Source organism: Kitasatospora sp. NPDC028961 (assembly GCF_055564815.1).
This window is the reverse complement of record NZ_JBVHVO010000007.1, coordinates 146810-259347: the sequence shown is the minus strand read 5'-3', so window position 1 is coordinate 259347 and position 112538 is coordinate 146810. Positions and strand designations below refer to the sequence as shown.

The 112538-nt window shown below is 75.0% G+C and carries 103 protein-coding genes (1 of these 103 cut by a window edge); 61 read left to right on the top strand and 42 right to left on the bottom strand.

Going from position 1 to position 112538, the window contains the following annotated elements; genetic code table 11:
- Both ACZ4UX_RS16655 and ACZ4UX_RS16650 read left to right on the top strand, forming a co-directional pair.
- Positions 1-1303, top strand: partial view of an alpha/beta hydrolase gene (locus ACZ4UX_RS16655; protein WP_465707176.1) — the 3' portion only. Its footprint begins 335 nt before the window's first position; the window shows 1303 of its 1638 coding nt (coding positions 336-1638); its start codon lies beyond the left edge, outside the window; its stop codon occupies positions 1301-1303.
- Between the two features lie 311 nt (positions 1304-1614).
- Entirely contained in the window at positions 1615-2100 is a 486-nt protein-coding gene (locus ACZ4UX_RS16650) for a 2-oxo-4-hydroxy-4-carboxy-5-ureidoimidazoline decarboxylase (protein WP_329488020.1), read from the top strand.
- Between the two features lie 13 nt (positions 2101-2113).
- Here the strand turns inward: ACZ4UX_RS16650 and ACZ4UX_RS16645 are convergent, their stop codons facing one another.
- Positions 2114-2881 carry a hypothetical protein gene (locus ACZ4UX_RS16645; protein WP_465707175.1) on the bottom strand — a complete coding sequence of 256 codons (768 nt, stop codon included), beginning with the start codon at positions 2879-2881 and terminating at the stop codon, positions 2114-2116.
- A gap of 265 nt (positions 2882-3146) precedes the next feature.
- On the opposite strand from ACZ4UX_RS16645, the gene sdhC reads away from it, so the two are divergent.
- The 4 genes from sdhC to ACZ4UX_RS16625 are packed head-to-tail and all read left to right on the top strand — an operon-like array spanning position 3147 to position 6575.
- A complete protein-coding gene (gene sdhC, locus ACZ4UX_RS16640; RefSeq protein WP_329488022.1) occupies positions 3147-3527 on the top strand; it encodes a succinate dehydrogenase, cytochrome b556 subunit in 381 nt (126 codons plus the stop codon).
- Positions 3528-3535: 8 nt separating this feature from the next.
- Positions 3536-4027 carry a succinate dehydrogenase hydrophobic membrane anchor subunit gene (locus tag ACZ4UX_RS16635; RefSeq protein WP_329488023.1) on the top strand — a complete coding sequence of 164 codons (492 nt, stop codon included), beginning with the start codon at positions 3536-3538 and terminating at the stop codon, positions 4025-4027.
- 32 nt (positions 4028-4059) lie between these two features.
- On the top strand, positions 4060-5802 hold the full coding sequence (sdhA, locus tag ACZ4UX_RS16630; protein ID WP_465707174.1) for a succinate dehydrogenase flavoprotein subunit: 1743 nt from the start codon (positions 4060-4062) through the stop codon (positions 5800-5802).
- Positions 5802-6575 (top strand): succinate dehydrogenase iron-sulfur subunit, encoded by a 774-nt coding sequence (locus tag ACZ4UX_RS16625; protein WP_352291254.1) that lies wholly within the window; start codon positions 5802-5804, stop codon positions 6573-6575. The genes sdhA and ACZ4UX_RS16625 overlap by 1 nt, the downstream gene beginning before the upstream one ends.
- A gap of 64 nt (positions 6576-6639) precedes the next feature.
- Here ACZ4UX_RS16625 and ACZ4UX_RS16620 read toward each other — a convergent pair whose 3' ends face one another.
- Entirely contained in the window at positions 6640-6897 is a 258-nt protein-coding gene (locus ACZ4UX_RS16620; RefSeq protein WP_465707173.1) for an SCO4848 family membrane protein, read from the bottom strand.
- Between the two features lie 142 nt (positions 6898-7039).
- Between ACZ4UX_RS16620 and ACZ4UX_RS16615 the strand changes: the two genes are divergently transcribed.
- Positions 7040-8254 (top strand): D-alanyl-D-alanine carboxypeptidase family protein, encoded by a 1215-nt coding sequence (locus ACZ4UX_RS16615; RefSeq protein WP_465707172.1) that lies wholly within the window; start codon positions 7040-7042, stop codon positions 8252-8254.
- A gap of 89 nt (positions 8255-8343) precedes the next feature.
- Here ACZ4UX_RS16615 and ACZ4UX_RS16610 read toward each other — a convergent pair whose 3' ends face one another.
- Together ACZ4UX_RS16610 and ACZ4UX_RS16605 are read right to left on the bottom strand one after the other, a co-directional pair.
- Positions 8344-9336, bottom strand: coding sequence for a YihY/virulence factor BrkB family protein (locus tag ACZ4UX_RS16610; RefSeq protein ID WP_465707171.1), 993 nt, complete (start codon positions 9334-9336; stop codon positions 8344-8346).
- A gap of 86 nt (positions 9337-9422) precedes the next feature.
- Positions 9423-10421: a glycosyltransferase family 2 protein gene (locus ACZ4UX_RS16605; protein ID WP_329488028.1), complete on the bottom strand. Its 999-nt coding sequence runs from the start codon at positions 10419-10421 to the stop codon at positions 9423-9425.
- A gap of 197 nt (positions 10422-10618) precedes the next feature.
- Between ACZ4UX_RS16605 and ACZ4UX_RS16600 the strand changes: the two genes are divergently transcribed.
- Entirely contained in the window at positions 10619-14191 is a 3573-nt protein-coding gene (locus ACZ4UX_RS16600; protein WP_465707170.1) for a bifunctional glycosyltransferase/CDP-glycerol:glycerophosphate glycerophosphotransferase, read from the top strand.
- Between the two features lie 1013 nt (positions 14192-15204).
- Here the strand turns inward: ACZ4UX_RS16600 and ACZ4UX_RS16595 are convergent.
- On the bottom strand, positions 15205-16134 hold the full coding sequence (locus ACZ4UX_RS16595; protein ID WP_465707169.1) for a hypothetical protein: 930 nt from the start codon (positions 16132-16134) through the stop codon (positions 15205-15207).
- Between the two features lie 564 nt (positions 16135-16698).
- Between ACZ4UX_RS16595 and ACZ4UX_RS16590 the strand changes: the two genes are divergently transcribed.
- Both ACZ4UX_RS16590 and ACZ4UX_RS16585 read left to right on the top strand, forming a co-directional pair.
- Positions 16699-17868 carry an exonuclease SbcCD subunit D gene (locus ACZ4UX_RS16590; RefSeq protein WP_465707168.1) on the top strand — a complete coding sequence of 390 codons (1170 nt, stop codon included), beginning with the start codon at positions 16699-16701 and terminating at the stop codon, positions 17866-17868.
- Complete coding sequence (locus ACZ4UX_RS16585) at positions 17865-20915, top strand: AAA family ATPase (RefSeq protein WP_465707167.1); 3051 nt, start codon at positions 17865-17867, stop codon at positions 20913-20915. The genes ACZ4UX_RS16590 and ACZ4UX_RS16585 overlap by 4 nt, the downstream gene beginning before the upstream one ends.
- Before the next feature lie 67 nt (positions 20916-20982).
- Here ACZ4UX_RS16585 and ACZ4UX_RS16580 read toward each other — a convergent pair whose 3' ends face one another.
- A complete protein-coding gene (locus ACZ4UX_RS16580) occupies positions 20983-21204 on the bottom strand; it encodes a hypothetical protein (RefSeq protein WP_465707166.1) in 222 nt (73 codons plus the stop codon).
- A 252-nt stretch (positions 21205-21456) separates the two neighbouring features.
- Here ACZ4UX_RS16580 and ACZ4UX_RS16575 point away from each other — a divergent pair, with 252 nt between their 5' ends.
- Positions 21457-22143 carry a DUF1990 family protein gene (locus tag ACZ4UX_RS16575; RefSeq protein WP_465707165.1) on the top strand — a complete coding sequence of 229 codons (687 nt, stop codon included), beginning with the start codon at positions 21457-21459 and terminating at the stop codon, positions 22141-22143.
- A 92-nt stretch (positions 22144-22235) separates the two neighbouring features.
- Here ACZ4UX_RS16575 and ACZ4UX_RS16570 read toward each other — a convergent pair whose 3' ends face one another.
- Both ACZ4UX_RS16570 and ACZ4UX_RS16565 read right to left on the bottom strand, forming a co-directional pair.
- Complete coding sequence (locus ACZ4UX_RS16570) at positions 22236-22673, bottom strand: YjbQ family protein (RefSeq protein WP_329490552.1); 438 nt, start codon at positions 22671-22673, stop codon at positions 22236-22238.
- A 252-nt stretch (positions 22674-22925) separates the two neighbouring features.
- A complete protein-coding gene (locus tag ACZ4UX_RS16565) occupies positions 22926-23192 on the bottom strand; it encodes a hypothetical protein (RefSeq protein WP_329490551.1) in 267 nt (88 codons plus the stop codon).
- Between the two features lie 797 nt (positions 23193-23989).
- On the opposite strand from ACZ4UX_RS16565, the gene ACZ4UX_RS16560 reads away from it, so the two are divergent.
- A complete protein-coding gene (locus ACZ4UX_RS16560) occupies positions 23990-26188 on the top strand; it encodes a bifunctional glycosyltransferase/CDP-glycerol:glycerophosphate glycerophosphotransferase (protein ID WP_465707164.1) in 2199 nt (732 codons plus the stop codon).
- Between the two features lie 162 nt (positions 26189-26350).
- Here ACZ4UX_RS16560 and ACZ4UX_RS16555 read toward each other — a convergent pair whose 3' ends face one another.
- Positions 26351-26563 (bottom strand): EF-hand domain-containing protein, encoded by a 213-nt coding sequence (locus ACZ4UX_RS16555; RefSeq protein WP_329490549.1) that lies wholly within the window; start codon positions 26561-26563, stop codon positions 26351-26353.
- A gap of 237 nt (positions 26564-26800) precedes the next feature.
- On the opposite strand from ACZ4UX_RS16555, the gene ACZ4UX_RS16550 reads away from it, so the two are divergent.
- A complete protein-coding gene (locus tag ACZ4UX_RS16550) occupies positions 26801-27469 on the top strand; it encodes a lysophospholipid acyltransferase family protein (protein WP_359804277.1) in 669 nt (222 codons plus the stop codon).
- 41 nt (positions 27470-27510) lie between these two features.
- Here the strand turns inward: ACZ4UX_RS16550 and ACZ4UX_RS16545 are convergent, their stop codons facing one another.
- Both ACZ4UX_RS16545 and ACZ4UX_RS16540 read right to left on the bottom strand, forming a co-directional pair.
- Positions 27511-29328, bottom strand: coding sequence for an ABC transporter ATP-binding protein (locus ACZ4UX_RS16545; protein WP_465707163.1), 1818 nt, complete (start codon positions 29326-29328; stop codon positions 27511-27513).
- Between the two features lie 219 nt (positions 29329-29547).
- Entirely contained in the window at positions 29548-30321 is a 774-nt protein-coding gene (locus ACZ4UX_RS16540; protein WP_465707162.1) for an SDR family NAD(P)-dependent oxidoreductase, read from the bottom strand.
- Positions 30322-30511: 190 nt separating this feature from the next.
- Between ACZ4UX_RS16540 and ACZ4UX_RS16535 the strand changes: the two genes are divergently transcribed.
- From ACZ4UX_RS16535 to ACZ4UX_RS16520, 4 genes are all read left to right on the top strand, one after another.
- Positions 30512-30700, top strand: a complete 189-nt coding sequence (locus ACZ4UX_RS16535) for a hypothetical protein (protein WP_329490545.1) — start codon at positions 30512-30514, stop codon at positions 30698-30700.
- 94 nt (positions 30701-30794) lie between these two features.
- A complete protein-coding gene (locus ACZ4UX_RS16530; RefSeq protein WP_465707161.1) occupies positions 30795-31607 on the top strand; it encodes a hypothetical protein in 813 nt (270 codons plus the stop codon).
- Positions 31604-32542, top strand: a complete 939-nt coding sequence (locus ACZ4UX_RS16525; protein WP_465707160.1) for a DUF6895 family protein — start codon at positions 31604-31606, stop codon at positions 32540-32542. Before ACZ4UX_RS16530 ends, ACZ4UX_RS16525 begins: the two co-directional genes overlap by 4 nt.
- Positions 32543-32547: 5 nt before the next feature.
- Positions 32548-33651: a serine hydrolase domain-containing protein gene (locus ACZ4UX_RS16520; RefSeq protein WP_465707159.1), complete on the top strand. Its 1104-nt coding sequence runs from the start codon at positions 32548-32550 to the stop codon at positions 33649-33651.
- Between the two features lie 53 nt (positions 33652-33704).
- On the opposite strand, the gene ACZ4UX_RS16515 is transcribed toward ACZ4UX_RS16520, so the two are convergent.
- Genes ACZ4UX_RS16515 through ACZ4UX_RS16505 form a run of 3 tightly spaced genes read right to left on the bottom strand, consistent with a single transcriptional unit; the run spans position 33705 to position 37173 of the window.
- Complete coding sequence (locus ACZ4UX_RS16515; protein WP_329490541.1) at positions 33705-34598, bottom strand: SDR family oxidoreductase; 894 nt, start codon at positions 34596-34598, stop codon at positions 33705-33707.
- Positions 34595-35542: an alpha/beta fold hydrolase gene (locus ACZ4UX_RS16510; RefSeq protein WP_380389164.1), complete on the bottom strand. Its 948-nt coding sequence runs from the start codon at positions 35540-35542 to the stop codon at positions 34595-34597. The genes ACZ4UX_RS16515 and ACZ4UX_RS16510 overlap by 4 nt, the downstream gene beginning before the upstream one ends.
- Positions 35539-37173 (bottom strand): flavin-containing monooxygenase, encoded by a 1635-nt coding sequence (locus ACZ4UX_RS16505; protein ID WP_465707158.1) that lies wholly within the window; start codon positions 37171-37173, stop codon positions 35539-35541. The genes ACZ4UX_RS16510 and ACZ4UX_RS16505 overlap by 4 nt, the downstream gene beginning before the upstream one ends.
- A gap of 189 nt (positions 37174-37362) precedes the next feature.
- Between ACZ4UX_RS16505 and ACZ4UX_RS16500 the strand changes: the two genes are divergently transcribed.
- The 7 genes from ACZ4UX_RS16500 (at position 37363) to ACZ4UX_RS16470 (ending at position 43813) form a co-directional block, all read left to right on the top strand.
- Positions 37363-38238, top strand: coding sequence for a MerR family transcriptional regulator (locus ACZ4UX_RS16500; RefSeq protein WP_465707157.1), 876 nt, complete (start codon positions 37363-37365; stop codon positions 38236-38238).
- A gap of 61 nt (positions 38239-38299) precedes the next feature.
- The gene (locus ACZ4UX_RS16495; protein WP_465707156.1) at positions 38300-39262 is read left to right on the top strand and encodes an ABC transporter substrate-binding protein; all 963 of its coding nucleotides are present in this window, start codon (positions 38300-38302) and stop codon (positions 39260-39262) included.
- A 292-nt stretch (positions 39263-39554) separates the two neighbouring features.
- Complete coding sequence (locus ACZ4UX_RS16490) at positions 39555-40925, top strand: MFS transporter (protein WP_465707155.1); 1371 nt, start codon at positions 39555-39557, stop codon at positions 40923-40925.
- A 113-nt stretch (positions 40926-41038) separates the two neighbouring features.
- Positions 41039-41377, top strand: coding sequence for a type VII secretion target (locus tag ACZ4UX_RS16485; RefSeq protein ID WP_329490535.1), 339 nt, complete (start codon positions 41039-41041; stop codon positions 41375-41377).
- The gene (locus tag ACZ4UX_RS16480; protein ID WP_465707154.1) at positions 41374-42933 is read left to right on the top strand and encodes a hypothetical protein; all 1560 of its coding nucleotides are present in this window, start codon (positions 41374-41376) and stop codon (positions 42931-42933) included. Before ACZ4UX_RS16485 ends, ACZ4UX_RS16480 begins: the two co-directional genes overlap by 4 nt.
- The gene (locus ACZ4UX_RS16475) at positions 42930-43319 is read left to right on the top strand and encodes a hypothetical protein (RefSeq protein ID WP_465707153.1); all 390 of its coding nucleotides are present in this window, start codon (positions 42930-42932) and stop codon (positions 43317-43319) included. Before ACZ4UX_RS16480 ends, ACZ4UX_RS16475 begins: the two co-directional genes overlap by 4 nt.
- Positions 43316-43813: a hypothetical protein gene (locus tag ACZ4UX_RS16470; protein ID WP_329490532.1), complete on the top strand. Its 498-nt coding sequence runs from the start codon at positions 43316-43318 to the stop codon at positions 43811-43813. Before ACZ4UX_RS16475 ends, ACZ4UX_RS16470 begins: the two co-directional genes overlap by 4 nt.
- Positions 43814-43948: 135 nt before the next feature.
- Here the strand turns inward: ACZ4UX_RS16470 and ACZ4UX_RS16465 are convergent, their stop codons facing one another.
- Together ACZ4UX_RS16465 and ACZ4UX_RS16460 are read right to left on the bottom strand one after the other, a co-directional pair.
- On the bottom strand, positions 43949-44350 hold the full coding sequence (locus ACZ4UX_RS16465) for a VOC family protein (RefSeq protein ID WP_329490531.1): 402 nt from the start codon (positions 44348-44350) through the stop codon (positions 43949-43951).
- A 59-nt stretch (positions 44351-44409) separates the two neighbouring features.
- On the bottom strand, positions 44410-45195 hold the full coding sequence (locus ACZ4UX_RS16460) for a (2Fe-2S)-binding protein (RefSeq protein WP_465707152.1): 786 nt from the start codon (positions 45193-45195) through the stop codon (positions 44410-44412).
- 231 nt (positions 45196-45426) lie between these two features.
- On the opposite strand from ACZ4UX_RS16460, the gene ACZ4UX_RS16455 reads away from it, so the two are divergent.
- From ACZ4UX_RS16455 to ACZ4UX_RS16410, 10 genes are all read left to right on the top strand, one after another.
- The gene (locus ACZ4UX_RS16455) at positions 45427-46389 is read left to right on the top strand and encodes a FecCD family ABC transporter permease (protein ID WP_465707224.1); all 963 of its coding nucleotides are present in this window, start codon (positions 45427-45429) and stop codon (positions 46387-46389) included.
- Positions 46386-47438 carry a FecCD family ABC transporter permease gene (locus ACZ4UX_RS16450; RefSeq protein WP_359804265.1) on the top strand — a complete coding sequence of 351 codons (1053 nt, stop codon included), beginning with the start codon at positions 46386-46388 and terminating at the stop codon, positions 47436-47438. Before ACZ4UX_RS16455 ends, ACZ4UX_RS16450 begins: the two co-directional genes overlap by 4 nt.
- Positions 47435-48280 carry an ABC transporter ATP-binding protein gene (locus ACZ4UX_RS16445; RefSeq protein ID WP_465707151.1) on the top strand — a complete coding sequence of 282 codons (846 nt, stop codon included), beginning with the start codon at positions 47435-47437 and terminating at the stop codon, positions 48278-48280. Before ACZ4UX_RS16450 ends, ACZ4UX_RS16445 begins: the two co-directional genes overlap by 4 nt.
- Before the next feature lie 114 nt (positions 48281-48394).
- Complete coding sequence (locus ACZ4UX_RS16440; RefSeq protein WP_465707150.1) at positions 48395-49399, top strand: ABC transporter substrate-binding protein; 1005 nt, start codon at positions 48395-48397, stop codon at positions 49397-49399.
- Positions 49400-49533: 134 nt separating this feature from the next.
- On the top strand, positions 49534-50748 hold the full coding sequence (locus ACZ4UX_RS16435; RefSeq protein ID WP_465707149.1) for an ATP-grasp domain-containing protein: 1215 nt from the start codon (positions 49534-49536) through the stop codon (positions 50746-50748).
- Entirely contained in the window at positions 50745-52550 is a 1806-nt protein-coding gene (locus ACZ4UX_RS16430) for an IucA/IucC family protein (protein WP_465707148.1), read from the top strand. Before ACZ4UX_RS16435 ends, ACZ4UX_RS16430 begins: the two co-directional genes overlap by 4 nt.
- Positions 52547-53815 carry an MFS transporter gene (locus ACZ4UX_RS16425; RefSeq protein ID WP_465707147.1) on the top strand — a complete coding sequence of 423 codons (1269 nt, stop codon included), beginning with the start codon at positions 52547-52549 and terminating at the stop codon, positions 53813-53815. Before ACZ4UX_RS16430 ends, ACZ4UX_RS16425 begins: the two co-directional genes overlap by 4 nt.
- Positions 53812-55542, top strand: coding sequence for an IucA/IucC family protein (locus tag ACZ4UX_RS16420; RefSeq protein ID WP_465707146.1), 1731 nt, complete (start codon positions 53812-53814; stop codon positions 55540-55542). The genes ACZ4UX_RS16425 and ACZ4UX_RS16420 overlap by 4 nt, the downstream gene beginning before the upstream one ends.
- A gap of 88 nt (positions 55543-55630) precedes the next feature.
- The gene (locus ACZ4UX_RS16415) at positions 55631-56851 is read left to right on the top strand and encodes a type III PLP-dependent enzyme (RefSeq protein ID WP_465707145.1); all 1221 of its coding nucleotides are present in this window, start codon (positions 55631-55633) and stop codon (positions 56849-56851) included.
- 141 nt (positions 56852-56992) lie between these two features.
- Entirely contained in the window at positions 56993-57793 is an 801-nt protein-coding gene (locus ACZ4UX_RS16410) for an inositol monophosphatase family protein (protein ID WP_465707223.1), read from the top strand.
- Positions 57794-57863: 70 nt separating this feature from the next.
- Here ACZ4UX_RS16410 and ACZ4UX_RS16405 read toward each other — a convergent pair whose 3' ends face one another.
- From ACZ4UX_RS16405 to ACZ4UX_RS16390, 4 genes are all read right to left on the bottom strand, one after another.
- Positions 57864-59051, bottom strand: coding sequence for a cytochrome P450 (locus tag ACZ4UX_RS16405; protein WP_465707144.1), 1188 nt, complete (start codon positions 59049-59051; stop codon positions 57864-57866).
- 272 nt (positions 59052-59323) lie between these two features.
- Positions 59324-60082: a tRNA-dependent cyclodipeptide synthase gene (locus ACZ4UX_RS16400; RefSeq protein WP_465707143.1), complete on the bottom strand. Its 759-nt coding sequence runs from the start codon at positions 60080-60082 to the stop codon at positions 59324-59326.
- A gap of 453 nt (positions 60083-60535) precedes the next feature.
- Complete coding sequence (locus ACZ4UX_RS16395; RefSeq protein WP_465707142.1) at positions 60536-62089, bottom strand: pyridoxal phosphate-dependent decarboxylase family protein; 1554 nt, start codon at positions 62087-62089, stop codon at positions 60536-60538.
- Entirely contained in the window at positions 62086-63483 is a 1398-nt protein-coding gene (locus tag ACZ4UX_RS16390; protein ID WP_465707141.1) for a diaminobutyrate--2-oxoglutarate transaminase, read from the bottom strand. The genes ACZ4UX_RS16395 and ACZ4UX_RS16390 overlap by 4 nt, the downstream gene beginning before the upstream one ends.
- 145 nt (positions 63484-63628) lie before the next feature.
- On the opposite strand from ACZ4UX_RS16390, the gene ACZ4UX_RS16385 reads away from it, so the two are divergent.
- Genes ACZ4UX_RS16385 through ACZ4UX_RS16375 form a run of 3 tightly spaced genes read left to right on the top strand, consistent with a single transcriptional unit; the run spans position 63629 to position 65017 of the window.
- Complete coding sequence (locus ACZ4UX_RS16385) at positions 63629-64288, top strand: class I SAM-dependent methyltransferase (protein ID WP_465707140.1); 660 nt, start codon at positions 63629-63631, stop codon at positions 64286-64288.
- A gap of 28 nt (positions 64289-64316) precedes the next feature.
- Positions 64317-64625 carry a hypothetical protein gene (locus tag ACZ4UX_RS16380; protein ID WP_465707139.1) on the top strand — a complete coding sequence of 103 codons (309 nt, stop codon included), beginning with the start codon at positions 64317-64319 and terminating at the stop codon, positions 64623-64625.
- On the top strand, positions 64586-65017 hold the full coding sequence (locus tag ACZ4UX_RS16375) for a hypothetical protein (protein WP_465707138.1): 432 nt from the start codon (positions 64586-64588) through the stop codon (positions 65015-65017). The genes ACZ4UX_RS16380 and ACZ4UX_RS16375 overlap by 40 nt, the downstream gene beginning before the upstream one ends.
- Here ACZ4UX_RS16375 and ACZ4UX_RS16370 read toward each other — a convergent pair.
- A complete protein-coding gene (locus ACZ4UX_RS16370) occupies positions 64998-65747 on the bottom strand; it encodes a response regulator (protein ID WP_465707137.1) in 750 nt (249 codons plus the stop codon). The two genes, ACZ4UX_RS16375 and ACZ4UX_RS16370, sit on opposite strands and share 20 nt — an antisense overlap.
- On the bottom strand, positions 65744-67375 hold the full coding sequence (locus ACZ4UX_RS16365; protein ID WP_465707136.1) for an ATP-binding protein: 1632 nt from the start codon (positions 67373-67375) through the stop codon (positions 65744-65746). The genes ACZ4UX_RS16370 and ACZ4UX_RS16365 overlap by 4 nt, the downstream gene beginning before the upstream one ends.
- Positions 67376-67556: 181 nt before the next feature.
- Here ACZ4UX_RS16365 and ACZ4UX_RS16360 point away from each other — a divergent pair, with 181 nt between their 5' ends.
- Positions 67557-68954, top strand: a complete 1398-nt coding sequence (locus tag ACZ4UX_RS16360) for a cation:dicarboxylate symporter family transporter (protein WP_465707135.1) — start codon at positions 67557-67559, stop codon at positions 68952-68954.
- A gap of 130 nt (positions 68955-69084) precedes the next feature.
- Here the strand turns inward: ACZ4UX_RS16360 and ACZ4UX_RS16355 are convergent, their stop codons facing one another.
- Together ACZ4UX_RS16355 and ACZ4UX_RS16350 are read right to left on the bottom strand one after the other, a co-directional pair.
- Positions 69085-70041, bottom strand: a complete 957-nt coding sequence (locus ACZ4UX_RS16355) for a hypothetical protein (RefSeq protein WP_465707134.1) — start codon at positions 70039-70041, stop codon at positions 69085-69087.
- Positions 70042-70086: 45 nt separating this feature from the next.
- Positions 70087-70854: an RNA polymerase sigma factor gene (locus ACZ4UX_RS16350; protein WP_465707133.1), complete on the bottom strand. Its 768-nt coding sequence runs from the start codon at positions 70852-70854 to the stop codon at positions 70087-70089.
- A 203-nt stretch (positions 70855-71057) separates the two neighbouring features.
- Between ACZ4UX_RS16350 and ACZ4UX_RS16345 the strand changes: the two genes are divergently transcribed.
- A complete protein-coding gene (locus ACZ4UX_RS16345; RefSeq protein WP_465707132.1) occupies positions 71058-71429 on the top strand; it encodes a hypothetical protein in 372 nt (123 codons plus the stop codon).
- Positions 71430-71532: 103 nt separating this feature from the next.
- Here ACZ4UX_RS16345 and ACZ4UX_RS16340 read toward each other — a convergent pair whose 3' ends face one another.
- Together ACZ4UX_RS16340 and ACZ4UX_RS16335 are read right to left on the bottom strand one after the other, a co-directional pair.
- Positions 71533-72336 carry an MHYT domain-containing protein gene (locus ACZ4UX_RS16340; protein ID WP_465707131.1) on the bottom strand — a complete coding sequence of 268 codons (804 nt, stop codon included), beginning with the start codon at positions 72334-72336 and terminating at the stop codon, positions 71533-71535.
- A 283-nt stretch (positions 72337-72619) separates the two neighbouring features.
- Positions 72620-73687 carry an RNA ligase (ATP) gene (locus ACZ4UX_RS16335; protein ID WP_329490510.1) on the bottom strand — a complete coding sequence of 356 codons (1068 nt, stop codon included), beginning with the start codon at positions 73685-73687 and terminating at the stop codon, positions 72620-72622.
- Between the two features lie 433 nt (positions 73688-74120).
- Here ACZ4UX_RS16335 and modA point away from each other — a divergent pair, with 433 nt between their 5' ends.
- The 3 genes from modA to ACZ4UX_RS16320 all read left to right on the top strand — a co-directional run bounded on the left by modA (position 74121) and on the right by ACZ4UX_RS16320 (position 77027).
- The gene (gene modA / locus ACZ4UX_RS16330; RefSeq protein ID WP_465707130.1) at positions 74121-74975 is read left to right on the top strand and encodes a molybdate ABC transporter substrate-binding protein; all 855 of its coding nucleotides are present in this window, start codon (positions 74121-74123) and stop codon (positions 74973-74975) included.
- A complete protein-coding gene (locus ACZ4UX_RS16325) occupies positions 74972-75841 on the top strand; it encodes an ABC transporter permease (RefSeq protein ID WP_465707129.1) in 870 nt (289 codons plus the stop codon). The genes modA and ACZ4UX_RS16325 overlap by 4 nt, the downstream gene beginning before the upstream one ends.
- 118 nt (positions 75842-75959) lie before the next feature.
- Complete coding sequence (locus ACZ4UX_RS16320) at positions 75960-77027, top strand: ABC transporter ATP-binding protein (RefSeq protein WP_465707128.1); 1068 nt, start codon at positions 75960-75962, stop codon at positions 77025-77027.
- A gap of 37 nt (positions 77028-77064) precedes the next feature.
- Here the strand turns inward: ACZ4UX_RS16320 and ACZ4UX_RS16315 are convergent, their stop codons facing one another.
- Both ACZ4UX_RS16315 and ACZ4UX_RS16310 read right to left on the bottom strand, forming a co-directional pair.
- On the bottom strand, positions 77065-77745 hold the full coding sequence (locus ACZ4UX_RS16315; RefSeq protein WP_465707127.1) for a response regulator transcription factor: 681 nt from the start codon (positions 77743-77745) through the stop codon (positions 77065-77067).
- A complete protein-coding gene (locus tag ACZ4UX_RS16310; protein ID WP_465707126.1) occupies positions 77742-78989 on the bottom strand; it encodes a sensor histidine kinase in 1248 nt (415 codons plus the stop codon). Before ACZ4UX_RS16310 ends, ACZ4UX_RS16315 begins: the two co-directional genes overlap by 4 nt.
- A 131-nt stretch (positions 78990-79120) precedes the next feature.
- Between ACZ4UX_RS16310 and ACZ4UX_RS16305 the strand changes: the two genes are divergently transcribed.
- The 3 genes from ACZ4UX_RS16305 to ACZ4UX_RS16295 are packed head-to-tail and all read left to right on the top strand — an operon-like array spanning position 79121 to position 81633.
- A complete protein-coding gene (locus tag ACZ4UX_RS16305; RefSeq protein ID WP_465707125.1) occupies positions 79121-80029 on the top strand; it encodes an ATP-binding cassette domain-containing protein in 909 nt (302 codons plus the stop codon).
- Positions 80026-80841 (top strand): ABC transporter permease, encoded by an 816-nt coding sequence (locus ACZ4UX_RS16300; protein ID WP_465707124.1) that lies wholly within the window; start codon positions 80026-80028, stop codon positions 80839-80841. Before ACZ4UX_RS16305 ends, ACZ4UX_RS16300 begins: the two co-directional genes overlap by 4 nt.
- Positions 80842-80886: 45 nt before the next feature.
- Entirely contained in the window at positions 80887-81633 is a 747-nt protein-coding gene (locus ACZ4UX_RS16295) for a hypothetical protein (protein WP_465707123.1), read from the top strand.
- Between the two features lie 36 nt (positions 81634-81669).
- On the opposite strand, the gene ACZ4UX_RS16290 is transcribed toward ACZ4UX_RS16295, so the two are convergent.
- The 3 genes from ACZ4UX_RS16290 to ACZ4UX_RS16280 form a co-directional block, all read right to left on the bottom strand.
- A complete protein-coding gene (locus ACZ4UX_RS16290) occupies positions 81670-82386 on the bottom strand; it encodes an aminoacyl-tRNA hydrolase (protein WP_465707122.1) in 717 nt (238 codons plus the stop codon).
- A gap of 97 nt (positions 82387-82483) precedes the next feature.
- A complete protein-coding gene (locus tag ACZ4UX_RS16285) occupies positions 82484-83104 on the bottom strand; it encodes a hypothetical protein (protein WP_465707121.1) in 621 nt (206 codons plus the stop codon).
- An 80-nt stretch (positions 83105-83184) separates the two neighbouring features.
- Positions 83185-84120, bottom strand: a complete 936-nt coding sequence (locus tag ACZ4UX_RS16280; RefSeq protein ID WP_329490499.1) for a hypothetical protein — start codon at positions 84118-84120, stop codon at positions 83185-83187.
- Between the two features lie 122 nt (positions 84121-84242).
- On the opposite strand from ACZ4UX_RS16280, the gene ACZ4UX_RS16275 reads away from it, so the two are divergent.
- The gene (locus tag ACZ4UX_RS16275) at positions 84243-84614 is read left to right on the top strand and encodes a YbjQ family protein (protein ID WP_465707120.1); all 372 of its coding nucleotides are present in this window, start codon (positions 84243-84245) and stop codon (positions 84612-84614) included.
- Positions 84615-84814: 200 nt separating this feature from the next.
- Entirely contained in the window at positions 84815-85906 is a 1092-nt protein-coding gene (locus ACZ4UX_RS16270) for an NAD(P)-binding domain-containing protein (protein WP_465707222.1), read from the top strand.
- Here the strand turns inward: ACZ4UX_RS16270 and paaE are convergent.
- The 6 genes from paaE to ACZ4UX_RS16240 form a co-directional block, all read right to left on the bottom strand.
- On the bottom strand, positions 85894-87021 hold the full coding sequence (paaE, locus tag ACZ4UX_RS16265; protein WP_465707119.1) for a 1,2-phenylacetyl-CoA epoxidase subunit PaaE: 1128 nt from the start codon (positions 87019-87021) through the stop codon (positions 85894-85896). The genes ACZ4UX_RS16270 and paaE overlap by 13 nt on opposite strands.
- Positions 87022-87528 carry a 1,2-phenylacetyl-CoA epoxidase subunit PaaD gene (paaD, locus tag ACZ4UX_RS16260; RefSeq protein WP_465707118.1) on the bottom strand — a complete coding sequence of 169 codons (507 nt, stop codon included), beginning with the start codon at positions 87526-87528 and terminating at the stop codon, positions 87022-87024. It lies immediately after the preceding gene.
- Positions 87522-88403 (bottom strand): 1,2-phenylacetyl-CoA epoxidase subunit PaaC, encoded by an 882-nt coding sequence (gene paaC / locus ACZ4UX_RS16255; RefSeq protein ID WP_352291080.1) that lies wholly within the window; start codon positions 88401-88403, stop codon positions 87522-87524. Before paaC ends, paaD begins: the two co-directional genes overlap by 7 nt.
- Positions 88404-88420: 17 nt before the next feature.
- Entirely contained in the window at positions 88421-88714 is a 294-nt protein-coding gene (gene paaB, locus ACZ4UX_RS16250) for a 1,2-phenylacetyl-CoA epoxidase subunit PaaB (RefSeq protein WP_329490494.1), read from the bottom strand.
- A complete protein-coding gene (gene paaA / locus ACZ4UX_RS16245; RefSeq protein ID WP_465707117.1) occupies positions 88711-89766 on the bottom strand; it encodes a 1,2-phenylacetyl-CoA epoxidase subunit PaaA in 1056 nt (351 codons plus the stop codon). The genes paaB and paaA overlap by 4 nt, the downstream gene beginning before the upstream one ends.
- A 792-nt stretch (positions 89767-90558) precedes the next feature.
- On the bottom strand, positions 90559-91788 hold the full coding sequence (locus ACZ4UX_RS16240; RefSeq protein ID WP_465707116.1) for a M20/M25/M40 family metallo-hydrolase: 1230 nt from the start codon (positions 91786-91788) through the stop codon (positions 90559-90561).
- A 1204-nt stretch (positions 91789-92992) separates the two neighbouring features.
- Between ACZ4UX_RS16240 and ACZ4UX_RS16235 the strand changes: the two genes are divergently transcribed.
- The 4 genes from ACZ4UX_RS16235 (at position 92993) to ACZ4UX_RS16220 (ending at position 96265) form a co-directional block, all read left to right on the top strand.
- The gene (locus ACZ4UX_RS16235) at positions 92993-93295 is read left to right on the top strand and encodes a GNAT family N-acetyltransferase (protein ID WP_396487906.1); all 303 of its coding nucleotides are present in this window, start codon (positions 92993-92995) and stop codon (positions 93293-93295) included.
- 166 nt (positions 93296-93461) lie between these two features.
- Positions 93462-94475: an aldo/keto reductase gene (locus ACZ4UX_RS16230; protein WP_465707115.1), complete on the top strand. Its 1014-nt coding sequence runs from the start codon at positions 93462-93464 to the stop codon at positions 94473-94475.
- 123 nt (positions 94476-94598) lie between these two features.
- The gene (locus tag ACZ4UX_RS16225) at positions 94599-95186 is read left to right on the top strand and encodes a TetR/AcrR family transcriptional regulator (protein WP_465707114.1); all 588 of its coding nucleotides are present in this window, start codon (positions 94599-94601) and stop codon (positions 95184-95186) included.
- Between the two features lie 146 nt (positions 95187-95332).
- Positions 95333-96265 (top strand): ADP-ribosylglycohydrolase family protein, encoded by a 933-nt coding sequence (locus tag ACZ4UX_RS16220; RefSeq protein ID WP_465707113.1) that lies wholly within the window; start codon positions 95333-95335, stop codon positions 96263-96265.
- Between the two features lie 87 nt (positions 96266-96352).
- Here ACZ4UX_RS16220 and ACZ4UX_RS16215 read toward each other — a convergent pair whose 3' ends face one another.
- Positions 96353-96619: a GlsB/YeaQ/YmgE family stress response membrane protein gene (locus ACZ4UX_RS16215; RefSeq protein WP_329490487.1), complete on the bottom strand. Its 267-nt coding sequence runs from the start codon at positions 96617-96619 to the stop codon at positions 96353-96355.
- Between the two features lie 136 nt (positions 96620-96755).
- Here ACZ4UX_RS16215 and ACZ4UX_RS16210 point away from each other — a divergent pair, with 136 nt between their 5' ends.
- Positions 96756-97994 carry a glycosyltransferase gene (locus tag ACZ4UX_RS16210; protein WP_465707112.1) on the top strand — a complete coding sequence of 413 codons (1239 nt, stop codon included), beginning with the start codon at positions 96756-96758 and terminating at the stop codon, positions 97992-97994.
- Between the two features lie 92 nt (positions 97995-98086).
- Here ACZ4UX_RS16210 and ACZ4UX_RS16205 read toward each other — a convergent pair whose 3' ends face one another.
- The 4 genes from ACZ4UX_RS16205 to ACZ4UX_RS16190 form a co-directional block, all read right to left on the bottom strand.
- On the bottom strand, positions 98087-99616 hold the full coding sequence (locus ACZ4UX_RS16205) for an NCS1 family nucleobase:cation symporter-1 (protein ID WP_465707111.1): 1530 nt from the start codon (positions 99614-99616) through the stop codon (positions 98087-98089).
- A complete protein-coding gene (locus ACZ4UX_RS16200) occupies positions 99606-100643 on the bottom strand; it encodes a TIGR03842 family LLM class F420-dependent oxidoreductase (RefSeq protein ID WP_329490484.1) in 1038 nt (345 codons plus the stop codon). The genes ACZ4UX_RS16205 and ACZ4UX_RS16200 overlap by 11 nt, the downstream gene beginning before the upstream one ends.
- Before the next feature lie 75 nt (positions 100644-100718).
- Positions 100719-102131 (bottom strand): dihydropyrimidinase, encoded by a 1413-nt coding sequence (hydA, locus tag ACZ4UX_RS16195; protein ID WP_465707110.1) that lies wholly within the window; start codon positions 102129-102131, stop codon positions 100719-100721.
- A 14-nt stretch (positions 102132-102145) separates the two neighbouring features.
- Positions 102146-102988: a nitrilase-related carbon-nitrogen hydrolase gene (locus tag ACZ4UX_RS16190; protein ID WP_329490481.1), complete on the bottom strand. Its 843-nt coding sequence runs from the start codon at positions 102986-102988 to the stop codon at positions 102146-102148.
- Positions 102989-103399: 411 nt separating this feature from the next.
- Here ACZ4UX_RS16190 and ACZ4UX_RS16185 point away from each other — a divergent pair, with 411 nt between their 5' ends.
- The 9 genes from ACZ4UX_RS16185 to ACZ4UX_RS16145 all read left to right on the top strand — a co-directional run bounded on the left by ACZ4UX_RS16185 (position 103400) and on the right by ACZ4UX_RS16145 (position 112392).
- Positions 103400-106486: a hypothetical protein gene (locus tag ACZ4UX_RS16185; RefSeq protein ID WP_465707109.1), complete on the top strand. Its 3087-nt coding sequence runs from the start codon at positions 103400-103402 to the stop codon at positions 106484-106486.
- A gap of 47 nt (positions 106487-106533) precedes the next feature.
- On the top strand, positions 106534-106611 hold the full coding sequence (locus ACZ4UX_RS16180) for a putative leader peptide (RefSeq protein ID WP_101948289.1): 78 nt from the start codon (positions 106534-106536) through the stop codon (positions 106609-106611).
- Positions 106612-106786: 175 nt separating this feature from the next.
- A complete protein-coding gene (locus ACZ4UX_RS16175) occupies positions 106787-107353 on the top strand; it encodes a cysteine dioxygenase (protein ID WP_329490479.1) in 567 nt (188 codons plus the stop codon).
- Positions 107347-107733 carry a rhodanese-like domain-containing protein gene (locus ACZ4UX_RS16170; RefSeq protein WP_465707108.1) on the top strand — a complete coding sequence of 129 codons (387 nt, stop codon included), beginning with the start codon at positions 107347-107349 and terminating at the stop codon, positions 107731-107733. Before ACZ4UX_RS16175 ends, ACZ4UX_RS16170 begins: the two co-directional genes overlap by 7 nt.
- A gap of 374 nt (positions 107734-108107) precedes the next feature.
- The gene (locus ACZ4UX_RS16165; RefSeq protein WP_465707107.1) at positions 108108-109238 is read left to right on the top strand and encodes an ABC transporter ATP-binding protein; all 1131 of its coding nucleotides are present in this window, start codon (positions 108108-108110) and stop codon (positions 109236-109238) included.
- Positions 109228-109896: an ABC transporter permease gene (locus tag ACZ4UX_RS16160; RefSeq protein WP_359804223.1), complete on the top strand. Its 669-nt coding sequence runs from the start codon at positions 109228-109230 to the stop codon at positions 109894-109896. The genes ACZ4UX_RS16165 and ACZ4UX_RS16160 overlap by 11 nt, the downstream gene beginning before the upstream one ends.
- Complete coding sequence (locus ACZ4UX_RS16155; RefSeq protein ID WP_465707106.1) at positions 109893-110588, top strand: ABC transporter permease; 696 nt, start codon at positions 109893-109895, stop codon at positions 110586-110588. Before ACZ4UX_RS16160 ends, ACZ4UX_RS16155 begins: the two co-directional genes overlap by 4 nt.
- 68 nt (positions 110589-110656) lie before the next feature.
- Positions 110657-111598: an ABC transporter substrate-binding protein gene (locus tag ACZ4UX_RS16150; protein WP_329490473.1), complete on the top strand. Its 942-nt coding sequence runs from the start codon at positions 110657-110659 to the stop codon at positions 111596-111598.
- A 188-nt stretch (positions 111599-111786) separates the two neighbouring features.
- A complete protein-coding gene (locus ACZ4UX_RS16145; protein ID WP_465707105.1) occupies positions 111787-112392 on the top strand; it encodes a hypothetical protein in 606 nt (201 codons plus the stop codon).
- Positions 112393-112538: the final 146 nt, after the last annotated feature.

Sequence of the window (112538 nt, the reverse complement as noted above, 5' to 3'; positions counted from 1 at the left end):
CCTCGCGCTGATCAAGCTGCCCGCCGCCCGGCCGGACCAGCGGCTCGGCTCGCTCATGGTCAACCCGGGCGGCCCGGGCGCCTCCGGCGTCGAGATGGTCAAGTACGGCGCCACGGAGTACGACGGGACCCTGCACGACCGCTTCGACGTGGTCGGCTTCGACCCGCGCGGCACCGGCGAGAGCTCCCCGGTGGTCTGCTACGACGACAAGCAGCACGACGAGGTCAACCAGCGTGACACCCCGCTGGAGCCGGCCGCCCGCACCGCCGACCGGGTCAGGAACGCCACCGACCACGCCGCCGCCTGCCAGGCGAAGTCCGGCCGGCTGCTGCCCTTCGTCGGCACCCGCGACACCGCCCGCGACCTGGACGTGCTGCGCGCCGCCGTCGGCGACCGGAAGCTCAACTACCTCGGCATCTCCTACGGCACCTACCTCGGCGCGCTCTACGCCGAGGAGTTCCCGCAGAACACCGGCCGGCTGATCCTGGACGGCGCCGTCGACCCCGCCCAGGACCGGCTGGACCACGGCGTCGACCAGCAGATCGGCTTCGAGAAGTCCTTCGAGCGCTTCGCCGCCGACTGCGTGAAGAACCACGCGGCCGAGTGCCCGCTCGGCAAGGACCCGGCCAAGGCCGCCCAGAAGGCCGCCGACTTCCTGGACGGCCTGTACGGCCACCCGATGACCGCGTCCGACGGCCGGAAGGTCGGCCGCGACCTCGCCTGGACGGGCGTCATCAGCGCGCTCTACGGCGACGAGAAGACGTCCTGGACGTACCTGCGCAACGCGCTGGGCTGGGCCATGGTCGGCCACAAGGTGGACCCGCTGCTCGCCTCCGCCGACGGCTACGACGGCCGCGACGAGAAGGGCCACTTCAGCCCGATGGAGGAGGCGAACCGCGCGATCAGCTGCGCCGACGCCGCCCCGCCGGCGCCCACCGCGGAGCGCGCCCAGCAGGCGGTGGCCAGGCTCCTGGCCGAGGCCCCGCTGGTCTCCAAGGGCGTCACGGTGGAGGACTACAGCGAGGCCGGCTGCGCCCGCTGGCCGTTCCGGACGACGGAGCGGCCGCACGCCGTCCGCGCGGAGGGCAGCGCGCCGATCCTGGTGGTCGGCACCACCGGCGACCCGGCCACCCCGTACGCCTCCGCCGAGGCGCTCGCCAAGGGCTTCGCCGACGCCACCCTGCTGACCCGGGTCGGCGAGGGGCACGGCGCCTTCGGCAAGGGCAACGGCTGCGTCGACGCCGCGCTGACCGCGTACCTCGTCGAGGGGACGATGCCGGCGCCGGGGACGCGCTGCTCCTGAGGGAGCCGGCGGCCGAAAGGCCTGGACGACTAGCAGATGTGAACGGGGAGGGCGCTGACACCGAGGTGTCAACGTCACAACTTGATAGCTCGATCGGATGAATTCCGCGTGCGCTCTCCCCAACTGATGACTGCTCAACTACCGTTGAGCCGCTGCCCGGCGGGTCTCGAACACCGCCCCGCGGCCTCATACTTCACCTGCTTCACCACCCCCTTTCACCGGCACCTTCCCGCCCTCACGAGGAGGACCCGCTGGCCAGCGACATCCCGTCACCGCGGCTCGATCCCAGCTCCGAGCCGACCCTCCTCGGGTTGCACCGCTTCAACGAGGCCGACGCCGGCGCGGCCGAGGAGGCCCTCCTGGCCTGCTGCGGCAGCCACCGCTGGGCCCTGCGGCTCACCGCCCACCGGCCCTACCCCGACATAGAGTCCCTGCTGGCCGCGGCCAGCGAGGCCTCCTACGACCTGCGACCGGCCGACCTGGCCGAGGCGCTGGCGGACGAGAGCTGGATGCCGCAGCCGCTCCTGGGCATGCGCGCACCCGGCAGCCAGGCGGCGCACACCGCCCTTCGCGCCGCCCACGCCGCGTACGAGGCCCGGTTCGGGCACGTCTTCGTGGTCTGCCTGGAAGGCGTGGCCCCCGAGGAGATGCTCGACACCGTGCTCAGCTCGATCCGCACCCGGCTGGCGCACGACCCGGACGAGGAACGACTGATCGCCTCGGACGAGCTCCGCCGGATCGCCCTGACCCGGCTGGAGCACCTGGTCGCCACCCACTCCGAGGCCGGAGCCCGCTGAGCCGGGCCCGCCCTCACCCGTGCGCCTGCGCGGCGCGGAGCTTCGCCACCTGCTGCCGGACGATCCGCTCGTCCGGTACGGGGGCGGGCTCCGCGCCGACGCCGACGGTGGTGAGCACCGCCAGCACCGGTCCGACCCGGGCCACCACGGCACGCTGGGCGAGCACCACGCTGCCCGACTCACTCGTCAGGGTGAACCCGGTCACCGCGTCGGCTCCCCCGGGCGTGGGCGTGTCGTCCCGGATCAACCGGTGCCTGGTCCGCACCGGCTTGCGGCTCTTCTCCGCCGGCGGCGGCGGCGCGCTGGAGGCGAACGAGGCGCACGGGCCGAACAGCTTCTCCAACTCCGACTGCAGCTGCGCCGCCCGCCCGGCCCGGTAGCCGAGCAGTCCTCCGTACACGCCCCCCTGGGGATCGGCCGCCCGGGCCACGCTCAGATCGGTCTCCGCGTACGGATCCCCCGGGCCCGGCGAGGCGGTGGCGCCGCCCGCCGCCACCGCCGGGGTCACCGCGTCCAGCAGCGGCTGGCAGGCGGGCAGGTCGGAGACCTCCCGGCCGCCGCCCGAGCCGGTCTCGCCGTGACCGGGCGTCATCACCGTCACCGTGTACCCGGCCCCCAGGTCGCCGTCGGCCACCGCGGCCGCCCGCAGCTCGGCGGCGGACAGCTCGCGGGCCGGCGCGGCCCGGTCGGCGGAGCCGCCGACCGTGGTGCAGCCCGCGGCGAGCAGCAGGGCGCAGACCGCGACGGCGGGGGACGGGTGGCGGGGCGGGCTGAGCGGCACGGGGGCCTCGGCAGAGTGTCGGCGACGGAAGCGGCGGCCACCGTAACGCAGTCGAACGGTCACGCTGCGTGGCCGTTGGGCCTCCTGAGCCGCCCGGGTTCCCGCCGCACTAGGCCAGTCGTGCCTGATTGATCACACCTCGGGCCCCCGGAGGCGGTTCGCAATAACGCGTCGATAGGATGCTGGCGGCCGGTGGACCGTACCCGGCCGGGCTGACCGACACCGAAGCCGGCCGAGCCCCCAATCGCTTCCGGAGGGTTTTTCCGTGCCGGCTGGAACGCTGTACCGCGGCCGGGAAGGCATGTGGAGCTGGGTGGCTCATCGAGTCACCGGCGTCCTCATCTTCTTCTTCCTGTTCGCTCATGTCCTGGACACCGCACTGGTGCGAGTGTCGCCCGAGGCGTACGACTCTGTGATTCAGACGTACAAGACGCCCCTGGTGAACCTGATGGAGTACGGCCTGGTGGCCGCCATCCTGTTCCACGCCCTCAACGGCCTGCGGGTCGTCGCCGTCGACTTCTGGTCGAAGGGTCCGAAGTTCCAGAAGCAGATGCTCTGGACCGTGGTCGGGGTGTGGGTCGTCCTGATGGCGGGCGCCTTCTACCCGATCCTTCAGCACACGCTGACCACCTGGTTCGGGAAGTGATCTGAGACATGTCCACGGAAATCTCCGACGCCCTGGTGGTCCCCTCCGCCCACGCGCACACCGGCAAGGGCCTCGGCACCGGCAACCCCGCCGACGCCTTCGTGGTCGAGCCGGCCCGCCAGCGGACCAAGAAGACCCCGCGCCGCACCCGGACCAACTTCGAGATGCTGGCGTGGCTCTTCATGCGCCTGTCCGGCATCGTCCTGGTGGTCCTGATCCTCGGCCACCTGCTGATCATGCTGGTGCTCGACGGTGGCGTCTCCAAGATCGGCTTCGCCTTCGTGGCCGGCCGCTGGGCCTCGCCGTTCTGGCAGGGCTGGGACCTCCTGATGCTCTGGCTCGCCATGCTGCACGGCGCCAACGGCATGCGGACGGTCATCAACGACTACGCCGAGAAGGACTCCACCCGGCTCTGGCTGAAGGGCCTCATGGGCGCCGCAACGGTCTTCACCGTGCTGCTCGGCACCCTGGTCATCTTCACCTTCGACCCGAACATCTAATCGGCAGAGGCCAGAGGCGAGTTAGAACCCCCATGCAGATTCACCAGTACGACACCGTCATCGTCGGCGCCGGCGGCGCCGGCATGCGCGCGGCCATCGAGTCGACCCAGCGCAGCCGCACCGCGGTGCTCACCAAGCTCTACCCCACCCGGTCCCACACCGGCGCGGCCCAGGGCGGCATGTGCGCCGCCCTCGCCAACGTCGAGGAGGACAACTGGGAGTGGCACACCTTCGACACGGTCAAGGGCGGTGACTACCTGGTCGACCAGGACGCCGCCGAGATCATGTGCAAGGAGGCCATCGACGCCGTCCTCGACCTGGAGAAGATGGGCCTGCCCTTCTCCCGCACCGAGCAGGGCCGGATCGACCAGCGCCGCTTCGGCGGTCACTCCCGCAACCACGGCGAGGCCCCGGTCCGCCGGTCCTGCTACGCGGCGGACCGCACCGGCCACATGATCCTCCAGACGCTGTTCCAGAACTGCGTCAAGCACGGTGTCGAGTTCTTCAACGAGTTCTACGTCCTCGACCTGCTGATCAACGAGGGCAAGACGGCCGGCGTCGTCGCCTACGAGCTGGCCACCGGCGAGATCCACGTCTTCCAGGCCAAGTCGGTCGTGTTCGCCTCCGGCGGCACCGGCAAGTTCTTCAAGGTCTCCTCCAACGCCCACACCCTCACCGGTGACGGCCAGGCCCTGGTGTACCGCCGCGGCCTGCCGCTGGAGGACATGGAGTTCTTCCAGTTCCACCCGACGGGCATCTGGCGCATGGGCATCCTCCTCACCGAGGGCGCCCGCGGCGAGGGCGGCATCCTGCGCAACAAGGACGGCGAGCGCTTCATGGAGCGCTACGCCCCCGTCATGAAGGACCTCGCGTCCCGTGACGTCTGCTCCCGCGCGATCTACACCGAGATCCGCGAAGGCCGCGGCTGCGGTCCGGACGGCGACCACGTCTACCTGGACCTCACCCACCTGCCGCCGGAGCAGCTGGACGCCAAGCTCCCGGACATCACCGAGTTCGCGCGCACCTACCTCGGCATCGAGCCCTACACGGACCCGATCCCGATCCAGCCCACCGCGCACTACGCGATGGGCGGCATCCCGACCAACGTCGCCGGTGAGGTGCTGCGCAACAACACCGACGTCGTCCCGGGCCTGTACGCGGCCGGCGAGGTCGCCTGCGTCTCGGTGCACGGCGCCAACCGCCTGGGCACCAACTCGCTGCTGGACATCAACGTGTTCGGCAAGCGCGCGGGCATCGCCGCCGCCGACTACGCGCAGACGGTGGACTACACCGAGCTGCCCGAGAACCCGGCCGAGAAGGTGCAGGCGCTGGTCGAGGGCCTGCGCGAGTCCACCGGCACCGAGTCCGTGGCGCAGATCCGCAAGGAGCTGCAGGAGACCATGGACACCAACGCCATGGTCTACCGCACCGGAGCGACGCTGAAGCAGGCGGTCGAGGACATCGCCGCGCTGCGCGAGCGCTACAAGAACGTCTCCATCCAGGACAAGGGCTTCCGTTACAACACGGACCTCCTGGAGGCCGTCGAGCTGGGCAACCTGCTCGACCTGGCCGAGGTGCTGGCCGTCTCCGCGCTCGCCCGCGAGGAGTCGCGCGGCGGTCACTACCGCGAGGACTTCCCGACCCGTGACGACGTGAAGTTCATGCAGCACACCATGGCGTACCAGGAGGTCGCCGAGGACGGCACCACCTCCATCCGCCTCGACTACAAGCCGGTCGTCACGACCCGGTACCAGCCGATGGAGCGTAAGTACTGATGAGCACTCCTACTGCGGAGAAGCACTCGGCCGCTCTGGACGCGGCCGAGGCGGGCGGCGTCCAGCTGATCACCGTCACCTTCCGGATCCGCCGGTTCAACCCGGAGGAGCACCCGGACCCGGTGTGGGTCGACTACCAGCTGACCCTGGACCCGAAGGAGCGCGTCCTGGACGCGCTCAACAAGATCAAGTGGGAGCAGGACGGCACCCTCACCTACCGCCGCTCCTGCGCGCACGGCATCTGCGGCTCCGACGCGATGCGGATCAACGGGCGCAACCGGCTGGCGTGCAAGACCCTGATCAAGGACGTCAACCCGGAGAAGCCGATCACGATCGAGGCCATCAAGGGCCTCACGGTCCTCAAGGACCTGGTCGTGGACATGGACCCGTTCTTCCAGGCGTACAAGGACGTCATGCCGTTCCTCATCACCAAGGGGAACGACCCGACCCGCGAGCGCCTGCAGTCCGCCGAGGACCGCGAGCGGTTCGACGACACCACCAAGTGCATCCTGTGCGCCGCGTGCACGTCGTCCTGCCCGGTCTTCTGGAACGACGGCCAGTACTTCGGCCCGGCCGCGATCGTCAACGCGCACCGCTTCATCTTCGACTCGCGCGACGAGGGTGCGGAGCAGCGGCTGGAGATCCTGAACGACCGTGAGGGCGTCTGGCGCTGCCGGACCACCTTCAACTGCTCGGAGGCCTGCCCCCGCGGCATCGAGGTCACCAAGGCGATCCAGGAAGTGAAGCGGGCCCTGGTCACCCGCCGCTTCTAGTTCCTGCCCGAGCTCGCCGAGGCCCCGTCCGATCACCCGATCGGACGGGGCCTCGGCGTTGCGGCTACTCGGCGGCGGGCTCGCGGCGGGTGGCGCGGAGGCCGCGGAGACCGATGGCGCCGACGGCGACGCCGAGGGCGAAGGAGGTCACGGCGAGCAGGAGGTGGATCCAGAAGAACGCGGTCGGCTGGGAGTGGTCGCCGTCGGTGAAGGCCTGGCCGCCGGAGTCCTTCCAGAGGTTCTTGACGAAGGTGATCCAGATGATCATGGACCAGACGCCGAAGGCGGTCAGGAACCAGGAGGTGCGGCGGCTGAGCTTCATGGAGCGTCCTCGGCGGCTGAGGTGAAGATGGTGTGCGGTTCCAGTATGCGCAGGCGGCCGTTCGGCGTACGGTGGCCCCCTCCTGTGGAGGACGGGCCCGAAGGGGCGGACGGCGGCGGCCCCGACTGGGTACGGTCTGCTGGTGCCCACACGCCGTAAGCTCGCACACCTGCTCGTCGCGTACGCCGCGGCGCTCCCCGTCCTCCTCGCCGCCCCGGTGGCCGTCGCGGCCCCGCACGAGCCGCCGCCCCCGCCTGGCGCGATCGGGGGCGAGAGACTGGGGCTCTCCGGTGCCCAGGTGGCACCCCTGCCCGGCGCCCCGGCCCTGCCGGGGGACCTCACCGGGCGGTCCTGGATAGTCGCCGACGCGACGTCAGGAGAGGTGCTGGCGGCCAGCAACCCCCATCTGCGGCTCGCCCCGGCCAGCACCCTGAAGATCCTCTTCGCGGACACCGTGCTGCCGAAGTTCGACCGCAACCTGGTGCACCGGGTCGAGGACGCGGAGATCCAGGGGATCGGCGCCGGCAGCAGCCTGGTCGGCATCAAGGAGAACCTGGACTACCGGGTCGAGGACCTCTGGCGCGGGGTCTTCCTCAGCTCGGGCAACGACGCGGTGCACGTCCTGGCGCACATGAACGGCGGGGTCCAGCAGACCGTCGCCGAGATGCAGGCCCGCGCGGACGCGCTGCAGGCCCGGGACACCCGGGTGATCTCCCCGGACGGCTACGACATGGACGGCCAGCTCTCCTCGGCCTACGACCTGACCCTGTTCGCCCGGGCCGGGCTGCGCAATCCCGACTTCCGGATGTACTGCGCCACCCGGGACGCGCAGTTCCCCGGCGCGGTGGACAAGAACACCGGGCAGCGGGGCAGCTTCGGGATCGCCAACACCGACCGGCTGCTCGGCAAGTACCCGGGCCTGATCGGCGTGAAGAACGGTTTCACCACCGAGGCCGGCTCGACCTTCGTCGGCGCCGCCGAACGGAACGGCCGCACCCTGCTGGTGACGGTGATGCACCCCTCGACGTACCAGAAGGTCTACGACGAGACGGCGGCGCTGCTGGACTGGGGGTTCGCGGCGGCCGACAAGGTCACCCCGGTCGGCAGGCTGGTGGACGAGGTGCCGGCCGGCGGGGAGCCGACCGGACAGGCGGGTGGCACCGCCGGTGCGCCCGCGCCGCCGCCGCACCCCTCGCCGAGCGCCTCCCCGACCGCGCCGGCGGCCGCCGCGGCCGGTGGTGACGGGGGCTCGGGCCCCGGCCCGGTCGGCTGGGTGGGGATCGCGCTGGCCCTCGCGGCGGGCGGCGCCGGTGCGCTGTTCCTGCTGCGGCGGCGCCGCGGCCCCGCCGCCGACTGACGGCGGTGCCGTCGGGGGCCCGGTCTCACTCCTGGGGCCGGGCCTTCGGCGTGCCGTCCCCGCCGTCCCCGTCACCCTCACCGTCCCCGTCACCCCCGGCCGTCCTTGCCGTCCTTGCCGTGCTTGCCTTCCTTGCCCGCGGTGGCGGCGTCGTCCCGCTCGGCCGCCTCCGCCTCGTTCGCGGCCTTCAGCATGGCCCCGGCGCGCTCGCGGGCCCGGTCGCGGGCGGCGGCCGGGTCGGCCAGCGCCGTCCAGGCGACGCAGTACATCAGCAGCCGGGAGACGAAGTTGATCCAGAGCAGCAGCGCCACCGGCACCCCGAAGGCCCCGTAGAGGCTCTTGCCCGCGACCGAGCCCAGGTAGGAGGCGAGCAGGATCTTCAGCAGCTCGAAGCCGACCCCGCCGATCAGCGCGCCCTGCACCACGTCCCACCGGTGCTGGCCGCCGATCCGGGGGAAGGGCGCCAGCAGGTAGGCGAAGAGCACCATGTCGGAGGCGACGGCGATCAGCAGGCCGACGCCGGTCAGCAGGTAGCCGCCGGGCCCGTCCGTCCCCAGGCCGATCCAGCCGGCGATCCGGCCGGCCAGCGTCGTTCCGGCGGCCGAGGCCGCCAGCGAGAACAGCGAGACCAGGCCCAGGCCGCCCAGCACCAGGCAGTCCCAGGCCTTGCGCAGGATCGGGTTGCCCTCCTCCTCCGGGAGCTGCCAGACGTCCCGGATCGAGGTGCGCATGGTGTCGACCCAGCCGAGGCCGGAGATCAGCAGCAGCACGCCGCTGACCAGTCCGACGGCGCCCGCGTTGGCCACCAGCGAGTTGAGGTTGAGCGCGTCCGAGATCCCCGGCAGCTGGTCGGAGATGTGCTTCTGGATCTCGTCGACCCGGGAGTCGGTCAGGGTCGCGACCGCGATCGCCAGCGCCACGGTGAGCAGCGGGAAGAGCGCCAGGAAGCCGAAGAAGGTGACCGCGCCCGCCAGCCGGTTGCCGCGCGCGGCGGTGAAGTGCTCGTACACGCGGTACGGGTGGCTGCGCAGGACCCGCGCCACGAGCGGGCCGATGACCGGGAGCCGGGTGAGGAAGTCCACCTGTCCGGTTATACCGGCCGTTCGCCCGAACGGCCGTCAGGCTCGGCGAGCGGCAAGGGGTTCGACGGGCACCGCGGCCACCGGGGTCAGCGCTTCAGCAGACGGCGGGCCCCGGCCAGCACCCGGACCGTGCGGTAGGCGCCGTACCGGCCGTGGCTCAGCAGCTCGGTGCGCACCCCCGCCACCCCGGCGGGCGGCGTGTAGCCGGCCGGGCGCAGCCGGGCGCAGTGCTCGGCTGCCCGGCGGAAGTACTCGCGGCGGTCGCGGGGCGGGACCCGGCCGGGCTTGGAGACCACGGTGTTCAGGTGGTGCAGCATCCGGCCGTAGACCACCGGGCGCCAGCGGTCGAGGTCCGGGCGGCCGTCCAGGAAGGCGAAGACCAGGTCGTACTGGGCGAAGACGTCGAAGTGCTTGCGCGAGGCGGTGGCGAGGATGTTGCCGCCCTCCTGGCGCTGGCGGTAGTGCACGCCGACCTGGTCGAGCAGGGTGATGCTCCCGGCGGCGAGCAGCGCCGGGTAGGTCCAGGGGGTGTCCTCGTAGTACCCGGCGGGGAAGGTGAGGCCCTGCTCGGCGACGAAGCCGCGGCGGTAGGCCTTGTTCCAGACCACCTGGAGGAGGTCCAGCAGGTCGGGGCGGCGGTCGAGGTCGAAGACGTCCGGGGAGTCGGCGCCGAAGACGTGCGCCGAGGCGGCCTTGGTGATCCGGCCGTCGGCGTAGGTGCGGGCGTAGTCGTAGACCAGGACGTCCGGGTCGCCGCCGGCCGCCAGCCGGTCGTCGACGGCCTTGAGCAGGCCGGGGGTGAGCGTGTCGTCGCTGTCCAGGAAGATCACGTAGTCGCCGGTGGCGACCGCCAGGCCGGCGTTGCGGGCCCGGCCGAGGCCGACGTTCTCCGCCAGGTGCAGCACCCGCACGCGCGGGTCGCGGGCGGCGGCCTCGTCGAGGATCGCGCCGCAGCCGTCCGGGGAGCGGTCGTCCACCGCGATCAGTTCGAAGTCCGGACCGCCCTGGCCGAGCACCGAGTCGAGGCACTCGGGAAGGTACTCCTCGACCTTGTGGACGGGGACGATGACGCTGAAGCGGGGCATGGCCACAGAGTAGTGGCCCCCCGGACGGCCGGACCCACCGCGCCCGGGCACCCGGTCCGCCCGCGGGCGGACCGAAGGCCCCGGAGGGTCCCCGGGACCGGACGGTAGGATCGGTGGGCACGTACGCACCGGTTCAAAGTGCGGCCAGACCCCGACCGGGCTGCCACGCTCCTTCCCAAGAAAGGCCTGCGTAGCCGATGGCTCCCCGCCTCTCCATCGTCGTTCCGATCTACAACGTCGAGCGCTACCTCGTGGAATGCCTCGACTCGATCGCCGCCCAGACCTTCACGGACTTCGAGTGCGTCATGGTCGACGACGGTTCGAAGGACGGCAGCGCGGCACTCGCCGAGGCGTACGCCGCCAAGGACTCCCGGTTCCGGCTGGTCCGCCAGGTGAACAAGGGCCTCGGCGCGGCCCGCAACACCGGCATCCGCCACATCGACCCGGACGGCGAGTTCCTCTGCTTCGTCGACTCCGACGACTCGATGCCGCCGAGCGCCTACGAGCTGATGATCAACACGCTCGACGAGACCGGCTCGGACTTCGCCACCGGCAACGTGCTGCGGTTCCGCGCGGTGGGCTACTACCAGTCCGGCGGGCACTCGCGGCCGTTCAAGGAGACCAGGCTCAAGACCCACATCACCGAGATCCCCGCGCTGGTCACCGACCGCACGGCGTGGAACAAGGTGTACCGCCGCTCCTTCTTCGACGCGGCCGGCATCCTCTACCCCGAGGGCATCCTGTACGAGGACGCCCCGGTCAGCGTGCCGCACCACTACCTCGCCACGAGCGTGGACGTGCTCTCCGAGCCGATCTACCACTGGCGCGAGCGCGAGGTCGGCGAGATGTCGATCACACAGATGCGGACCAACCCCAAGGGCCTGGTCGACCGTGTCACCTCGGTGGAGCTGGTCCGCACGTGGCTGAAGAAGCAGACCGACCCGCGCTTCGCCGAGTACCTGCGCTCCTACGACGAGAACACCCTCGTCGAGGAGATCCCGATGTTCTTCTGGTCCGTCGTGGACGGCGACAAGGAGTACCGGGACGCCTACCAGAAGAACGTCGGCCGGCTGCTCCGGTCGATCGGCCCCGAGCAGGTCCGCAAGCTGCGCGCGCCGCTGCGGCTGAAGTACCACCTGACCCTGGCGGGCCGGATCGACGAGTTCGTCGAGCAGATCAAGTACGAGGGCGAGAGCAACGGCGGCGTCGCCGCGCGCGGCCTGCTGCGCCCGTACGCCGACTACCCGTTCCTGCGCGGCGGCCGCAAGAGCGTGCCGGCCGGCGTCCTCAAGCTGGACAACTCGCTGGTGATGCGCAGCCGGCTGTACGAGTCGGCCTGGGAGGGCGGCAAGCTGCAGCTGACCGGGCACGCGTACCCGGAGCAGCTGGGCGCCGAGAACCGGCACGACATGGTCCGGGTGCTGGTGCTCCGCGAGACCAAGGGCCGGCGCGTGCTGGCCGTGCCCACCAGGACGCAGTACAGCCCGGAGGCGACCGCCAGCTGCCACCACGACCTGTACAACTGCGACTGGGCCGGCTTCACCGCCGCCATCGACCCCAAGCGGCTCAAGCACCGGGGCCAGTGGAAGGACGGCAACTGGCGCGTCCTGGTGGCCGGCGCCGGCAAGGGCGGCGTCTACAAGGGCCGGATCTCGGCGGGCTGGAGCGACACCGCCCAGTACCTCCCCGCGCACTGGGTCGAGCCGGACGTGCGGATCGTGCCGTGGGTCCGCGACGGCAGCGTCTACCTGCGGGTGGAGACGGTCCGGACCAGGGTGACCGGGCTCGCCGTGCGGGACGGCCGGCTGGAGATCTCCGGCGCCGCCCGCTCCGGCCCGAACCTCGCCGGGGCCCGCTTCAAGCTGACCCACGTCGAGTCGGACCGCGAGGTGGTCTACCCGCTGGAGCTCACCGCCCCGGTCGGCACCCTCCAGCCGTTCACCGTCACCGCCCCGGTCGAGGAGCTGACCGCCGTCCGCGAGGCCTGGGCCGAGCTGGACCCGGTCGCCCCGGAGCGGGCCCGGGACCGCTGGGACACCGCCATACTGCTCGCCGACGGCAGCACCGTGCCGGTGGCCTGGGACGACCGCAACGCACCCGAGCAGCTGCACCTGCCGCTGAACCCGGACGCCCCGGTCGACGAGCGCCGCGCGCTCTACTCGAAGCCCTCCCCCGGCGGCTACCTCCAGCTCTCCGACCAGCTGCTGCAGCCGGTGGTGACCGAGGTCGCCTCGCGCGGCGCGGACGGCTACCTGCTCAGCGGCACCTTCCCGCTGCCCGGCACGCACCGCTGGGAGCTCGTCGTGCGGCACAACTGGCGCGAGGAGGAGCACGTCTACCCCGTGGAGATCGCGGACGGCGGGTTCCGGGCCGCGCTGCCTGCGGTGCCGACGGCCTCCTTCGCCGGCCGGGTGCCGCTCGCGCAGGGCACCTGGGACGTCTTCTTCCGCCCGCTCGACGAGCCGGTCGAGACCCTGGCGACCCGCTACGCGCTGATCGCCCCGGAGTGCTTCGCCACCCTGCCGCTGGAGGTGGAGTCGCGCGGCAAGCGGATCGTGCTGGAGCGCCGCCACTACGACGGCCTCTCGCTGGAGTCGCACTCCGCGCTGCTGCCCGAGGAGCGCAGCGGCTTCCGGCAGCGCCAGCTGCGCACCACCGACTACCCGTCGGCCCGCCGGCTCCCGCTGCGCGACACCGTGCTCTACAACGTCGCGCTGGGCGGCCTCTACGCGGACTCGCCGCGGGCGATCCACGAGGAGCTGGTCCGCCGCGGCCTGCCGCTGGAGCACCTCTGGGGCAGCGACGACCTGCAGGCCGAACTGCCGCAGACGGCGGGCGCGATCCGGCTCTGGAGCCCCGAGTGGTTCGAGACGCTGGCCACCGCCAAGTACATCGTCACCAGCGCGCACCTGCCGGACTTCTTCGTCCGGCGCCCCGGCCAGGTGGTCGTGCAGACCTGGCACGGCACCCCGCTGAAGCAGATCGGGTACGACTTCGAGAAGGTCTGGTTCACCGACGCCAACTACCTGAAGGGCGTCGTCAAGGAGGTCCCGAACTGGAGCATGCTGGTGGCCGGCAACAGCTGGTCGGCTCCGGTGCTGCGCCGCGCGTTCGATTTCAAGGGCGAGATCCTGGAGAGCGGCGCGCCGCGCAACGACCTGCTGTTCGCCCCCGACCGGGAGAAGACCGCCGAGCAGGTCCGCGAGCGGCTCGGGCTGCCCGAGGGCAAGAAGGTCGTGCTCTACGCGCCGACCTTCCGTGAGGACCGCCGCCGCCCGAACGGCGGCTACCAGATCGACCTGCGGATCGACCTGGAGGCGGCCAAGGCGGCGCTCGGCGACGACCAGGTGCTGCTGGTCCGCCGGCACAGCGTGATGTGCGGTCAGATCCCCGGCGCCGGCAACGGCTACATCTGGGACGTCGGCAGCTACCCCGACATGGCCGAGCTGCTGCTGATCGCGGACGTCCTGGTCACCGACTACTCGGCGACGGTGTTCGACTTCGCCACCACCGGCAAGCCGGTCCTGTTCTTCACGCACGACCTGGAGCACTACCGCGACAACCTGCGCGGCTTCAGCCTCGACTACGAGGCGGAGATGCCCGGCCCGCTGCTGGCCACCTCCGAGGAGCTGGTCGCGGCGCTGGGCCGGGTGGACGAGCTGACGGGTGAGTACGCCGAGAAGTACACGGCGTTCCGCGAGGCGTACTGCGACCTGGACGACGGCCAGGCCGCGGCCCGCGTGGTGGACGGCATGCTCCGCCAGCAGTAACCGGTACCGCCCCGGGGGGGGGGGGGGGGGGGGGGGGGGGGGGGGGGGGGGGGGGGGTGGGGTGGGGGGGGGGGGGGGGTGTGGGGGGGGGGGGGGGGGGTGGCCCCCCCCCCCCCCCCCCCCCCCCCCCCCGCGCCCGCGCCGAACCCCGAGCCCGGGTCACCCGTGGCGGCGCTCAGCCGGAGGGGCGCCGGGCCCGGGTGGGCGGCGCCGGGGAAGACCTCGCAGCCCTCGGCCGGCAGCTCCTCGATCGCCTCGTTGGCGGCCGAGGGCACCCCGAGCCACCGGACGCCCGCCGCGACCGCCGCCCGCGCCTGACGCAGCCCCGGTTCACCCCAGCCGAGCAGCTCGACCGCGAGACCGGGCGCGACGAGCAGCCGCCGGTAGTGCCGCCCCGACGCCGGGTCCGCCGCGCTGGGACCGACGGCCCGCAACGCGGCCGCCATCCGGACCCGGGCGCACTCGTGGCCACCGTTCGCCGAGCCGACCCGGTCGTAGAGGTAGCCGAGGTAGTGGGGCGTGCCGATCACCGCCTGGGCCTCCTCGGCCGCCTCGCGGGCCAGGGCGGAGCCCGGGTCGCCGTCGTCCTCGGGCTCCAGCGAACCGCCGGGGAGCGAGACGATGCCGTCCTTGGGGTTGACCAGGGTGAGCACCCGGCCGTCGGGCGCGAAGAGCCAGCCCCACGACTGCTTCACCGACAGCCCGGCCGGCACCCGCTCGCCCGGCCGCCACGGCCAGCCCGCCGTGGGACGCCGCCGCACCTTGCCCAGAAGCTCGGCGATCTCCGCGCTGTACTCGATCCGGCTCATGCGTCCCCCTTTCGGTGTCGGGCTCGCCGGACCGACGGTGCGCGGGGAGGACCTGCGTGCGCGGTACAGGGCGGAGCGGCGGAGGCGGCGGTGTGGGGCACCGCGCGCTTCTCCTGTTGATCTTCCCCGAAATCTTCCCCGAACAGGCGGTCGATGAACAGTCCCCAGCGCCGCTTGGTGGACACGGAGGCCTCACCCGGGTGGTCAGCCCAGCGGCCCACCCCCCTCCGGACCCCGGTCGCCGGGGTCCGACACCCCGCCGGGCCACGGCGGCGCGCCGGAGGGCGGCGCGGCCCCCGGCGGCGGCGCGGCGGGCAGCGGGAAGCCGGGCAGCGGTACGGCTCCGGGCGGGAACGGCACCCCCAGCGCGGCATCGTCGGCGAGCGCGTCGACCACCTCCCGGGCGGTCATCGGCCTCAGCCGGCCGGCCGCCAGGGCCCAGCCGCGCACCACCGGACCACCGGGCGCCGCAGGGTCCCCGTGCAGCAGGAGGGCGCCCGCGCCGCCGAGTGCCACCCCCGCCGCCAGGGTGGCGCAGAACGCCTCGGCGTCCCGGCCGCCGAGGAGGACCCGCCCGCCGTCGCCGCGCACGTCCGCCGCGGCGGTGAGGTGCTCGCCGTCCTCCGGGCCGTGGCAGCGCAGGGTCAGCAGGTGGCCGCCCTCCCCGGCGCCCTCGGCCAGCGCCAGGTACACCCCGGTGACGTGGTGCATCACCGCCACCAGCCGCGACTGCCCGGACGGGCCGTCGCCGACCGCGTCCAGCAAAGCGGCGCAGGCGATCGAGATCCGCACCCGGGCCAGGTGGTCGTCGACCAGGACCGGGAGCAGCTCGGTCAGCTGCTCGCCGCCGTAGACGAAGGGCTCGCCGGCCAGCTCGGGGTCGGCCGCGTAGGCGACGCGTGCCGCCGCCGATCCGGGGTCGAGGCCGAAGGCCTCGCAGTAGTCCCGGTAGTCGGCCGGCTCGAACACCCTCAGGTGCACCTCGATGCCCTGCCCGCGCAGGGCCCGGAGCCGGGCCTGCGTCCGCCAGAGGTAGTCCCGGAAGCCGAGCGGGCCGAACAGCCCGAGCCGGGCCAGCTCGGCGAAGTCGGCGGCGTGGACGGCCAGCGCCAGCGCCACCGGCTGCGGCGGCACACCGCGCGAGCCGCCCCGCTGCCGCGCCCGGACGCCGGGGCCGCCCGGCCCGGCCCCGCCTCCCCCACCGGCCGCCCGACCCCCCGGGCCGCGGCCACCGCGCCGGCCGCCCGACGAGGGGCCACCCGGCGGGCCGCCGGAGGGACCACCGGGCGGGCCGCCGGCGAACGGGCCGCCCGGCCCCGGCCCGGACCGAACCCGCGCCGGCGGCGGCGCTCCCGCAACCGCCACGCGCCGCATCGCGCGCCGGGCGCGCCCACCGGCCGCCGGGCGCCCGGGCCGGTCCCGCCCGACCGGCTCAGGCACGGCGGACGCCGACACGACGGGCACGGGCACGGACCCGGGCACGACGGACCCGGCCGCGCGGCGGCCGTCGACATTCGGGGACTGCACGGACATGGGCCCTCCCAGGGGCTCGTGCCGCCGCCCCGGGCTCGGAGCGGCCGGCGGTCGAGAACACCGTCACTGACAACGCACCCTGAGCGATCGGCCGGAGCCCCCGAGGACGGATGTGACGTCCGATCCGGCCCGCGTTGTCAGTGCCGGACGTTATGGTCGGGGACCATGCGACTGCTGCATACCTCCGACTGGCATCTCGGGCGCTCCTTCCACCGGGAGAGCCTGCACGACGCCCAGCGCGCCTTCCTGGACCACCTCGTGGCGGCGGTCCGGGCCGAGCGCGTCGACGCCGTGCTCGTCGCCGGCGACGTGTACGACCGCGCGCTGCCCGGTCTGGAGGCGGTCGCCCTGTTCGACGACGTGCTGCACCGGCTGGCCGACCTGGGCGTGCCGACGGTGTTCATCAGCGGCAACCACGACTCGGCCCGCCGGCTCGGGGTGGGCGCGGGCCTGATCGGCCGGGCCGGCGTCCACCTGCGGACCGACCCGGGCGAGTGCGCGGTGCCGGTCCTGCTGGCCGACGAGCACGGGCCGGTCGCCGTCTACGGGCTGCCCTACCTGGAGCCGACGCTGGTCCGGGAGCGCTTCGGGCTGGCGCGCGGCGGCCACGCGGCGGTGCTCGGCGCGGCGATGGACGCCGTCCGGGCCGACCTCGCGAGCCGCCCCGCGGGCACCAGGTCGGTGGTGCTGGCACACGCCTTCGTCACCGGCGGCGCACCCAGCGACAGCGAGCGGGACATCGCGGTCGGCGGAGTCGCCTCCGTCCCCGCGTCCGTCTTCGACGGGGTGGACTACGCCGCGCTGGGCCACCTGCACGGCTGCCAGACGCTCGCCCCGCACCTGCGCTACAGCGGCTCGCCGCTCGCCTACTCCTTCTCCGAGGCCACCCACCGCAAGACCATGTGGCTGGTCGACCTCGCGGCGGACGGCTCGGTCGCCGCCGAGCGGATCGACTGCCCGCGGCCGCGGCCGCTGGCCCGCCTGCGCGGCCGCCTCGACCAGCTGCTGACCGCCCCGGAGCACGCCGAGCACGAGCGGTCCTGGGTCCAGGCCACCCTGACCGACCCCGGCCGCCCGGCCGAGCCGATGGAGCAGCTGCGCCGGCGCTTCCCGCACACCCTGCAGCTGCTCTTCGATCCCGAGGAGAGCGAGGCCACCGCCTCCCCCTCGTACGCAGCCCGGGTCAGCGGCCGGGCGGACCTGGAGATCGCCGAGGGCTTCCTGCGGCACGTGCGCCCCGGCGCCGAGCCGGACGCGGACGAGCTCGGCTGGCTGCGCGAGGGCTTCGAGACCGTCCGGGAGAGCGACGACCGCAAGGCGGAGCTGCCCCGATGAGACTCCACAGCCTCACCGTCACCGCCTTCGGACCGTTCGCCGGCACCGAGGCGGTGGACTTCGACGCGCTCGCCTCCGGCGGGCTCTTCCTGCTGCGCGGGGCCACCGGCGCGGGCAAGAGCAGTGTGCTGGACGCCGTCTGCTTCGCCCTCTACGGCGAGGTGCCCGGCGCCAGGCGGGCCAGCCGGCTGCGCAGCGACCACGCCGAACCTCTGCGGCTCACCCAGGTCCGGCTGGAGCTGACGCTCGGCGGGCGGCGGTTGGAGATCACCCGGCTGCCCGAGCAACTGCGCCCCAAGAAGGTCGGCCGGGGGACGACCGTCGAACGCGCCCAGACGCTGCTGCGCGAGTGGGCCGCCGACAGCGGCGACGGCACGCCGGGCTGGCGGGCGGTCAGCAAGTCGCACCAGGAGGCCGGGGAGGAGATCCACCGGCTGATCGGGATGAGCCGGGAGCAGTTCTGCCAGGTGGTGCTGCTCCCGCAGGGGGACTTCGCCCGCTTCCTGCGCGGCGACTCCGAGGAGCGCGGCAAGCTGCTCAGGCGACTGTTCGACACCGAGCGGTTCCAGCACGTCGAGGCCTGGCTGGCCGAGCAGCGGCGCTCCCAGGAGGCCGCCGTCCAGACCGGCCGCCGGCGCCTGCGGGACTTGGCCAGCAAGGCCGAGCAGGCGGCCGGTCCGCAGGCCGAGCCCGCCGCCGGCTGGGTGCCCACCGAGGAGGAGTCGGCGCACCCCGCCGCGGACCTCACCGCCGGGGTGCTCGGCTGGGCCGCGATCCTGCGCGGCGGCGCCGCCGAGCAGCTCGCCGTCGCCGAGTCCGCGCTGGCCGGCGCCGAGGCCGGCCATCGCCGGGCCCAGGCGGACCGCGGGAACGCGGAGGAGCTGGCCGGCCGGCAGCGCCGCCACCGGGAGGCCGCCCTGGAGGCGGCCCGCCTCGCCGAGGGCGCACCGGCGATGGAGCGTGACTCCGCCAGGCTGACGGCCGCCCGGGCGGCCGTCGGGGTGGAGTCGCTGCTGCACCTGCGCGAGGCCGCAGAGGCCGCCCACCGGGCGGCCCACGAGGAGGAGCGCCGCCAGCGCGCCGCGCTGGCCGGCGCCCCGGACGGCGAGGGCCCGGCGCTGGCCCGCGCGGAGGCCGAGGAGCTGGCGGCGGCCGAGCACCGGCTGCGGGCCGAGGTGGTCCGGCTGGAGACGGCCCGGGCCGAGGAGCGGCGCTGCGCGGAGTTCCGCCGCGAGCAGGCGTCGCTGGAGGCCGACCGGCGGCGCGCCGAGGAGCTGGCCGAGGAGGCCGCCGACTGGCTGGCCGACTTCGACGGCCGGCTCGCCACGCTCCAGGAGGAGCAGTCCGCCGCCCGGGCCGCCGGTACCCGGGTCGAGCAGTTGGACGTCCGGCAGGCCGAGCTGGCCGGGCGGCTGGCCGCCGCCCGCCGCCGGGACGAGCTGCGGGCATCGATCGCCGTGGCCGAGCCCCGGGCGCTCACCCTGCGCACCGAGGCGCTCGACGCCCGCGAGCACAGCCAGGACGTCCGCGAGCGCCGACTGACCGGCATGGCCGCCGAGCTGGCGGCGCAGCTGCGGTCGGGCGAGGCCTGCCGGGTCTGCGGATCGCCCGAGCACCCGGAGCCGGCCCTCCCGGCGAGCGGCCAGGTCGGCGCGGAGGAGGAGGACGCCGCCCGGGCCGCCCAGGCGCGGGCCGAGCAGGCGGCCGACACCGCCGAGCGGGAGCTGGCGGGCCTGCGGGTGAGCGAGGCGACCGCCGCCGGGGCGGCCGGGCCGGAGAGCGTCGCGGCCCTGGCCGAGGCGCTGGGCGCGCTGGAGCGCGAGCACCGCGAGGCGCTGCGGGCCGCGGAGGGCGTCGACCCGGTCACCCGGGAGCTGGAACGCCTGGCCCGGGACCAGGCCCGCCAGCTCGCCGCACTGCGCGACGCCGGTGAGCGCACCGCCGCGCTGACCGCCCGGATCCAGACCCTCGGCAGCGAGCAGGAGGAGCTGACCCGCCGGGTGACCGCGGCCCGGGGCGACGCGGCATCGGTGTCCGCCCGGGCAGCGGCGCTGGCCGGCCTCGCCGGGAGCGTGGCGGCACTCGCCGGAGCGGCCCGGGCCTGCACGGACGCGGCGCTGCAACGGAAGAAGGCCGAGGACGAGCTGGCCAGGGCAGCCGTCGCGGCCGGGTTCCCGAGCCCGGAGGAGGCGACGGCCGTCCTGCTGCCCCGGGAGGAACGCGAGCGGCTGGAGGCCCGGCTGACCCGGCACCGCTCGGCGCTGGCCGCGGCGGAGCGGGAGCTGGCCCGGCCCGAGCTGGCCGAGGCCGCCGGCCGCCCGCCGGCCGATCTGCCCGGCACCCAGGCCGACCTCCTGGCGGCCACCGACCGGCTCCGCCGGGCGCACGCCGGCCACGAGGCGGCGCAGGCGCGCTGCACGGCACTGGCCGGGATCGGGCGGCAGCTGGCGGAGCTGGCCGCGTCACTGGCCCCGGCCCTGGACCGGTACGCCCGGATCAACCGGCTGGCCTCCGTCGCCGCCGGCACCTCCACCGAGAACCGGCTGCGGATGCGGCTGGAGTCGTACGTCCTGGCGGCCCGGCTGGAGCAGGTGGCGGCGGCGGCGAGCGCCCGCCTGGTACGGATGTCGGGCGGCCGGTACACCCTGGTCCACAGCGACGGCCGGGGCACCGGCAACAAACGCTCGGGCCTCGCACTGCGGGTGGTGGACGCCTGGACCGGCACCGAGCGGGACACCTCGACGCTCTCCGGCGGCGAGAGCTTCTTCGCCTCGCTCGCCCTGGCGCTCGGTCTCGCCGACGTGGTCACCGACGAGGCCGGTGGCATGCCGCTGGACACGCTCTTCATCGACGAGGGCTTCGGCACGCTGGACGAGCAGGCACTGGAAGAGGTGATGGACGTCCTCGACGGCCTGCGCGAGCGGGACCGCGCGGTCGGCATCGTCAGTCACGTCGCCGATCTGAGGAGCCGGATCCCGGCGCAGCTGATGGTCCGCAAGGGCCGCCGGGGCTCCACGCTCGCGCTCGCCGGGCGGGAGGACGCCTGAGGGGAGGCCCGCGGACCGCGGGGCCCGGGGCGCCACGGCCGCGCCGGGCCCGGTCGGGTGCGCTCCGTCAGCCGGAGCAGGCGATCCGCTGCGCCTGCTGCCAGGTGCAGACCGGGCAGAGCGTGGCACCGGGGTGGTCGGCGGGCAGTTCGGTCGGCTCCCCGCACAGCACGCAGTCCGCGCGCGGCCTGGTCAGCTCCGGGTCGTGCGTCAGGGCGGCCTCCGGCCCGGCGCCACCGGGGGCGAGTGCGCAGACCGGGTCCGTTTCGTTCTTCACCGCTTCGCTCATGCCGCCTTGATACTCCGCGCCCCCACCCCTCGGCAAGGCCGGCCCCGGCCGGACGGGCCCGGAGCGCTGGGCGGACGGCCCCGCCGGCGAGGCCGAGGCACCGGCGGCCGGGCGGGCGGAGCTACCGAGCCAGTACCCGCGCCCCCAGGCCCGGCCGGACGGGCCCGAGGCGCCGCGAGTGCTACGACGGGCGACCCGTCCGCCCACCCCCACCCCCCGTCCCGACGCCTGGGTCCGGTTACCGTGAGCCCCATGCCCGCCTCCTCCGCCTCCCCCGCCTCGCTCCACTGGCGGTTGCTCGCCGCTCGCGCCGCCGCCCCGACCTACCCGGAGGTGGGCGCCACCCGCGAGGCCCGGCTCCCCGAGGGCTACGCCCAGCTGCGGCGGCGGATCCACCTCGGGCACGGTCCCGACGTCCTGGAGCGGGCCGGGCGGTACGTGCTCGGCTGGGGCAGCCAGCTGGGCAGCGGCTTCGCCGTCCATCCGTACGCGCCGGCCGAGGAGGGCGCGACCGTCCTGCTGCGGCTGAGCCTGCCCGGGCTGCGGCGGCCCCGGCTGGTGATTCCCTGCCGGGTGGTGTGGACGGTGGACGAGCCGGACCGGATCGGCTTCGCCTACGGCACCCTTCCCGGGCACCCGGAGTGCGGCGAGGAGGCGTTCCTGGTGACCATGGACGCCGCGGGCGAGGTCTGGTTCGAGGTGACCGCGTTCGCCCGGCTCGCCTCCTGGTACGCGCGGCTCGGCCGCCCGGTGGCGGTGCTCTGCCAGTACCTGGCCATCGAGCGCTACCTCGCCGCCGTCGCCACGGCGGCCTCCCCCACCGGGGCGGCCACCCCACTGGAAGCGACGCCACAGGCCCCCGGCAGGGCGGCCGGGCCGACGGCCGCACCGATCCTCCCCGCACCCGGCCGGACCGACGGCCGCACAGCCACCCGATAAGCGACCCGCCGACCACGACCGCAGCCGGCCACCCCGCCGGAGGCCACGCCACAGGCCCCCGGCGGGACGGGCCGGGCCGGGGTGCGGGCCGGTCAGCCCAGGAAGGAGAGCCGGACCGTCCGGCGCGGGTTGTCTCGGTTGGTGTCGATCAGGACGACGGACTGCCAGACGCCGAGCGCCAGTTGGCCGCCGATCACGGGCAGGGTGGCGTGCGGGGCGACCAGGCCCGGGACGACGTGGTCGCGGCCGTGACCCGGACTGCCGTGCCGGTGACGCCAGCGGTCGTCGGCGGGCAGCAGTTCGCGCAGCGTCGTGAGGAGGTCGTCGTCGCTGCCCGAGCCGGTCTCCAGCACGGCGATTCCGGCCGTGGCGTGCGGCACGAAGACGTTGAGCAGGCCGTCACGGCCGGCTGCCCGGTCGTTCAGGAACTCGGCGCAGCGGTCGGTGATGTCGAGGGCGACCTCGTGGCTGCCCGTGGTGATCTCGAAGGTGGTGGTGTGGAAGGGCGTGGAGTGGATGTTGTCCGCCATGAACGCCATCCTCACGTACCGCCGGGGGCACCGGGGCCCGCCTCGCCGACTCGCCGTGCTGGTGGGGGCAGGGGGCCGCACGGTGGACGGTTCGGGCTGCTCCCGGCCGGGCGGCCGGCCGGGACCGGTGAGGGCCCAAGGGCTTGGGCCCACGGAGCCCGAGGTCGGCCCAAGGGCCCCGGGTACGCCGAAGACCCGACGGTCCCTGAGGTCCGCCGGGTCGGATGCCGGTGGGCGCGAGGGCTTGAGGCCCTAGCCGCGACCGCCGAACAGGCTCCGCCGCAGCCGGCGCAGCGGCGCCAGCAGCGACACCCGCGCATGGCGACGCGGCTCGGTCGGGGCACTGGAGCCGCGCGGCGTCAGTTCCCTTATCAACCCGAGTGCCTCGGCGGTGTCCACCGCCGGGAGTGCGGGCGCGCCGAGCACTGCCAGGTGACGCTCGATCCGACGGCCGGTCGCGCCGACGCCGCACTGGATCGCCGGCACGCGGGGCCGGGACCGCACTTGCATGTGTTCCATCAGTTTTTCCCACCCCTACGAGGCGCCAGGGCCGTGAGGCGAAGACTATCCGTGACAGACGGCCTTCGCGCAACCGTCCTGGTGTGCTGCCACCGTATCGTGCGGCGTCAACTGACGCCGCACCAGGGGCTCCCGGAGCGGTTACGACTGAGCATCAATGATGGTGCACGACCGGCCGCGCGTCACGGGTGCCTCGGGGGTACGCGCCCGGCGCTTGCCGGGGAGGTACGCGCCGGGCGTGCGGGATCACCGTCGATCACGACCGGTGGGGCCCGGACGCGACCGGCGGTCGCCCCGCACGCCATGGGAGGGCCACCGACCACTCGGACGAGACAGTTCAGAAAGTGAACACAATCGAGGGATTGACGTGGGGGAAACCTCCAAGCAATATCTTCATCGACCGCGCGAACACGGATCCCGCTCAAGCACCGCTCAATCGTGCGTTCGACTGATGAAGAATTCCGGCTCCCCCGAGCCACTGCCCGGCCACCTCGACGCTGCGGTGGCCAGGCCCGGGAGGCGCTGGGACGGGCGGCCGGCCGTGAGGGTCGGCCGGGCCGCCACCAGGCTGCCGGTGCCGCCCCGTACGGGGCCCGGCACCGGCGGTTCCGGGTCCGCGGACGGCCTCCGGTACGGCCCGGTACCGAGGCACCGGACCGGACCCGCCGCCACGCTCCCGCGACGCATCTCACACCCCCGCACCGCGCCCCCGCCCGGCACCGCGCAGCGCACCTCCACCCCGTGCCCCGACCCCGCGCGAATCCGCTCCCCGGCGGCGCTCGGTAGACTCGGCCAGCGTGCCAGTCCTCCTCAGCATCGTGCTCCCGGTCCACGGAGTCGAGCGCTACCTGCCCCGCTGCCTCGACTCGATCCTGGAAGCCACTCCCCTCGGGGAGTCGCGCTTCGAGGTGATCGCGGTCGACGACCTCTCCCCCGATCGCTGCGGCGCGATCCTGGACGAGTACGCCGCCCGCGACCCGCGGTTGCGCGTGCTGCACCTCACCGAGAACCAGGGTCTCGGCGGCGCCCGGACCGCCGCCCTCCCCGAGGTCCGCGGCGAGTACGTCTGGTTCGTCGACAGCGACGACTGGCTGCCGGACGGCACCGTCTCCGCGCTCCTCGACGAGCTCGCGCAGGAACGCGCCCGCGAGACCCCGGCCGACGTCCTGCTCACCGACTTCACCCACGTCTACCCCGACGGCGGGACCGAGCCGAACCCCTGGCGCCACGTCCTGGTCGGCTCGCCGCTGGTCGACGGCTGCACCCTCGCCGAGCACCCCGCGCTGTTCCGGACCGTGATGTCGGTGTGGAACAAGGTCTTCCGCCGCGACTTCCTGCTCGGCCTCGGCGTCTCCTTCGGGCGCGGCTTCTACGAGGACATCTCGGTCACCTACCCGGCCCTGCTGGCCGCCGGACGGCTGCGCTACCTCGACCGGGTCTGCTACTTCTACCGGCGCGGCCGCCCCGGCGCGATCACCAGCACCGCCTCCCCCAAGCACGCCGACGCCTTCGCCCAGTACGACGCGATCTTCGCGTTCCTGGACCGCCCGGACCGGCCCGGCCGCCCGGTGCCGGACACCCTGCGCACCCTCGTCTTCGAGCGGACCGTCCAGCAGGCGCTGACCGTCCACGACACCCCCGGGCTGGTCCCGGCCGGGCTGCGCAAGGACTTCTTCCGGCGGATCGCCGAGCACTTCGCACGCCACCGCCCGGCCGGCTACCAGTTCCCCGGCGGCCTGCGCGGCGTGCAGTACCGCCTGGCGGCGCGCGGCGCCCGGGTCGCCTACGCGGAACTGCGCCGCACCGGCCGGCTGCCGCGCGAACTCAAGCGGGGGGCGCGGGCCGTCGCCCCGGCGGTGAAGAAGGGGGTGCGCAGCGGCGCCCGCTTCACCGCGTACAACGCGTTCCGCCGGCTCCCGCTGGACGAGCACCTGGCGGTCTACGCGGCGTACTGGCACCGGGGTTACGCGTGCAGCCCGGCGGCGATCTACGAGAAGGCCAGGGAACTCGCCCCGGACGTACGGGGCGTGTGGGTGGTGGAGAACCGGAAGCAGGCGGCCACGCTGCCGGCCGGGGTGCCCTACGTGATCGTCAACACACCGGCCTACCTGAAGGCGATGGCGACCGCCAAGTACTTCGTGAACAACGTCAACTTCCCGCGCACGATGGTGAAGCGTCCGGGGACGGTGCACGTCCAGACGCAGCACGGCACGCCGCTGAAGGCGATGGGGATGGATCTCCGGGACCACCCGGTGGCTGCCGACGGGATGGACTTCGACCGGCTGCTGGAGGCCGTCGACCGCTGGGACTTCCTGGTCTCCTCCAACCCGCACACCAGCGAGCACTTCGCCCGGGCCTTCCCCGGCCGCTACGAGATGCTGGACACCGGCTACCCGCGCAACGACCGGCTGGCCGTCAGCACGCCGGCCGAAGTGGCGGCGATGCGCGAGCGGTTCGGGCTGGCACCGGACACCACGGCGGTGCTGTACGCGCCGACGCACCGCGAGGGCCGGGGCGGGTACGTCCCGCTGCTGGACGTCCGCGAGCTGGCCCGGCGGCTGGGCCCCGGCTTCACGCTGCTGGTGCGCACGCACTACTTCCACACCGGGGGCCCGGGCGAGTTGGCGGCGGGTGAGGACGCGGCCGCGATCGTGGACGTCTCGGCGCACCCGACCGTGGAGGACCTCTACCTGGCGGCGGACGTCCTGGTCACCGACTACTCCTCGATGATGTTCGACTACGCCGTGCTGGACCGGCCGATCGTGGTCTTCGCGCCGGACTGGGAGGAGTACCGGCGGGTGCGCGGGGTCTACTTCGACCTCTTCGCGGAGCCGCCGGGCGCGGTGACGGTGGATGCCGACGGGCTGGCCGCGGCGCTGCTGGCCGGCGACCCGGAGCCGGCGGCGCGGGCGAAGTTCCGCGAACGGTTCTGCCCGTGGGACGACGGCGGGGCGAGCGAGCGGGTGGTCCGCCGGGTGTTCCCGACCCGGGCCTGAGCAGGCGCCGGCCGGGCCGCCCGGAGGGCCGGACCGACCGGCCCGGGAACGCGGCGGGCGGGACCCCGGGAATCCCGGAGCCCCGCCCGATGCGGGCTCGGCGCGGTACGGACTCGGCCCTGAACGGGCTCGGCCCGGTACCGGCTTCGGCCCGACGCCGGCTCAGCCCTGACGCGCGGCGAGGAACTCGTCGAAGGTCAGCTCGCCGTCGTGGTTGGTGTCCATCTGCTTGATGATGGCCTCGGCCATCGAGATCGACGTGGTCAGGTCGCCGAGCTCGCGGGCGACCTTCGCGTACTCGACGGCGGTGATCCGGCCGTTGCCGTTCACGTCGTACTTGTCGAACGCCGCGCGGATGGTGTCGACGTCTGCCATGGGTGGCCCCTCCTGAGGAACTGCATGCCTGCGATGATCCGCATGACTGCTGATGTGCGTTTCCGACGGCCGTACCCTACCCGGCCGTGGTGAGCGCCACGGTTGCCGGGAGTGGACGGGCTCGGGGGTGGGTGTCGTAGTCTGCGGGTCTGATCCCGGCCCGGCCGGGGAACGAACGCCGATCGTCGTCTGTTCAGGCCCGGGCTCGTCTCGGGCGTGCTCGTCCTGGGAGGGACCATGCTCGATCTCGTCACCAAGCTGGTGCTGAAACCGCTCGCGCGGGGGATCTGGCGGCCGACCATCGAGGGCCTGGAGAACGTGCCGCGCAAGGGCGGCGTGATCCTGGCCAGCAATCACCTCTCCTTCATCGACAGCGTGGTGATCCCGCTGACCGCGCCGCGCCGGGTGCACTTCCTGGCCAAGGCCGAGTACTTCACCGGTACCGGGATGAAGGGCGCGCTCTCCAAGGGCTTCTTCGAGGCGATCGGCGCGGTGCCCGTCGAGCGCGGCACCTACCGCTCCGCGCAGGCCTCGCTGGAGTCGGCCCTGGAGATCCTGGAGGACGGCAAGGCCTTCGGCATCTACCCCGAGGGCACCCGCTCGCTCGACGGCCGCCTCTACCGCGGCAAGACCGGCGTGGCCTGGCTGGCCCTCACCGCCGGCGTCCCGGTGGTGCCGGTGGCGCTGGAGGGACCCGACCAGATCCTGCCGATCGGCAAGCGCGTCCCGCGCCTGCGCAAGGTGACGGTACGCTTCGGCGAGCCGCTGCACTTCGACGAACTGCACGGGCAGGCCCGGTCGCTCAAGGCCCGCCGGCAGGTCACCGACGAGGTGATGCGGGCGATCCAGCAGCTCTCCGGCCAGGAGATCGCGGAGACCTACAACGAGATCCCCAAGGCCGCCTGACCGTCACCCGAGCCCGCGCCGCGGACCGGCCGCCCCGGCGGCTACCGCTTTTCGAGCACCGGGACCGGCGCCTCACGGCGCAGCAGGGCCGCGTACCGGCCGTCGGCCTCGACCAGTTCGTCGTGGGTGCCCTGTTCGACGACCTCGCCCCGGTCCAGCACGACGATCCGGTCGGCGGCCCGGACGGTGGAGAGCCGGTGGGCGATGGTGATGGTGGTGCGGTCGGCCGCGAGGGTGTCGATGGCCTGCTGGACGGCCTGCTCGGTGCGGTTGTCCAGCGCGCTGGTGGCCTCGTCCAGGATCAGCACGGGCGGGTTGCGCAGCACGGTCCGGGCCAGCGCGAGACGCTGCTTCTCCCCTCCCGAGAAGCGGTAGCCGCGCTCCCCGACCAGGGTCGCGTAGCCGTCCGGGAGTCCGGCGATGGTGTCGTGGATCTGCGCGGCCCGGGCGGCGGCGACGAGTTCCTCGTCGGTCGCGTCCGGCTTGGCGAAGCGCAGGTTGTCGGCGACCGAGGCGTGGAAGAGGTACGTCTCCTGGGAGACCACGCCGACCGCCCGTGACAGCGAGTCGAAGGAGAGCTCGCGGACGTCCACCCCGTCGATCGTCACCCGGCCGCCGGTGACGTCGTAGAGGCGGGGGACGAGGTAGCTGAGCGTGGTCTTGCCGGAGCCGGTCTCGCCGACCACGGCGAGCGAGCTGCCGGCCGGGACCTTGAGCTCCACCCCGGCGAGCGTGGGCCGCTCCTGCTCGGGGTCGTAGCGGAACTCGACGCCCTCGAAGCGGACCTCGCCGCGGATCTTCTCCAAGGCGGTCGGCCGCTCGGGCTCGGCGATCTCCACCGGGAGGTCGAGGTACTCGAAGATCCGCTGGAACAGCGCCAGCGAGGTCTGCACCTGGACACCGGTGGAGAGCAGGCTGATGGTCGGGCGGAACAGGCCCTGCTGGAGCGAGACGAAGGCGACCAGGGTGCCGACCGAGACGATCGGCGAACCGCCGGCCGAGGCCAGTCCGGCCGCCCAGTAGATCACCGCGGGCATCGCGGCCATCACGATCTGGATGGTGTTCATCCGCCAGCGCCCGGCCATGCTGGAGCGCACCTCCAGCTCGGCCAGCCGGTCGGACTGCCCGGTGAAGTCCGCGGCGAGCGAGTCGGAGCGGCCCATGGTGCGGCCGAGCAGGATGCCGCTGACCGAGAGGGACTCCTGCACGGCCGAGCTCATCGCGGCGAGCTGCTTCTGCCGCTCACCGGTGATCTTCTTGCGCTCGTTGCCGACCCGGCGGCTGATCCAGACGAAGACCGGCAGGAGCAGCAGCGAGACGACGGTGAGCCGCCAGTCCAGCGCGACCATCGCGACCACCGAGGCGATCACGCTGGTGAAGTTGGAGACCAGCGAGGTGGCGGTGGAGGTCACGGTGGACTGCATGCCGCCGATGTCGTTGGCGATCCTGGACTGCACCTCGCCGGTGCGGGTGCGGGTGAAGAACGCCAGCGACATCCGCTGGAGGTGGCCGTAGACGGCGGTGCGCAGGTCGTGCATCACGCGCTGGCCGACGGTGGTGGAGATCAGCGTCTGCAGCACGTTGAAGATGCTGTTGACCACGGCGGCGGCGATCATGCCGAGCGCGAGCAGGCTGAGCAGGCCGGTCCGGCCCTGCGGGATGGCGGTGTCCAGCACGGCCTTCAGCAGGAACGGCGTGACCACCGAGACGACCGCGGAGGCCGCCACCAGCACACCGACCACGGTGAGCCGGCCGGAGTACGGGCGGAACAGCGCGAGGATGCGGCGCCACTGGGCCGGCGGGCGGGGCTCTCCCTCGGCCTGGGCGGGCGGGGTCCAGCTGATGCCGTCGGGCCTCAAGGGCGGGCCTCCTGGGGTCGGACGCGCGGGCGCGCGGCGGGCACGGCGCCGCAGGGGGCTGCGGCGGGCGTGGCGGGCGTGGTGGACACGGCGGTCGGGCGGCCACCGGCATAGCGAGGATAGCTCATAGTTAGCTAAGCTAATAGTGAGACTGTTCCTATTCCCATGGCCGCCCCTGGGGGACCGGCACCGCCCGACCCCGCCCGCCGAACCGGTACGTCAGTCGGTCCGGTACGTCCGGGCCGCCTTCGAGGAGACCCCGCCGAGCTTGCCCGACGGCAGCACCCGGGCGATCGCGACCGCGAGCTTGTAGCGCTTGCTCGGCACGGACAGCGAGCGGCCGCGCGCCAGGTCCCGCATCGCCTCGGCGACCACCCGCTCGGCGGACAGCCAGCCCCAGGAGGGGATGTTGCCGGTGCCCATGCCGGCCCGCTCGTGGAACTCGGTGTGGGTGAAGCCCGGGCAGAGCGCCATCAGCCGCACGCCGGTGCCGCCGAGGTCGCGCATCACGCCCTGGGTGAAGCTCACCACCCACGCCTTGCTGGCCCCGTACGTGCCGCGCGGCAGGAACGCCGCCACCGAGGCGACGTTGACGATCGCGCCGCGGCCGCGCTCGCGCATGCCGGGCAGCGCCGCCGTGGTGAGCCGCAGGATCGCCTCGACGTGCACCTTCAGCATGTCCAGCTCGTCCTGGAGCGGGACGGTCAGGAAGGCGCCCTTGTTGCCGAAACCGGCGTTGTTCACGAGCAGGTCCACCGGGTGGGCCGGGTCGGCCAGCCGGGTCTCGACGGCCGCGATACCGGCCTCGGTGGCGAGGTCGGCGGTGAGCACCTCGGTGTCGACGCCGAACTTCGCCCGCAGGTCGGCGGCCGCGCGCTCCAGCCGCTCGGTGTCCCGGGCCACCAGGACGAGGCGGTAGCCGCTCCGGGCGAGCCGGCGGGCGAACGCGGCTCCGATGCCGGCGGTCGCGCCGGTGATCAAGGCAGTGGTCATGCAGCGACCGTATCTACTCGCGGGTATCCGCGACACCCCGGGCGCTCTCGCTGCGCGCCGGTGAGGTACCTCTCGGTGACGATGGTCACGGAGCGTACTGCGGTGGCGCCGGATGGTTCGTGCTCCTATTGTCGATTGAAGGGGGGCATCGCCGGACCAGGCGATGGAACTTCGATGAGGAGGCACTCAGATGCTTACTCAGACCACGCGGACGACGCTCGCCACCCAGGCCGAGCTCGACGCACTAGGCATGTTGATCACGGAGGACGAGGCGACCGTCAGCGACGCGCCCACGTACCGCCCCGAAGCCGCCGCCCTGCTGCTCCTGGCAGGAGCGCTGCTGCTGTCGCCGAAGCCGCCGAAGGAGAAGACCCGGTAATTCGGGACCGACGGCACCCGGCACCGCGCGGAGTCCGCGGGCGCACAGCGGCCCCGTGACACCGCGAAGCCCTCTTCAAGGAGAAGTACGCACCATGCCAACCGCCGATCTCTCGCTCCGCGACGAATACGCCGCAGCGGTGGAGCGGCTGGCAGGTCGCACCCTCGACGCCCTCCGTGGCGTCGAGGGCGCGGTCGCGCCCGCCGCGCCCGACACCGGCCCCGCGCCGCGTCCGGTCCTCGCCGCCGCCCGGGTGCTCGGGCCGGACGTGCTCGCACCGCAGGTGCTGGGCGTGGCCGGCGCCGACGAACAGGCCGTCCTGCTGCTGACCGAAGCCCACCGGGCCTTCCCCCTCGCCGGCTTTCCGGCGCCCACCGAACCGGGATCCCCCGTCCCCGCCCGGTCCGCCGACGACGACCGGGCGGCCGGTGCCGTCCTCGTCGCCGCGTGGCGGGACTGGGCCACCACCGTGCTGCTCGCCCGGGCGCCCGGACCCGCCGCCGACCTCCTGTTCCCCGAACCGGCCGGCGACACGACGCACGACCGCGGCGTGCCCCACCCCGGTCACGCCCCGCGGCCGGAGCCCCACGCCTGGCAGGCCTGGTCGGTCCGGATGGCCCAGCTGTCCGCCCTCGCCCTCCCCGGCCTCGACGGCCCCGTGCACGACGCGGCCCGCGAGCACGGTCTCGCCCTGGCCCGCGGCGCCGTCCGTTCGCTGCTGCGCTGCGACTACCGGGTCGCCGCCCGGCTGACCAGATGGCTCGCCTGGCTCGCCGCCGACGGACGGCCGCTGCCCCTGGAGGTCGAACCCATGCTGGACCGGATCCGGGCCGTGGGTGACGGCAGTGCGCGCACCGCACTCGAACTCGCTGTGGCCGAACACCTGCTGAGCGGAGCGGCGTCATGACCGACAACCAGCTCCTGTCCTCCGCACAGCAGTTGGGATCGCGCGCGATGGCCTGGCTGCACGACTGCCACGAGCGCGGCTTCGGCCGGCTCCCCGACGACGTCACCATCGACCTGGCCGATCCGAACAACGCCTACAAGCCGCTCGCCGAGTCCGCCCTCGCCGCGTCACTCGTCCTGCGGGACGGCGTCACCGGCCCCCACGACGCCCGCATCGCCCGCGAACTCCTGGACTTCGGCTGGTCCCAACTGCGGGAGGGGAACCTCCTGTACGAGCGGCTGCTGCGCTACCCCGTGATGACCGACCCGCTGGAGACGTACGTCCACTTCGCCCGGTCCGGCTACCGGCACGCCCCGCTGGAGGAGCTCCTGGAGTCCCTGACGAAGGTCCGCGGGATCCAGGCCATCGAGATGATGCCCAACCGGCGGCTCGCCCTCGCCAACGCGCGCCGGGTGATCGGACTGCGCAATCAGCCCGACGACTGGGACGCCCTCACCTCCCGGACCTGGCTCGGCGCGACACCGGAACCCTGGGCCATCGACTGGCTGACCGGCTACCACATCACCCACGCCGTCTTCCACCTCACCGACTGGGGCGCCCGGCCCGAGGACATGCCCGAACCGATGCGCGACTACGTCCGCAACTGGCTGCCGGTCTGGGTCGACACCTGGCTGGAGGTCGGCCAGTGGGACCTCGTCGGCGAACTCCTGGTGGTCGACTCGTGCATCGGGGAGCCCGTCACCGGCACGCAGGGCTGGGAGGCGCTGGCCGCGATCCAGCGCGAGGACGGGCTGATCCCGCGCGAGAGCGCCGAGCCGGTCTCGGACGACCCCGAGCAGGCCTTCCGCGACCACGAGCACACCGCCGTCGTCGCCGTGGTGGCCGGCACCGTCACCCTGTCGCGGGCCCTCGGCGGCGCCGCGGTCGCGGCCTGAACGCGATGACCGACCCGGACACGATGACCGACCCGCCCTCCGTCGCCCGCCGGGCGACGGAGGGCGGCCTGCACGGCTTCAGCGGCCCGGGTGCGGACCAGGTCCCCGCCCTCGTCCGGGCCGCCGCGCCGTACGCCACCGCCGTGACGCTGGCCGTGGCCCGCGGGGACCGGACCGCCGTCCACTGCCACGGCCGGACCGCCCTCGACGGGGAGCCCTGCACACCCGAGACCGTCTACGAACTCGGCTCCGTCACCAAGACGTTCACCGCCCTGCTGCTCGCCGTCATGACCGCACGGGGCGAAGTCGCCCTGGACGACCCGCTGCAGCGGCACCTCCCAGCGGACTGGTGCCCGCCGGACGTCCGGCACGGCGGCCCGATCCGGCTGCTGCACCTGGCCACCCACACCTCGGGCCTGCCCAAGCTCCCGCCCGGACTGCTCGCGACCGCCCTCCCCAGCTGGGCCCGCAATCCGTACGCGGGCTTCGACGACCGACGGCTGCGCGCCGGCGTGGCCCGAACCAGCGTGCGCCACGCGCCCGGTACGCGCTACGGGTACTCCAACTACGGGGTCGGCCTGCTCGGCCGGCTGCTCGCCGAGGCGGGCGGCACCGGCTACGCCGAGCTGCTCGCCGACCGCCTCTGCCGCCCCCTCGGCCTGCGCACCGCCACCTGCTCCCCCGACGCCCCGCACCGCGCCACCGGTCACCGGCGCGGTCGCCCGATCCCGCCGTGGCTCATCCCCGGGCTGCCGGGCGCCGGCGCCGTCCGGGCCGGCGGCGCCGATGTGCTGCGCTTCCTCCGCGCCCACCTGTCGCCGGAGGAAGGCGAGTTGGGGCACGCGCTGCGCGACGTCCAGCGCCCGCGGCTTCGACTGTCTCGATCGGACGACCGGATCGGCCTGGTCTGGAACCTGCGCAGGACGCCGGACGGCCGCGATCTCTACTTCCACTCCGGCGCCACCCGCGGGTTCACCGTCGTCGTCGGCTTCTGCCCGCAGACCGCGACGGCGGTCGCCGCCCTCACCAACACCGGTCCGGCGCTCGACGGGCGCTTCGTGCAGTCGGCGTACGACACTCTGAAACAGCTCGCGAAGCCGGCGAACTGAGCGGTGCCCCGGCCCGGCCGGCCCTGCGGGACGGGGCCGGCCGGGCCCGGCGGTCAGGGCTTCTCGGGGTGCGCGGCGCTGTCCGCGGCGCCGCCGGCGCCGACCGGGCGGAGGCGGGAGGCCGCGGTGGCGGCCAGCTGCGGGGCGAGCCGGGCGATGTCGCGGGAGCCGACGGCGGCGATCAGCGAGGGCAGGATCCAGCGGACCGGCTGCATGCCGCGCAGCCAGGGCTGGGCGTAGACGTGGGCGGAGCGGCGGGCGATGCCGGCGACCAGGCGGTCCACGGCCGGGCCGAGCGGGTACGTCTTGTTGGCCGGCCAGGGCAGGCGGTCGCGCATCTGCTTGAGGACGGCGTCCTGGTCGGCGCCGCGGACCATGTCGGTGTCGGTCCAACTCAGGTAGCCGACACCCACCTTGACGCCCTGGTGGGCGACCTCGGCGCGGATCGAGTGGGCGAAGGCCTCGACGCCGGACTTGCTGGCGCAGTACGCGCTCATCAGCGGGGCGGGCGTGAGCGCGGCGAGCGAGGCGATCTGGAGCAGGTAGCCGCGGCTCTCGGCGAGGGCCGGCAGGAAGGCCCGCGCGGTGGCCACGCTGCCGAGCAGGTTCACCTCGATCACCCGGCTGAACGCCCGGTGGTCGCTGTCGAGCAGCGGGCCGCCGATGGCGATGCCCGCGTTGGCGACCACCACGTCGATCCGGCCGTAGTGCTCCTTGATCCGGCGGGCGGTCTCGGTGAGCGCGTCGATGTCGGTGACGTCGGCCTCCCAGGCGGTGGCGCCCGGGCCGCAGAGTGCGGCGACCTCCTTGAGCTCGGCCGGTTCCAGCCCGAGCAGCGCCACCTTGGCGCCCTGCAGGGTGAGCTTGCGGGCCAGGGCGGCGCCGACCCCGCGCGCGGCACCCGTGACGACGACGACCTGTGCGGACAGCGGCAACGTGGCACTCATGCGGTCAGGCTCCTCTGGGGGGAAGGACGGTGGACGGCGGGCAGGTGGGCGGTCGCGAGCCGCTCGATCTCGGCGGCGACCTCGGCGGGCCGCTCGATCGGCACCATGTGGCCGGCCCCGGGCAGCAGGAGCAGCCCCTGCGGGTCGGGCAGCGCGGCGACGATGCGGTGCGCGTGCGCCGGCGGGGTCAGCCGGTCGTCGGTGCCGACCACGACGGCGGTCGGCACGGTGAGCCGGGCCAGCCCGGCGCGGACGTCGAGCGAGTCCAGGACGCCGGCCCAGCGGGCCCGGACGACGGTCGGACAGGCGTGCACCACCCGGGCCGTCGCCTCGACCCGGTCGGCGGGCGAACCCGCCCCCATGGTGACGTACTTGAGCGCCGCGCGGCTGACCGGGCCGACCGGACCGAGCGGCAGCCGGGAGCGCAGGCCCTGCCGGTGCAGGAAGCGCCGCAGCCGTGCCGGGCGCACCGCCTCCGGCAGCACGAGCAGCTCGGTCACCAGGTCGGCCGGGCCGGTGGAGACCAGCACCGCGGCGGCGGTCCGCTCGGCGACCTCGGGGCGGCCGGCGGCGGCCATCACGGTCATACCGCCCATGCTGTGGCCGACCAGGACGGCCCGCTCCCCCGCCGGGACGGTCCGGGTGAGCACGGCGGAGAGGTCCTCGGCGAGCGCCCGGGTGGAGTAGCGGAGCCGGCTGGGCGGGACCTCGCTGCGGCCGTGGCCGCGCTGGTCGTAGGCCACCACCCGGTAGCGGTCGGCGAGCCGGTGGATCACCGGCGCCCAGAAGACGGTCGAGCAGGTCCAGCCGTGGGCGAGCACCACGGTCGGGGCGCCGGGCTGCCCGTGGATCTCGGCGTGCAGCCGGCTCCCGTCGGCCGAGCGGATCACCAACTCCTCGGCGGGGGCGGGCGGGACGCAGTCGGCGGGGATCGCGGGGCTCATGCCAGCACCTCCTCGGGCGTCCCGGCGCTCCGGCCGGCCGGCACGGTCCGCATGATCAGCTCGTACTCGGCGAGGTCGACCTTGCGGGTGGCCCGGCGGAAGGAGGTGGTGGAGCCGGGCCAGAGCACGGTGTTCTTGCCGCTGCTGTCCAGGTACCAGCTGCGGCAGCCGCCGGTGGTCCAGACGGTCCGGTCCATCCGGTGCTGGAGTTCGAGGTTCCAGTGCCGCTGGGCGCGGGCGGTCGGCTGCATCGCGGTGGCGCCGACCGAGCCGAGCGTGGTGAGGGCGTCGACCAGGTAGTTGAGCTGGGACTCGATCATCAGGATCATCGAACTGTTGCCGAGGCCGGTGTTGGGGCCGATCACGAAGAACAGGTTCGGGAAGCCGTGCACGGTGGAGCCGCGCAGCGCCTCCATGCCGTCCTTCCACTCCTCCGCCAGGCTGGTGCCGTTGGCCCCGAACACCCGGGCGCCGATGGGCATGTCGGTGACGTGGAAGCCGGTGCCGAAGACGATCGCGTCGACCTCGTGCTCGCTGCCGTCGGAGGCGACCAGGGTCGAGCCGCGCACCTCGCGCAGGCCGGCGGCGACCACCTCGGTGTTGGCGGCGGCCAGCGCCGGGTAGTACGTGTTGCTGAGCAGGATGCGCTTGCAGCCGATCCGGTAGTCCGGCGTGAGCTTGGCGCGCAGCGCCGGATCGGTGACGCTCTGGGCGATGTGCCGCTCGGCGAGCTGCTGGACGAGCTTCAGCAGGCCGGGCCGGCGGACGAACGCGTCCACCTGGAGCTCGCGGAGCGCGAAGAGGGTGCCCCGGCGGAGCTTGGCGGTGAGGGGCAGCCGGGTGTGCAGCCACTTCTCGGCGTCGGTGATCGCGCGGTCGCGGCGCGGCAGGACCCAGGCCGGGGTGCGCTGGAAGACGGTCAGTCGGCCGACCTCGGGCTGGATGTTGGGGATGATCTGGGCGGCGGAGGCGCCGGTGCCGACCATCGCGACCCGCTTGCCGGCGAGGTCGAAGTCGTGGTCCCAGCGGGAGGAGTGGAACACCTTGCCGGTGAAGGAGTCCAGGCCCGGCAGGTCGGGGATCTGCGGGTCGGCGAGCGGCCCGGCGGCGGAGACCACGGCGTCGGCCGTCCACTGGCCGGCCGTGGTGGTGATCCGCCAGCGGGTCCGGTCGGCCTCCCAGCGGGCCTCGGTGACCTCGGCGTTGAACCGCAGGTGCGGGCGGATGCCGAAGACGTCGGTGACCTTCTCCAGGTAGGCGCGGATGTCGGGCTGGCCGGAGAAGCTGCGCGGCCAGTCGGGGTTGGGCGCGAAGGAGAAGGAGTACAGGTGGGAGGGGACGTCGCAGGCGCAACCGGGGTAGCTGTTGTCCCGCCAGGTGCCGCCGACCGAGTCGGCGCGCTCCAGGATGACGAAGTCGGTGATCCCGGCGCGGCGCAGCCGGACGCCGGCGCCGATGCCGCCGAAGCCGGAGCCGATGACGGCCACCCGGACGTGCGGGGCGTCGGGTGCGGCCGGGGCGGCTTCCGGGGCCGGGGTGGTGTCCGGGGCGGTGTCGGCCGGGCCGGTCGAGGCGTCGAGCGGGGCCCGGTCGGACGCGTCGGGGCGGGGGCGCTTCGTGCTGGATGCCATGCGGCGTCCTCCTGAGGGTGGGGGCCGTGAGGTGCGCACTGCCGCGACGTGCCGTCGTGCGTCCTGCCATCGTGCCGTCATGCCGTCGCGATAACCATGCCAGCAATCACTGGCACGATTGGCAGAGTAGCCCCTGTCGCCGGCGGGGGGAAGAAGCCCGGCCACGTCACTTCGGCGATCGCCGGTCCTATGCTGAGCGCCGTGGACAAGGTCAGAGCGGGTGCGGGCGACGGACGACGCGAGTACCGGGTGGAGGAGCTGGCCGAGGCGGCCGGCATCACCATCCGGACGCTGCGTTTCTACCGCGAGCGCAAGCTGCTCCAGCCGCCGCGCAAGGAGGGCCGGATCGCCTGGTACGGCGAGGCCCATCTGCACCGGCTGGGAGTGATCGCCGAACTGCTGGAGCGCGGCCACACCCTGGGCGGCATCGCCGAGCTGATCGGCGCCGGGGAGAGCGGCCGGGACGTCGCCGAGCTGATCGGCCTGGAGGCCGCGATCATCGCGCCCTGGTCGGACGAGACGCCCGTCCACCTCGACTGGGACGAGCTGAAGACCGCCTTCGGCGACCAGCTCACCGAGGAGAACACCGCCGAGTCCGTCGCCCAGGGCTACATCTCGGTCGAGGAGGACGGGATCACCCACGTCAGCCGGCGGCTGATGGACGCCACCACGGCCCTGGTCGCCGAAGGCGTGCCGCTCGCGGTCGTGCTGGAGGCCAGCCGCCGCGCCCAGGAGCACGTGGACGCGATCGCCGAGATCTTCACCGCGCTGGCCCGCGACCAGCTCCTGGGCCCGCTCGCCGCCGACACCCCGCTGCCCCCCGGTGAGGCGGCCCGCCTCACCGAGCAGATCCTCCGGGTGCGGCCACTGGCCCGGACGGTCACGGACGCCCAGTTCGCGCTGGCCATGGACCGGCGGGTGCACGCCGAGTACGACGGGCTGCTGCGCCAGCGCCGGGAGCAGCGGGAGGACGGCGGAGCGGACGACCGGCAGGACGGCGGAGCGGACGACCGGCGGGACGCGGACGGCCAGGGCGACCCCGGCACGCCCCGCCCGCAGGCGTAGCCGCACCCTCCCGCGGGCAGGGATCCGGGCGCCGCGCCGCCTTCCGGATCGGAGTCGCCCGATGCTCCCCGCGCTCACCCGCCGCACCGTGCTCACCCTCGCCTCCGGGCTCGCACTCGCCGCCTGCGGCTCGACCGGCAGCGGCTCGACCGACGGCGACTCCGGGGCCACGGCGGCCGCCACCCGGGTCGTGCGGCACGCGCGCGGCGAGAGCACCGTGCCGCAGCGCGCCGCCCGGGTGGTCGTCCTGGACACCGACGCCCTGGACTCCGTCGTCACCCTCGGCCTCACCCCGGTCGGCGCCACCACCGCCGCCGAGGGCGCGCCGTTCTCCGGCTACCTCCCGGCGGACCGGCTGGCCGGGACGAAGGCCGTCGGCACCATCGGCCAGCCCAGCCTGGAGAGCATCGCGGCGCTCGGACCGGACCTCATCCTGAGCAACCAGGTCCGCGACGACAAGCGGTACGACGAACTGTCGAAGATCGCGCCGACCGTCCTGACCAAGACCACCGGACCCGCCTGGAAGGAGAACGCCCGGCTGCACGCCGAGGCGCTCGGCCGCCGGGCCGAGGCCGAGGCGGCCGAGGCGGCGTACCGGGCCAAGGTGACCGACCTGGTCACCGCCCTCGGCGGCCCGGCGAGGGTCGCGGCCACCCGGGTGGAGATGGCCCGCTTCCTGGCCGGCGCGCCCACCCGGCTCTACCTCAACGACACCTTCGTCGGCTCGCTCTTCAAGGACCTCGGCCTGGGCCGCCCGGCCAACCAGGACAAGCCCGGCTTCTCGATCGAGATCAGCCCCGAGCAGGTCGACCAGGCGGCCGCCGACGTCATCTTCTACTCGGTGTACGGCGACGCGGCCAAGTCGGACCGGGCGAGGATCGTCGACGGCTCGCTCTGGAAGAACCTGGACGCGGTACGCGCCGGGCGGGTCTACCAGGTGGACGACGGCCTCTGGATGCTCGGCATCGGCTACACGGGCGCGGGGCAGATCCTGGACCGGATCCGCGCCGCGCTGGTCGGCTGAGCCGGTCCGGCCGCACCACGGTCCGGCCACCCTCGGACCCGCCCTCGACCGCCCTCGGACCCGGCGTACCGAACCGGGCGGGTCGCGCCGCTCCGGGCGACCCTCCGGCCGCCCTTGGGCGGTCCTCCAAGGTGACCGAACGCTCCGACCCGACTGCGCTGGGTGATCGTACGGTTACCGGGTGATCGTCCAGGTCGTATGGTCGGAGCTCACCCGCGGGCCGCCGGTACCGGCTCGGGCCGGTGGTGGGAGGCGGGCGCCCACCCCGGCTCCGCGTGGGGGGTGCAGCACGATGTCCGTGGTCACGAGGTTCCGTTCGGCGGCGCAGCTGACGGGTGGTGGGGTGCTGCTCTGGTCGCTGCTCGGCCGGCTGCCGAACGCGATGTGCCCGATCGGCACCCTGCTGCTGGTCACCCGGAACACCGGCAGCGTCTGGCGCGGCTCGGTGGTGGCCGGGGCGCTGGCCCTCGGTCAGGCGGTCGGTGGGCCGCTGGTCGGCCGGCTCGCGGACCGGCGCGGGCAGCGCACCGTCGGCCTGGTCACCGCGCTCGTCAACACGGTCGCGGTGCTCGCCCTGGTGGCCGCGTCCGAGGGCGGTCTGCCGCTCGCCGCGCAGATCACGCCGGCCGCGCTGATCGGCCTCTCGGTCCCGCTGGTCGGGCCGCTGTCACGCAGCCGCTGGGTCCGGCTGGCGGGCGGGGACGCGGAGTTGACGTCCTCGATGCTCTCGCTGGACGGCATCGTGGACGAGGTCAGCTTCACCACCGGCCCGGCCCTGGTCGGTCTGCTCGCCACCCTGGTCTCCCCCGCCGCCGGGCTGCTCACCGCGGCGGCGCTGGTCGGCGTCGGCGCCACCCTGTTCGCGCTGCACCCGACCGCGCCGCCCGGTACCGGGCCGGACGCCCGGCGGCGCTCCGCCGAGCCCCTGATGAGCCCTCCGTACGTGCTGCTGCTCGCCGGGATGGCGCTGCTGGGCGCCTGCTTCGGCTCGGTGCAGGTCGGGGTCACCGCCACCACGGACGCGCTGGGCCGGCCCGGGGCGGCGGGGTTGATCTACGGCTTCATGGGATTCACCAGTGCCTTCGCGGGCATCGCCACCGCCGCGCTGCCGGCCCGTTGGGAGCTGGCGGCCCGGTTGCGGGCCGGGACGGTCCTGCTGTTCGCCACCTCCGTCCTGCTGCTCTTCTCCGGCGGCGGCGTACTCGCCCTGGCCGGGGCCGTCGGGTGCCTGGGCATGGCCGTCGCACCTCAGATGATCACCATGTTCGGCCTGGTGGAGCGGACCGTGCCGACGGCGCGGCTCGGCGAGGCGATGGCGGCGCTGGTCAGTGCGATCATCCTGGCCCAGTCGGCGGGGACGTTCCTCGGCGGCTGGGCGGCCGGCCACCTCGCGCCCGAGGCGCCGTTCCGGATCACCGTCGTCGCCGCGGCGGCCGCCCTGCTGCTCGCCGCCGCGACGGCCACCGACCGCCGCTACCCGCCCCGTTCGGCGCTGCCGGTACCACTGCCGGCACCGGTACCGGTGAAGACGGACATCCTGGACCCGGCGGTCGAGCCGGTCCCGGCCCGTGGGGTGAAGACCGCACAGAAGGCCCCGAATGTGCGGCCGTTGCGGGCCGGCCGTGAAGAAAGCGAGGAGCCGATCCGGCCCTCCCGGGCGTAATACCCTATCCCCCACCACAGGTTAGGCTCTCTCCCCGGTGTCCGCGCCGTACCGTCGCGCGGGCACCGGTGGCAGGTGGACCGACGGACCGGAAGACGGGGGAACGGGGAAGCATGAGCGACGGAGCAGCGCCGGGCGGCGGCGGGGACGGATACGGCGTCAGCGTGGCCGGTCTGAGCGGCGTCACGGACCAACTGAACAAGACGGCGACGGACATCGCCGCGGCCAAGACCGCCTACGCGGGCTCGGTCTGCTACGCGGCCACCGCCTTCGGCGAGTTCGGCATGGACAGCGCGTGGTCCTCCTTCGACAGCGCCTGGTCGAAGGAGATCACCGTCACCCAGCGCGCGCTGGACGAGCTGTCCCAGAAGATGTCGACCACCACGGCCAACTACCGCAACGCGGAGAAGGCCATCACGGCCTCGCTGGTGCCGGCGGGCGGCGGCCGGTGAGCAAGGTCAAGGATCTGGAGAAGGCGCGGCACACCATCGAGAAGGTGAACTTCATGTTCGCCAACCTCCACCTGCTGGAGGGGATCGACCAGGCGCTGGCCGTGCCGGAGCCGGTCGGCGACGTGAGCGCCGTGCAGGCCCGCGCCAAGGACTACGGACAGGCGGCCGCCTCCTTCGGCCAGGCCTCGCAGGACCTCTCCGGGATCGCCACCAACCAGCTGCCCGCGGTCTGGAGCGGCTCGGTGGCCGAGCACGCGACGCAGGCGATCCACGCGATGTCGGAGGAGACCACCACCTCCCAGCAGACCCTCGCCCAGGCCGCCGTCCTGCTGGACACCTGGGCGAGCGAGCTGGACTGGGCGAAGAAGACCGACACCCAGGGCCGCGAACAGCTGCAGGCCGCCGGTGAGCGGGCCCGCCAGGACCCGGGCGGCTTCGACCAGGACGCGATGGCGACCGCACTGGCCGGCGTCGACGCCCGGCTCGCGGCGGCCCGGCGGGTGGAGAGCACCGGCACCAGCACCGCCAGCAAGCTGAACCAGCTGGCCTCCGCGGCGCGCGCCTCGCGCGCCGGGATGGGCTCGATCGACCCGCTGGCCGCGGTGGTCCTGGCCACCGAGAAGAACCCCGGCGCGGGCGAGGACGGCGGCTACATCCTCACGCCCAACCAGCTCGACCGGGCCAACCAGACCCTCGGTGTGATGACCGGCGCCGACCAGGCGGCGTTCCGCGCGTTGCTGTCCGGCGCGAAGTCCCCCGAGGAGGCGGCCTACCTCTGGAAGGCGCTGGCGGCCGGGCACTCGGTGTCCGACATCCAGCAGTTCGACGCCCAGATCCACCCGCACGGCGACGACCCGGCCTGGCTCGCCAAGCACCTCGTGCCGGCCACCAGCACCGGCGACACCGGCCGGGAGTCCTCGGACAACCTCGACGTGACCTACGGCGGCCAGAACGTCAACATCGACGGCTACGGCCTCTATTCGCAGCGCAACGTCGGCGACTGCGTGGCGGCCTCCACCGTGATCGCCCAGGCCAAGCTGGACCCGCTGATGATGTTCCAGCTGACCACCGGGGGCACCCCGGACGCCCCCGGCGCCGACTCCCCGGAGAACTTCGAGAAGCGGCTGCAGGACACGTACCTCAACGAGTACAAGGACGGCCAGCGGGTCGACGGGAACAAGAAGGTCTACCCGCAGGTGGACAGCGGGCTCGGGCCGAAGGCCCAGACCTACCTGGCCGACAAGGACCTCGGCAAGGCCACCGGCGCCGACTACGAGCACGTCGAGCTGGAGAGCGACGAGGACCGGCGGGCGGCGCTGGCGCGGATCGAGAAGTCCGTCGACGAGGGCCTGCCCGTCCCGATCACCGTGCGGAACGACGACTCGGGTCACCAGATGATGATCATCGGGCGGGACGGTGACAAGCTGCAGGTCTACAACCCCTGGGGCTTCACCTCCTGGGTGACCGAGGAGCAGTTCGTCAACAGCCAGCTCGGCGGGCTGACCCCCGGTGAACACCCCCTCAACAAGTCGACCGCGCTGGAGCTGCCGAAATGACGAACGTCCGCCCCGACGCCGAACTGGCGGACCTCGACGTCGCCGCCGCCATCACCCGTGGCCTGCTGCTCACCGGGGGCCCGCGCCAGGCCCTGTTCACCGAGGCCGCCATCGCGGCCGCCCACCGCGCCGAGTCGGCGGGCATCGGCGCGTACCCGCTGGGCTTCCTGGCCCAGCACGTCCGCGCCGGCGGCTTCGCGGCGGCCCTCGCGCTGCCCGAGCCGGTCATCGGCGAGCCGGGCCGGACCGTCGTCCGCGAGTGGCTGCAGGCCGCCGCCGCGAGCGGCGCCGACCTCGGGCGCGAGCACCTGTTCGCGCGCTGGCTGGCGGAGGTCGCGGCGCTGATCGAGCTGCGGCGCAACGCCCGGGAGGCGGACGCCCGGTGACCGCCCGATCCCCGCGCCGCCCGCTCGCCCTCGCGGCCGCCGCCCTGCTGGCCCTGGCGCCGGTGGCCGGCTGTTCCTCCTCCGGCGGGCCGTCGTCGGACGAGCGGCCGGACACCGTGCTCGCCCTGCCCGCCGACCTGGAGGCCGAGGCCGTGGCCGGCGGCAAGCCGGCCTTCGAACCGGCCGACGTCCACCTGGCCGTCGGCCGCTCGGTCGGCGTCAGCCTGACCTCCGCCCCGCTGCCGCACGGCTGGCAGCTGACCGGCGAGGGCGACCGGGCCGTCCTGCACCGGGACGCGGACGCCAAGTTGAGCAGCTGCCCGCCCGACTCCGCGGGCTGCGGCCACACCGTCCGCCAGACCTGGACCGCGACCGCCGCCGGCAGCACCACGCTCACCTGGCACTACGTCGACCGCGCCACCTGCCGCGAGCCGGGCGACGCCGCCTCCTGCAAGGTGCTGGCGGTCAAGGACGTCCGGGTCACCGTCGGCTGACCGCCGCCGGGGCCCGGGGAGGCCGGCCGGGCCGCCGAGGGCGGGGCGAGTCGGGAGCAACGGCGCTCATGGAGTGGGAAGTCGGCCGGGCCGACTTCCCACTCCGGCGGCGACGCCCGGACCCGGCTGGCGGGGTCAGGCGCCCCAGGTCCGGCTGCAGAGCACCAGCCGGTAGCCGTCCGGGTCGGCGACGGTCACGCCGTACTCGTCCCAGTACGGGTTGTGCGCGGCGACCCGGGTGCCGCCGGCGGCCTCCAGCCTGGCCACGGCGGCCTCGTCGACCGGCGCGCCCAGGTAGACGACGAAGAGGTCGTCCACGGTCGGCGTCGGCTCCAGCGGGTGCTCCGGGTCGCGGGTGAGCTCGAAGTGCCAGCTGCCGCCGGCCGGGCCGACCATGATCAGGTCGTGCTCGCCGGACACCCGCTCGGTGGTGCGCCAGAGGACGTCGAGCCCCAGGCCGTCGACGTAGAACCGCTCGGCGGCGGCGAGGTCCCGGGAGGGGCGGGCGACCCGCACCCGCATCGTCGAATCGATCATCGGGCGAGCCTATCCGGGCACCTGATGCCCCCTCGGCCCGGGGGCCGGGGGCGCCCGCCTCAGAGCCGCCGCAGCCGCTCCTCGTCCGGCGTCCGGGGGCAGGTGATACAGGCGGAGTCCGGCCGGATCGCGTAGTAGAGGCAGCAGCCGAGCCGGGTGCGGGTCGGGTGGCCGCGCCCGTCCTCGCCGCGCAGGAGGCGGAAGTCGGCGGCGCCGAGCAGCGGCTGGGTGCCGCCGGGCAGCACCGCTCCGGCGGCCGCGACGGCGGCGGACTCCTCGCCGAGCATCCGGCCGAGGTACCAGACGGCGGAGGCCAGATCGTCCGTCACCATGCCCCACAGGGCGCGGGTGCCGCGCCGGGTGGCACCCGAGAAGGCGGTGAGCAGCGGCTCGACGTGGGTGACGACGGAGGCGCGCAGTTCGGCGCGCAGCTCGTCGTCGCCCGGGAGCGTGCTGTGGGCGCGTGGACGAAGTGCGAAGTCACCCGTGGGGGCGTGCATCCAGAGGTCCGCGCCGTCGATGACGGGGACCCGGCGGGCGAGGTGCCAGGGGCCGGCGATCAGGACGCAGACCGACCAGAGGTAGTGGTGCAGCAGCCGGGAGGCGGTGACATGGGGGCGCGGGGCCTTGCCGTGCTCGGCGGCGATCCGGGCCTCCTCACCGGCCAGCGCGGCGGCCAGCGCGGTCGGATCCGCCGCCAGTTCGACGGCGGAGTACCAGCCCTGAGCACGGGTGGGCGCGGCCTCGCCCGCGCCGAGCACGTCGACCCGCAGGGCCGGGGCGAGGTCCAGCAGCCGCCGGTAGTCCGCGTAGAGAGGACAAGGGGCGCATGGGGCGGCGGGCACGGGTGTGACCCCCAAGATCATCGGCACTCCCCGAGATCGGCTAAGGTGAGCCTCACCTTATACGCGGTACGCACGCCATGGGGGCCGAACTCGGCCCGGTCCGTACCAAGTCGCCAGGACTTGACGAGATAAGGATTGCCTAACCTAAGATCTCGCCCTGTGCTGAGAACCGACCCGCCGGCCGCCACGGCCCCGGCGGTCCCCCGACACCCGACGCCACGGCGGCCGCTCCTGCTGGCCGCCGGCGTCTGCGCGCTCGTGCTGTGCGCCGCGCTGAGCCTCGCTCTCGGCTCCCGCTCCATCCCGCTCTCCACCGTGATCGACGCTCTGACCGGCGCCGGGCACGGCGGCGACGCCGACGTGGTGACGGGCCTTCGGGTCCCCCGGACGGTCATCGGGCTGGCGATCGGGGCGGCGCTCGGCGCCGCCGGCGCGGTCGCCCAGGGCGTCACCCGCAACCCGCTCGCCTCACCCGTCACGCTGGGGATCAACGCGGGCGCGGGCTTCGCCGTGGTCGCCGCGATCTACGCCCTCGGCCTCACCCGGCCGGTCGAGTACCTCTGGTTCGCCTTCGCCGGCGCGGCCGTCGCCGCGGTGGCCGCCTACGCGATGTCCCGCCGGGGCGGCGACCTCGACCCCGTCCGGCTGGCCCTCGGCGGCACCGTGCTCACCGTGGTGCTCACCTCCTGGACCTCGGCACTGATGCTGGCCAGTCACCGCACGCTGGACGAGGCGCGGTTCTGGCTGGCCGGCTCCATCGCCGGGCGGCACCTGGACACCCTGACGCCCCTGCTGCCGTTCCTGGCGCTCGGGCTGGTCGGCGCCTTCGCCGTGGCCCCCTCGCTCAACGCGCTCGCCCTCGGCGACGAGAGCGCCCAGGCGCTCGGCGTGCCGGTGGCCCGGATCCGGGTGCTCGGCGGTCTGACCGTCGTCCTGCTGGCCGGCAGCGCCGTCGCCGTCGCCGGACCGATCGCCTTCGTCGGGCTGGCGGCGCCGCACCTGGTCCGGCCGCTGCTCGGAAACGACCACCGCTGGCTGCTGCCGGGCTGCCTGATCACCGGTCCGCTGCTGCTGCTCGCGGCCGACGTGCTGGGCCGGCTGGTGGCCCGGCCGTCCGAGATCGAGGTCGGCATCGTGACGGCCTTCCTCGGCGCGCCGCTGCTCGCCGTGCTGGCCCGGAAGGTGGCCCGATGAGCGTCCTGACCCCGGCGGTGCCCGCCACCGCCGTCGGCACGGCGGCCCGGCGCCGGGCCCGCACCGCCGCCTGGTCGCTGCTCGCCGCCGCCCTGCTGGTCCTGCTGACCGGGATCGCGCTCGGCACCGGCCAGGTCGAGATGTCGGTGTGGGAGGCGCTGCGCGCCCTGGTCGGGCTCGGCGACGCCGGGAACGTGCTGGTGGTGCAGGAGTTCCGGGCACCCCGGGTGGTCTCCGCCCTGATCGCGGGCGCCGCGCTGGCGGTGGCCGGCTCGATGCTGCAACGGCTCTTCCGCAACCCCCTGGCCTCCCCCGACACCATCGGCGTCACCGGCGGCGCGTCGTTCGGCGCGGTGCTGATGCTCGCTACCGGCGCCTCGCAGGAGCTGATCCCGCTCGCCGCGCTCGGCGGCGGGCTGCTCGCCGCCCTGCTGCTCGGCGGCTTCGCCTGGCGGTCGCGGATGGCCGTCACCCGGCTGGTGCTGGTCGGCCTGGCGGTCCAGCAGGGCCTGGCCGCGGCGGTGAACCTGATGATCGTCCGGTTCCCCGCCGAGCTGGCCTCCTCGGCGATGCAGTGGACCACCGGCTCGCTCTACGGGCGGGACTGGACCGAGGTGTGGATCGGCGGCACCGCCATCGCGCTCACCGTCGTCGCCGTGGTGCTCAGCCAGCGCCGGGTCGCCGTGCTCGACCTCGGCGACGACTCGGCCGGCGGCCTCGGCCTGAACCCGAACCGCGACCGGCTCGTCCTGCTGCTGCTCTCCATCGCGCTGGCCTCGCTGGCCGCCGCGCTCACCGGACCGGTCGCCTTCGTGGCGCTCGCCGTCCCGCACCTGGTCCGCCTGCTGGCCGGGCCGCCCACCCTCGGCACGCTCGGCCTCACCGCGCTCGCCGGCGCCGTGCTGCTGCTCTCCGCCGACCTGCTGGTGCTCCACGTGATCCCCGTCCACGGCCTGCCGGTCGGTGCCGTCACCGCCACCCTCGGCGCGCCCTGGCTCCTGGCGCTGATGATCCGCCAGGGCCGGCTTCCCCAGAGGAGCGACCGATGACCCCCGACGTGGCGACCCCCTCCACGGCCCTCTACCCGGCGGGCAACCGCCTCGCCGCCCACGGCCTGCACCTGCGCTACGGCAACCGGGTGATCGTCGACGGCCTCGACCTGGAGCTGCCCGGCGGCGCCGTCACCGCGATCGTGGGCCCGAACGCCTGCGGCAAGTCGACCCTGCTGCGCGGCCTGGTCCGACTGCTCGGCCCGGCCGCCGGCACCGTCACCCTGGACGGCTCGGACATCCACCGGATGTCCGCCCGGGCGCTCGCCAAGCGGATGGGCCTGCTCCCGCAGCAGCCCGTCACCCCCGAGGCGATCACCGTCGAGGCGCTGGTCCGGCTCGGCCGCTTCCCGCACCAGCGGATGCTCACCCCCTGGTCCAAGGCCGACCAGGCCGCCGTCGAGGACGCGCTGGCCCGCACCGGCACCACCGACCTGCGCGACCAGCAGGTGGACCGGCTCTCCGGCGGCCAGCGCCAGCGCGCCTGGATCGCGCTCGCGCTCGCCCAGGACACCGACCTGCTGCTGCTCGACGAGCCCACCACCTTCCTGGACCTCCGACACCAGCTGGACGTCCTCGACCTGGTCGCCGACCTGCACGCCGAGGCCGGCCGCACCGTCGTCATGGTGCTGCACGACCTCGGGCAGGCCGCCCGCTACGCGGACCACCTGGTCGTCCTCAAGGACGGCCGGCTGGCCGCCGCCGGACCGCCCGCCGAGGTGCTGACCGCCGACCTGGTGGAGGCCGTCTTCCAGGTGCCGTGCCAAGTCGTGCCCGACCCGGAGACCGGCACCCCGCTGGTCGTCCCGCGAGCCCGGACCGGGCGGGCCGCCGCCCGCTGACCCGCCCGACCACCCCGCGGCCGGCCCCGCTCACCCGCGGGCCGCGCCGCCCCCGCCCTGCCCAGCCGTCCGGCACCCCCGCCCCCCCCCCCGCACCAGAGACAAGGACCCGTCATGACCCGCTCCGCCCGCGCCCGCAGAGTCCCCGCCGCGCTCCTCGCCGCCGCGCTCTCCACCACGCTGCTCGCCGCCTGCGACAGCACCGGCGGAGACAGCGCCGAGCCCGCCGGGGACGCCGCCTCCGCCCCCGCCGCGGCGGGCTTCCCGCGCAGCGTCACGCACGCCGCCGGGACGGCCGAGATCAAGGCCCGGCCCAAGCGCGTCGTGGTGCTGGACAGCGGCGAGCTGGACGACGTCACCCTGCTCGGCATCACCCCGGTCGGCGCGGTGTCCCCGCACATGAAGACCGAGGGCGGCTTCCCGAACTACCTCAAGGACAAGATCAAGGACACCAAGGACGTCGGTCCGATGGCCGAGCCGAACCTGGAGCTGATCGCCTCCCTCAAGCCCGACCTGATCCTCTCCTCGAAGGTCCGGCACGCCAAGGTCTACGACAAGCTCAACGCCATCGCGCCGACCGTGCTCGCCGAGACCACCGGCTTCCCCTGGAAGGAGAACCTCGCCCTCTACGCCCAGGCCCTCGGCAAGGAGGCCGAGGCCAAGAAGGCGCTGACCGACTACGAGGCCCGCGCGGCCAGGCTCGGCGAGGCCATCAAGGCCAAGAACGGCGGCACCGAGCCGACCGCCTCGGTGGTCCGCTTCGTGGCCGGCCCGACCCGCCTCTACGCCAAGGCCTCCTACAGCGGCGTGGTGCTGAAGGACGTCGGCCTGGGCCGCCCGGCCGCCCAGGACGTGGACCAGAACATCATCGAGGTGAGCGCCGAGCAGATCAACCAGGCCGACGCCGACCTGGTCTTCGTCACCGTCGCCGACGACCCGACCAAGACCAAGCAGAGCGAGGTCCAGGGCACGCCGGTCTGGCAGGGCCTGAACGCCGTCAAGAACGCCAAGGTGTTCAACGTGCCGGACGAGACCTGGATGTCCGGCATCGGCGTCCAGGCCGCCGAGGCCATGCTCGGTGACATCGCCAAGGCCGCCGGCGTCGACGCGCCCAAGTAGCCGCCCGCCCCGGGTGCGCGGGGCGGGGGCCCACCAACCCGCCCCGCGCCCCGCGCCCCGCGTGGCCGCCCGCCCGGCCTCCCGGCCCCAGCCCTCGCCCCTCGCCCCTCGCCCCCGTCACGGAGAGACCCGACATGCGGCTCTACCTGCTCGCCCTCAACCCCACCGACTCGGTCACCCAGGGCTTCCTCCCGGCCGCCGCACGGCTCGGGCTCGACGTCACGGTGCTCACCGACCACGCCGAGCCGCACCGGAACGCCTACGCCGCGCTGGCGTCCGCGCCGGAGGTGGTGGAGTGCGACGTCCGGGACTTCCGCGAGGTGATCGGGCTGATCTCCCGGCGGGAGGCCCCCGACGCGGTGTTCAGCAACAGCGACCACCTGCAGACCCAGACCGCCCTGGCCGCCGAGTACTTCGGGCTGCCGGCCAAGGACTGGAAGGCGACCCTGCGGGCCAAGAACAAGGGCGAGCTGCGCCGCCACCTGACCGCCGCCGGCCTGGACGCCGTCCGCTCCTTCGAGCTCGACCCCGGCCAGGACCCCTCCGCGCTGCGGGAGTTCGACGTCCCCTTCCCGGCCGTGGTGAAACCGCGCGAGGGCGTCGCCAGCGAGGACGTCTCGCTGGTCGGCGACCGCGCGGAGCTGGAGCTGCGCTGCGCCGAGATCCAGCGGCGGCGGCCCGGCGCGGCGCTGGTCGTCGAGGAGTTCCTGGAGGGGCAGTTGTGCACCCTGGAGACACTCGGCGACGGGAAGCGGCGGCACGTCCTCGGCGGGCTGCGGACCAGACTCTCCGCTCCCCCGCACTTCATCGAGGAGATGCTGGAGTTCGTCCCCGACCACCCGCGGCCGGTGGTCGAGCAGATCCTCGCGCAGCTGGACGCCGTCGGCGTCGGACTCGGCGCCTGCCACACCGAGTTCGTCGTGCAGCCGGACGGCCGGGCGCGCATCATCGAGGTCAACTACCGTGCCATCGGCGACCAGTGCGACCTGATGCTCGCCGAGATCCTCGACATCCCGCTGTTCGAGCACATCCTCGCCGCGCACCTCGGCCGTGAGCTGCCCGAAGGCCTCACGGAGCACTGCGCGGCCACCACGAAGCGGGCCCGCAACGAGGCGGTCTGCGCGGACCGGGCCGGCACCCTCACCGCCGCGCCCGGCCCGCACCACGAGGAGCGCGACGGCGTCCGGCTCAGCTACCAGCCGGTCCGCCCGCTCGGTGAGCGCCACGAGCTCCACCACACCAACCGGGACTACCTCGGCGTGATCTGGGCCGTCGGCACCGACCAGCAGGCCGTGGACGCCGCCGTCGCCCGCTTCGTCGCGGCCAACCGCTGGGAGATCACCCCGTGAGCGCCGCCACCCGCCCCGCCCCGCCGCGCGACGCCGGGCCCGGCACCCCCACCGCCGCCGAGCAGTTGGCGCTGCGGGTACTCTCCGCGCTGCTGCGCGAGGACGTGCTCGGGCTGCGGACCCGCAGCACCCCGCAGGACCGCGCGGACGGCCGCTGGCTGCTGCTGGCCCCGGCCGGCCTCGCCCTGCCGGTGGTCGCCGAGGGCTTCCAGAGCGAGTACGCGGCCCGGCTCCCGCTGCTGGAGCTGGACGGCGCCCCGCTGACCGGGCTGGAGGCCGTCCTGGCGGTCCTGACCGGCCTCGCCGAGGCGGCGGACCGGCCCGGCTGGGCGGCGTTCACCGAGGAGTGCCGGCAGACCCTCGCCACCATGGAGCTGCACGAGCGCACCCGGGCCGAGGTGCACAGCGCCCTCACCGACCTCTACGGCGCGGACCCGGCCCGCTGGAGCGGCCCCGCCGCCGCCCTGGGGTACGACGCCCTGGCCGCCCACCTCGACCACCCGGTCTACCCCACCGCCCGCGGCCGCTCCGGTCTCACCGAGCCCCAGCTGCGCGCCTACGCACCGGAGTTCCACCCGGCCTTCGAACTGCGCTGGCTCGCCGTCCCGGCCGGTGCCCTCACCGTGCACGGCGACCGGCCGCTGCCCAGCTGGTGGCCAACCCCGAGCTGGCTCGGCCTCGACCTGGCGGGCGGTGACGACGCCTGGACCACCCTGCCCGTGCACCCGCTCACGGTGGGCGGGCCGCTCGCCGAGGCACTGCGGGCGGCCGGCCTCGACGGCCGCGCGGTCCTCGCCGACCGGCCTTACCTGACCGTCGTGCCCACCCTCTCCATGCGCACCGTGGCCGTCGCCGACGACCCCGGCCACCACCTCAAACTCCCGCTCGCCACCGCCACCCTGGGCCGGCTCAACCGCCGCACCATCAAGCCGGGGACGCTGGTCGACGGCGCCGCCGGGCAGCGGCTGATCGAGGCCGTGCTGGCTCGCGAACCCCGCTTCGCCGACCGGATCCTGCACGCCGACGAGCAGAGCTGGGCCCACGCCGGCCACGAACTGCTCGCCGTCCTGCTCCGCCGCTACCCCGCCGACGCCGGCCTGGACCGCGCCGTGACCGTCCCGCTGGCCGCCCTGCTGGCCCCCGCCCCCGGCGGACGCCTGGTGATCGACCACCTGGCCGACCGCTTCCACGGCGGCGACCCGGTCGCCCTCTACGACGCCCTGCTGGACCTGCTGCTCGACTGGCAGGCCACGCTCTTCGGCTACGGCATCGCGCTGGAGTCCCACCAGCAGAACACCTCGGTGGTGTTCGACGAGGACGGCGGCCTGCGGCTGCTCTACAAGGACGACGACGGGCCGCGGATCCACACCGGCCGGCTCGCCGCCACGCTGGGCGAACACGCCCCCGGCCGGGCGGAGTTCGACGACGCCCGGATCTTCGGCGACGGCGACCGGCCGCTGACCGACCTCTTCGCCACCATCACCGGCCACCTCTGCACCGGCTCCCTGGCGTTCGGCCTCGCCGCCCACGGCCGCGCCGAACTGGGCGACCTGCTCGACCTGTTGCGCAAACGGCTGGCGGAGGCCACCGAACGGATCGGGGCGGCCGGTGCACCGCTGCGCGCCGCCCTGCTGGACGCCGAGCGACTGCCGGTCAAGGCGATGGTGACCGCCGGGACCCTGCTCACCAAGCAGCGCTCGGGCGCCGCAGACATCAACAAGCACTACACCGACGGGCCCAACTACCTCCGCCCGGACGCCGCCGCGGCAGCACGGGCGGGCGGCGCCGGGGCCACCCGATGAGCGTCGACACCCTGCCACAGCACCCCGGCAGCACCGCCCGCCCCGAGGGGCTCGGCCGGCGCCAGGTGCACGCGGTGGCCGCCTGCTACTTCGTCGCCTCCTTCGCCGCCCTCGGCCTGCCGCCCTACCTGACGGCCATCCTCCCGGCCCTCGGCGACCCGCAGGGCCGCTGGGCGGGCGTGCTCTACATCGTCCCGACCGTGTTCAGCGCCCTCGGTGCCCCGCTCTGGGGCCGGCTCGCCGACCGGTTCGGCCGCAAGCGGCTGCTGCTCCGCGCCCAACTCGGCCTCACCGTCTCGTTCCTGCTGGCCGGAGCCGCCGACAGCCTGCCCGCGTTCACGCTCGCGCTCGTCCTCCAGGGCTTCCTCGGCGGCACCTTCGCCGCCACCAACGGTTACCTGGCGGCCGCCCTGGACGGCTCGAAGCTCTCCCTCGCGCTGACCCTGATGCAGGGCAGCGCCCGGGCCGCACTGGTCGCCGCGCCGATCCTGGTCGGCGCGCTCTCCCCGTGGATCGATCCGCACCGGCAGTACCTGCTGATGGCCGTCCTGCCGCTGACCGCGGCCCTGTTCCTGTCGCTCCTGCCGGAGCCCGACCCGGCCGCCCGGGGCGGCGGCGGCCTGGCCACCGACACCGGTACCGACACCGGCGGCGGCCCCGGCACCGAACGGGCCCCCAGCGCCGCGGCCGCCCGACCCGCCCCGATCGGCCTGCTCTACACCTTCGAGTTCGTGTTCGTCTTCGCCACCATCATCTCGTTCCCCTATCTGATATCCCTGGCGCAGGAGCAGCTGCCCGGGGTCTCGGGCACGACGACCGGCATCCTGTTCGCCCTGCCGCACCTGTGCTACCTGGCGTTCGCCGCCCGTACGCACACCGCCTTCCTCGCCCGCCCGCACGCCGGCATCGCGCTGGGCTTCGGCTTCGTCGCGCTCGGCCTCGCCGGGCACGCCGCCGCGCACTCGCTGGTGGCGTTCGTCGCCGTCCGGCTGCTGCTCGGGGCCGGGCTCACCCTCGGCCTGGTCTGCCTCTCCGTGCTGGCCGCCGAGGCCGCCCGCGGCCGGGCACCGGGGCGGATGTTCGGCACCCTCGAATTCGTCTCCAAGGGCGGCGCGGTGGCCGCCGGCGCCGTCGCCGCGCTGGCCAACGGCCGCTTCGGCGCCGCCGCCCCCGTGCTGGTCGGCACCGCCGCCGCACTGCTGGCCGCCACCGCGGCCGCCACACTCGTCTTCCCGACCCGCATCCGCTGGAGTAGTCGCCGATGACACACGACCTGACCGACCACGAACTGCCCACCCCCGACGACGCGGTCGCCCACACCCTGCTCAACTGCCTGCTGCGGGAGGTCTCGGGACCGGAACACCAGACCGCGGTCACCGACGGTCGGCTGCTGCTGCGCCTGCCCCGCCGGGGCGTCCTGCTCCGGGTCGCGCTGCGCCGCACCTCCCTGCTCGGCGCGCACCGCTTCACCGGCCCGGTCGAGGAGGAACGGGCCGCGGGCTGGGTCCCGTTGGCCTGGCGGGAGCTCGCCAGACACGTCCAGGACGAGCTGGAGCTGCGCACCGGCACGGTGAACGAGGAGTTCCTCGACCAGCTGACGTCCAGTCACGCGGGCGTGCGCGCCGGACTGGAGAACCGTCCGGCCCCGGGACCGGACCGCTACCTGGAGTCCGAGCAGGCGCTGCTGTTCGGCCACCGCTTCCACCCCGCGCCCAAGTCCCGCTCGGCCGAGCGCGGCGACTGGCGCGCCTACGCCCCCGAGTCGCGCGCCGCGTTCCGGCTGCGGCACCTCGCCGTGCGACGGGAGCTGATCGCGGAGTCCTCGCTGGACGCCTCGGCGACGGCGCTCCTGGACGGCCTGGGCCGGGCCCCGGTCGGCTACCGGCTGCTGCCCGTCCACCCCTGGCAGTACGAACTCCTCGCCGACCACCCGCTGCTGCGCGGCGCCCTGGAGCGCGGGGACGTCGTGGACCTCGGGCCCGGCGGTGAGCCCTTCGCCGCGACCGCCTCGGTGCGCACGCTGCACGGCGCGGGCGCGTTCCTGAAGTTCAGCCTCAACGTGCGGATCACCAACTGCCTGCGCAAGAACGCGGCGTACGAGCTGACCGGCGCCGTCGCGCTGACCCGGCTGCTGGCCCCCGCGCTGGGCGACCTCGCCGAGCGGTACCCGAACGCCGCGATGCTGCGCGAACCGGCCTTCCGCACGCTGGCCCTGCCGGGCGCGGACGGCCTCCCCGACCGGTCCCTGTACGAGGGCTTCGGCCTGATCGTCCGCGAGGGCTTCGCCGGGGTGCTGCGGCCCGGCGTCACCCCGCTGCTGGCCGCCGCCGTCGCCGACGAGCACCCCACCAGCTCCGCGCACATCTCGCGGCTGCTCGGCGAGGACGCCGACGCCGGCGAGGCGCTCGCCTGGTGGACGGACTACCTGCGGCTGCTCGTCCCGCCGGTGCTCGCCGCCTACTTCGACCACGGCGTGGTGCTGGAACCGCACCTGCAGAACGTGCTGATCGGCGTCGACGCCGCCGGGCGGCCCGCCCAGGTGCTCTTCCGCGACCTGGAGGGCACCAAGCTCGTGCCCGACCGCAACGCCGCGCTGCTCGCCGCGCTGCCGCCGGAGGTGGCCGGCCCGATGGCCTACGACGCCGAGCGCGGCTGGGACCGGGTGGTCTACTGCCTGCTGGTCAACCACGTCGCCGAGCTGCTGGCCGCGCTCGCCGACCGCCACCCGGAGGCGGAGGGCGCCCTGTGGGAGGCCGTCCGGGACACCCTGCAGGAGTACGCCGACGCGCACGGCCGCCCGCCCCGGCTGCGTGCCCTGCTGGCCGGGGTGCCGCTGCCCGCCAAGGCGAATCTGCTCACCCGCTGGGAGCGCCGGCCCGACCGCGAGGCGGGCTACGTCCGGCTGCCCTCGCCGCTGGCCGGCTCCGTCCTGGCGGAGGCCGCGCGGCTGCGCCTGCCGGCCGCCCGCACGCCGGCCTGGAGCAGCCGGTGAGCCCCGCCCGCCGCCCGACCGCCGACCGGGTACGGCGGAGCCCCGCCCGCCGCCCGACCGCCGCCGCCCTCCCCACCTGGAGTCACCGATGACCGACGCCGTCCGCCGGCACGTCGCCGCGCTCGCCCCGGAGGCGCTGCCCGCGTACGTCTACGACCTGGCGGCGCTGCGTGCGCACGCCGCCGCCGTCCGGGCCGCGCTGCCCGCCCGTGTCGAGCTGTACTACGCCGCCAAGGCCAACCCGGAGGCGCCGGTGCTGGCCGCGCTGCGGGCCGCCGTCGACGGCTACGAGGTCTCCAGCGGCGGCGAGCTGGCCCACGTGCGGCAGGCCGTCCCGGACGCGCCGCTGGCCTTCGGCGGACCGGGCAAGACGCCCGCCGAGATCGTGGCCGCCCTGGACGCCGGGGTGCACCGCTGGCACGTCGAGAGCGAGCAGGAGCTGTACCGGCTCGCCGCCGCCCTGTCCGACCGGCCGGACGCCGCGGTGGACGTCCTGCTGCGGGTCAACCTGCCGGTGGGCGCGGGCGCGCTGGACACGGTGGCGCTCGCGATGGGCGGCCGCCCGACCCCGTTCGGGCTGGACCCGGACCGCGCCGAGGCCTGCGCCCGGCTGCTGACCGACCCGCTCGGGCCCTTCGGCCCGCTGCTCCCCCGGCTGAGGCTGCGCGGCGTGCACGCCCACCTGGCGAGCGGGCTGGCGGCGGCGGAGCAGCTCGCCGTCGCCGGGCAGATCGTCGAGTGGTCGGCCCGCACGGCCCGGCGGCACGGCTTCGCGCTGGCGGAGGTCAACGTGGGCGGCGGCATGGCCGTCGACTACGCGGACCCCCGGGCCCGCTTCGACTGGACGGCCTTCGGCGAGGGCCTGGCGAAGCTGCTGGAGCGCCACCCGGGGCCGACCCTGCGGATCGAGCCGGGCCGCGCGCTGACCGCGTACTGCGGCTGGTACGCCACCGAGGTGCTGGACGTGAAGCAGAGCCACGGCGAGGACTTCGCGGTGGTCCGCGGCGGCACCCACCACCTGCGCACCCCGGCCACCCGGGGGCACGACCAGCCGTTCGCCGTGCTGCCGGTCGACGCCTGGCCGCACCCGTGGCCGCGCCCGGCCGTCACCACCGGCCGGGCCACCCTGGCCGGGCAGCTCTGCACCCCGAAGGACGTCCTCGCGCACGCCGCCCCGGCGGCGCGGGGCCTGCGGACGGCGGACCGGGTGCTCTTCGCGATGGCCGGCGCCTACGCGTGGAACATCTCGCACCACGAGTTCCTGATGCACCCGCGCCCGGGCTTCCACTACCTGGGCGAGGACGGCTGACGGCGGCCGGGCGGCGGACCGGGAGCGCGTCCCCCGGCCCGCCGCCCGGCGCCCGCGACGGGCGCTCCGGGGGCTGGCGAAGGTCAACACCGCACTGACGTGCGAAAGTGGTAGCCAGCGAAGGGAGCGCGCAACGTGCTGATGGACAGGGTGGCGGAGATTCTCGCCGAGGCGTGCGCCGAGGTGGTGGAGCCGCGGTTCCGCGCGCTGGCAGCCGGCGAGGTCATGGAGAAGGCCCCCGGCGAGGTCGTGACGATCGCCGACCGTGAGGCCGAGGTGATCATCGAACGGCGGCTGCGCGAGCTGCTGCCCGTCCCGGTGGTCGGCGAGGAGGCCGTGTCCGCCGATCCGTCGCTCGCGCTGGCCCTGCACACGGAGCCCGCCGCCTGGCTGGTCGACCCGGTCGACGGCACCTCGAACTTCATCGCCGGCCGCCCCGACTACGCCGTGATGGCCTCGCTGGTCCGGTCCGGGCAGACCGTCGCCTCCTGGATCTGGCAGCCGGCCACCGCCACCTGCTACACCGCCGAGCTCGGCTCCGGCGCCTGGTGCAACGGCGAGCGGCTGACCAGGCCCCTTGCGGCCGGCCCGCCGACCGAGTGGCGCGGCTCGCTGAAGAGCCGCTTCCTGGAACCGGAGCTGCGCCGGACGCTGGAGGCGAATGCCGCGGCCGGCTTCGGCGAGATCACCCCGGGCCGCAACGCGGCCGGGATCGAGTACCCGGACCTCGTCGACGGCGCGCTGGACTTCATCCTCTACTGGCGCACCCTGCCGTGGGACCACGCGCCCGGTTCGCTGCTGGTCACCGAGGCCGGCGGGGTCTCCGCCCGGCTCGACGGCAAGCCCTACCGGCCGGAGGCCCCGGGCGGCGAGGAGGGCCTGCTGGTCGCCGCCGACCCGGAGTGCTGGGAGCGCGTCCGCGCCGTCCTGTTCGGCCGGTAGGGGCCAGGAGCTGGCCGGGCCTCCGGGCCGCACGACCGCCGGGCCGCACCGCCGGCCCGGCCGGCACCGGCTACCAGAGCACCGGGAGCCGCTCCGGCAGGCGCTTGATGAAACCGGGCCGCCACGCCAGCTGCTCGACCGGCAGGGCCAGCCGCAGGCCCGGCAGGCGCTCGACCAGCGCCGTGATCGCGATCTCGGCGTGCGTGCGGCCGAGTGCCGAGGCGGGGCAGAAGTGCCGGCCCGCGCCGAAGGCCAGGTGCGGGTTGTCGACCCGGTCGAAGTCGATCCGCTCCGGGTCCGGGAAGACGGCCGGGTCGTAGTTCGCCCCCTCGACCAGGACCAGCACCAGCTCCCCCGCCTTCACCAGCACCTCACCGACCCGGACGTCCGCCAGCGCGATCCGGGGCAGCGCGTCGCCGATCGACAGGTTGACCCGCAGCAGCTCGTCCACCGCCCGGCCGATCAGCGCGGGCTCCCGGCGCAGCCGCTCGGCCAGCTCGGGCTGCCGGGCCAGGTAGATGACGGCGTGCAGCAGGAACGAGGAGGTGGAGACGGCGCCCGCGCCGAACAGCGAGAGCGCGACGGTGGCCAGCAGCTCGTCGTCGACCCGGTCCGCGGCGTCCGGCGAGCGCCGCAGTTCGGCGAACCGGCCCAGCAGGCCCTCGGTGGGCGCCGGCTCCGCCGCGAGCCGCTCCCGCACGTAGCCGAGGTCCTTGTACCAGTTGGGCGCGGAGCCCTCGAACGGCACCGGGCTGGTGAGGAAGGCGACGTCGATGCCCGCCATCAGCCGCCGCCAGTCCTCGACGGGCAGGCCGAGCAGCCGGCAGTGCAGGGCGGCGGAGTAGGGCTCGGCGAAGCCGTCCCGCAGGTCGGCCGGGGCGCCCTGGCCGATCAGGGCGTCGATCAACCGGTGCGCCTCGGCCTGCAGCCAGCCGTCCAGCTCCTTGTCCGCGCGCGGCGAGAGGGTCTTCATGACGGCGTTGCGCAGGCCGGCGCCGTTGATCTTGCCCATGTTGTCGACCACCTCGGGCGGGATGGTCAGCGCGTACTGGCGGGGGGCGCCGGGGTTGGCGGTGTCCTTGAGGCTGAAGCGCTCGTCCTCCAGCACCTGCTTGGCCAGCGGGTAGCTGCTGACCAGCCAGGCCGGGTCGCCGGTCATGGTGCGGACCGGGGCGACGGGCTGCTCGGCGCGCAGCCGGTTCGCCTCCTCGGGCAGGACGTCGCCCCGGCGGGAGAGCGGGAAGGTGAGGTCGGTCATGGGTGTACTCCCTGGGATCGGGCAGCGGGTACGGGGGCGTCCCCACGACGGCGGGGCGGGTGTGCGGGCACCGGTCGGGGCACGGGCGCGCGGGCGTCGGCCGGGCGGGGCGCGGAGCGGGTACGTGCGGGGTGCGGGTACGTGCGGGGCGGGGCGCGGCGCGGGTACGCGCGGGCGCGGCCGGGTCGGGCCGCACGGGTCAGGTCGAGTGCGGTCAGGTCGAGTGCGGTCAGGTCGGGTGCGGTCAGGTCGGGTGCGGTCAGGTCGCGCGGTCAGGCCGCGCGGGTCCCGGCGACGGCGCCCGCGGCGGCCGTCGGCGCGGCCGGGCGGACCACCGCGTAGCCCTGGCCGGGCGCCGCCCGCAGACCCTCCGAGCGGCCGAACAGCACTGGGGTGAGCGGGAGTTGGAGGTGGTAGCAGCTCACCGAGGAGGGCACGCCGAGCAGCGCCGGAGTGTCCAGGAAGAACGGCAGCTCGGCGGCTATGTAGCGGAGCCCGGCAGCCAGTTGGGGCTCGTTCGGCGACAGCCCCTCGTCCAGCCGGGCGGCCAGGAAGCCGCGCGCCATCGCCTCGGCGGCCGCGCCGAAGTCCCGGTCGGCGCGGAGTGCGTCGAGGGCCTCCCGGTGCAACCGCCGGTAGACGGGGTGGCCGGCGAACTCGGAGAGCGCGTGCGCCCGGACGGCGTCGCGGTGGCCGGCCTCCTCGACGCCGCGGGCGATCCGGCGGGCGGTGGCCTTGACCTCCTTGGCGGCCCGCCGGTGCGCGTGTTCGGGGGTGTAACCGAAGGTCTCGTACTGCGCCTCGACATGCAGATCGGCGTGGACGATGTCGATCCGCTCGAAGAACTCCAGCCCCCACCCGATGAGTTCGGCGATTCGGCGGTGACTGAAATAGCTGTTCCCCGGACTGACACCGATGAGCAGGTGCTCACCGCGGCGCCAGATCTCGCGGCAGCGGTCGGAGAACGGAAGGGCCTCGTACCCGGTCGTATCGATGGGTGTGGCACGTTCACCCGGGAGGGTTTCGCGCATGCCTTGCCTCCGCTTCGCAGGAATGGTCACAGGACTGGCTTCAGGTGGTTCACGCGGTTTTACCGGGGATTCACAGAAGTGCATGACGGCAGCCGGAGTTCACCCGGAGTCGGGGGTGGGGGTCACCGCATGCTGATGACGCGCGCCTGGTCAGGCGGCCTGCCCCGGGGAGCCGTGTGCTCTTGGTGGGGCGGCGACCACATGAAGTTACCGCCGCCGTTCGGGATCTCCGCAAGCCCTGCCGAGGGGTTGGCGGATTCTGATCACCAGGCGGCCTGAATCAGCCTGTACTCCTCCGGGAAGGTATGTCCACGGAGGCTTTCCGGGGGCGGCCGAATATCCCCCGGACAGCATGGCACGCCAGTGTGTATTCCTCCAACATCCGCCCCCGAAAAAGGCTTTGCCTTTGCCTCGGCAATTCGGCCGGACGCGAGGGGCGGCCGGCCGCGGCGGTCAGCCGGCCGCGATGTCCCGCCCGGCCCGCACCACCCGGCCCAGCAGGACGCCGACCTCGGCGGCGGTGGTGTGCGGATTGAGCAGCGTCAGCTTCAGCCGGACCCGCCCGGGCCCCTCGCCCGGGAGTTCGGTCCGGCCGACGACGGCCCGGCCGGTGCGCAGCAGCTCCCGGCGCAGCTCGCCATTGACCGCGTCCACGGTGGCCGGATCGGCGGCGCCGGCGCCCGGGCGGCCCGGCGGGAGGTAGCGGAACAGCACGGTGGTCAGGACGGGTTCGGCGTAGAGCTCCAGCGCCGGCTCCGCCCGGACGGCCTCGGCGGCGTCCAGCGCCAGCCGGTGGCAGGCGTCGACCAGCCGGCCGAGCCCGGCGCGGCCGAGGGTGCGCAGCGTGACGGCGATCTTGAAGGCATCGGCCCGCCGGGTGGTGCGCAGCGAGCGGCCCAACAGGCTGGGGTAGCCGGCCTGTTCGTCGTCGGCCGGGTTGAGGTACTCGGCCCGGCGGGCGAGCGAGACATAGGTCTCGGCGCGGCGGACCAGGAAGACCCCGGCGGCGGCGGGCTGCCAGCCGAGCTTGTGCCAGTCCAGCGAGACGGAGTCGGCGCGGGCGATGCCGTCGAGCAGCGGGGCGAGCCGGTCCGAGAGCAGCGCGCCGCCCCCGTACGCGGCGTCCACGTGCAGCCAGGCGCCGTAGCGGGCGGCGAGGTCGGCGGCGGCGTGCAGCGGGTCGATCGCACCGGTGTCGGTGGTGCCGGCGGTGGCCACCACGGCGATCGGGGTCTGTCCGGCCCAGCTCGCCCCGGCCAGGGCGCTCGCCAGCGCGTCCGGGTCCATCCGCTGGTCGCGGTCGACGGGGACGGGGACGACGGCGCGTTCGCCGAGGCCGAGCAGCGCCGCGGCGCGCTGGACGGAGAAGTGCGCGGCGCGGGAGGCGATGATCCGCGGCTCGACGCCGGCCGGGATCCCCTCCAGCTCGACGATGCCGTCGAGCTTCTGGTCGCGGGCCAGCATCAGGCCCATCAGGTTGGACTCGGTGCCGCCGGAGGTGAGCACCCCGGCCGCGCCGGCCGGGTCGTAGCCGACCAGGGCGGCCAGCTCGGCGATCAGCGCCGTCTCCAGGGCCGTCGCGGCGGGGGCCTGGTCCCAGGAGTCCTGCGAGGGGTTCAGCGCGCTGACCGCGAGGTCGGCGGCGGCCGCGACGGCCAGCGGCGGGCAGTGCAGGTGGGCGGCGCAGGCCGGGTCGGCCGGGTCGGCGGCGCCGTGGGCGAGGAGTTCGGTGAGCCGGGCGAGCGCCTGCGGGCCGTGCGCGTCGGCCAGCTCCGCGCGGGCCAGCGCGGCGAGCTCCCCGGGTCGGCCGGCGGGCAGCGGACCGGCCCGGCGGGCGGCTCCGGCGGCCAGCGCGGCCAGCACCTCGGCGATCAGCGGGGCGAGCGCCGCGCCGCCGCCGGCGCCACCGGCCAGCGCGTCGGGGGCGGGGGCCGGGGCGGTTCCGGGCACCGCGGCGAGGCGGGCGGGCTCCCGGTCGGGGCGGCCGGGCTCGACCGGGGTCGTCACCGTACGCCCGCCGCGGCCGCCGCGATGGCGTCGGCCAGGCGGTCGAGCACGGCGGCGGCCTGCTCGTCGGTGATGGTGAGCGGCGGCAGCAGCCGCAGGACGGCGTCGTGCCGGCCGCCGAGTTCGACGATCAGGCCGCGGGCCAGGCAGGCCTCCCGGACCTTGACGGCGAGCGCGGGCGCGGCCGGGCGGGCCCCGCAGGCGTCCGGTTCGGCGGCCGGGTCGACGAGTTCGACGCCCAGCATCAGCCCCCGCCCGCGCACGTCGCCGATCACCGGCAGCTCACCGGCCAGCGCCCGCAGCCGCTCGGCCATCCGGGCGCCGACCAGCTCGGCCCGCGCGGCCAGGCCGTTCGCGGCGACGTACCGCAGGGTGGCGGCGCCCGCCGCCATGGCGAGGGTGTTGCCGCGGAAGGTGCCGGTGTGGGCGCCCGGCCGCCAGCGGTCGTACTCCTCCCGGTAGACGACGACGGCGAGCGGCAGGCTGCCGCCGATCGCCTTGGAGAGCACCATGGCGTCCGGGACGATCCCGCTGTGCTCGACCGCCCACATCGCACCGGTGCGGCCGACCCCGGTCTGCACCTCGTCGACGATCAGCGGGATGCCGCGCTCGGCGGTGATCCGGCGCATCGCGCGCAGCCAGCCGTCGGGGGCGGGGACGACGCCGCCCTCGCCCTGGACGGCCTCGAGGATCATCGCGGCGGGCCGGACCACCCCGCCCGAGGGGTCGTCCAGCAGCCGCTCGGCGTAGGTCGCGGCGAGCTCGGTGCCGGCCTCGCCGCCGACGCCGAACGGGCAGCGGTAGCCGTACGGGTAGGGCAGCCGGACCACCTCGCCGCCGCCCGGCAGGGGCTCCTTGACGGCGACGTTGCCGGTCAGCGCCAGGGCCCCGGCCGTCATGCCGTGGTAGGCACCGGTGAAGGCGAGGGCGCCGGAGCGGCCGGTGGCGGTCTGCATCAGCTTGAGCGCCGCCTCGACGGCGTCCGTCCCCGCAGGCCCGCAGAAGTGCACCCGGGCCTGTCGGGCGAACGCCGACGGCAGGCTCTCGAACAGGGCGGTGGTGAAGTCGTCCTTCTCGGCGGTGGCGAGGTCGAGCAGGTGCAGGGGCGCGCCGCTGTCCAGGGTGCGGCGGATCGCCTCCAGCACCACCGGGTGGTTGTGGCCGAGGGCGAGCGTGCCAGCTCCGGAGAGGCAGTCCAGGTAGCGGCGGCCGTCGGCGCCCTCGACCGTCATGCCGTGGGCGCGCACCGGGACGATCGGGAACGAGCGGGCGTAGGTGCGGGCGGCGGACTCGCGCACGCGCTGGCGGCGCAGGATGGCGTCCCCCGGGGCCTGGGCGGGGACGGCAGCGGGCCCGGTGGCGGGGACGGCGGCGAGCGTCAAGGCGGACTCCAAGAAGTTAGGTAAGCCTAACTTTACTTCCCTGACCTGGCCGGACGGGCTCCGGGAGGCGAGAACCACCCGAGCGGGTGACGCGGAGCCCGCTTCCCCAACGAGTGAACCGCCCACCGGTTACGGCCCGCGCGCTACTCTCGCCCCCATGCCGCCCTCACCCTCCCCCGCCCCCGGCGCCCCCGACCCGGCCGGGCGCGACGCCGAGCACTCCGCCGAACTGGCCCGCACCCGCGCGTTCTTCGCCTCCCGCGCGGCCGGCTGGGACGCCAAGTTCCCCGACGACGGCCCGCGGTACGACGCCGCCATCGCCACCCTCGGCCTGCGCCCGGGCGGTCGCGTCCTGGACGCCGGCTGCGGCACCGGCCGCGCCCTCCCCCCGCTGCGGGCGGCGGTCGGCCCCGACGGCCTGGTGCTCGGCGTCGACGTCACCCCCGAGATGCTGCGCGAGGCCGGCGCCCACCACCCCGGCACCGCGGCCCTGCTGCTCGCCGACTGCGCCCGCCTCCCGCTCCCGGACGCCGCCCTCGACGCCGTCTTCGCCGCCGGGCTGATCTCCCACCTCGACGATCCGGACCGCGCCCTGTGCGAACTCGCCCGCGTCACCCGCCCCGGCGCCGTGCTGGCCCTCTTCCACCCCGTCGGCCGGGCCGCCCTGGCCGCCCGCCACGGCCGCGCGCTCACCCCCGACGACCTCCGCGCCGAACCCAACCTCCGCCCCCTCCTGACCACCACCGGCTGGCACCTGGACAGGTACACCGACACCGACGACCAGTACCTCGCCCGAGCGGTCAGGACCGCCGACTAGTTACCACCGGTGGCGGTAACCTCGCCGCATGTCCGAGCCGATGGATCCCGTACCTGCCTCGCGTCCGGTGAAGAAGTACAGCGTCTCGATGCCCGAGGACGTGGCCGAGGATGTCCGCTCCATCGTGGGCACGGGTTCGTTCAGCGCCTACGTCACCGCCGCCGTCCGGAGACAGATAGCGCGCGAGCGCCTCGCCGAGCTGGTGGACGACCACGTCGCGAACTTCGGCGAGATTCCGGAGGCCGCACGGGCACGGGCCGCCCGCAACTTCGACGAGGCCGAACGGAGGTATGCCCAGTGGCTCGCCGAACAGGCGGACGAGGCCCGGGCAACCTGAGCGCGGGCGCGCTGGTCCTCGACTGTCAGGGCCTGGCCCTGGCAGTCGAGGGCGACCCAATGGTCGGTGCCCAACTGGAGCATGCGCGCACGCACGATATCGAGGTCGTGGTCAGTACGCTGACCCTCGTCGAGGCCGTGGATCCACAGCGCTTCCAGCCCCGCTGGCACTACGTCATCTCGAAGATCCGGATCGAGGAGGTCACCCGGCAGCTCAGCGACCAGGCCGTGGTCCTGCTGAGATCCTCCGGACTGCACGGCCACAAGTACGCCATCGATGCCGTCGTCGCCGCGACCGCCATGGCGCAGCACGGGCCCACCATGCTGTTGACCAGCGACCTCGACGACATGGCGAAGCTCTGCGACAAGCGGATCATGCTCGTCCCGGTGTGACGCCCTTCCGCTCGCCGCCGCCCGTCCAGCGGTAGCAGAGCTCCGGGCGGCCGACGTTGCCGTACTGCGGTTCGCGGGCCGCCAGGCCGGTGTCGACGAGGTGTTCCAGGTAGCGGCGGGCGGTGATCCGGGAGACGCCGGCGGCGGTTCCGGCGGCCGCCGCGGAGATCCCGGTGCGGGCCTCCCGCAGCACGGTGGCGACGGTGTCCAGCGTGGGGGCGCTCAACCCCTTGGGCAGGGCGGTGCGTTCGGGGGTGCGCAGCAGGGCGAGCGCCTGGTCGACCTCGTCCTGGCCGGTGGCCTCGCCGGTGCGGCCCAGGGTGTCGCGGTAGCGGGCGTAGCGCTCCAGCCGGTCGTGCAGCGCGGCCGCGCCGAACGGCTTCAGCAGGTACTGGACCACGCCCGCCGAGACGGCCTGGCGGACCATCGCGAGGTCGCGGGCCGAGGTGACGGCGATGACGTCGGTGGTGTGGCCGGCCGCGCGCAGCGTGCCGCAGAGCTGGAGGCCGTGGCCGTCCGGCAGGTAGAGGTCGAGCAGGGTGAGGTCGACGGGCCGGCCGGCCGCCCGGGCGCGGTCCAGGAAGCGCAGCGCGTCGGCGCAGCTGTGCACCGTCCCGGCGGCGCGGAAGCCTGGCTCGCGCCCGACGTACAGGGTGTGGGCGGCGGCGGCCACGGGGTCGTCCTCGACCACCAGGACGGAGATCTCGGGCCGGTCCGGGGAGCGGTTCACGACGCCGCCGCCTCGGGCTGCCGGGCGAGCGGCAGCCGGACGGTGAGCACCGCGCCGCGGTCCCGGCCGACCTCGACCGTGCCGCCGTTGCGCCGGGCGGTCTGGGCCACCAGGGCGAGCCCGAGGCCGTGCCCGTGGCCGTCCTGCTTGGTGCTCCAGCCGCGCCGGAACACGTCGTCCACCGCGCCCGGGTCGATCCCGGCGCCGGTGTCGGCGACCCGCAGCAGCAGGTGGTCGCCGTCGACCCGGGCGGTGACGGTGACCTCGGGCTGGTCCGGGTGCCCGGCGGCGCCGGCGATCGCGGCGTCCACCGCGTTGTCGAGCAGGTTGCCGAGGACGGTGATCAGGTCGCGGGCGGCGAGCCCGGGCGGCAGCACACCGTCGTCGATCCGGCTGTCCTCGGTGAGCGTCAACTCCACGCCCCGCTCGGCCGCCTGGGCCGCCTTGCCGAGCAGCAGGGCGGCCAGGACCGGCTCGCCGACGGCCGCGACGACGCGGTCGGTGAGCTGCTGGGCGAGTTCGAGTTCGGCGGTGGCGAACTCCACCGCCTGTTCGTGGCGGCCGAGTTCGATCAGTGAGACGACGGCGTGCAGCCGGTTGGCGGCCTCGTGCGCCTGCGCGCCCAGCGCCTCGGTGAAGCTCTTCACGGAGTCCAGCTCGCCGGTGAGCGACTGCAGTTCGGTGTGGTCGCGGAGGGTGACGACCCGGCCGAGGCCGGTGCCGATGGTGGAGGTGTTGAGCACCAGCACCCGCTCGGCGGTGAGGTGGACCTCGTCCCGGACCGGCTCCTGACCGAGCACGGCGGCCACCAGGGCCGCCGGCAGCCCCAGCCCGTCGATCGGCCGTCGCTCCACCTCCCCAGCCAGCGACAGGAGTTCGCGGGCCGCGTCGTTGCAGAGCACCACCCGGTGCTTGCGGTCGAGCAGCACCAGCCCCTCCCGCACCGAGTGCAGGGTCGCCTGGTGGTACTCGTAGAGGTGGCTGAGCTCGGCCGGCCCCATGCCGTGGGTGTGCCGCCGCAGCCGGGAGTTGGCGAGGTAGGTGCCGAGCCCGCCGAGGGCGAGCGCCGCCACCGCGACGCCGACGAGCGCGAGCAGCGGCCCGCGCAGCTGCGCGGAGATGGACTGCACCGTGATGCCGGCGCTGACCAGCGCGACCACCCGGTGGTCCGCGTCCAGGACCGGGGTGACCACCCGCACCGACGGCCCGAGCGTGCCGGTGTACGTCTCGCTGCGGGTCTCCCCGGCGAGCGCCCAGTCGATGTGCCCGAGGAAGGTCTTGCCGATCTGCTCGGGCAGCGGGTGCGTCCAGCGCACCCCGGCGGTGTCCATCACGGTGATGAAGGAGACCCCGGTGTCCACCCGCACCTGCTCGGCGTAGGGCTGCAGGACGGCGGTCGGGTCCGGCCCGGCGACGGCCGCCCGCACCGACGGGGCGTCGGCCACCGAGCGGGCGACGGCGGTGACCTGGCGGCGGGCGGCGTCCTCCGTGCGGTCGGCGGTGAACAGGTAGGCCAGCACGGCGCCACCGGCCACCACGGCGGCGACGATCACCACCTGGACGACGAAGAGCTGTCCGGCCAGGCTGCGCACCGGCCGGCGCGGCGAGGGGAGGGTGCGCGCGGACATGCCTGACAGTGTGCACCACCGCCGGAACCCGGCCCGGCCCCCGCGGGCCCGCCCGGTCCGCCGCGGGCCCGGGCGGGGTGTGAACTCTATGAACGCAAACGTGACCTCCGTCACGGCGCGGCCCATAGTCGGAGCGGCCCACCACCCGGGGCCGCCAGGACTGCAGGCGAAGGAGCCGCGGATGTCGATCACTGGAGCAGGGCCACAGGCGGGAGGCAGACGCCGGGACCGCACCCACTACCTCTACCTCGCGGTGATCGTGGCGGTGGTCGCGGGCGTGGTGGTCGGCTTGGCCGCACCGTCGTTCGCGGTGGAGCTGAAGCCGATCGGCACCGGCTTCGTCAATCTGATCAAGATGATGATCAGCCCGGTGATCTTCTGCACCATCGTGCTGGGCATCGGCTCGGTGACCAAGGCGGCGAAGGTCGGCAAGGTCGGCGGACTGGCCCTCGGCTACTTCCTCGCCATGTCGACCGTGGCCCTGGCCATCGGCCTGCTGGTCGGCAACCTGCTGGAGCCCGGCGGCGGGCTGCACCTGACCGCCGCGCTGGCCAAGTCCGGACACGCCCAGGCGGCCGCCGGGGGCGCCCAGTCCACCGCCGACTTCCTGCTCGGGATGATCCCGACCACCATGTTCTCGGCCCTCACCGAGGGCAAGGTGCTGCAGACCCTGCTGGTCGCCCTGCTGGCCGGCTTCGCCCTCCAGGCGATGGGCACCGCCGGGGCGCCGGTGCTGCGCGGGATCGAGCACGTGCAGCGGCTGGTGTTCCGGGTCATGTCGATGATCATGTGGGTGGCGCCGGTCGGCGCCTTCGGGGCGATGGCGGCGGTGGTCGGCGCGACCGGCACGGCCGCCCTGAAGAGCCTCGCCGTGATCATGATCGGCTTCTACCTCACCTGCGGCCTCTTCGTCGTCGTGGTGCTCGGCACGCTGCTGCGGCTGGTCGCCGGGGTGAACGTGTTCACCCTGCTGCGCTACCTCGGCCGCGAGTTCCTGCTGATCCTCTCCACCTCGTCCTCGGAGAGCGCGCTGCCCCGCCTGATCGCCAAGATGGAGCACCTGGGCGTCAGCCGCCCGGTCGTCGGCATCACCGTGCCGACCGGCTACAGCTTCAACCTGGACGGCACCGCGATCTACCTCACGATGGCCTCGATCTTCATCTCCGAGGCGATGGACAAGCCGATGTCGATCGGCGAGCAGCTGTCGCTGCTGGTCTTCATGGTGATCGCCAGCAAGGGCGCGGCCGGGGTCACCGGCGCCGGGCTGGCCACCCTCGCGGGCGGGCTGCAGTCGCACAAGCCGGCGCTGGTGGACGGGGTCGGCCTGATCGTCGGCATCGACCGCTTCATGTCCGAGGCCCGGGCGCTGACCAACTTCGCGGGCAACGCCGTGGCCACCGTGCTGATCGGGCACTGGACGGGCGAGTTCGACCGCGAGCGGGCCCGGCAGGTGCTGGCAGGCACGATCCCGTTCGACGAGCGGACGCTGGTGGACACCCACGGCGCGCCCGACGCGCCCGACGCCCCCGAGGTGCGGCCGGACCCGGTCCCCGCGCAGAGCGCCGCCCCGGCGGCCTGAGCCACCGCACCCGAGTCCCCCGGCCCGGCGCCCCGCCCAACCCCCCGAGCGGCGCCGGGCCGGGGATCCGCCCGTCCGCACCCGGTCGCCGCCCGGCGACCGGGTGAACGCCGTCCGCCGTCCGCCGAGGTCAGAACTCGTCGGATCCGCTGACCGCCCAGCTCAGACCGCTCGCCGGATCCTCCACCGCGATGTGCAGATGGCGCAGCCCGTCCTCCGGTTCGCACCAGGTGAAACAGCGCATCCGGGCCACCAGGGCGTTCACCTCGGCACGGTTCGGCCCGCCCGCGCCGGCCATCGCGCCGAGCGCCCGCCACAGCGCCAGCCGGCCCTGTGCCGAGCCGTGCGCCCGGTCCACCACACCGGCCAGCAGCAGCACCGGGTAGGCCAGCGCGAACGGCAGGTACCCCCCGGTGACCCGCCGCCCCGGCGCCACCAGAGCGGCGGCCTGCGGGGCCGGCCCCCGGGCGCAGACCACCTCCACCCAGTCCGCCAGCGCGGCCAGCCCCCGGGTGGCCCGCTGCCCGCGCAGCCGGGTACCGGGCTCGGGCAGCAGGACGGGGCCGAGGCCCTCCCGGGTGGCGGGCAGCGTCAGCAGGGCGCTGCGCGAACCACCGGCCGGCAGGTAGTCCCGGACCCGCACGCCCTCGCCCCAGCCGGCCGTCTCCCAGGGCTCCAGTTGCAGCGGGACGCCCTCCGGATCCGGCTCGGCCCCGTACGAGAGGTCCTCGCCGATCAGCACCCGGGTGTGCGCGACCAGCCGGCGCACCGGGGCCGGACCGAGCAGCGGGGCCAGCCGCAGCCAGGAGTGCCGGGTCGCCAGCACCTCCCAGAGCGGACCGGCGTCGTGGTCCGCCGTTCCGGCGGCGCTGCCCGGGCCGCCGTCGTGGTCGAACAGGCGGACGGCCAGCTCGGGCGGCGCGGCGTAGGCGATCAGGTGGCCGAGCGACGCGGTCTCCGCCGCCGCCCGCTGCTCGCCGTCGCGCGCCGCCGCGAGGGCCCGGGCGCGCCGGTAGTGGCCGAGCAGCTCGGACCAGCGGCCGTCCTCGGCCAGGGTGCGGAGCCGGTGTTCCTCGTACGCGATCACGATGGGCAGCGTACGGGCCAGGGCCCCGCATCAGCTGACTTGCCGTCAGTTCGGTGCGTCGGCGGCCCCTCCCCGCCGCCACCGCTGGGCGCACGGCCGCGCCTCGGGGCCGGAGCGGCCCCGGGCCGGGTCGCAGCGGCGGGCACGGTCGCAGTCGCGGTCGCACTCGCGGTCGCCCGTGCGTTCGACCGGGTTGCGGCCGGGGAGCCCGCCGGGACGCCGCCCCTCGCGCCCCCGGCCTCCCTCGTCACCGCGTCCGTGCTCGCGTTCGCCTTCGAGGACCGCCCGGAGCCGGGCCAGCGCCCGGCGCCGGGTGACCGCCAACGTGGAGCGGTGCAGGCCGAGCAACGCGGCGGCCTCGTCGACGCTGTACCCGTCGAGGTCGACGAGCTGCACCACCCGGGCCTGCTTGGCGGTCAGCCGACCCAGCAGCCGGAGCACCTCCCAGCGCGCCAGCAGTTCCCCCAACCCGCCGCCGAGCGGATCGGCGCAGGCCTGCTCGTCGGCCGCCCACTCGGGCGGCGGCACCCGGCGGCGTTCGCGCCGCCACTGGTCCCGCACGAGGTTCACCATCGTGGTGAACGCGTAGGCGTAGGGCTGCGGATGGCCGAGGAACCGGTCGGGGCCGCGGGCGATCCGCAGATACGCGTCGTGGACGACGTCGTCGGCGGCGGCCCGGCTGCCGGTGAGCCCGACGGCCGCGCGGTGGAGCCGGGGCAGCAGATCCGTGAACACCCGGTTGAACTCGGCCGTGTCGGAGGCGGGTCCGGGATCCGGCTCCCGCCCGCCCCGGCACCCACCACTGGACTCCATGCCGCCCCCTCGGACATCGGCACCCCGGAGGCACGGTTGACGGCCCGGCCGACAACCAGCCTGTGACACAGGTCACATCATAGATTGTCGTCTCACGCTCCGCAGTCATTCGTGTGCAATGCGTCATCGTCCGGGCGCAGTCGGGGACTTCCGGCTCCCGACGCCCGGCCGGGGCAGGCACCACGAGCGAGGAGAGAACACCCATGTCAGGTTGTATCGCCAGGAACATCGCCAAGTTCGGGATGGTGGCCGCGGCCGCCCTCGGCGCGGTCGGCGCCACCACCCTGCCGACCGCCGCCGCGCCGGCCGCCGGCGACCAGTCCATCTCCGCCGGTTCGGGCCCGTCCGCCGAGGCCGTCACCGCCTCCTACCGCTGCACCATCACCGCCGACTACGGCTGGCGCTGGGAGGGCAACTGCCGGGTCTACTCGGGCGAGCTGCGCACCATCACCTACTGCGCCAACGGCACTTCCACCACCGGGCTCTGGATCGGCGCCCGGACGCAGCCGTGGGCGGTCTGGGGCAACTGCCCGGGCTCCAGCTGGACCAGGATCGTGTTCCAGACCCGCGGCTGACCCGTTCCGCACACCGGCGCGGGGCGCCACCCGTCCGCGGGTGGCGCCCCCGAACCGTTCCGGACGGCCCGTCGCGCCCGGCGGGCCGGCGGCCGGGACGGCGTCAGGCCGCGCGGTCGTGCCGCCCCGGCCCGGGGCGCGCGGGCGCCGCCGGGAACTCCTCGATGGTCAGCTCGCCCGCCTCCCGGTGGGCGGCGCGGTCCGGGGCCGGTGGCGAGAGCGCGGCGAAGGCGGCGGCGAGGAAGAGGAAGGACCCGGTCCCGACGGCGAGCGGAAGGACGAACTCCATCGGGCCGGTCCCGTCGAGCCCGGCCCGGGCGGGCACGGCGGCCGTCCGCGCGCAGTGCAGACAGCTGACGGCGAGCCCCATCACCAGGGAGGCGGCCGTCTCGGCCGCCGCACTGCGGAGGGTGACGACGGCCCAGAGCGAGCCGGTGGCCGCCCCGACCGCGACCAGCACCGAGAGCGCCACCGTGCCCGGGTCGAAGCGCAGGCCGCCGCGGGTCCGCAGGGCCGCCAGGTCGAGGTAGTGCACCGCGGCGATCCCGAGGCCGGTGATCACGCCGCCGGCCAGGAGCGCGGGGCCGCGGCGGCGCCCGTACCCGACGGCGCACACCCCCGGACCGGTGACCAGGACGGCCACCGGCAGGCCGAGCACCGCCGCCGGAACGCCGTGGCACGCTTCGGCGCCGTCGGGGATGAAGCCGGACATCGCGACGACGTCCATCGTCCAGATGCCGGAGCCGATCGCCGCCGCCGCGGTGACCAGCCGGTTCCGCCGGGCGGCGCCGGTCGCCGCGAGGCCGCGCAGGGTGCGGCGCAGGCCGAGCGCCGCGACGGCGCAGGCCACCACGCACGACAGCGCGGGCGTCACCCAGCCGGAGCCGAGATGGCTCGTCGTGCCCATGGGACCTCCGGTCGAGCGGTCGGGGCCCGGGGCGGTCCCCGCCGCGCCCCGGGCTCCCTGGACCGGGCGGACTCCGCACGGCCGGCGGGTGACCGGTCCGGAGGGCCGACCACCCGTCATATGCCGTCCGCACGTGCGCTTCCGGTCCGGGGTGCGTGGGACGCTATCGGGACCCCGAAAGAAGTCACCCGAAGATATGGAAAGCTGCCCGCACCCTGGGGAGGCTGTGCTCGAATGAGCCGGTCCTGTGCCGCCCCGACCGGCGGTCGGCCGGCGAGCCCTCCTACTCGTACTCGGTGCCGCCCTTGCGGGTCAGATAAGCGTCGCCGACCACCTTGGCGATCGCCCGGCCGCCCACCACCGGGCTGTACCGCTCGGCCACCGGGCGGACCACCACGCCCTCGCGCACGTGCAGTTCGCGCCCGGAGACCGTCTCGCGCCCCTGGGCCAGCGCCAGCACGGTGTCCGGGTCGAACGGGCCGCGCCACAGCTCGGGCACCACCGGCAGCTCACCGCCGAGCAGTTCGGCCGCCGACAGCCAGCGCAGCTGCCCGTCCACCACCGCCGAGACGTCGAACGCCGCGTAGCCGGGCAGCTCGGTGCGGCCGGACTCGCCGTACGTGAGGTCCTGCACACCGGCGCCGAACACCTCGCCGAAGATGCCCACCCGCTCGGCGCCGAGCCGCTCCGCCAGCCGGGCGGCCACCGCCGGTATGCCGTGCGCCCGGACGGCCCGCCAGTAGAGGTTCCGCCCGTCCTCGGCCAGCGCCAGCCCCTGGGCGCCGATGCCCTTCGAGGCCACCTGCACCTCTCCCCCGGCGGCGTGGTAGGTGACGAGGCAGCAACTGCCGTGCAGCTTCTCGGTCAGCACGACCGGCTCGCCGGGCTCGAAGATCCCCGGGAAGCGCTTGAGGTTCTCGATGTCCACCCACGGCAGCAGGTCCGGCGCGCGGACCACCTCGCCGTTCATCGCCGTGGGGATCGGCGGCCGCCACTTCACCACGCCCAGCCGTTCGGCGAAGTCCTCGCCGCGCTCGGCGGCGGCCGCCAGATCGGTGCCGGCCAGCGCACCGGGCCGGCAGACGATGCCCTGCGACAGTTCGCCGCGCAGCCGGACGGCCTTCACCCGGTCGGCGCCGCTCCCGGCCAGCCGCCCGGTCAGGCCCAGCTCCTCGATCAGCGGCGCGGGCAGCACGGCCTGCTCGGGGATGTAGACGGCGTAGTCGCCGGTCCGGTACGCGCCCTTGGCCACCACCGCCCGGTAGAGCCCGACCTGTGCCAGTTCCAGGGCGTCGGCGTTCGGGTGCGCCAGGACGGTCAGCCGTTCGGCGGTGACACGCAGTGTGGACACGGGTGGGCTCCTCCCCTTGGCCCGGCCGGTCGGCCGGCGGTGCGTACGGGCGCGGGTGCGTACGGGCGGACCGCTGCCCGCCCGAGTTGGCCGGGCGCGCTCACGCCCGGTGAGCACTCTCGCCCCTCGCGCTGCTCGCGCGCGACGGGTTTTCCTGGCCGGCGCGGGGATCCCCCGCTCGACGCCCGCCCGCCGCGGGGCGCGGACGGCGGGCTCGGCAGGGACGCGCAGCGGCGCCGGCCCCCTCGCCGAGGGACCGGCCGACCGCCCGGTTTGAGCCTTCCCACAACCCGGGCACGATTCCCGGCGGCACCTGCCTGTGCAATGAGACAGGCACTTTCGGCTCGCATTTGCGGCACTATGATCGGCGTAATGGCCGCACCTGCGGCAGCGTCCCCGCGCCCCTTCCGGCGCGCCCAGGAGGGGAATACCGATGAGCATCCGTGCCGTGCACTCCCGCAGACTCGCCGTCGCCGCCGCAGCGGCCCTCGCCCTCAGCCTCGGGGTCACCGCCTGCGGCAGCGACGGCGGCGACAAGGCCTCCGGCGGCTCGTCCACCGCGGCCCCGGCCGCCGGGGCGTCCGCCCCGGCGTCGACCGGCGCCGCCAAGGTGTCCGGCCCGATCACCGTCTTCGCCGCCGCCTCGCTGAAGGAGACCTTCACCGACCTCGGCAAGACGTTCGAGGCGGCCAACCCGGGCGCCAAGGTCACCTTCAACTTCGGCGGCAGCTCCAGCCTCGCCACCAGCATCAACTCCGGTGCCCCGGCGGACGTGTTCGCCGCCGCCAGCCCCGCGACCATGAAGACGGTCACCGACGCGGGCGGCGCCACCGGTGAGCCGAAGACCTTCGTCAGGAACACGCTCACCATCGCCGTGCCGAAGGGCAACCCCAAGCACGTCGCCGGGTTGAACGACCTCACCGCCCCCGGGGTCAAGGTCGCCCTCTGCGCGAAGGAGGTGCCCTGCGGCGCCGCCGCCCTGACCGCGCTCAAGGCCGCCGACGTCAACCTGACCCCGGTCACCCTGGAGCAGGACGTCAAGGGCGCGCTCACCAAGGTCGAGCTGGGCGAGGTCGACGCCTCGCTGGTCTACCGGACCGATGTGAAGGCCGATGCTGCGAAGATCGACGGCGTGGACTTCCCCGAGGCCGCCAAGGCCGTGAACGACTACCCGATCGCCGCCCTCGCCAAGGCGCCGAACAAGGACGGCGCCGCTGCCTTCGTCGCCTACATCCAGTCGCCCGAGGCCCAGCAGGTGCTCACCGCGGCGGGCTTCCAGGCACCGTGAGCCGCCGCACCACCGCCGGCTCCGCCGTCCGTGCCGCCTCCGGTGCCGAGCCCCCGCGAGCGGGCACGGCGCACCGGCGGCGGCGCGGGCGGCGCGTCCCGGTCGCACTGCTGCTCCCGGCCCTGCTCGGGCTGGCGTTCCTGACCCTGCCGCTGGTCGGCCTGCTGGTCCGGGCCCCCTGGAGCACGCTGCCGGAACAGCTCACCAGTACCGAGGTGTGGGACGCGCTGCGGCTCTCGCTGTTCTGCGCGACGGCGGCCACCGGGGTGTCGCTGGTCCTCGGGGTGCCGCTGGCCTGGGTGCTGGCGCGGACCGAACTGCCCGGCCGCCGGCTGGTCCGGGCGCTGGTCACGCTGCCGCTGGTGCTGCCGCCGGTGGTCGGCGGGGTGGCGCTGCTGCTGGTGCTCGGGCGGCGCGGCATCGTCGGCTCCTGGCTGGACTCCGCCTTCGGGATCACCCTGCCGTTCACCACCACCGGTGTGGTGATCGCCGAGGCGTTCGTCGCGATGCCCTTCCTGGTGATCAGCGTCGAGGGCGCGCTGCGGGCCGCCGACCCGCGCTACGAGGAGGCGGCCGCCACCCTGGGCGCGTCCCGGCTGACCGCCTTCCGCCGGGTCACCCTGCCACTGATCGCCCCCGGCATCGGGGCCGGCGCGGTGCTGGCCTGGGCCCGGGCGCTCGGCGAGTTCGGCGCGACGATCACCTTCGCCGGCAACTTCCCGGGCCGGACGCAGACCATGCCGCTCGCCGTCTACCTGGCCATGGAGTCGGATCCGGAGGCGGCGATCGCGCTCTCGCTCGTCCTGCTGGTGGTCTCCATCGCCGTCCTGGCGGGCCTGCGCGACCGCTGGCTGTCCGCCCCGTGACCGGCACCCCGGCCGGCGGCCGCGCCGAGCCCTCCGCCCGCGCCCTCCCCACCCGCGCCCTGCCCGCCACCGCCGTGGGCGCCCTGCCGCCCCGCACCTCCCCCGGGACACTGCCACGATGACCGCCGCGAAGCACGCCCTCGACGCCCGGCTGCGGGTGGACCGCGCCGCCTTCAGCCTCGACCTCGCGCTCACCGCCGCCCCCGGCGAGGTGGTCGCCCTGCTCGGGCCGAACGGCGCCGGCAAGTCCACCGCGCTGCGGGCCCTCGCCGGGCTGCTCCCGCTCACCGCAGGCCATCTGCGGCTGGACGGCCGGGTGCTGGAGGACCCGGCCGAGCGGCTGCACACCCCCGCCGAGGAACGGCCGGTCGGCGTGGTGTTCCAGGACTACCTGCTCTTCCCCCACCTCAGCGCACTCGACAACGTGGCGTTCGGCCCGCGCTGCCAGGGCCGGCCCAGGCGCGAGGCCCGGGCCGAGGCGGCCGGCTGGCTGGAGCGGATGGGCCTGGCCGAGCACGCGGGCACCCGCCCCGGCCGGCTCTCCGGCGGCCAGGCCCAGCGGGTCGCGCTCGCCCGGGCGCTGGCCGTCCGGCCCCGGCTGCTGCTGCTCGACGAGCCGCTGGCCGCCCTAGACGCCCGCACCCGGCTCGACGTCCGCTCGCAACTGCGGCGCCACCTGACCGAGTTCGAGGCGGTGGCGGTGCTGGTGACGCACGATCCGCTGGACGCCATGGTGCTGGCCGACCGGCTGGTGGTGATCGAGGACGGCCGCGAGGTGCAGGCCGGGAGCCCCGCCGAGATCGCCAGGCGGCCGCGCACCGACTACATCGCCCGCCTGGTCGGCCTGAACCTGTACCAGGGCCTCGCGGACGGCCGCCGGGTCACGCTGGCCGACGGCACCGAGCTGGCCACCTCCGAGGAGCTGACCGGCCCGGCCTTCGTGGCCTTCCCGCCGGCCGCCGTGACGCTGCACCGGGAGCGGCCGCAGGGCAGTGCGCGCAACGTCTGGAAGCTGGAGATCGCGGGGCTGGACCTGCACGGCGACCAGGTCCGCGCCGACCTGGCCGGCGCCCTCCCGATGGCGGCCGACCTCACCCCCGCCGCCGCGGCCGAACTCGACCTGGCGACCGGCACGTCCGTCTGGGCCTCGGTCAAGGCCGTCCAGACCCATGCCTACCCTGCCTGAGCGGGCCGCCGCCCGGAGCCGCCCGGCCGGCGCCCGGCTACTCCGAGGGCTCCACGAACCCGGACTCGTACGCGGCGATCACCGCCTGGGTGCGGTCCCGCGCCCCGAGCTTCGCCAGCACGCTGCTGACGTGCGTCTTCACCGTCTGCACGCCGAGGAAGAGCTGCTCGGCGATCTCACCGTTGGTCAGCCCCCGGGCCACCAGGCGCAGCACCTCGGCCTCGCGCTCGGTCAGCGCGGCGCGGGCCATCGTGTCCCGGGCCGCCCGGTTGCCCTGGCCGGCGGCCAGGCGGCGGATCGCGGTCGGGAAGAGCAGCGACTCACCCGCCGCGACCAGCCGGACGGCGTGGGCGATCTCCGCCGGGCGGGAGCGCTTCAGCAGGAAGCCGTCGGCCCCGGCGCGCAGGGCCTGGTAGACGTAGTCGTCGTTCTCGAAGGTGGTGACGACCAGGATCTTCGGCGGCTGCCCGCCGGAGCCGTCCGGCCCGCCGGGCGGCACGGACCCGACGAGCGCGCGGGTCGCCGCGAGACCGTCCAACCGGGGCATCCGGACGTCCATCAGTACTACGTGCGGGCGCAGTTCGCGCGCCATCGCGACCGCCTCGGCGCCGTCGGCGGCCTCGCCGACCACCCGCAGGTCGCCCTGCGCCTCCAGGACCGCCCGCAGCCCGGCCCGGACCAGCTCCTCGTCGTCGGCCAGCAGGATTTCGATCATCACGCGCCCAAGCGTAGGGGCATCCGCACGGCCAGCACCCACTGCCCGGCCTCCGGCCCCGCCGCGGCCTCGCCACCGAGCAGGGAGGCCCGTTCGCGGATGCCGCGAAGTCCCTTGCCGCCCCGGTGTGGTGTCGCGCGGACGGCGGACGACGCCAGCGCGTTGGTGCAACGCAGCTCCAACTGCCCCTCCCGCACCGTGATCCGGACGGTGATCGGCTCACCCGGCGCGTACTTGAGGGCGTTGGTGACGCCCTCCTGGACGATCCGGTAGCCCTCCCGGGAGAGCACCCCGGGCAGTTTCGCCGCCGGTACGCCGATCCACGCCTCGACCGGGCTGCCGGCCGAGCGCGCGGTGTCGAAGAGGGCGGGCAGCTGCCCGATGCCGGGCCGCTCGGTGGCCGGGCCGTCGGCGCCGTCCGCGCCCTCGAAGGCCCCGCCCGTACCGGCGGTGTCGCGGGTCTCGCGGAGCAGGACGAGCGTGCGTTCCAGGTCCTCCATCGCCTGCCGGCCGGTCTCCTCGATGACTTCGAGCGCCTTGGCGACGAACGCCGGGTCGCCCACCTCCCGCGCCGCGCCCGCCTGGATGACCGTCACCGTCAGCGCGTGGCCGATGGAGTCGTGCAGCTCCCGGGCCAGCCGGTTGCGCTCCAGTAGGCGTTCGGCCCGCAGCTCGGCGGCGGCCAGCCGCTCGGCCGGGGACGGCCCCAGCAACCGCACCGCCATGGCGAGTTGGAGACGGCCCGCCCAGACCACCAGCCAGCCGAGGGCGAACATCAGCACCGGTGCCAGCAGCGGGTACCAGGTGAACCCCTCGCGCGCCGGGAGCCGGAGGCCGAAGAGGTCCGGCTCCGGCCGGACGAGCAGCCCGACGGCGGCGGCCGGCACCAGGACGGACGGGAAGCCGACGGCCGTCCCGAGGGCCACCCGCCCGATCAGCCAGGCCGCCGTACGGCGCCGGTCGGCGAAGCCGCGGGCCGGCTCGGCCGCGATGTCCTGCTCCCGCGCGGGCATCAGCAGCAACCGGGCCTGGACACCCTCCGCCCGGCGCATCGCGGGCACCAGGGCGGCCGCCACGAGCAGCGCGACGTCCAGCGGGACGGCCAGCGCGAGCAGCCCGCCGAGGCTGCGCCCCTCCGTCCCCGGGAAGACCAGCAGGACGACGCCGGCGAAGATCAGACCGATCAGCAGATGGAGCCACCGCGCGTAGGTGGCGGCGCTCAGCAGCGGCGCGAGGATCCTGGGCATCCGGCCATCCTGCCAGGCCAGGGGCACGGACGGCCTCCCTCCCGGGAGGGAGGCAGGTCCCCTCCCAGGCGGGATCCGCCGCAGCCTCGGCTCCGGTCGAATAGGGCCATCGACAGAGAGCGAGGGCAGCCGTGATCCAGGTTCAGGGCCTCACCAAGGAGTACGACGGCACACGCGTGGTCGACGGCCTCGACTTCGAGGTCCGGCCCGGTGTGGTGACGGGCTTCCTCGGGCCGAACGGCGCGGGCAAGACCACCACCATGCGACTGGTCCTCGGCCTGGACCGGCCGACCGCCGGCCGCGCGCTGGTCGGCGGCCGCCCCTACGCCGAACTGGCCGACCCGCTGCGGCAGGTCGGCGCGCTGCTGGACGCCCACGCCCTGCACGGCGGCCGCACCGCCCGCGGCCACCTGCGCTGGCTGGCCGCCGCGGGCGGCCTGCCGGAGCGCCGGGTGGCCGAGGTGCTCGGCCAGGTCGGTCTCGCCGACGCGGCCGGGCGCCGGATCCGCGGCTTCTCGCTCGGCATGCGCCAGCGCCTCGGCGTGGCCGCCGCGCTCCTCGGCGATCCGCCGGTGCTGATGCTCGACGAGCCGGTCAACGGCCTCGACCCGGAGGGCATCCGGTGGATCCGCACCCTGCTGCGCGAACTCGCCGCCGAGGGAAGGTCGGTGCTGGTCTCCTCGCACCTGATGACCGAGATGGCGCTCACCGCCGACCACCTGGTGGTGATCGGCCGGGGCCGGCTGCTGGCGGACGCCGCCACCTCCGACTTCCTCGACCGCCACGGCCGCACCCGGGTCCGGGTCCGCGCGGTGGACCCGGTGAAGCTGGCCGCCCTGCTGGCCGGCTCCGACCTGGCCGCCGAGGCGGTGGACGGCGGCGCCTGGGAGGTCACCGGCGCCGAGCCGGAGCGGATCGCCGCACTGGCGGCGGCCAACGGCGTGGTGCTGTACGAGATCGCCGTCCAACAGGACTCGCTGGAGGAGGCCTTCATGCGGATGACCGCCGACAGCGTCGAGTACCGGGCGGTGGCGGCATGAGCGCCACCGGCACGCCCGTCCGCACCGGCTCCCCCGTCCGCTCCGGCACGGCGCCGGCCCCGGGGTCCGCCCCGACGGGCTTCGGGCAGGTCCTGCGGTCCGAGTGGATCAAGCTCGTCACCCTGCGCTCGCTCTGGCTGACCCCGCTCCTGGCGATCCTGCTGACGGCCGGGCTCGGCACCGCCACCGCCGCGGCGCTCGGCGACGAGGACGCCAGCCTGATCGACGACCCCGGCATCGGGATCCACTACGGCCTCAACTTCGGCCAGGCCGCCCTGACCTGCTTCGGCGTCCTGCTGGTCGGGCAGGAGTTCAACACCCGCATGATCGGCGTCTCGCTCACCGCCGTCCCCCGGCGCGGGCGGTTCTACGCCGGGAAGCTCACCCTGGGCGCGCTGGTGGCCCTCGTCGTCGGCCTGCTCGGGACGGCCGGCTCCTTCGCGGGCTACGCCGCCTACGCCACCGGTGCCTGGGACGGCCCCGGCCTGCTCCGCAGCGCCACCGTCGGGGTGCTGTACCCGGTGCTGCTGGTGGTGACCTGCGTCGGCCTGACCGCCGTGCTGCGCAACCTCACCGCCGCGATGGGCCTGCTGGTGCCGACGGTCTTCCTGCTCTCCCCGCTGCTGGCCGGCGTGCCGGGGGTCCGCCGCGTGGTGCAGTTCCTGCCCGACCGGGCCGGCCAGTACGCGCTGCACTACGCCGACGATCCGCAGGTCGGCTACGGGCACTGGACCGGTCTGCTGATCATGGCCCTCTGGGCGGCCGCGGCCGCGTACGGCGGCCTGCGCGCGCTGCGCCGGGCCGACGCCTGACCGCCATTCCCCACGACCGGACCTGCTGGAAAGGACGCCCCCGCGATGACCACCGCCGCCGTGCTCCGCTCGGAGCGGCTCAAGTTCACCACCCTCCGCTCGCAGTGGAGCACTCCGCTCGTCGCCCTCGCGCTGACCGTCGGCATCACCGCCGCCGTCAACGCCGCGTACGGGCCGGTGGACCACACCCCCGGCGAGGACCCGTCCATCGGGATCTACTACGGCCTGCAGTTCGGCCATGTCGCGGTGGCCTGCGTGGGCGTCCTGCTGATCGGGCAGGAGTTCAACACCCGCATGATCGCCGCCTCGCTCACCGCCGTCCCCCGGCGCGGGCGGCTCTACGGCGCGAAGCTGGCCCTCGGCGCCGGGCTCGGGCTGCTGCTGGGGCTGGTCTCCACGGCCGGCTCGTTCCTGGCCACCGCCGCGACCGTGGGGGTGGACCTCACCGTCCCCGGTACCGGGCGCAGCTTCCTCGCCGGGGTGCTCTACCACCCGCTGCTGATCGTGCTCTGCCTCGGGCTGACCGCCGTCCTGCGCAACCTCAGCGCCGCGCTCGGCCTGCTCACCCCGATGCTCTTCCTCGGCACCACCGTGCTGACGGCGATCCCCGGGGTGCGCGAGGCGGCGCAGTTCCTGCCCGACCGGGCCGGCTTCCACGCGATGCGCACCCAGGCGGACCCGACGGTGCACTACGGCCACTGGACCGGTCTGCTGATCATGGCCCTCTGGGCGGCCGCGGCGGCCTGCGCCGGTCTGCGCTCGGTGCGCCGGTACGCGGTCCGCGCCGGGTGACCGGCGGCGGTCGCCCGGCCCGCCCACCGGCCCCGATCAGCCGCGCCGCAGCGCTGGGTGCTCCGCGACCACCGTGCAGCTCCCCGGGGCGATCTCGGTGAACCCCGCGTCCTGGACCAGCGGCAGACCGCTCGCCACCAGCTCCGCCCAGGCCTGCGGGGTGGCCGTCCGGACCGCCAGCGCGAAGCCGGACTCCGCCCACTCCTTGCGCTGCGCGTCGTCCAGCCGCCACCAGGCGAGCTGGGCGGCGTGGCCGGTCTGGGCCATCGTCTTGCCGGCGCTCATCTCCAGCTCCGGGTTGAGCCAGAGCACCGGCAGGCCCGCCCCGGGCTCGACGACCGGACCGCTCTCCTCCAGATCGGTGCCCGAGACCTGGAGCTTGGCGAGCTCCTTGGGCCAGCCGTCGAGCGGGACCGGCGGGAACACCCGCACCTCCGCCTCCCGGCCGGCCACCGTGATGCCCGGCAGCTCGGCCGCCCGGCGCCACTCGCCGCCCCGGGCGCGCCGGACGACCTTGCGGATCCGGGCGTCCTCCCAGGCCTCGACCCGCTCGGCCCACTCGCCGTCCGGCGCGGTGACCCGGGGGTCGGAGAGCAGGGTGAGCACGGCCCGCGCCGAGGTCTCCAGCGCGTCGGTCCGCCCGGGCGGGGCGGCCCGCTCCAGCCGGACGACCAGCGGCAGCACGTACTGCGGCCGGGCGTCGCGGTCCTCGGGAGCAGGGGCGGGGACGGGGGCGTCGAACGGAGAAGTCACCCGTCCAGCATGCCAGCCCGCACGCGGCGGTGATCACGCCAGGTCGGCCGGGACGCACCGCCGGGCCCGGGGCTCGTACCGGGGGCCGGCGGGCCGGTCAGCGCAGGCGCTGCCGCAACTCCTCGACGGCGGTCCGGATACCCGCGCTGTACGCGTCCTGCTGGAGCGCGTCGAGGCTCCGCACGGCGCGCTCCAGCTGCTCGCGCGCCGGCTCGGGCTCGCCGAGCTTGAGGTGGTCGGAGGCCAGGTTGAGGTGCAGGGCCGGGTAGAACGCCCGGACCTGGAGGGCGGCCGCGTAGGTCTGCGCGCGCTCGGCGGTCAGCGAGTCGGCGGCGGCCAGGGCCCGGCGGTCCCACTCCAGCTCGGCGTGCGGATCGTCCTGCAGATCGGCCAGGTAGTGGGCGAGCACGCAGCGGTGGAAGACATCGCCGCGTTCGCCGAGCTCGTGCCAGAGCCGCTCGAAGCTCTCCCGGGCCTGCGCCCGCCGCCCGCGCTGGGCGGCCTCGACGCCCTCCAGGCCCAGCGTGAGCCGCTCCAGCACGCGGTCGTCGGCACCGGCGGCGTCATGGGCACCGGCAGCGTCGGCTCCGGCGGCGGCACCGGCGGCTCCGAAGGCGCGGGCGCCGGAGACGGCGGTACCCAGGGCGGCGGCCGCACCGGCGTCGGCGAGGCCCGTGCCGGCGGCGGGCCCGTCAGGACTGTCGGACAAATCGGACATGCCCGCAGCCTAACCGGCCGCCGCGCACCCCGCCCCACCCGGCCGGGCCGCCCCGACCCGCCCCGCCCCGACCCGCGCCGTCAGCGCCGGTAGCCGCGCTGCGGATCCCGCTCCTCGGCGTCCTCGTACACCAGGAACCAGCCCTCCGGGTGGGTCGCCGCGAGCAGCAGTTCGGTGCGCTGCTCGGTGCTCAGCTCCGGATCGCCGTCGTCCGGCCCGAAGACCCCGAAGAGCTCGTCGTGGCAGCCGTCCCAGTCGTAGTCGTAGAGGTCGGCCGGCAGGTCGCCCATCATGTCGGCGACCGACTCCGGCTGCGCGCCGAGCAGCGTGCGGGCGTCCACCAGGGCCATCCGCAGCGCGATCTCCTCGGCCAGGTTCCGCGGCAGCGGCCACTCACCGAGCGCGAGGTCGTCGGCGAGGTCGTCGAAGGCGCGGGCCATCGCCCGGCGCCAGTTCCGGTGCTGGCGCCAGGTGCGCTGGGGCAGCCGGGCGAAGACCGTCCAGTCCGTCTCGTCGCCGTCGCCGACCGGCTCGTCCTCGTGCTCCTCCAGGTCGTCGTACGCGGCGTCGGCCAGGCCCAGCAGTTGGGCGTGGAGGAGGCAGGCCGTGCGCGGGGTCAGCGTCCAGTCGCCGGCCCCGCCGCCGCCGTCCTCGTCCTCGCCGCCGTCCAGCGGGAACAACTCGGCGAAATCCGGCGCGAAGTCCTCGGTCACGCTGATCTCCAGCGTGCCGCCGATCGCCTCGACACCGGCGATCGCGGCCACCAGCCGGTCCGGGTGCAGCAACGCGCCGAGCGCCGCGTTGGCGTCCTCGGACACCTCGCGCAGCAGCTCACGGCGCTGACCCGCCGGGTCGACGCCCGCGAAGTCCAGCTCCTCGACGGCCGCGATCGCGGCCGCCCGCAACGCCGGCCAGTCGGTGATCCGCAGGCCCAGCACCACCGTCGCCTCGATCTCCTGCGCGCCCGAGTCCTCCGCCGCGCCCGGCCCCTGTGGATGATCGCTTCGCTCGCCCATGGGGCTACGGTACGGCCTTTCCGCCGACCGATCACCGGTCCGTCCGGCATCTCGACGCCTTCTCCGCCGGTTCCCGGCCATGCCTCTGCCCACCGGCGGTACGCAGCCCGCAGGATGGCCCCATGGCTAACATCGACGAATTCGGCGGCGGGCAGCGCCCGGACGCCCAGGTCCTGGTCGTGACCACCAACGACATCCCCGGCTTCCGGGTCGACCACGTCATCGGCGAGGTCTTCGGCCTGACGGTCCGCAGCCGGCACATCGGCAGCCAGATCGGCGCCTCCCTGAAGTCACTGGTCGGCGGCGAGCTGCGGGGTCTGACGAAGACCCTGGTGGAGAGCCGCAACGAGGCGATGGAGCGCCTGGTCGAGCAGACCAAGGCACGCGGCGGCAACGCGGTCCTGATGTTCCGGTTCGACGTGACGGAGGCGATGGACGCGGGGACCGAGGTCTGCGCCTACGGCACCGCCGTGGTGATCTCCCCGCTCACCTGAGCCGGCCGCCCGAGCCCCTGGCCGCACCCACCGCCGGGTCCCGGCGCGAGGGTCCTCCCCCGCGCCGGGAACACTCCCCGCCCGCGGGATGTTTCACCGGCGTGACTGTTTACGGTGCAACCAACCTGGGGGCGGTCGAGCCCGGGGCCGCCCCGCTCGCCGCCGACGCCGCCCCGGGGACCGGCCGGACGACCCGACGGGTGGACGTCCTGGTGGTCGGGGCCGGGCAGGCCGGTCTGTCCGCCGCCTACCACCTGCGCCGCCGCGGCTTCGCCCCCTACCGGGAGGACGCCGACGGCGGCTTCGTCGTCCTCGACGCCGGCTCCGCCCCCGGCGGCGCCTGGGCGCACCGCGCGCCCTCGCTGCGGATGGCCACCGTGCACGGCTTCCACGACCTGCCCGACTTCGAACTGCCCGAGCCCGACCCGGACGCGCCCGCGCGCGAGGTGGTCCCGGGGTACTTCACGGCGTACGAGGCGAAGCACGCGCTCCCGGTGGTGCGCCCCGTCCACGTCCGGGCGGTGCGCTCCGAGTCCGACCGGCCGGACGCCCGCCTGCTGGTCGAGACGGACGCCGGTACCTGGTCCACCCGGGCGCTGATCAACGCCACCGGCACCTGGACCCGCCCCTTCGTGCCGCACTACCCCGGCCACTTCGCCGGGCGGCAGCTGCACTACGCCGAGTACCGGGGGCCGGCGGAGTTCGCCGGAAAGCGCGTCCTGGTGGTCGGCGGCGGCGCCTCGGCGGTCCAGGTGCTGTCCGAGGTCGCGGCCGTCGGCGAGACGGTCTGGGTCACCCGCACCCCGCCCGTCTTCCACGAGGGCCCGTTCACCCCCGAGTACGGCCGCGCGGTGGTCGCCAAGGTCGAGGAGCGGGTCCGCCAGGGGCTGCCGGTGCGCAGCGTGGTGAGCGTGACCGGGCTCGGCCCGTCCGTCGCCTACCGCCGGGCCGAGGAGCTCGGCGCCCTGCACCGCCGGCCGATGTTCGACCGCCTCACCGACCACGGCGTCGCCTGGGGCGAGCGGGAGCTGGCGGTCGACGCGATCGTCTGGGCCACCGGGTTCCGCCCCGAGGTCGGCCACCTCGCCCCGCTCGGCCTGCGCTCCCCCGGCGGCGGGATCGCCCTCACCGGCACCCGGGCCACCGTCGACCCGCGCGTCCACCTGGTCGGCTACGGCCCGTCCGCCAGCACCGTCGGTGCCAACCGGGCGGGCCGGGCCGCCGTCCACGACATCGTCGCGCTGCTCGGATCGCCGGCCGGGGCGGCCGCGGTGCCCGCTCAGCGGTCGTAGTCGACCGTCACCCGGTCGGTGAGCGGGCGGGCCTGGCAGGTCAGCACGTAGCCGGCGGCCAGCTCCTTCTCCTCCAGCGCGAAGTTGCGGCGCATCTCCACCTCGCCCTCGGTGACCAGGGCGCGGCACGTACCGCAGACCCCGCCCTTGCAGGCGAACGGCAGGTCGGGGCGGGAGCGCTGGGCGCCGTCCAGGACGGACCGGTCGCGCGGCAGCGTGAGCGTGCTGCCGCGCCCGTCGAGGACGACAGTGACCTCGCTGTGCGCGGCGCCGTCCGCCGGACCGGACGGCTCGGTCCGCTCGGCGGCCGGCTCGTCCTCGGCGTGGAACAGCTCCTGGTGCACCCGCGCGGTCGGCACGCCCAGCCCGGCCAGCAGCTCCTTGGCGCCGGTGACCATCCCGAACGGCCCGCAGAGCCACCAGTGACCGACCGCCGGCACGTCCACCAGCGCGGTCAGCAGCGCCTCGACCCGCTCCGGGTCCAGCCGCCCGCTGAGCAGCTCGGCGTCCCGGGTCTCCCGGGAGAGCACGTGCACCAGCTGGAACCGGCCGAGGTAGCGGTCTTTCAGGTCGGCCAGCTCGTCGGCGAACATCACGGTGTCGCTGCGCCGGTTGCCGTAGAGCAGCGTGACGGTGGAGGTGCGGTCGGCGGCCAGGACGGAGGCGGCGATGGAGAGCATCGGGGTGATGCCGGATCCGGCCGCCAGCAGTACGTGGTCGGCGGGCTCGCCGAGCGTCGGGGTGAAGAGCCCGGACGGGGTCAGCACCTCGACCTCCTCGCCCGCCCGCGCCTCGCGCACCAGCCGGCGGGAGAACAGCCCGCCGGGCACCTCGCGGACGGCGATCCGCAGCGGGCCGCCGACGGGGGCGCAGATCGAGTACGAGCGGCGCTCGTCGGTGCCGTCCACCACCTGGCGCAGCGTCAGCGTCTGTCCGGGGCGGAACGCGAACTCCTCGGCGAGCGCCTCCGGCACCTCGAAGGTCACCGCGACGGCGTCGTCGCAGAGCCGCTCCACCTCGGCGATCCGCAGGTGGTGGAAGGCCGGACGCCGGGCGGCCTGCTCGGCACTGGTGGCCGGGGCGGGGCCGGTGGCCGGGGCGGGGCTGGCGGCCATTCAGATCTCCTTGACGCGTTCGAAGGGCTCGCGGCAGTCCCGGCAGCGCCACAGCGCCTTGCAGGCGGTCGAGCCGAAGCGGGACAGCTCCTCGGTGTCGGTGCCGCCGCAGAGCGGGCAGGCCACCACACGGCGGGTCGGACCGAGGGCCAGCAGGCCGGGGGACGACCCGTGCGCCGACGCCCGGTCGGGCGGCGCGATGCCCGCCTCGGCGAGCTTGCGGCGGCCCTCCTCGGTGATCAGGTCGGTCGACCAGGGCGGGTCCAGCCGCAGCCGCACCCGGACGTCCGGGTACCCCGCCGCGTGCAGGCGGCGGTCCACATCGGCCGCCATCTCGGCGACGGCCGGGCACCCGGAGTAGGTCGGGGTCAGCCAGGCGGTCACCGTCGAACCGCCCTCCTCCACCTCGGCCAGCACCCCGAGGTCGGCCAGGGTGAGCATGGGCAGCTCCGGATCCGGGACGCTCGCCGCGACCTCCCAGGCCCGACCGCGCGTGGTGGTCACCATGTCGCCCCCGGGTGCGCGCGGGCCACCACCTGGAACTCGGCCAGCAGCGGACCGAGCGCCTCGGTGTGCACGCCGTCCCGCCCGGCCCGGCCGCCGACCGTGGCCAGCCCCGGCACCTCGGGCACGGTCAGCCCGGCCTCGGCGAGGACGGCGGCCAGCGAGCGCAGCACCGGCTCGCGCAGGCCGGCCGGGTCCACGCCGACCCGCAGCTCCACCGGATGCGCCGTGAACAGCTCCTCCACCAGCGGCCAGACCGCGTCCAGACCGGCCTGCATCCGCAGCGCCGAGTACGGCGTCCCGTCGCCGAGCCGCAGCGTCCAGGCGGTGGCGTACTCGCGGTGGTAGGCCAGCTCCTTGACGCCCCGGGCGGCGACCGCCGCCAGCACGGGGTCGCGGTGCGTAGCCAGCGCCTCGTAGAGCGCGCCGCGCGCGGTCGCGAAGACCAGCAGCCGGGCGACCGAGAACGCGAAGTCCCCGTTCTCCGCCTCGACCAGCCGGACGTTGCGGAAGTCGTGCTCCTCGCGCCAGTACGCCAGGTCGTCCTCGGTGCGGCCGGAGCCGTCCGCCTGGCCGGCCCGGGTGAGCAGCTGGCGGGCCTGGCCGAGCAGGTCGAGGCCCAGGTTGGCGAGCGCGACCTCCTCCTCCAGCTCCGGCGCCCGGGTGCACCACTCGGTGAGCCGCTGGGCGAGGACGAGGGCGTCGTCGCCCAGCATCAGGCAGTACGCGGCGAGGTCGGCGCCGTCCAGGCCGGGCGGCACGGCGGTGTCCACCCCGAGCAGCGGGTCGGCGAAGCCCGTCCCGTACGCCCAGCGGCCCTCACCCTCGGGCTCGTCGGACGCCTCGGAGAGGCTCAGGTAGACGTGGTCGTCTGTCATGGTCGTGCTGCTCCCCGTCAGATGTGCGGGACATCCTCGGGGATGTCGTAGAAGGTCGGGTGGCGGTACACCTTGTCGCCGCTGGGGGCGAAGAAGGGGTCGCGCTCGTCCGGGGTCGAGGCGGTGATCGCGGCGGAGGGGACCACCCAGAGGCTGACGCCCTCGTTGCGCCGGGTGTAGAGGTCACGGGCGGCGAGCAGCGCCATCCGGTCGTCGGCCGCGTGCAGCGAGCCGACGTGGACGTGGTTCAGTCCGCGCCGGGGGCGCACGAACACCTCGTAGAGCGGCCAGCCGGCCTTGGACTCGGTCACTTTCCGTTCTCCTCGCTCTGCGCGCTCGGCGCTTCGGGTCCGGCCGTCGGGGCCGGGGAGGTGGCGGCCGGGGCGGTGGCGGCCGGGGCGGTCGGGCGGCTCTCCGCCCGGCGCTTGCGCGCGTAGGCGGTGGCCGCCTCGCGGACCCAGGCGCCGTCCCCGTGGGCCGCGCGGCGGCGGTCCACCCGCTGGGCGTTGCACGGGCCCTGGCCCTGGATGACCCTGGTCAGCTCGGACCAGTCCGGCTCGCCGAAGTCCCAGCAGCCCCGGTCCTCGTTCCAGCGCAGCGCCGGGTCGGGCAGGGTGACCCCGAGGTGGTCCGCCTGCGGGACGGTCATGTCGACGAAGCGCTGCCGCAGCTCGTCGTTGGTGTGGCGCTTGATCCGCCAGCCCATCGAGCGGGCGGTGTTCGGCGACTCCGCGTCCGAGGGGCCGAACATCATCAGTGACGGCCACCACCAGCGGTCCACCGCGTCCTGGACCATCCGCCGCTGGGCGTCGGTGCCGCGCATCAGCGTCATCAGCAGTTCGTAGCCCTGGCGCTGGTGGAAGGACTCCTCCTTGCAGATCCGCACCATCGCGCGCGCGTACGGGCCGTAGCTGCAGCGGCAGAGCGGTACCTGGTTGCAGATCGCGGCGCCGTCGACCAGCCAGCCGATCACACCGACATCGGCGAAGGTGAGGGTCGGGTAGTTGAAGATCGAGGAGTACTTCTGGCGGCCGGAGATCAGCTTCTCGGTCAGCTCAGCCCGGTCCACGCCGAGGGTCTCGGCGGCGGCGTAGAGGTAGAGGCCGTGGCCGGCCTCGTCCTGGGCCTTGGCGAGCAGGATCGCCTTGCGGCGCAGCGACGGGGCACGGGTGAGCCAGTTGCCCTCGGGCTGCATGCCGATGATCTCGGAGTGGGCGTGCTGGGCGATCTGGCGGATCAGGGTGGCCCGGTAGGCGTCGGGCATCCAGTCCCGGGGTTCGATCCGCTGCTCGGCGGCGACGACCGCCTCGAACCGCTCCTCCTGCGCCTGCGCGGAAGCCGGTTCGGCCACCTCTGTTGTCACCACTCGCCCCTCTCGCGTCCTGTCCCTGCGGTCCGCGCCCGGCGGCCGGTGCCCCGGTGGCCGGTGCCCGGGCGCGATCCGCTCGCGTCCCCGCACCGGCGCCCCGTGCACCGGCCACCGGCAGCGCGGTGTGCCGGGCTCGGCCGCCGCCCTCACGGCAACCGACTGACCGTTCGGTCGGTACCATTGTGCGCGGTGAGGCGGCGCCCTGACAAGGGAACCAGGCCGCCCGGGGTCCGCCGGGGCTCGCTCCCGCGCCGGGGACCGCCCCGGACGGGGGTGCGGGTGGCGGCCGCCGCCTCCCCGAGGGCCTCACCGGGGCCCCGCTGTGGCCTCACCGGGCCCCGCTGGGCGGCGACCCGTCCGTCGCGGCACGCCACGGCGGCCCCGACGCGGGAACCGCTCACCGCAACCGGCCCCCAACAGCGGTGGGCCCGCCGTCCGGGGTCGGACGACGGGCCCACCCAGCCCGGCCCGCCGCTTGCGGAGAGGCGGCGCCCTGACAAGGGAACCGGGCCGCCCGGGGTCCGCCGGGGCTCGCTCCCGCGCCGGGGACCGCCCCGGACAGGGGGTGCGGGTGGCGGCCCCCGCCTCCCCGAGGGCCTCACCGGGGCCCGCTGTGGCCTCACCGGGCCCCGCTGGGCAGCGACCCGTCCGTCGCGGCACGCCACGGCGGCCCCGACGCGGGAACCGCTCACCGCAACCGGCCCCCCAACAGCGGTGGGCCCGCCGTCCGGGGTCGGACGACGGGCCCACCCGGCCCGGCCCGCCGCTACCGCGACGGGGGCGCGCTCACCCCTCCGACCGGTCCCGCAGGCGCGGCAGCGGTACGGCGAGGAGCGCCGCCAGCAGCGCGATCCGGGGCGCCAGCTGATCGATCCGGATGTGCTCGTGCCGGGCGTGCGCCCCGGCCCCGACCGCGCCGAAGCCGTCCAGCGTCGGCAAGCCGCGCGAGCCCGGCAGGTTGGTGTCACCGGCGCCGCCGGCCGGGCCGCCATCCAGCTGCTGCCCGAGCACCGCCGCGAGCGACCGGACGTGCCGCAGCAGCGGGTTGGCGGTGCGCTCCGGCCAGGCCGGCCGGCTGGACAGGACCTCCGTCCGCACCCGGGCCCCGGGCCGCAGCGCGGTGAGCCGGGCGAGGCTGTCGAGCGTGCGGCGCTGCGCCTCACCGGTGGAGAAGCGCAGACCGAGCTCGGCCTCGGCCCGGCCGGCGACCACGTTGGCGCGGGTACCGCCGCTGATCCGCCCGGCGTTGAGCTCGGTACCGGGCCGGCGGGCGAGCTCACGGACCGCGACCAGCTGGTCGACCAGCTCGTCCACCGCGGAGACCCCCTCGCCGGCGTCGTTGCCGGCGTGCGCCTCCCGCCCGGTGACGGTGAGCCGCACCCGGGTGCTGCCCCGGCGGGCGGTCTTGAGCCGGCCGTCCGGGTGCGGCGGCTCGAGCCCCAGGACGGCCGCCGCGCCGCGCAGTTGGCGCTCGACCAGGCGCCTGCCGTCCGGGCTGCCGACCTCCTCGTCCGAGACCACGACCAGCCGGACGGTGCGGTGCGGGCGCTGACCGAGGTCGGCCAGCAGGGCGAACGCGCCCTCCAGGATGGCGAGTCCGCCCTTCATGTCGACGACGCCGGGGCCGCTGAGGGTGCCGTCCTGCTCGGTCACCGGCCAGTCGTTCAGGATCCCGGCCGGCCAGACGGTGTCGTGGTGGCCGACCACGAGGAGGTGCGGCAGGCTCTCGTCCTGGCCGTCCCACTGGAGCACCAGGTGATCACCGGCGGGGCCGGGCTCGCGGTGGGCGGTGGCGCCGGTCGCGCCGAATCCGGCGGCCAACTCCTCGGCGAGGGCGTCGAGTCGGGGCGCGTCGCCACTGGGCGACTCGATACGGGCGAGGTCCGCGCAGCGGCGGCGAACGGCCCCGGCCAGCGTACGGGCGCGGGAGCTGAGGGCCTGGGGCAGTCCGGGGAGGGCGGCGGTCAGGCCGGCGTGGGGATCACCGTCGGCGGCCGGAGGGGCGGGCGGCTCCACGGGCGACGCCTGGGCGGAGGCGGTGGGGCGGGCCGGCGGGGCGGGCTCGGGCCGGGGCGGTGTCGCGGCCGGTGTCGCGGCCGGTGTCGCGGCCGGCGCCGGTGCGGACCGCACCGCCTGCACCGCCTCCGCGATGGCCGCGGCCTTGGGTGTGGTTGCGGTTGGGCCTGGGGCCGTGGCTGCGGCCGCGGCTGTGGCTGTGGCTGTGGCTGTGGCTGTGGCTGTGGCGAGAGTCACAGGGGCGACGGTGGCCGAGGAGGGGCCGGCGGCCGCGGTGGTCACGGTCGACGCGGCGGGCGGCCGGACGGTTTGAGGACTCAACGCTCGCCTCCGCGGCCGCCGCCGGTATTCAGCGGCCGGACCGGCCGACCGGACCAGCCCGGGTGCCCGGACCAGCCGGGGCGCGCGGCCCCGGCCCGGCGTACGACCTGCCAGGTCGGCCCGTCTGGCCCAAGTGCGGTGGAACGGCTGGGCGGCATGCTTGGCATTGCGTCCTCCTCGCTCGATCCGGAGGCCCCGGTCGGCCCGGAGCCCCCGTGGACGGCGGCTTCGGTGCGGCGGGCGCAGCAACGGCACCGCCACGGGGAAGCCGAGATGTGAGCCTAGAAGAACCGTTCGGCTTCCTGCGAGGTGGCCCTGCTCCCAGCGCGCCGGAGGGCCGGGCCCTGCCTCGGGCACCCGTTGGAGAACGGCGGCGGGCGCACGGCGCGCGGGCCTGGATCGGCGCGCGAGCGCGGTCGCCGGATCGCGCCCATCTCCACCATGGACCCGGCGCCCGGGTTCGGCAGCCCAAACGCCCAAGGCGCGGGTTTTCCACGCCGGATGGGTGACACCGGCTCAGCGCCCGGTACGAGGAAGCGGGCCGTCGGCCGGGTGGACGTCGCGACGCGGCGGCGGCGGAGGCATCCGTGGCGCGGCCCGTCGGCCGGGTGGACGTCGCGGCGAACGTGACCGGGCGAGGGCACCGGGCCGGCGCGCCCGGGGCCGGCCCGGGGCGACCCGGTACCGGCCCAAGTGCGGTGCCCGGGCGCCCGGTTGCCCCTCGTCGGGGGCGACCCGCGGCCCACCGGACGGCGGGGCCGTCCGGCGCGGAGACGGCGCGACCACGGCAACGCCGGGCCGACCGACGGGCGGTGCGGCCGCCGGAACTCGATGATGGACCGGGGCCGGCCCCGGCTCCGCGACCTACCGTGAGGAGCCTTCGATGACCGTCACCGTGCACGACGCCGAAGCCGAGAACCGCTTCGAGGCCCGGGTGGACGGCGCCCCGGCGGGCTTCGCCGAGTACATCCGCAGCGACCGGCTGGTGGTCTACCCGCACACCGTGGTCGAGCCGGCGTTCGAGGGGCAGGGGGTCGGCAGCGCGCTGGCCCGGGCCGCGCTGGACGACGCACGCGAACGGGGCCTGGCGGTGCTGGCGACGTGCCCGTTCATCAAGGGCTGGATGCTGCGCCACCCCGAGTACACGGATCTGGCCTACGAGAACCGCAGCCGGGTGAGCGACTGACGAATGACAGGTGACCGCTGACAAGTAACAGGTGACGACTAACGGATGACAGATGACGGCTGACAAACTTTGAAATCTGTCAGTGAGGTGCCATAGTGGAACCCGGCAGGCCCGCGCCCCGCGCGGCCGCCGGCCCCTCCGCCCCCTCACCCCGCCGGAGCACCCCGTGACCACGACCTCCCGGATCCCTCAGCGCCCGATCGGCGCCACCGGCCCCACCATCTCCGCCCTCGGCCTCGGCTGCATGGGCATGTCCGACCTCTACGGCCCGGCCGACGAGGCCGAGAGCATCGCGACCGTGCACGCCGCACTCGACGCGGGCATCACCCTGCTCGACACCGGCGACTTCTACGGCATGGGCCACAACGAACTGCTGATCCACGACGCGCTGCGCGGCCGGGACCGCGCGAGCGTGCAGATCAGCGTGAAGTTCGGCGCCCAGCGCGCCCCGGACGGCCAGTGGCTCGGCTACGACGCGAGCCCGGCCGCCACCAAGACCGCCCTCGCCTACACGCTGCGCCGGCTGCGGACCGACTACGTCGACGTCTACCGCCCGGCCCGGCTGGACCCGAGCGTTCCGATCGAGGAGACGGTCGGCGCGATCGCCGACCTCGTCAAGGCTGGTCACGTCCGCCACATCGGCCTCTCCGAGGTCGGCGCCGACTCGCTGCGCCGGGCCGCCGCCGTGCACCCGATCAGCGACCTGCAGATCGAGTACTCACTGCTCTCGCGGTCCATCGAGGCCGAGATCCTGCCCACCGCCCGCGAGCTGGGCATCGGCGTCACCGCGTACGGCGTGCTCTCGCGCGGGCTGCTCAGCGGGCACTGGGACAACGGGCGCGCGCTGGCCGGCTCGGACTTCCGCGGCCACAGCCCCCGCTTCCAGGGCGACAACCTGGCCCACAACCTCGACCTGGTCGAGGCGCTGCGCGCGGTCGCCGAGCAGCGGGGCGCGAGCGTCGTCCAGGTCGCGATCGCCTGGGTCGCCTCGCGCGGCGAGGACATCGTGCCGCTGGTCGGCGCCCGCCGTCGCGACCGGCTCGCCGAGGCCCTCGGTGCGCTGGACGTCGCCCTCACCCCGGCCGACCTCGCCGCCATCGAGGCCGCCGTCCCCGCCGGGTCCGCCGCCGGGGACAGGTACGCTGCCGCTCAGATGGCCCACCTCGACAGCGAGCACTGACCGGCACCCCGGCGGTCGCCGGTTCGCGGCCGGGGCGGGGCCCCGCCCCGGCCCGCCCGTCAGCCGCAGCACCGTCCGCCGCCCCGGCGACGGACGCACCACCCCGTTAGGACGTACCTCCCCGTGACCACGGACAGCGCACTCACTCCCGAGCAGATCCTGGGCGCGACGGAGGAGGTCCTCCGGCGGTTCGGCCCCGCCAAGGCCACCGTGGTGGACGTCGCCCGCACCCTCGGCGTCAGCCACGGCAGCGTCTACCGCCACTTCCCCAGCAAGGCGGCGCTGCGCGAGGCCGTCACCCAGCGCTGGCTCGACCAGGCGCACGACAGCCTGGCGTCCATCACCGCCGAGTCCGGCCCGGCGGTGGAGCGCCTGCACCGCTGGCTGGAGACGCTGTTCGCCGCCAAGCGGAAGAAGGCGCTCGACGACCCGCAACTGTTCGCCACCTACCTGGTGCTGGTCGCGGAGACCAGCAGCACCGTCGAGGCCCATATCGACACCCTGGTCGAGCAGATCGGCCGGATCGTCCAGGCCGGCTTGAACAGCGGGGAGTTCGGGCCCGCTCCGGTCGGCCCGACCGCCCGGGCCCTGTTCGAGGCGACCGCCCACTTCCACGACCCCGTGTACGCCGCCGAGTGGTCCGACCCGCAGGCACCGGAGCGCTTCGCCGCCCTCTGGAAGCTCCTCCTCGGCGGCCTCCTCACCCGCTGACCGACCACACCCGCCCGACCCCGAACACCCGGGGCCGCACATCCTGGCCCGCGCACCCGGGCCCGCACACCTGGGCCGACTCGCGCCCGGCCCCACCGCCGAAAAGCGTTCGCCCCACCGTGGCGGCACCCGGCAGACTCCCACGCATGATCGATTCCCCTCGGGAGGACGGCCTGCGTGCCACCGGACCGGCGCTGGACAGCCTGCAAGGACTCGCCCTCGGCGACGCCTTCGGCGACCGCTGGTTCTCCGCCCCGCTCGACGAGGCTCCCGCCGCACTCGCCGCCCGGCTGCCCCGCCCGGCGCCCTGGCACTGGACGGACGACACCGCGATGGCGCTCGTCCTGGTCCGTCATCTCCGTCGCCGCGGCGCGGTCCACCAGGACGAGCTGGCGGCCGGGTTCGCCGACGAGTACGCCACCGAGTACGGGCGCAAGTACGGGCCGTCGATGCACGGCGTGCTGCGGGCGGTGGGTGCGGGCGCCGACTGGCGGAGCGTCACCGCGGAGCAGTTCGGCGGGCAGGGCTCCTACGGGAACGGCGCCGCCATGCGGGCCGCCCCGCTGGGCGCCTGGTTCGCCGAAGACCTGGACACCGTGGCCCGGCAGGCCGAACTGCAGGCGCTCACCACGCACTTCCACCCGGAGGCGGTGGCGGGGGCCGTCGCGGTCGCGCTGGCGGCGGCGCTCGCCGCCCGCAGCCGGGGGCAGCGCCCGCCCGGTCGGGCCGAGTTGCTCACCGAGGTCGCCGCCCGGCTGCCCGACAGCGACGTCCGCTCCGGCCTGCGGATCGCCGCCCGGCTGCCGGGGCACACCAGCGTCCGGCACGCCGCTCAGGTCCTCGGGTCCGGGCTCCTGATCTCCGCCCCGGACACCGTGCCGTTCGCCCTCTGGTCCGCCGCCACGCACCTGGACTCCCTGCCGGACGCGCTCTGGCACACCCTGGAGGGCTGGGGCGACATGGACACCACGTGCGCGATCGCGGGCGGCGTGGTCGCCGCCCGGACCGGCCTCGCCGGGGTGCCCGCCGCCTGGCTGGACGCCCGCGAGGACCTGCCCGGGTGGGTGGCCGAGCCGTAGCCGGCACGGCCGGGCGGGTCGGGCGGTTCCGACACCCGACCCGGCCGGTCACCGGCAGGGACCACCGCAGGCGGTCACCTACGGCGCTCAGCTGCGGGAGTTGCCGAAGAAGATCCGGTAGAGGATCAGCAGGACCAGCGCGCCGCCGATCGCCGAGCCCCAGGTGGCCAGGTCGAAGAAGTGCGCCGAGACCGGCTTGTCCAGGATGCGCGAGGAGATCCAGCCGCCGACGAACGACCCGGCGATGCCGATCAGGGTGGTCACCACCAGACCGCCCGGGTCCCTGCCCGGCAGCAGCAGCTTCGCCAGCGCCCCGGCCACCAGACCCAGCACGATCCACGCGATGATGCTCATGCGTCCTCCCGCCCTCCGTCACGGCACTCCCAGCGGGCCGTCTCACCGGCGAGGACGCCGCCGTGCGCCCCCTCGGTTGCAGTGCGCCGGGCGTGGCACCCGGCGGCGCGACCGGCCGCGCCGCGATACTGCGGCCATGCGCATCCTGATCGCCACCGCCGGGTCCCGGGGCGATGTGGCGCCCTTCACCGGCCTGGGCGCCCGGCTCCGCGCGGCCGGCCATCAGGTGGCCGTCGCCACCCACACCACCTTCGCCGGCCAGGTGCGCGCCGCGGGCCTGGAGTTCCGCCCGCTCCCGGTCGACCCGCGCGCCGAACTCGCCTCCGACCGCGGCCAGCGGGTCCTGCGGTCCGGCTCCGGACCGCTGTCCCTCCTCCAACTCCTGCGCCTCGGCCGCTCCTTCATGCCCGCCCTCGGCGACGCCATCGTGGCGGCCACCGCCCAGGGCACCGACCTGCTGCTCACCACCAGCGCCACCACCCCGCTCGGCCAGGTCGCCGCCGAGGCCGCCGGCATCCCCAGCATCGGCCTCTACCTCCAACCGATCGCCCCCACCCGGGAGTTCGCGCCCTCCGTGACCGGTACCCGGTCGTTGGGCCGGACCGGGAACCTGCTCGCCGGCCACGCCGTGGAGGCCGCCGCCGACCGCCTCTTCGCCCCCGCCGTCCGCGGGTTGCGCCACCGGCTCGGCCTGCCGCCGCGCGGCATCGCCCGGACCCGGCGCGCCCACGCCGTGCTGCACGGCTTCTCCCCGACCGTCGTGCCGCGCCCCGCCGACTGGCGCCCCGGCCTGGAGGTCGCCGGGTACTGGTGGCCGCACCCCGAGCCCGGGTGGCGACCGCCGGACCGCCTCGTCGACTTCCTCGCCGCCGGGCCGCCGCCGGTCTTCGTCGGCTTCGGCAGCCTGGTCGTCCCCGATCCGGCGGCGCTGAGCGCCACCGTCCTCGCCGGACTGCGTGCCGCCGGGGTGCGGGCCGTCCTCCAGGCCGGCTGGAGCGGCCTCGGCGCGGCCGACTCCGACGACGTCCTCACCATCGACGACACCCCGCACGCCTGGCTGTTCCCGCGGATGGCCGCCGTCGTCCACCACGCCGGGGCCGGCACCACCGCCGCCACCCTGCGGGCCGGCACGCCCGCCGTCCCCGTGCCCGCCCAGCTCGACGCGCCGTTCTGGTCCGCGCGCCTCACCCGCCTGGGCACCTCCCCCGGGCCGGTCCCGCTCCCCGCCCTCACGTCCGCCCGCCTGGCCGCCGCCGTCCGCCGCACGCTGGCCACGCCGCACTACCGGGAGCGCGCCCGCGCCGTCGCCGCCGCGCTGGCCGCCGAGGACGGCACCGCCGGGGTCCTGGCCGCCGTCGACCGCCTCGCCTCCTGACCCCGAACGGCCCCACCGGCCCCCACGCGCCCCCGGAACGGACCCCGGAACGGACCCCGGCGCGGCCCCCGAACGGCCCCGGCGGGCCGCCCCTACCGCCGGCGCCGGCCCGTCCCCCGGCTCAGCACGAGGTAGAGGGCGAACGAGGTGGCGAAGCCGACGGCCCACCCGTAGTCGGCCAGCGGTTTGAGGACGGGCAGCAGGCCGTCGGCCGGGAACGGGCCGCCGTAGGAGCCGCCGACGGCCAGCACGCCGCCGGTGACCAGGGCAGCCACGGCCCGCCAGTTCCAGCCGGCGGTGTACCAGTAGGCGCCGTGCGGCCGGTAGAGCTCGGCCGGCAGCAGCCGGGTGCGCCGCAGCGCCCAGTAGTCGGCGATCAGCACGCCGGCCACCGTGCCGAGCAGGCCGCCGACCAGGCCGAGCCAGGTGAAGATGTAGACGTGCGGGTCGGAGATCAGCTTCCAGGGGAAGAGCGCGATCCCGATCACACCCGTGATCAGTGCCCCGGTCCGGAAGGTGATCAGCCGGGGCAGCAGGTTGGCGAGGTCGTACGCGGGCGAGACGACGTTGGCCGCGATGTTGACGGAGAGCGTGGCGACCAGCACGGTCAGCAGGGCGAACAGGATGCCCACCGGGCTCTCCATCTTCGCGGCGAGCGCGATCGGGTCCCAGACCGGTTCGCCGTAGACGGCCTGGGAGCCGGAGGTGACCAGCACCGAGAGCAGCGCGAAGAGGGTCATCGTGGTGGGCAGCCCGAGCGCCTGGCCGCGGATCTGGGCGCGCTGGCTGCCGCCGAAGCGGGTGAAGTCGGGGATGTTGAGCGCGAGGGTCGACCAGAACCCGATCATGCCCATCAGCGCCGGGAAGAAGACCTTCCAGAAGTCGCCGCCCCAGCCGAGCCGGGACGGCTGGTCGAGCAGCGGCCCGAAGCCGCCCGCCTTGACGGTGATCCAGGCCAGCAGGGCCAGTGCCCCGACGATGACGAACGGGGCCGCCCAGTTCTCGAACCGGCGCAGGGTCTCCATGCCGCGGGCGATCACGGCCATCTCGATCAGCCAGAACAGCAGGAAGGAGAGCCACTGCGTCCACGGGTGGCCGCCGAACTCGGCCGCGGTGCGCCAGGATTCGCCGAGGAGCTTGCCGGCGAGCAGGAAGATGCCCTCGCCGCCGATCCAGGTCTGGATGCCGAACCAGGCGCAGGCGACGGCGGCCCGCAGCAGCGCCGGCAGGTTGGCGCCGCGCAGGCCGAAGGAGGCGCGGGCGAAGACCGGGAACGGGATGCCGTACTTGGTCCCCGCGTGGCCGGTGAGCAGCATCGGTATGAGCACGACGAGGTTGGCCAGGGCGATGGTGAGGACGGCCTGCTTCCAGTCCATGCCGAGCGCGACCAGGCCGGAGGCGAGCGTCCAGGACGGGATGTTGTGGGCCATGCCGACCCAGAGCGCGAGGAAGTTGTAGGTGGTCCAGGTGCGGCGGGCGACCGGGACGGGCCGCAGGTCGTCGTTGGTGAAGCCGTTGGCGGGCAGCACGGGGGCGGCGGGGTCGGGTTCGACCCGGCCGTCCCCGTGCTCGTCCTGGCCGGTGGCCGCGGCGCGGTCGGTCGGCGGCGGGTCACCCTTCACCGGGGCGCGCCTCCTGCCGGAGCCGGGGGATGACGTCGGTGCCGTAGGCGTCGATGGTGGCCTCGACCGCGTCGTGCATGGCGTAGACGGCGAACTGGTCGACGCCCAGGGAGCGGAGGTGTTCGAGGCGGTCCCGGTGGGCGGCGGGCGGGCCGATCAGGCAGAAGCGGTCGACGATCTCGTCGGGCACGAACGCGGTGTCGGGGTTCCCGGCCCGGCCGTGGTGGCTGTAGTCGTAGCCCTGGCGGTCCTTGATGTAGGCGGTGAGGGCCTCGGGGACGAGGCTGGAGTGCTCGCCGTAGTGGGTGACCAGGTCGGCGACGTGGTTGCCGACCATGCCGCCGAACCAGCGGCACTGCTCGCGGGCGTGGGCGAGCGCGGCCGGGGAGTCGTCGGCGGTGACGTAGGCGGGGGCGGCGACGCAGATGGTGACGGTGTCGGGGTCGCGGCCCGCCTCGGCGGCGGCGGCGCGGACGGCCTTGATCATGTACTCGGTGAGGTAGGGGTCGGCGAGTTGGAGGATGAAGCCGTCGGCCTGGCGTCCGGTGAGGGCGAGCGCCTTGGGCCCGTAGGCGCCCATCCAGACCGGCAGGGCGCCTTCGCGGACCCACGGCAGGTGCATCTCGGTGCCGTCCACCTCGACGGTGCGGCCCTCGGCCAGCTCCTTGATGGCGTGCATGGCCTCGGAGAGCCGGGCGAGGGTGGCGGGGCGACGGCCGGCCACCCGCATCGCGGAGTCGCCGCGGCCGATGCCGCAGACGGTGCGGTTGCCGTACATGTCGTTGAGGGTGGCGAACAGGGAGGCGGTCACCTCCCAGGTGCGGGTGGAGGGGTTGGTGACCATCGGGCCGACGGTCAGTGTCGTGGTCTCGGCGAGGATCCGGCTGTAGATCACGAAGGGTTCCTGCCACAGGACGCAGGAGTCGAAGGTCCAGCCGTGGCTGAACCCGGCCCGTTCGGCGCGGACCATGCGGTCGACGAGCAGGCGGGCGGGCGGGTCGGTCTGCAGGACGAGGCCGATGTCCATCGGGGAGCTCCAGGGAAGGGTGGGGCCGCCCGGGGCCGACGCACGGCCCCGGGCAACGGCGGTGCGGGGAGAGGGTCAGGTGAGGTACTGGCAGGTGTCGCGCCGCAGGAAGGCGCCGTGTCCGGCGCGGCCCAGCCAGGTGCCGTCGTCGAGGATCACGGTGCCGCGGGAGAGCACCGTGCGGGCCCGGCCGGTGAGCCGGCGCCCCTCGTAGGCCGAGTAGTCGACGTTCATGTGGTGGGTGGCGGCGGAGACGGTCTGCACGGCGGTGGGGTCGTAGACGACCACGTCGGCGTCGGCGCCGGGGGCGATGGTGCCCTTGCGCGGGTGCAGGCCGAACATCCGGGCGGGGGTGGTGCAGGCCACCTCGATCCAGCGGCGGCGGGTCAGGTGGCCGTCGACGACGGCCTGGTGGAGGAGGTCCATCCGGTTCTCCACGCCGGGCAGCCCGTTCGGGATCTTGGAGAAGTCGCCGCGGCCGAGCTCCTTCTGGCCGGCGAAGCAGAACGGGCAGTGGTCGGTGGAGACCACCTGGAGGTCGTTGGTGCGCAGCCCGCGCCAGAGCGCCTCCTGGTGCTCGCGGGGGCGCAGCGGCGTACTGCAGACGTACTTGGCGCCCTCGAAGCCGTCGGCCCCGGTCTCGGCGAGGTTGTCGGTGGAGAGGAAGAGGTACTGCGGGCAGGTCTCGCCGAAGACGTTGAGGCCCTCGTCCCGGGCCCGGGCGAGCTCGGCGAGGGCGGAGGCGGCGGAGACGTGGACGACGTAGAGCGGGCTGCCGGCGACCTGGGCGAGCTTGATGGCGCGGTGGGTGGCCTCGGCCTCCAGGAGTTCGCGGCGGACCTCGCCGTGGTACCGGGGGTCGGTGCGACCGGCCGCGAGCGCCTGCTCGACGAGGACGTCGATGGCGATGCCGTTCTCGGCGTGCATCATGATCAGCCCGCCGTTGGCGGCGCCGCGCTGCATGGCGCGCAGGATGCGGCCGTCGTCGCTGTAGAAGACGCCGGGGTAGGCCATGAAGAGCTTGAAGGAGGTGGACTCGCCGGAGTCGACGAGGGCGTCCATCTCCTTGAGGACCGCGTCGTTGACGTCCGAGACGATGGTGTGGAACGCGTAGTCGACGGCGCAGTTGCCGTCGGCCTTGGCGTGCCAGGTGTCGAGTCCTTCGCGCAGCGAGCCGCCGACCGGCTGGACGGCGAAGTCGACGATGGTGGTGGTGCCGCCCCAGGCGGCGGCGCGGGTGCCGGTCTCGAAGGTGTCGGAGGCGGCGGTGCCGCCGAAGGGCAGCTCCATGTGGGTGTGGGCGTCGACGCCGCCCGGGACGACGTAGTGGCCGGTGGCGTCGATGACGGTGTCGGCGGTCCAGGCCCGGGCGGCGTCGCTGTCGGTGGCGGCGAGGGCGGCGATGCGCTCGCCCTCGATCAGGACGTCGGCGTGGAGCTCGTCGGTGGCGGTGATGACGAGGCCGCCGCGGATGACGGTGCGGGTCACGGTGGGTGCCTCCCTCACGCCTCGGTGAGCGGGCCGTAGGCCTCGGGCCGGCGGTCCCGGTAGAACGCCCACTGCTGCCGGACCTCCTCGATGAGACCGAGGTCGAGGTCGCGGACCACCAGTTCCTCCTCCTTGTCGGAGGCGACGTCGCCGACGAACTGGCCGCGCGGGTCCACGAAGTAGGAGGTGCCGTAGAAGTCGTTGTCGCCGTACTCCTCGGTGCCGACCCGGTTGATCGCGGCGACGAAGTACTCGTTGGCGACGGCGGCGGCGGGCTGTTCGAGCTGCCAGAGGTAGCCGGAGAGGCCGCGGCTGGTCGCGGAGGGGTTGTAGACGATCTGGGCCCCGGCCAGGCCGAGGGCGCGCCAGCCCTCGGGGAAGTGGCGGTCGTAGCAGATGTAGACGCCGACCTTGCCGACGGCGGTGTCGAAGACGGGCCAGCCGAGGTTGCCGGGCTTGAAGTAGTACTTCTCCCAGAAGCCCTTGACCTGGGGGATGTGGTGCTTGCGGTACTTGCCGAGGTAGCTGCCGTCGGCGTCGATCACGGCGGCGGTGTTGTAGTAGACGCCGGGCTGCTCCTCCTCGTAGACGGGGACGACGACGACCAGGCCGAGTTCGCGGGCGAGGTCCCGCATCCGGCGGACGGTGGGCCCGTCCGGGACGGCCTCGGCCCAGCGGTAGTGCTCCGGGTCCTGGACCTGGCAGAAGTACGGGGCGTTGAAGACCTCCTGGAAACCGATGATCTTCGCACCCTGGGCGGCGGCCTCGCGGGCGTGGCGCTCGTGGAGGGCGATCATCGTCTCCTGATCACCGGTCCACCGGGTCTGCACGAGGGCGGCACGGACGATCTGCGACATGGGTACCTCCGCAACTCCGTGGCCCGGCCGGGGGGTCGGGCCTGCGGTCTGAGGGTTGACGGGGCGGATCTGCCTCGGGTTCCGGCACGCGTCGGCATGCGGCGACGCACACATCTACGTGCGTAGAACGTGGTCTGTAGACCGTAGGCCCGGCCTCGGTGGCCTGACAATACGTCGGACGTAACGCGGCCGGGGCGATCCTGTTACGCGGACACGCGGGTGCTTCTGGACGGGATGAAACGCTCAACTACCCCACTGCCGCACTCCTTACCCATTCGGGTGAATCCGGGTGCGAGGTACCGCGCGTCGGGGTAAGACGCCGGTGGACGCTGCTCCGGTCCGTCACCGGGGCGCTCCGGACGGTGAGTTCCCGGCGGTTCGTCGGGGCCGGGCCCACGGGGGGAGGTCGAGGTGAAGGCCGCATCCGCCGCGCCCGGGCCGAGTGGCCCGCCCCCCGACCCTCCGCCGGGTCCGGTACCGCCGTGGGCCGGGCTGCTGCTCGCCCTGGCCGTGCCGCTGCCCCTCGTGCTGGGGAGCCTGCTCTTCGCCCGGTGGGCGCCCGCGGTGCGGAGCGTGCGGCTGCAACTGGCCGGTTCCGCCGCCTCCGCCGGAGCCGTCGTCGCCGGGCGGGCCGCCGACCACCTCGCGGCGCTGCGGGCCGAGCCCTGGCTGCTCGGCGGCTGGACCCTGACCCTCGCGGCGGCCGGGCTGCTCGGCCGGTACGTGCTCACCCGGCCGCACTGGCGGCTCACCGCGCTCGCCGCCGGGGCCGCCGGCCTGCTCGCGGGCGCCCTGGACATCGCGGAGAACGCGCTGCTCGGCATCGGGCTCGACGGGCTCGGCACCGGCCCCGGCCCGCACGCCGGCTCCGACGCGCCCTTCGCCGCCGCCACCGCGCTCGCCACCGTCAAGTGGCTGCTCCTGCTGCCGGCCGGCGCGATGGCCCTGGCCGTGCTCGCGATCACCGTCCACCGCGCGGCGCGCGGCATCCTGCGACGGCCGCCCGCGCCGGCCCGAGCCGGGGGCGCCGGACCGGTCGACGCCGGCCCCGAGCTGATCCCGCCGTGGCCGGTGGCCACCCGGCACGGCGGGCGCTGGCCGCCCGGGCCGCGCCCGCACGGGCCGCTCGACCGCCACGCCCGCTGGCGCAACGGCACCCGGGTGCCCCCCGGCCGGGAGCCCGCCCGGCTCGGCTTCTGCGTCTCCGGCGGCGGCATCCGCTCCGCCTGCGTCACCCTCGGCGTCCTCCAGGCGCTGCGGCCCTGGCTGAAGCAGGCCCGCTACCTGGTCTCCGTCTCCGGCGGCGGCTACACCACGGGCGCGCTGCAGCTCGCCCTCAGCGACTCCGCGCCCGGCGGCCCGGTGCACGCCGTCTCCGGCCTGACGGCGGACGACGTCCTGGAGCCCGGCTCGCCGGAGGAGGACCACCTCCGCCGGCACGCCAAGTACCTCGCGGACGGGGCCGGCCAGTGGCTGGTCGCCCTCGGCACGCTGCTCCGCGGCCTGGTCGCGGCGCTGGCCCTGCTGCTCGCCGCCGTCCTGGTGCTCGGCCTGGGGCTCAGCCGCTTCTACCATTTCGTCCCGCTGACCGACCTGGACGCGCTGGCCGCCGTCGGCGTGCGCACCGGCGGGGCCGGCCGGCTCGGCGCGCTCGCCGTCCGCGAGCCGGCCGTCCTCGCGCTGCTCGGGCTGCTCGCGGCGGCCGCGCTCTGCTGGCTGCTCTGGCTGCTCGCCTTCTCGCAGCTCGGCTGGGACACCCCGGTGCCGCGCACCCTGCGGCGGCTCTCGCACGGCGCCCTCGCCCTGGCCGCGCTGGTGGCCGCCGGGGTGCTGGTGGTGCCCGGGCTGGCCTGGGGCGCGGTCTGGCTGCAGCAGGAGCTGGCGGTCGGCGCCCGGCAGACCGGCGCCGGGCTCAGCCTGACCGTCCTCCTCAGCTACCTCACCCTGCTGCTCGGCATACTGTGGCGCGGGCGCCGGGTCGTCGAGCAGGGCGCGGCGGCGTTCGGCGGGCTGCTGCACAGCACCCGGCGGCTCGGCGGCGGGGTGACGGACGGGCTGGTCCAGTACCTGCTGGTGTGGGCGGCGCTCGCCACGCTGTCGTCGGGCGCGCTGCTCGCGCTCGGCTGGGCGGTCGCCACCGGCCACGCCTGGCCCGCCACCGCGCAGGTGCTGCTGCCGCTCGTGCTCGGCACGGTGGGGCTCAACCTCGACCAGACGTGGATGAGCCTGCACCCGTTCTACCGGCGCCGGCTGGCTTCCGCCTTCGCCGTCCGCCGCGCCACCGAGGACGGTGAGGCACTGGCCCGGCCGTACCACTTCTACCGCGAGCAGACCTGGCTCAGCCACTACGGCGCCCGGCACCCCGACGTCCCTCAGATGATCTTCGCGGCGGCGGCCAACCTGTCCGGCAGCTCCCGCACGCCGCCCGGGCGCCGGGCCGTCTCCTTCACCTTCTCGCACGACTACGTGGGCGGGCCGGACGTCGGCTACGCCCGCACCGCCCTGCTGGAGCGGCGCACCCGGCGGCACATCGCCAGGGACCTCACCGTGCAGTCCGCGATGGCCGTCTCGGGCGCCGCGTTCTCCTCCGCGATGGGCCGTCAGTCCCGCGCCTACCAGGGCCTGTTCGCCGTCACCAACGCCCGGCTGGGCACCTGGCTGCCCAACCCGGCCGCGCTCGGGCCGCTCTGGGCGCCGGGGCGGGACTGGCGGCTCCCCTCCCAGCCCGCCGTCCGCCGCCTCCCCTACCAGCTGCGCGAGCTGAGCGGCCGCTTCCCGATGGACGACCGCTTCCTGCTCACCACCGACGGCGGGCACTACGAGAACCTCGGCCTGGTCGAGCTGCTCCGGCACCGCGTGCGGACGGCGGTCTGCGTCGACGCCAGCGGGGACGCCCCGGTCGCGGCGAGTCTGGCGGCGGCGATCACCCTCGCCCGCGAGGAGCTCGGCATCGTCATCACCCTGCACCGGCCGGAGCTGCTGATCCCCGGCAGCGACGACACGTCGCTGCGCGGTCTGGCGGCACGCCTGGCGGGCCGGCTCTCCGCCCGGGCCGTGATCACCGGGGACATCCGCTACCCGGACCCGTTCGACGCCCCCGGCGACGACACCCGCGTCGGCCCGGCCGTCGGCGACCGGCACCACGACCACCACGGCTCCCACGGCGACGAGTGGCGGCACCACGGCACGCTGATCGTCGTCCAGGCCGTCCTCACCGTCGGCATGCCGTACGAGCTGCACGCCTACGCGGCGGCCAACGCGGCGTTCCCCAACGACAGCACCAGCGACCAGTGGTTCGACCACCGGCAGTTCGACGCCTACCAGACGCTCGGCCGCCATCTGGGCGAGCAGGCCGCCCCGGTGCTCGGCGCGACGCTGGCCGACCCCGCACCGACCCCGGCGCCGGCCCCCGCGCCGACCGCCCCGGTGGCTCCGACCAGCACGGCAACGCGCCCGGCCGCGGCGCCTCCAGCACCCCGGCGCGCCACGCACGAGTGACCGGGCCCGCTTGACTCACGCCCCGCGGGTCGGGAAAGATCCGGCGCATGGACTCCGGCACCACTCTGGTTTGCCGCCTGCACGTCGATCTGCGACGCCAGGCGAGCTCCATCTGTGCCTGTTGACCTTGACCCTCCTCGCCGGTCCCGCCCTGTGACGTCCGCCAGGGCCCGCGCCGCGCAGCCGTACCCGTCTTCCTGACGCGCCCCGTTTCCCGGCGCACCCGTACCCGGCAGGCCTGCATCCCCCGCCGGGTACGGCCGTACCTCCGCTCGCTCCGCCTTCCCCGAGGACGCCCACATGAGCCTGGACCTCGCCCCCGGCACCCCGGCCGGCCCGGCCCGCACCGAAGCCGCCCCCGACGCCCCGACCGCCGCCGACTCCGCCACCACCGCGCCCGCGCGGACCGGTACCCCGCTCACCCCGAAGTCCCTGCGCGCGATCGTCCGCGACCTCGCCGAGCAGCCCGACCAGTGGATCCACCACGTCCGGCTCTCCACCGAGGAACGCTGGTACCGGCGCCTGGTGGCCGACGAGGACCACGAGGTCTGGCTGATCAGCTGGCTGCCCGGCCAGTCCACCGGCTTCCACGACCACGGCGGCTCGCGCGGCGCGTTCGCCGTCGCCCTCGGCGAGCTGGAGGAGCTCTCGCTCGGCGGGCCGGAGCAGGGCCTGCTGATCCGCCGGATCACGGCCGGCACCGCCCGGGCCTTCGGCCCGGAATACGTGCACGACGTCCGCAACACGGGCGCGGGCCCCGCGGTCACGCTGCACGCCTACTCACCGCCGTTGGACTCGATGGCGCACTACGAACTGCGGGCCGGCGGTCTGGTCCGCACCTCGCAGGAAGGACCGGAGCAATGGTGACCACGATCGACGAACTGGTGGAGCGCGCCCGCGAAGGGGTCCACCGGCCCCGGGCCCGGGAGGCGTACCAGGCCCAGCTGGACGGCGCGCTGCTGGTGGACATCCGGCCGGCGGCGCAGCGGGCGGCCGAGGGCGAGATCCCCGGCTCGCTGATCATCGAGCGCAACGTGCTGGAGTGGCGGCTCGATCCGACGGGCAGTCACCGGATCCCGGAAGCCGAGGGCTACGACGTCGAGGTGGTCGTGGTCTGCTCGGAGGGCTACGCCTCCAGCCTGGCCGCCGCCTCGCTGCGCGAGCTGGGGCTGCACCGGGCGACGGACCTGGACGGCGGTTTCGTCGGCTGGGCGGCCGCCGGACTGCCGACGCGTCAGGGCGGCTGAACGGCAGGGCGGCTGACCGGGGCGCCCGCAAGGCGCTCCCACCCACCTGGTCCGGGGCGCGTCCGGCCCGGTGGCAGCGCCGCCGCGGCCCCTCGGCGGCCGGCCCGACGGACCCGGGCCGGGCCCGGTCTCCCGGGGACGGCCGCCCCACGCGGAGGGTAAATCACGGACAGGAGATGATTCAGGTCATAGTCTGATCGGAGTTTCCGCCGGTCCGATGCAGGGCAGCCACGCGGGCGGAAGAACGCCCGGGCAGTTGATCCGACGAAGGGCGGCCGCTTCACAGGCCGTCACTTGTCGACAAACCGCCACGACCGACAGACCGACACCATCGGCGCCACCACCGGGCGGCGCCGAGACAGAGGAAACTCCCCGTGATCAGATTCGACGGCGCCGGCAAGCGCCATCCCGACGGCACCATCGCCGTCGGGGGCCTGGACCTCGAGGTGCCCACCGGCCGGACGACGGTGCTGGTCGGCCCGTCCGGCTGCGGCAAGACGACCCTGCTGCGCATGGTCAACCGGATGGTGGAGCCGACCTCGGGCCGGGTGCTCCTGGACGGCACGGACGTCGCCGAGCTGGAGCCGGCCAAGCTACGCCGCGGCATCGGCTACGTGATCCAGCAGGCCGGCCTCTTCCCGCACCGCAAGGTGATCGACAACATCGCCACCGTCCCCTACCTGCTCGGCTGGGACAAGAAGCGGGCCCGGGCCGCCGAGCTGCTGGAGCTGGTCGGGCTCGCGCCCGAGACCGGCAAGCGGTACCCGTTCCAGCTCTCCGGCGGCCAGCAGCAGCGGGTCGGCGTGGCCCGGGCACTGGCCGCCGATCCGCCGGTGCTGCTGATGGACGAGCCGTTCAGCGCCGTCGACCCGGTGGTGCGGGCCGGGCTCCAGGACGAGCTGCTGCGGCTGCAGTCCGAACTGCACAAGACGGTCCTCTTCGTCACGCACGACATCGAGGAGGCCATCCGGCTCGGCGACCAGGTCGTGGTGCTGCGCGAGCAGGGCCGGATCGCCCAGCTCGCCGACCCGCACACGCTGCTCACCGCGCCCGCCGACGCCGAGGTCGCCGCCTTCCTCGGCCGTGACCGCGGGCTGCGCGGGCTCGGCCTGCGCCCGGCCACCGCCGTCACCGTCCGCCCGGTGGCCGACGGACTGCGCTACGGCCGGTGGGAGTTGACGCTGGACGACGAGCGCCGCCCGATCGGCTGGATCGACCGGGACGCCCCGGCCGCCGCGCTGCACCCGGTCGCCGGGTACCACCCGCAGGCGGACACCCTGCGCTCCGCGCTGGACGCCGCCGTCCTCTCCCCCGCCGGGGTCGCGGTCGCCCTGGACGCCGAGGGCCGGGCCACCGGCACGGCGAGCCGGGAGGCCGTCCTGACCGCCCTGGCGGCCGCGCCCGCTCCGAGGGCCGAGGAGATAGCGATGGCCAAGGCCTACGACACGCCCGGAACGGACGAGGTGGACGAGGACGCGACCGACGGAGCCACCGGTGGACGATGAACCGATCGTCCGGTGGTACTGGATCGGCGACCACCTCGGCTACCTGGGCGACCTGCTCGCCGACCACGCGGTGATCGCGCTGCTCCCGGTCCTGATCGGCCTGCTGCTGGCCGTCCCGCTCGGCCTGGCCTGCGCCCGCCACCCCCGGCTCTACCAGCCGCTGGCCGCCGTCTTCAACGTCGTCTACGCGCTGCCCTCGCTGGCGGTCTTCGTGGTGCTCATCCCCTACACCGGGCTGGCCACCCAGGCCACCGTGATGATCCCGCTGACCTTCTACGCGGTCGCCGTCCTGCTGCCCACCACCGTGGACGGCCTGCACGCCGTCCCCGACTCGGTCCGCCAGGCGGCCACCGCGATGGGCTACGGGCCGTGGCACCGGCTGACGGCCGTCGAACTGCCCGCCTCCGTGCCCTACCTGGTCGCCGGCCTGCGGGTCGCCGCGGTCTCCAGCATCTCGCTGGCGAGCGTCGGCGCCCTGGTCGGACGCGGCGGGCTGGGCTACCTCTTCATCGACGGCTTCCAGCGCACCTTCCCGACCCCGATCGTGGCCGGCATCGTGCTGATCGCCGCGCTGGCGCTGGCGGTGGACCTGCTCCTGGTCGGCGCCCGGCGGCTGCTCGCGCCCTGGGCCGTCCGGGAGAAGGGGGCCGGCCGATGAACTGGCTCTCCTGGCTGGGGGACTTCTTCTCCTCCCCGGACCGCCGCAGCGGCCCGGACTCGATCGTGCACCGCGTGACCGAGCACCTGGTGCTCTCCGGCGAGGCCCTGCTCCTCGCGGCCCTGCTGGCCGTGCCGCTCGGCCTGCTGATCGGCTACACCGGCCGCGGCGCCACCGCCGTCACCACGCTGGCCGGCGCCGCCCGCGCGCTGCCGACGCTCGGCCTGGTGACGCTCGCGGTGCTGCTCGCCGGGGTCGGCGACACGGCTGTGCTGATCCCACTGGTCGCGCTCGCCGCGCCGCCGCTGCTGGTCGCCGCCGTGGAGGGGGTGCGCGGGACCGATCCGGACGTCCGGGACGCGGCGCGCGGCGTCGGGCTGACCCACCCGCAGGTGCTGCGGCAGGTCTGCCTGCCGTCCGCGCTGCCCACCCTGCTGGCCGGCTTCCGGACGGCGACCGTCCAGGTGGTCGCGACGGCCACGGTCGCCGCCTACGTCGGCCTCGGCGGGCTCGGCCGGTACGTGATGGACGGGCTGGCCACCCGGAACTACGCCGTGACGGTGGGCGGCGCGCTGCTCGTGGTGCTGCTCGCGGTCGGCGCCCAGCTGTTCTTCGCGCTGCTCGCCCGCTACGCGCTCCCGCCCGGGCTGCGCGCCCAGCGCCGCGCCCGCTCCTCGCGCGAGTCCCCCTGATCCCGCTCCGCAGGCCTGTCCCGCTCGTCCCACCGAGCATCTGCCGTCCCGAAAGGACACCAATCACCATGTCGACATCCGCACGCCGCCGAAGCGGCCGCCGGGCCCTGCTCCTCGGTACGGTCGCCGCGCTCGCCCTCGGCGCCACCGCCTGCTCCTCCTCCGGCGGCGACCCGCTCGGCGGCGGCGCCTCGGCCCCGGCCGGCGCGACGACCGGCGGCTCGGGCTCGACCGTGGTGGTCGGCTCGGCCAACTTCCCCGAGAACGTGCTGCTCGGCTCGATCTACTCGCAGGCGCTGAAGGCCAAGGGCGTCAAGGTCGAGGAGAAGTTCAACATCGGCAGCCGCGAGGTGCTCTACGGGCAGCTCCAGAACGGCAGCCTGACCGTGCTGCCCGAGTACAACGGCGCGCTGCTCTCCTATCTCGGCGGCAAGCCGGCCGCGACCAAGGACGAGGTCAACGCCGAACTGGCGAAGACGCTGCCCGCCTCGCTGGCCATCCTGGACTCCTCGCCCGCCGAGGACAACGACACCCTGAGCATCAGCCAGGAGAGCGCCGACAAGTACCAGCTGAAGAGCATCGAGGACCTGGCCGCCAAGGCGGGCGAGTTCACCATCGGCGGCCCGCCGGAGTTCAAGACCCGCCAGGAGCAGCCGCTCAAGGACGTCTACGGGCTGACCTTCAAGGAGTGGAAGCCGACCGGCGAGACCACCGCCAACGCGATCAAGGACGGCTCGATCCAGGTCGGCAACGTCTTCTCCACCGACCCGAAGATCGCCCAGCTGAAGCTCGTCCCGCTGACCGACCCGAAGCACCTGTTCGGCGCGCAGAACATCACCCCGCTGGTGAACAAGACGGCCGTCGACGCCCCCGCCGTCGCCGCGCTGAACGCCGTGTCGGCCAAGCTCAGCACCGACGGCCTGGCGACGCTGATGAAGAAGGTCGCGGTGGACAAGGAGGACCCGTCCGCCGTGGCCAAGGAGTGGCTGAAGGCCAACGGCCTGAGCTGAGCCGGGCGGCCGGACGGCCCGACCGGCAGCCACGACGGCCGGCGGACCGTACGCGCCGGGCCGACGGTACGAGCCGTACGGCCGGTGACAGCACGCGGCGGCGGTCCGGGGGGCGACCCCCCGGGCCGCCGCCGCTTCGCCGTCGGGGGATCTTCCCTTGAGCGGCGCGAACATGACAGTGTGGCGGAATGCGCACTCGTCTCCTCGCCGCCACCCTCACGGCGTTCGCCGCGGTGAGCCTGGCTGCCTGTTCGTCCGGCTCGGGTTCGGGCGGATCCGCGGCCGGCTCCCCCACCACCCCGGCCGCCGCCACCGCGTCCGCACCGGGTACCCCCGCCCCCGGCGGTACCGCCGACCCCTCGGGCACCGGCGCGCCGGCCACCCCGACCGCACCCGGCGCGCCCGCCACGGGCAGCCCCGACGGGCCCGCGCCGGGATCGACCCCGCCCGCCACCCCCGACGCCCCGGACGCCCCCGCCACGTCGGCGCCGCCCAAGCCCGCGCCGCCGGCCGATGCCGGGCTGCCCGCCAAGCCGGGCTCGGCCGACGCCGCCAAGCTGGTCGCCGCGCTCGACGCGATCGATCCGGCGATCGTCGGCGGCAAGCCCGACGAGGCCGTCGACCGGGCCCGCAACCAGTGCCAGGCGATGTACCAGTTCCCCAAGGACCGGGCCAAGCTGGTCGAGCTGGTGAACCAGCGCTTCACCGCGCCCGACCACCCGCAGGGCTTCGGCGCCGAGAAGGCCGAGAAGATCATCGACGCCCTGCGCGCCACCCTCTGCCCGCCGGCCTGACGGCCCCGCACCACGGGCGGACCGCCCCGAGCCGCCCGGTGTCCTGAGCACCGGGCCCGGGGGGGGGGGGGGGGGGGGGGGGGGGGGGGGGGGAGGGGAAGGAGGGGGGGGGGGGGGGGGGGGGGGGGAGAGGGGGGGGGGGGGGC

Excerpts from the sequence above, each read along its gene's own strand:
- ACZ4UX_RS16590 (WP_465707168.1), top strand. The coding sequence starts at position 16,699 with ATGCGACTGCTGCATACCTCCGACTGGCATCTCGGGCGCTCCTTCCAC.
- ACZ4UX_RS16525 (WP_465707160.1), top strand. The coding sequence starts at position 31,604 with ATGACCGACAACCAGCTCCTGTCCTCCGCACAGCAGTTGGGATCGCGC.
- ACZ4UX_RS16450 (WP_359804265.1), top strand. The coding sequence starts at position 46,386 with ATGAGCGTCCTGACCCCGGCGGTGCCCGCCACCGCCGTCGGCACGGCG.
- ACZ4UX_RS16635 (WP_329488023.1), top strand. The coding sequence starts at position 3,536 with ATGTCCACGGAAATCTCCGACGCCCTGGTGGTCCCCTCCGCCCACGCG.
- ACZ4UX_RS16155 (WP_465707106.1), top strand. The coding sequence starts at position 109,893 with ATGAACTGGCTCTCCTGGCTGGGGGACTTCTTCTCCTCCCCGGACCGC.
- paaD (WP_465707118.1), bottom strand. The coding sequence starts at position 87,528 with ATGGTGACCACCACGCGCGGTCGGGCCTGGGAGGTCGCGGCGAGCGTC.
- ACZ4UX_RS16570 (WP_329490552.1), bottom strand. The coding sequence starts at position 22,673 with ATGGCGGACAACATCCACTCCACGCCCTTCCACACCACCACCTTCGAG.
- ACZ4UX_RS16300 (WP_465707124.1), top strand. The coding sequence starts at position 80,026 with ATGAGCGCCACCGGCACGCCCGTCCGCACCGGCTCCCCCGTCCGCTCC.
- ACZ4UX_RS16400 (WP_465707143.1), bottom strand. The coding sequence starts at position 60,082 with ATGCGCGAAACCCTCCCGGGTGAACGTGCCACACCCATCGATACGACC.
- ACZ4UX_RS16320 (WP_465707128.1), top strand. The coding sequence starts at position 75,960 with ATGACCGCCGCGAAGCACGCCCTCGACGCCCGGCTGCGGGTGGACCGC.
- ACZ4UX_RS16445 (WP_465707151.1), top strand. The coding sequence starts at position 47,435 with ATGACCCCCGACGTGGCGACCCCCTCCACGGCCCTCTACCCGGCGGGC.
- ACZ4UX_RS16420 (WP_465707146.1), top strand. The coding sequence starts at position 53,812 with ATGACACACGACCTGACCGACCACGAACTGCCCACCCCCGACGACGCG.
- ACZ4UX_RS16145 (WP_465707105.1), top strand. The coding sequence starts at position 111,787 with ATGCGCACTCGTCTCCTCGCCGCCACCCTCACGGCGTTCGCCGCGGTG.
- ACZ4UX_RS16495 (WP_465707156.1), top strand. The coding sequence starts at position 38,300 with ATGCTCCCCGCGCTCACCCGCCGCACCGTGCTCACCCTCGCCTCCGGG.
- ACZ4UX_RS16295 (WP_465707123.1), top strand. The coding sequence starts at position 80,887 with ATGACCACCGCCGCCGTGCTCCGCTCGGAGCGGCTCAAGTTCACCACC.
- ACZ4UX_RS16520 (WP_465707159.1), top strand. The coding sequence starts at position 32,548 with ATGACCGACCCGGACACGATGACCGACCCGCCCTCCGTCGCCCGCCGG.
- ACZ4UX_RS16500 (WP_465707157.1), top strand. The coding sequence starts at position 37,363 with ATGCTGAGCGCCGTGGACAAGGTCAGAGCGGGTGCGGGCGACGGACGA.
- ACZ4UX_RS16285 (WP_465707121.1), bottom strand. The coding sequence starts at position 83,104 with ATGTCCGATTTGTCCGACAGTCCTGACGGGCCCGCCGCCGGCACGGGC.
- ACZ4UX_RS16535 (WP_329490545.1), top strand. The coding sequence starts at position 30,512 with ATGCTTACTCAGACCACGCGGACGACGCTCGCCACCCAGGCCGAGCTC.
- ACZ4UX_RS16475 (WP_465707153.1), top strand. The coding sequence starts at position 42,930 with ATGACGAACGTCCGCCCCGACGCCGAACTGGCGGACCTCGACGTCGCC.
- ACZ4UX_RS16150 (WP_329490473.1), top strand. The coding sequence starts at position 110,657 with ATGTCGACATCCGCACGCCGCCGAAGCGGCCGCCGGGCCCTGCTCCTC.
- ACZ4UX_RS16345 (WP_465707132.1), top strand. The coding sequence starts at position 71,058 with ATGTCAGGTTGTATCGCCAGGAACATCGCCAAGTTCGGGATGGTGGCC.
- ACZ4UX_RS16435 (WP_465707149.1), top strand. The coding sequence starts at position 49,534 with ATGCGGCTCTACCTGCTCGCCCTCAACCCCACCGACTCGGTCACCCAG.
- paaC (WP_352291080.1), bottom strand. The coding sequence starts at position 88,403 with ATGACAGACGACCACGTCTACCTGAGCCTCTCCGAGGCGTCCGACGAG.
- ACZ4UX_RS16415 (WP_465707145.1), top strand. The coding sequence starts at position 55,631 with ATGACCGACGCCGTCCGCCGGCACGTCGCCGCGCTCGCCCCGGAGGCG.
- ACZ4UX_RS16180 (WP_101948289.1), top strand. The coding sequence starts at position 106,534 with ATGGACTCCGGCACCACTCTGGTTTGCCGCCTGCACGTCGATCTGCGA.
- paaE (WP_465707119.1), bottom strand. The coding sequence starts at position 87,021 with ATGGCCGCCAGCCCCGCCCCGGCCACCGGCCCCGCCCCGGCCACCAGT.
- ACZ4UX_RS16575 (WP_465707165.1), top strand. The coding sequence starts at position 21,457 with ATGCCCGCCTCCTCCGCCTCCCCCGCCTCGCTCCACTGGCGGTTGCTC.
- modA (WP_465707130.1), top strand. The coding sequence starts at position 74,121 with ATGAGCATCCGTGCCGTGCACTCCCGCAGACTCGCCGTCGCCGCCGCA.
- ACZ4UX_RS16275 (WP_465707120.1), top strand. The coding sequence starts at position 84,243 with ATGGCTAACATCGACGAATTCGGCGGCGGGCAGCGCCCGGACGCCCAG.
- ACZ4UX_RS16210 (WP_465707112.1), top strand. The coding sequence starts at position 96,756 with ATGCGCATCCTGATCGCCACCGCCGGGTCCCGGGGCGATGTGGCGCCC.
- ACZ4UX_RS16605 (WP_329488028.1), bottom strand. The coding sequence starts at position 10,421 with ATGCCCCGCTTCAGCGTCATCGTCCCCGTCCACAAGGTCGAGGAGTAC.
- ACZ4UX_RS16565 (WP_329490551.1), bottom strand. The coding sequence starts at position 23,192 with ATGGAACACATGCAAGTGCGGTCCCGGCCCCGCGTGCCGGCGATCCAG.
- ACZ4UX_RS16510 (WP_380389164.1), bottom strand. The coding sequence starts at position 35,542 with ATGAGCCCCGCGATCCCCGCCGACTGCGTCCCGCCCGCCCCCGCCGAG.
- ACZ4UX_RS16310 (WP_465707126.1), bottom strand. The coding sequence starts at position 78,989 with ATGCCCAGGATCCTCGCGCCGCTGCTGAGCGCCGCCACCTACGCGCGG.
- ACZ4UX_RS16190 (WP_329490481.1), bottom strand. The coding sequence starts at position 102,988 with ATGTCGCAGATCGTCCGTGCCGCCCTCGTGCAGACCCGGTGGACCGGT.
- ACZ4UX_RS16505 (WP_465707158.1), bottom strand. The coding sequence starts at position 37,173 with ATGGCATCCAGCACGAAGCGCCCCCGCCCCGACGCGTCCGACCGGGCC.
- ACZ4UX_RS16555 (WP_329490549.1), bottom strand. The coding sequence starts at position 26,563 with ATGGCAGACGTCGACACCATCCGCGCGGCGTTCGACAAGTACGACGTG.
- ACZ4UX_RS16380 (WP_465707139.1), top strand. The coding sequence starts at position 64,317 with ATGTCCGAGCCGATGGATCCCGTACCTGCCTCGCGTCCGGTGAAGAAG.
- ACZ4UX_RS16440 (WP_465707150.1), top strand. The coding sequence starts at position 48,395 with ATGACCCGCTCCGCCCGCGCCCGCAGAGTCCCCGCCGCGCTCCTCGCC.
- ACZ4UX_RS16170 (WP_465707108.1), top strand. The coding sequence starts at position 107,347 with ATGGTGACCACGATCGACGAACTGGTGGAGCGCGCCCGCGAAGGGGTC.
- ACZ4UX_RS16175 (WP_329490479.1), top strand. The coding sequence starts at position 106,787 with ATGAGCCTGGACCTCGCCCCCGGCACCCCGGCCGGCCCGGCCCGCACC.
- ACZ4UX_RS16405 (WP_465707144.1), bottom strand. The coding sequence starts at position 59,051 with ATGACCGACCTCACCTTCCCGCTCTCCCGCCGGGGCGACGTCCTGCCC.
- ACZ4UX_RS16425 (WP_465707147.1), top strand. The coding sequence starts at position 52,547 with ATGAGCGTCGACACCCTGCCACAGCACCCCGGCAGCACCGCCCGCCCC.
- ACZ4UX_RS16490 (WP_465707155.1), top strand. The coding sequence starts at position 39,555 with ATGTCCGTGGTCACGAGGTTCCGTTCGGCGGCGCAGCTGACGGGTGGT.
- ACZ4UX_RS16515 (WP_329490541.1), bottom strand. The coding sequence starts at position 34,598 with ATGAGTGCCACGTTGCCGCTGTCCGCACAGGTCGTCGTCGTCACGGGT.
- ACZ4UX_RS16580 (WP_465707166.1), bottom strand. The coding sequence starts at position 21,204 with ATGAGCGAAGCGGTGAAGAACGAAACGGACCCGGTCTGCGCACTCGCC.
- ACZ4UX_RS16280 (WP_329490499.1), bottom strand. The coding sequence starts at position 84,120 with ATGGGCGAGCGAAGCGATCATCCACAGGGGCCGGGCGCGGCGGAGGAC.
- ACZ4UX_RS16540 (WP_465707162.1), bottom strand. The coding sequence starts at position 30,321 with ATGACCACTGCCTTGATCACCGGCGCGACCGCCGGCATCGGAGCCGCG.
- ACZ4UX_RS16235 (WP_396487906.1), top strand. The coding sequence starts at position 92,993 with ATGACCGTCACCGTGCACGACGCCGAAGCCGAGAACCGCTTCGAGGCC.
- ACZ4UX_RS16620 (WP_465707173.1), bottom strand. The coding sequence starts at position 6,897 with ATGAAGCTCAGCCGCCGCACCTCCTGGTTCCTGACCGCCTTCGGCGTC.
- ACZ4UX_RS16485 (WP_329490535.1), top strand. The coding sequence starts at position 41,039 with ATGAGCGACGGAGCAGCGCCGGGCGGCGGCGGGGACGGATACGGCGTC.
- ACZ4UX_RS16550 (WP_359804277.1), top strand. The coding sequence starts at position 26,801 with ATGCTCGATCTCGTCACCAAGCTGGTGCTGAAACCGCTCGCGCGGGGG.
- ACZ4UX_RS16215 (WP_329490487.1), bottom strand. The coding sequence starts at position 96,619 with ATGAGCATCATCGCGTGGATCGTGCTGGGTCTGGTGGCCGGGGCGCTG.
- ACZ4UX_RS16360 (WP_465707135.1), top strand. The coding sequence starts at position 67,557 with ATGTCGATCACTGGAGCAGGGCCACAGGCGGGAGGCAGACGCCGGGAC.
- ACZ4UX_RS16200 (WP_329490484.1), bottom strand. The coding sequence starts at position 100,643 with ATGGACATCGGCCTCGTCCTGCAGACCGACCCGCCCGCCCGCCTGCTC.
- ACZ4UX_RS16385 (WP_465707140.1), top strand. The coding sequence starts at position 63,629 with ATGCCGCCCTCACCCTCCCCCGCCCCCGGCGCCCCCGACCCGGCCGGG.
- ACZ4UX_RS16585 (WP_465707167.1), top strand. The coding sequence starts at position 17,865 with ATGAGACTCCACAGCCTCACCGTCACCGCCTTCGGACCGTTCGCCGGC.
- ACZ4UX_RS16530 (WP_465707161.1), top strand. The coding sequence starts at position 30,795 with ATGCCAACCGCCGATCTCTCGCTCCGCGACGAATACGCCGCAGCGGTG.
- ACZ4UX_RS16365 (WP_465707136.1), bottom strand. The coding sequence starts at position 67,375 with ATGTCCGCGCGCACCCTCCCCTCGCCGCGCCGGCCGGTGCGCAGCCTG.
- ACZ4UX_RS16625 (WP_352291254.1), top strand. The coding sequence starts at position 5,802 with ATGAGCACTCCTACTGCGGAGAAGCACTCGGCCGCTCTGGACGCGGCC.
- ACZ4UX_RS16465 (WP_329490531.1), bottom strand. The coding sequence starts at position 44,350 with ATGATCGATTCGACGATGCGGGTGCGGGTCGCCCGCCCCTCCCGGGAC.
- sdhA (WP_465707174.1), top strand. The coding sequence starts at position 4,060 with ATGCAGATTCACCAGTACGACACCGTCATCGTCGGCGCCGGCGGCGCC.
- ACZ4UX_RS16340 (WP_465707131.1), bottom strand. The coding sequence starts at position 72,336 with ATGGGCACGACGAGCCATCTCGGCTCCGGCTGGGTGACGCCCGCGCTG.
- ACZ4UX_RS16220 (WP_465707113.1), top strand. The coding sequence starts at position 95,333 with ATGATCGATTCCCCTCGGGAGGACGGCCTGCGTGCCACCGGACCGGCG.
- ACZ4UX_RS16350 (WP_465707133.1), bottom strand. The coding sequence starts at position 70,854 with ATGGAGTCCAGTGGTGGGTGCCGGGGCGGGCGGGAGCCGGATCCCGGA.
- ACZ4UX_RS16600 (WP_465707170.1), top strand. The coding sequence starts at position 10,619 with ATGGCTCCCCGCCTCTCCATCGTCGTTCCGATCTACAACGTCGAGCGC.
- ACZ4UX_RS16410 (WP_465707223.1), top strand. The coding sequence starts at position 56,993 with ATGGACAGGGTGGCGGAGATTCTCGCCGAGGCGTGCGCCGAGGTGGTG.